This is a genomic window from Cupriavidus sp. L7L (genome assembly GCF_004353535.1).
Lineage (GTDB): Bacteria > Pseudomonadota > Gammaproteobacteria > Burkholderiales > Burkholderiaceae > Cupriavidus > Cupriavidus oxalaticus_A.
On the sequence record NZ_SMNY01000024.1, the window covers coordinates 281,877 to 393,438 of the forward strand.

A 111,562-nucleotide genomic window follows, 5' to 3' on the forward strand; every position below is an offset into this window, starting at 1 on the left:
CTGCGGCGATCCCTACCCCGCCGAGCGCTGCAAGCGCATCGAAACAGAAAAACTGTCGGCGGGGTGTACCGTAACCGAGACTTCGAAGGTCTCGCCGGCGGCGTCCAGGTAGCGCCGCACGATCTTCAACGCGGCCGCGCCAGGTTCCAGCCTGAGCGCTTCGGCGATGCGCCCCTCACCGAGCGCAAACGCGCGCACGTCCTGGCGGATCTCCGCGATCTGCCGGTCATAGCGCGACTCCATCAGCGTGCTGACCAGCATGTCCGGCGACGCGCGCACCAGTTCGCCAAGCTCGGCATAGGCAGGATCCACGTAGATGTCGGTCCATGCCATCGGCGTGCCGTCCTCGCCGCCCTCCATCCGCAGGCTGGAAATCCGCAGCCAGCGCGCACCCGGCTCGCAGCCGATCTCGGCCGCCACCTCGGCGGTCACCGCGACCTCATCCACCGACTGCACCACGCGCAGGTGCTCGGCGGCGAACTGCATCAGGTCGTCCACCGACGCCAGCGAGGGCCGGAACACCGGCCGCGGCCGCGCCGATTCCACGCGCGTGCCCACGTTCTTGCGCCGCGACACCAGCCCCAGCTGCTGCAGTTCCTGCAACACCGCGCGGATGGTGTAGCGGCTGGCCTGGTACTGCTCGCACAGCTCGAATTCGGTGGGCAGCAGCGATCCGACCGCGTAGCGGCCGGAGGTGATGCCCTCGATAAGTTGTTTGCTGATCTCTGCCGGATTGGTTTTGCTCATGACCGCCTGCCCGCGGCCTCGTAGGACACGGGTTTACCCTCCTTTTCTAAATATGTTCGAACATATTTAATGGTGGATATGTTCGAACATATTAACGAACTACCCTCTTTTCCTCAAGGTAGCCCCATGACCCTGTTCCTTGCCCCTACGGCCAGTACTGTCGTTGACTCGATCCTGTTCCGCGATGCCTTCGGCACCGCCGGGATGCGCCAGATTTTCTCCGATGTGGCCCTGATCCAGCGCTATATCGATGTCGAGGTCGCGCTGGCCAAGGCCGAGGCCAGGGTCGGCATCATCCCCGCGGAAGCGGCCGAGGTCATCGCCCGCGAGTCGCGCCTGGAGCGCATCGACTTCGACCACATGCGCGAGGAAACCGACATTGTCGGCTATCCCATCCTGCCCCTGGTACACCAGCTGGTGGCGATGTGCGGCGACGCCGGACGCTATGTGCACTGGGGCGCCACCACGCAGGACATCATGGACACCGCGGTCGCGCTGCAGGTGCGCGACGCGCTCGACAGCATCGACGCCGATATCCGCGCGCTGCGCGGCATCCTGGCCGACCTGGCGGTCAGGCACCGCGACACGCCGATGGCCGGCCGCACCCACCTGCAGCAGGCGCTGCCGGTGACCTTCGGCTACAAGGCGGCGATCTGGCTGGCCATGTTCGACCGCCACCAGCAGCGCCTGGCCGAACTGCGTCCGCGTGTGGCCGTGGTCGAGTTCGCGGGCGCGGCCGGCACGCTGGCATCGCTCGGCCGACAAGATGGCAACAAGGGCTTCGCAGTGCAGGAAGCGCTGGCGCAGGAGCTGGGCCTCGGCGTGCCGGCCACCACCTGGCACGTGGCACGCGACGGCTTTGCCGAAGCGGTCAACCTGCTCGCGCTCATCACCGGCTCGCTGGGCAAGATCGCGCTCGACATCATGATCATGGCGTCGACCGAATTCGCCGAGGTGTACGAGCCCTTCGTCAAGGGCCGCGGTGCCAGCAGCACCATGCCGCAGAAGCGCAACCCGATTTCCAGCGAGCTGATGCTGGCCGCATCCAAGGCGGTGCGCCAGCACGCCGGGCTGATGGTCGACGCGATGGTGCAGGACTTCGAGCGCGCCACCGGACCCTGGCATGCGGAATGGATTGCCATCCCCGAGAGCTTCATCCTGACCGCCGGCGCGCTGCACCAGGCGAAGTTCGCGCTGGGCGGCCTGGTCGTCGACGAAGCCCGCATGAAGCACAACCTGGGTATCACCAACGGCCTGATCGTGGCCGAGGCTGTGATGATGGGGATGGCCCCGCATATCGGCCGCCAGCAGGCCCACGACGTGGTCTACGACGCCTGCCGCACGGTCAACGAGCACGGCGGCACGCTGGCCGACGCGCTGGCCGCGCTGCCGGCCGTGACGAAGCACTTCGACCGCGCCGCCATCGACCGGATGACCGATCCGGCCAACTACCTCGGCCTCGCGCCGCAGATGGTCGACCGCGCCGTCGCGCTGTCCCGAAAGCAATCCGCGGCCTGAGGCAGCAGGCCGACCCGCATTACCAATCAATCCAAGGAGACAAAGCCATGAACCCCATCCGCAAAGTGGCCGCCTGCGCGGCACTGGCACTCGCCACGGCCGTGGCCGCAACCCCGGCACTGGCACAGGCCTGGCCCAGCAAGCCGATCACCTGGATCGTCCCGTTCGCGGCCGGCGGCCCCACCGATGCGCTGGCGCGCACCATTGCCGAGCGGGTCTCGCGCGAGGTCGGCCAGTCGATCATCATCGACAACTCGCCGGGCGCCGGCGGCACCGTCGGCACGGCCAAGGCGGCGCGCGCGCCGGCTGACGGCTACACCATGCTGGTCGGGCACATGGGCTACATGGGCGCCGCGCCGGCGTTGTACAAGAAACTGTCCTACGACCCGGTCAAGGACTTCGCGCCGGTGTTCCGCTTCCCGGATACGCCGATGGTGCTGATGGTGCGCAAGGACCATCCCGCGAAAAACGTGCGCGACCTGGTCGAGTTCGGCAAGAAGAACCCCGGCAAGCTCAACCTGAGCAATGCCGGCATGGGCTCCACCTCGCACCTGGTGGCGGCGCTGTTCGCGGCGTCGGCGGGCATGCAGGTATCGCTGGTGCCGTACAAGGGGGCCGGCCCGGCGCTGATCGACGTGATCGGCGGGCAGGTCGACGGCATGTTCGACCAGACCAATACGGCGCTGCCGCAGATCACCGAATCCAAGGTGCGGCCGCTGGCGGTCACCTCCGCGACCCGCGTGGCGCAGCTCAAGGACGTACCCACGCTGGCCGAATCGGGACTGGCCGGCTTCGAGGCCAGCACGTGGTACGGCATCTACGCGCCCAGGGGCACGCCGCAGGCCGTCATCGACAAGATGCAGCAGGCCTACCTGAAGGTCATGGCCGACAAGGCCTTCACCGGCAAGATGACCGCGCAGGCGATCCAGATGCTGCCGCCTGAGCAATACACCGCCGGCGCGCTCGGCAAGCACACCCAGGCCGAGATCACGCGCTGGAAGGCAGTGGCGGCCAGGGCCAATATCTCGCTGGACTGAGCGCTGGACTGAGCAACCATGACAGCATATCGCGTAGAACACGACGCCTTCGGTCCGCTCGACATCCCCGCCGACCGCTACTGGGGCGCCCAGACGCAGCGGGCGCTGGCGATCTTCGAGATCGGCGAAGAGCGTTTTCCCGATTGCCTGGTCCATGCCTTCGGCGTGCACAAGATGGCGGCGGCCAGGGCCAACCTGCGTTGCGGCGCGCTCGACGCCGCCATTGCCGAGGCGATCGTCGACGCCGCCGCCGAGCTGCGCTGTGGCCGCTTCGACAGCCATTTCCCGCTGACGATCTGGCAGACCGGATCGGGCACGCAGACCAACATGAATGCCAACGAGGTCATCGCCAACCGCGCCAACGAGCGGCTGGGCCAACCCCTGGGCACGCGCGCGCCGGTGCACCCGAACGACCACGTCAACGCGTCGCAGTCGTCCAACGACAGCTTTCCGACGGTCATGCACCTGAGCGCGGTGCTGGAACTGGAAGACCGGCTGCTACCTGCCCTGGTGATGCTGCGCGACACCCTGCGCGAGCGCGCCCTGGCCTTTGCCGATATGCTCAAGATTGCGCGCACGCACCTGATGGACGCCGTGCCCATGACCATGGGGCAGGCGTTCGACGGCTTTGCCGCGCAGGTAGACAACGCCATCGAACGCGTGCGCGGCGCCCTGCCGCGCCTGCTGGTGCTGCCGCAAGGCGGCACCGCGGCCGGCACCGGCCTGAACGCGCCGGCGGGTTTTGCCGAGGCCTTCTGCGAGGAAGCCAGTCAGCTCACCGGCCATTCCTTCCGCTCCAATCCCTGCAAGGTCGAGGGCATGGCCGCGCACGATGCGCTGGTCGAGCTGTCGGGCGTGCTCAACGTGATCGCCGTCTCCCTCACCAAGATCGCCAACGACCTGCGCTGGCTGGGCTCGGGCCCGCGCTGCGGGCTGGGCGAGCTGGTGCTGCCGGACGATGGCCTGACTTCGTCGATCATGCCCGGCAAGCGCAACCCGACCATCGCCGAGGTCGTGGCGCAGGCCGCCATGCAGGTGGCCGGCAACCACGTCACCGTGACCATGGCGGGCGCCTCCGGCAGCTTCGAACTGAACGTGGCCAAGCCGGTGCTGATCTACAACGTGCTGCAGTCGATCCGCGTGCTGGCCGATGGTGCGCGCGTATTCGCCCTGCGGCTGGTGCAGGGGCTGGCGGTCAACGCCGAACGGCTGGCGCGCAACCTCGACAACCCCCTGCTGGCGGTCACCGCGCTCAACCCGGTGCTGGGCTATGACCGCGCGGCGCAGATCACCAAAGTCGCGCTGGCACAAGGCGTCTCGCCGCGGGAAGCGGCGATTGCGCTGGGATTGCTGAGCGGCGAGGCATTCGACCGACTGGTGGATCCGGTGCGGTTGGCAAAGGGACACGCCACGGGGCAACAGTAAGCTGGCGACCGCGCAGCGCCGCGGTCAGACCACCGGCAGCTTCAGCACCTGCTCCGTCGTCAGCACATCGCCAAAGGTATCCTCGATGCTCGCCAGCGCCGCCTGGTGAAGGTCAGGATGCCGCACCACGCCGCCGGGCCGGTCCAGGTCGCGCGTCGCGCAGGCGTCTTCCGCCACGATCACGCCATAGCCCAGCGGCACCGCGTCGCGCGCGGCGCCAGCGACGCAGGCGTGCGTCATCAACCCGGTGATGACCAGCGTCCTGATGCCGGCGGCCTTGAGGCGCTGGTCCAGGTCGGTGGTCGGAAACACGCTGACCGAAGTCTTCTGCACCACCGTATGGTGGCCTGCGGGCTGCAGGTCCCGGTGGAACGCCGCGCTGGCGCCCTGCTCCGCAAAGACGGGGCTGCCCGCCGGCGCCAGGTGCTGGACGTGGAACACGGGAATGCCGGCGGCGTCCGCATGCGCCACCAGGCGCCGCGCGTTGCCGAGCGCGGCCGCGCCATCCGGGATCGGCAGCTTGCCGTCGAAGTATTCGTTCTGGAAATCGATCACCAGCAGCGCCGTGCTGGCGGCTGCGATCGCGGTGGGGGCGCTGGCACCGGCCAGGGTGCGGATCGTCGGGTGTGTCATCGTTGTCCTCGCTGTCTTCATCGTGATGGAAGGGAGCGCGCCTGCCTGGCGGGATTGCCGCCATGGCACATCGCTGCACGCAGTTTCCAACGACCGCCGCCGCCCCGAAAGCGTCCCGATGGACAACATCCGCTAGAATCGGGCCAACTTCAGACGCCCCCTGCCTGCGAGGAAGCGATGCACACCGTCGCCGTGATTGCCTTCGAAGGCATCAGCCCGTTTCACCTGTCCGTGCCCTGCATCGTGTTCGGCGACGATCTTGCCAATCTGGGCGTGCCGCGCTACCGACTGCTGATCTGCGGCGAGCAGACCGGCCTGATCCGGACCATGTCGGGCTTCCGCATCGAGGTCGAGCACGACCTCTGCGCGCTAGAACAGGCCGATACCGTCATCATGCCGGCCTGGCGCGACCCGGCGGAACGTCCGTCGCCGGCCCTGCTGGCGGCGCTGCAGGCCGCCAGCGCCCGCGGCGCGCGCATCGCCGGGCTGTGCCTGGGCACCTTCGTGGTCGCCGAGGCCGGCCTGCTCGACGGCCGGCCGGCGGCCACCCACTGGGTCTGGGCCGATGACTTCGCCGCGCGCTATCCCAGGGTCCGGCTCGACCGCCGTTCGCTCTATATCGACGATGGCAGCATCCTCACGTCGGCGGGCACCGCCGCCGCGCTGGACTGCTGCCTGCACCTGGTGCGCCGCGACCATGGCGCGGACGTCGCCAACCACGTGGCCCGCCGCATGGTGGTGGCGCCGCACCGGCATGGCGGGCAGGCGCAGTACATCGAGCAGCCGCTGCCGCAGACGGCCGGCGCCGACAAGCTGAGCACCACGCTCGATTGGGCCATCGAGCACCTGGAACAGCCGCTGACGCTTGACCTGCTGGCCGACAAGGCGGGCATGAGCCGGCGCAATTTCACGCGGCGCTTCAAGGCCAAGACCGGCACCACGGTGACGCAGTGGGTGCTGAACCACCGGCTCACCGCGGCGCAGCGGCTGCTGGAGACCACCAGCAAGAGCATCGACGTGATCGCCGGCCTGGTCGGGTTCGGCTCGGCGGTTTCGTTGCGCCAGCACTTTGCCCAGACCTTTGCCATTTCACCTTCCGCCTACCGCAAGCAGTTCGGCACCACAGCGCCGTCAGGCCGTGCCGCTGCATAACCCGTCATGACCCGCTTTCTCCGCTTCCGCTTGTTCCGCTCCCGCTTTGTGCGCTGCTGCATTGCCGCCATTGCCGTTGCGCTCGCCGGCACCGCCCATGCTGCGACCGATATCGACTGCGACCCGTCGGCCGCGCCCGCGGGCCACGCGCCCTCGCAGCGGCTGATCTGCGAGTCGGCGCTGTTTTCGATGGGCTATCAGCGCATTTATGCCGACCAGCAGCGGCAGCTGAAGGCCGGCACGATCACGGAGGCCGAGGTTGCCGCGTTCCGCAAGAAGCGTGACGGCTGCGAGACGGCGGCATGCCTCGACGCCGTGTTCCGCGAATGGCGGACGTTCGCGGCGCAAGCGGGCGGCAAGCGCTGAAGGCTGCCGCGTCCGGTCAGCCCGATGCCCGGCTGACGAGCATGCACGTTGCCGTCGCGGTGGCGACCGCCCGGCCGTCCTGCAGCAGCTCCGCCGCAACGTAACAGACGTTCTTGCCGCGGCGCTCCAGCCTGGCGCGCCCGAGCAATTCGCCTGCGCTGGCCGGCCGCAGGAAGGAGAGGTTGAGGTTCAGCGTTGCACAGAATTCCTCAGCGCCCAGCGTAGCCGTCACCAGCATGGCAGTCACGTCGTCGAGCATCGCTCCCAGCATGCCGCCCTGCACCTGGCCGGCCGGGTTCAGGAAAGCCGGCGTGGCCTGATAGGCGGATTCCAGCGTTCCCGCTTGCAGGTCGACCGCGCCGATATTTGCGCCAAGCAATGCGCAGATCGGCGGTGGCGGCACCTGCCCGCGCCGCATCCTGGCAAAGTAGTTGTCCGAGGCTTTTTCCAACGATGTCGACAACGATGTCATTCCCGATCCACTCTTCTCAGCAGCCGCGAAAGCGCGGCGCGCGCTTTTCCAGCCAGGCCTGCGCGCCTTCGCGCAGGTCTGCGGACGCATCGGCGCGCGCAATGTCGGCGGCAATCTCCGCCGGATCGAGCGTGCCGGCCGCGATCCGGTTCAGGTATCGCTTCATGCCAAGCAGGGCCAGCGGCGCCATGCCGGCCAGCTTTTCGCTCAACCCGGCGGCCTGCACCTGCAGCGCTTCCGCATCCGCCGCCACGCGGTCAAGGAAGCCGCATGCCAGCATCTGCGCCGCATCGAGCCTGTCGGCCGCCAGCAGCACGCGCTTGGCCGTGGCCAGGCCCAGCCGGGCCACGTAGCGCTCCAGCCCGCCGCGATAGAACAGCAGCCCCAGCCGCGCCGCCGGCACGAACATGTCGACGCCCTGCGCGCCCAGCCGGAAATCGCAGGCCAGCGCGAGGTCGGTAGCGCCCCCGTACAGGCCGCCCTGGATCACCGCGATGGTGACGGGCCGAGCCGCTTCGAGCGCGTTGGCGAGGGCTTCGAAGCGCTCGCCGGCGTTGCTGCCACCGACCTTTCCGATATGGAAGCCGCTGCAGAAATGCTTGCCCTGCGCCTCGATCCGCAGCACCAGCACTTCGTCGCGGGCATTGATGGCGGCGATGTGCTCGCGCATCAGGTCGAGGTCTTCCGGCTCGAGGCGGTTCGCGACCTCGGGCCGGCGCAGCGTGATGACCGCCACCGCACCGTCGATGGCAAGCGCCGGCGGCTGCCCCGGCGCGGTCGCGTTGGCCATACCGTCAGTGGAAGCCATAGATCTGCATGGTCGATTCGCCCGCGCGCACGCGGCCGAGGATGGCGGCTTCGGCAGCTTCGCGCTGCTGCGCGCGCGCCACCACGTCGGCCGCGCTCCGCCGCGGCACGACCACCACGCCATCCGCGTCGCCCACGATCAGGTCGCCGGCTTCCACGCGGGTTTCGCCGAACAGCACCGGCTCGTTGAGCCAGCCGATGGCGCCATAGTCCTTGCCGGTGCCGCGTATGCACAGCCCGCGCGCAAAGACGGGGAGGCCGATCTCGTCGAGCAGCACGCCGTCGCGCACGCAGCCGTCGATTACCAGTCCCGCCAGGCCCTTCACCTTGGCGGCAGTGGTCATGATCTCGCCCCAATAGCCGTGCTCGTAGGCGCCGCCGACATGGACCACCAGCACATCGCCGGGCCGGGCGGCTTCGATGGCGCGATGCAGCCACAGGTTGTCGCCACCGGGCGAATGCACGGTCAGCGCCGGGCCGCACAGGCGGAAGCGGGGCGCCACCGGCTTGATCACCGGCGGCAGCACGCCGATCTTGCCGCCTGCCTCGTGCAGCGTGGCGGTTGGCAGCGTCGCCGCGGCCACGACGACCTCCGCCGGCACGCGTTCGAAATCCGCACGCGTGGTGCTGGCTGCGTCATGTTCCTTCATGCTCATGCCCCTTTCGTCTGCAACTGGTGATAGCGGAACTGGCGGCGCGCCTCGTCCAGGCGCATGCCGCCGCGCACGGCTTCGCGGATCGCGTTCTCGGCATGCTCGACGGCCTCGGCCGTGTCCAGCACCGCCGCTTCATGCTCGCGCGGGATCACCACCACCCCATCGGCATCGCCGCGCACGATATCGCCGGGCTGCACGCGCGCATCACCGATATTGACGGGGATATTGGTGGCTTCCACCTGCACGCGGTCCTTGCCGGTGCGCATCCAGTGGTCCTTGCTGAAGACCGGGTAGCCGAGCTGGCGGCACAGCGCCACGTCGCGGCACACGCCGTCGATCACGGTGCCGGCGATGCCGCGGCGGTGCGCGATCTCGGTCAGGATGTCGCCCCACACGGTGGCGTTGTCGCGCCCGCCGTTGTCGAGTACCAGCACGCTGCCCGGCGGCACGTCGTCGATGTAGTCGCCCACCGTGCCCGGCGGGTTGGAAGCCGGGCCGTACAGCAGCGTCCACGCGCGCCCCGCCATGGCAAAGCTGTCGCCGCGCGGCTTGATGCGGTAGCACTGCCCGGCGATGCCGAGCTTGTCGAGCGCGTCGCTCAGGGTGGCGGTATCGAGCCGTGCCGCGCGGCCCACGTTGATGTCCGTTGATTCGCTCATGGTCGTCAGTCCTTCAGCATGTGTTCGTAGTTGCCGCCCATCACCTGCCCGATCGGCGTGCCGGCCAGGATGGCCTTCGACATGGCGGACTCCTTGAGGACGATGGCCTCGGCGGTGTCGAGCACGCGCTCGATATCGCCCGCCGCGATGAAGATCACCGCGCTGCGGTCGGCAAGCACGTAGTCGCCGCCGGCCACGGTCACGTCCGCGATCTCGACCGGCACGTTGGTGCCCTTCTCCACCACGCGGCCGCGTGCGGTGAAGGACGTCAGGCCCCGGCTGAACACCGGGAAATCAAAGGCGATGGCCTCGTCGATATCGCGCACGGGGCCATCGGCGACCACGCCGGCCACGCCGCGCACCTTGGCGCCCAGCGACAGCAGGCCGCCCCAGCTGCCGGCTTCGACGCCGCTGCGCTGCTCGACCACGATGATGTGGTCGGGGCCGGCCGCTTCGATGGCGGTGCAGCCCAGGTGCCGCACCGGCCCCGCCGGCGGCGCGCCGGTGCCGAGCTTGACGGTGATGGCGCGGCCGGCAATGCGGCCGGCGCCGCTGCGCTGCGGCAGGCCCGTGACCACGCCGGGCAGTTGCAGCTTGTCGAGCGCGTCCGAGACGGCGCAGCAATCGAGCCGGCGCAGGCGTTGTACGTAGGAATCAGGTTGCGTCATGGTGTTGTCTTGGCTTGTCTTGTGTGGCGGGATCCGGTCAGCCCAGCGTGCGCCAGGCGGCGAAGCACAGGCCGGTGCCGGTCAGCGCGGGGGTGCGGTAGCCCGGCACATAGCTGACCCATTCCAGGTCCAGCTCGCGCACCGCTTCCACGGCGATCAGCCAGTTGCGGATCTCTGAGCTGCCGGCCTGCAGCTGCTTCGGATCGAGCGAAGCCAGGAAGGCGGTGTCCTTGTTGCGGATGGCGGCGATGATGGCTTCGTCCAGCGTTTCGTCCACCACGAAGTGGCTCAGGCCGCCGGAGGCCAGCACGCCCACGCGCAGGTCTTCCGGGTAGCTGGCGATCAGCTCGCGCAGCGCGGTGCCGAGCTGGATGCAGCGCCGCGGCGTGGGCTGGTTGGGCGGATCGAAGGTGTTGACGATCACCGGCACGATCGGAACCACTGGCCGGTCAATGTCCTGCAGGTAGCGGCGGTGGATAAACGAGAAGGCATGGCCCTCGAACTGCCCGCGCTCCAGGCCGTCCATCGCGGTGATGTCGAAGTCGCGGTCGCACAGCGCGCGGATCAGCCAGCGCGCCAGCGGCGCATGCACGGGGTAGTCGCGGTCGGCGTCGGGCTCTTGCCGCGCCATGCGGGCCTTCTTGTACCAGCCGTCGTTCGCGCCCACGTCGCGCCTGGCGTTGCGGATGGTGTCGCCGTAGTAGATCGCGAAGGCCGGGTTGTTGGTGGTGCGGAACAACTCGGTCTGGTCGTCGCCGACCACCAGCAGCACGTCCAGCCGGGCGGCGTGGATACGCTCGCGCAGCTCGTCCATGGCGGCCTCGGCACGGTCATAGCGCTCGCCCATGCGATCGGGCGTAACCATGGACTCGGCCTCGGCCGGCGCCGCGGCAAGCAGCTTCTCGTAGGTGGTGGGCTCGCCCGCGCGGTCGAAGTAATACGGGTTCTTGGGATCGACCTGCGGGAAGCCGTATTGCCAGTCCTCGCGCTGGGCGGCCAGCATGATGCTGTGTGAAGAGCCGAATGCGGCAACGATTTTTGCCATGGAAATGTCCTTCGATCAGACGATGAATGCCGCGCGCAGTTCGGCGATGCGCGCCGCGCTGTAGCCAAGCTCCGCGAGAATGGTGTCGGTGTCGCCGCCCTGTTCGGGCGCCATGCGCGGCGGCGCTTCGCGCGGATAGCGCGACAGGCGCATGGGCTGGCCCACCAGCGAGACCTCGCCCAGTTCCGCATGCCGCATCGGCCATGCCATGCCCAGGTGGCGCACCTGCGCGTCGGCGAATACCTGGTCGATGCCGTGGATCGGCCCGCACGGCACGCCGGCCTTGAGCAGGCGCTCGGTCCATTCCGCGGTGGTGCGCCCGCGCAGCGCGGCGGCGACTGCCGCATTGACCTGGTCGCGGTTGCGCACGCGTTCCGGGTCCGAGCCCATGCCCGGCTCGTCGACGAGATGCGGCACGTCGAGTGCCTCGCACAGCCGCTTCCACATGGTCTGCCCGATCGCGGCGATATTGAGGTAGCCGTCCCGCGTGGCAAACACGCCGGTGGGCACGGTGAGCGGATGCTCGTTGCCGCTCTGCGCCGGCACCTTGCCGTCGATCAGCCATTGCGCGGCCTGAAAGTCCAGCATGGCGATCTGCGCTTCCAGCAGCGAGGTCTGCACCCACTGCCCCTGGCCCGACGCTTCGCGTTCGAGCAGCGCGGTCAGGATGCCCATGGCGCAGAAGTGGCCCGCGCACAGGTCGGCAATGGGAATGCCTACCCGCATCGGCCCTTCGCCCGGCTTGCCGGTCACGCTCATCAGGCCGCCCATGCCCTGCGCGATGGAGTCAAAGCCCGGCCAGCCCGCATAGGGGCCGTCCTGGCCAAAGCCGGAGATGCTGGCGTAGACCAGGCGCGGATTGATCTCGCGCAGCGCATCGGGCCCGATGCCAAGGCGATGCTTCACGTCCGGCCGGTAGTTCTCGATGAAGACATCGGCGCGCCGGACCAGGTCATGCAGGATCGCCACGCCCTGCGGCGACTTCATGTTGAGCGTCAGGCTTTCCTTGTTGCGGTGCAGGTTCTCGTAGTCGGCACGGTTGTGGTCGCGCCCGCCGATCATGTCGTCGCCGCCGGGTGCGCCGGGCGGGATCTCCAGCTTGATCACGCGCGCGCCCATGTCAGCGAACAGCCGCACCGCGGTGGGGCCGGCCCGCACGCGCGAGGCGTCGATCACGGTGAAGCGCGACAAGGGGCCGTGGCGCTTCGGTTCCGCCTGCCGGGGATTGGTTGCGTTGTCTTCCATCTTCAAGCTCTCCCAGGTCATGCGGGTGTGAACATTGGCACCGCGTGGCCGCCATCGCTCGCCCTGAACACCACCCGCACGCGCTGGCCGATGGCCAGCTCGCGCGGATCGCAGCCCACCAGGTTGCTCATCATGGTCACGCCCTCGTCGAGCCGGATGAAGGCCAGCGTGTAGGCCGCCTCGGCCCGCCCCATGGTGCTGTACGAATAGACCGTGCCGTGGCCGCTGGCCTCGCGCCATTCGGTGCGCAGGGACTGGCAGTGCGGACAGACGTCGCGCGGGTAGTGATGCGCCTCGCCGCAGTCCAGGCAGAACTTGACCAGCAGGCGGCCCTGGTCGGCGGCCTCCCAGAAAGGAAGGCTCTCTGGCAGCGTGCGCGGCGCGGGGATCCTGCGCGCGGCGGTGTTGGTAGTCGTGGTGCTCATGGTTTCAAACCCTTTCCAGGATGAGCGTGGCCGCGGTGTGGCGCGAGGCGAGCGCGCCGCCGATGCCGCTGGCCAGCGCCAGGTCGCAGTTCTTGACCTGCACGGCGGGATGCGCTTCGCCGCGCAGCTGGCGGACGGCCTCGATCACCTTGGTAACGCCGCCGCGATTGGCCGGGTGGTTGTTGCACAGCCCGCCGCCGTCGGTGTTGAAAGGCAGCCTGCCCACGCCGGAGATCAGGCCGCCGTCGGCGACGAATTTGCCACCCTCGCCCTTCTTGCAGAAGCCGAGGTCTTCCAGCTGCATCAGCACGGTGATGGTGAAGCTGTCGTAGAGCGATGCGTACTTGATGTCGGCCGGCGTCACCCCGGCTTCGGCGAATGCCGCGGGGCCGGACCACGCGGCCGCGGACCAGGTCAGGTCGATCTTGCCGCCCATGGCGTGCTTGGGTGCCTCGCCAGCGCCCTTCACCTTGACCAGCGGGCGCCTGAGCTGCCTGGCGATCTCGGGACGCGCCACGATCAGCGCGCCGCCGCCGTCGCTCATCACGCAGCAGTCGAGCCGGTGCAGCGGATCCGAGACCATGGGCGAATTCACCACGTCTTCCACCGTCACCACATTGCGCAGCATCGCGTGCGGGTTGTGCCGGGCATGGTGCGAGGCGGCAACCTTGATCCACGCCAGCTGCTCGCTGGTAGTGCCGAATTCGTGCATGTGGCGCCGGGCCACCAGGCCATACAGGTTCTGCGTGGCCGGCCCGAACGGCAGCTCGAAGGCCAGCTCCGGCGCGTCCGGGTCCGGCGCCTTGAGCGAGAGCGCCGCGCCCGCCGCGCGGGGGCGTCCGGCCAGCGTGATCAGCGCCACGTTGCAGCGCCCCGCGGCAATCGCCTCGGCGGCGTGGGCCACGTGAAGGATCGGCGCCGAGCCGCCGCATTCGGTGGAATCGACGTGGCGCGGGCGCAGGCCGAGGTATTCGACGATGGTGGTGGTGCCGAGCCCCGGCGCATCGCCGGCGCAGAAGTAGCCGTCGATATCGCTCGCCGAGAGGCCGGCATCGGCCAGCGCCCCAAGGGCGACGTCGGCGTGGAGGCGGGCAACGGAAAGATCGTCGGCCTTGCGGGTGGGGTGCTCGTAGGCCCCCACGATGTATGCGGATCCGTTCAGAGTCATAGCGGGATGGATGAAGGGGTCACTGTTCGGGCTTGAAGCCGCTGGCCTTGATGACGGGGCCCCAGTAGGCCAGCTCTTTGCGCTGCAGGCGGTCCAGGTCCGCGGCGTCGCGGTAGTCCGGCTGCAGCACCGCTTTTTCTTCCAGCATGCTGCGCACGTCGGGCATGGCCAGCACCTTGCCGAGCGCCGTCTGCATGCGTTCGAGTTCGGCCTTGGGCGTCTTCGCCGGCGCCCAGACGCCGGTCCAGGCCTCGCCGGCATCTACCTTGACGCCCTGCTCGGCCACCGTGGGCACGTCGGGCAGCAACGGCGAGCGCCTGGCGCCGAACACGCCGATGATGCGCACCTTGCCGCCGCGCGTGTGCGGCAGGATGTCGCCGGCGGTCATCACCGCGGCGGCCAGCTGGCCGCCGATCAGGTCTGTCGCCAGCGGCCCGTTGCCCTTGTACGGCACCACGTTCAGCGGCACGCCGGCTGCCTTGCCGAACTGCAGCCCGGTAAAGTGCGTCTGGCCGCCAAGGCCGGCGCTGCCGAACACGGTTTCCTTGGGATGCGCCTTGAGCCAGGCCACGTATTCCCTGACGTTGGTCACGCCGGTCTGGCTGCTCACCACCAGCGCCAGCGGGTAGGAAATCACCACGGCGACGGGGCTCAGGTCGGTCAGCAGGTCGTACTTGAGCGTTGCCGGCGGATAGAGCAGCGTCGGGAAGATCGCGGTGGCATTCGGCGCGACCATATAGGTCAGCCCATCGGGCGCGCTGTGCTTGAGCATGCCGGTGGCGATGCGGCCGCCCGCGCCGGGCTTGTTGTCGACGATCACCACCTGGCCGAGCACGCCTTGCAGCTTGTCTGCCAGCACGCGGGCGACGGTATCCGTGGAGCCGCCCGGCGGAAAGCCCACCAGCAGCCGGATCGGCGGCTTTTCCTGGGCGTGGGCCGCGAGGCAGAAGCCCAGCGCCAGCGCGCAGCACACCGTCCTGAGGGTCTTGAAAATGGCCATGCCTTGTCTCCTTTTATCTTTATGGATGCGCCGTCCGGGCGGCTACGCTTGTCCGCCGAAGCGGCGCAGGTGATGCGAGGCGTCGCCGAACAGCTGGTTGATCACCATCAGCCGCTTGGCGTAGTGCCCCACGCGGCATTCGTCGGTCATGCCCATGGCACCGTGCATCTGCATGGCCCACTGCCCGAGCTGGCGGCCGGCCTGGCCGGCCAGTACCTTGGCCGCGGACACCAGCCGGCGCCGTTGCGCCGGCTCGCCTTCCTGCACCGCCATGGCGGCCGCGCAGGCCATCGACTTGCCCTGCTCCAGCGCGATCAGCATGTCGGCGATGCGGTGCTGCAGCACCTGGAACTTGGCCAGCGTGGAGCCGAACTGCTTGCGGGTCTTGAGCTGCTCGGCAGTCAGCTCGATCAGCGCTTCCAGCGCGCCCACCGCCTCCGCGCACAGCATGGCGCTGGCGCGGTCGGTGGCGGCCTCGACCAGTGGCAGCGCTGCGCCGGCCTCTCCCACCAGGGCATCGGCCGCTACGCGCACGCCACGCAGCGTCAGGTGTGCGGCGCGGCGCCCGTCGAGCGTGCTGAATTCCCTGAGCGACAAGCCCGCCGCGCCCGCCTCGACGAGAAAGAGCGAAAGGCCGTCGGCATCGTCGACCTCGCCGGCGGTGCGCGCGACAACCAGAAACACGTCCGCGCTGCCGGCCTCCAGCACCAGGGTCTTGGTGCCGTCCAGCACCCAGCCAGCGCCATCGCGCCGCGCCAGCGTGGCGACGCGGGACAGGTCGTAGCGCGCATCGGCTTCACTGCATGCCAGCGCCATGCGCGCTTCGCCTCCGGCGAGGGCCGGCAGCCAGCGTTGGCGCTGGCCCTGGCTGCCCGCCTCGTCCAGCAGCTGGCCGGCCAGCACCACGCTGGAGAGCCAGCCCGCGCCACCCAGCGCGCGGCCGAGCTCCTGCGCCACCAGCATCATTTCCACGGGGCCCTGCGCACTGCCGCCGACATCGTCGGCCAGCGGCAGCCCGAGCAGGCCCAGATCGGCCATGCCGGCCCAGCGCGCGGCGGCCAGTTCCGCCGGCTCGGCCTCGCCGCGTTGGTGGGCGGGATACTCGCCGTCGCAGAATCGGCGCACCGCGTCGCGCAGCGCCAGGTGTTCGTCGCTAAGAGAAAAATCCATGGTCGGGTACGGTGTCAGGCCGAAAGGAAGGCCTTGCTGATCAGGTTGCGCTGCACTTCATTGACGCCGCCGTAGATCGACAGCTTGCGCGCATCGAGGTAGTTGGCCGCCAGCGCGGCGAGCTCCGGCGGGCTGGCTGCGTCCGCGCCATCACCGGCACCACCCAGCAGCGCGGCCTCGTCGAACGGCACCGCATGCGGGCCGGCGATTTCCACCAGCAGCTCATAGATGGCCTGGCGCAATTCGGTGCCGCGCACCTTCAGCATCGAGGCCTCGACGGCCGGCACGCGGCTTTGCTGGTTCGGGCTCAGCAGGCGCAGCGCGGTGAATTCCAGCGCCATCAGCTCGATCTCGAACTGCGCGAGCCGCGACTGCAGTACCGCGTCGTGCTCCAGTCCCTGCTGCACCGCCAGCGCACGTGCCCGCTCGAGCTGCTGCTTGCACGAGCCGATGCCGGCGATGCCGGTGCGCTCATGGCCCAGCAGGTACTTGCCGTAGGACCAGCCCTTGTGCAGCTCGCCGACCAGGTTCTCGACCGGCACGCGCACGTTGTCCAGGTAGCACTCGTTGAGGTCGGTGCCGCCTTCGAGCATGCGGATCGGGCGCACTTCCACGCCGGGCGACTTCATGTCGATCAGCAGGAAGGAGATGCCCTCCTGCGGCTTGGCGGCATCGGGATCGGTGCGGACCAGCGCGAACATCATCGAGCACCAGTGCGCGTAGGAGGTCCACACCTTGTGCCCGTTCACGACGAAATGCTTGCCGTCGGATTCCAGCACCGCCGTCGTGCGCACCGCTGCCAGGTCCGAACCAGCTCCCGGCTCTGAGAAACCCTGCGCCCACCAGGTATTGCTCTGCCGGATGTCCGGCAGGTATCTGGCCTTTTGCTCGGGCGTGCCGAAGGCAATCAGCACCGGGCCCAGCATCTGGATACCGCTGGCGATGATGCGCGGCGCGCCGCCGAGCATGGTCTCTTCGTCGAACAGGTAGCGCTGCACGTGGGTCCAGCCCGGGCCGCCGTGCTCGACCGGCCAGCCCGGCGTGAGCCAGCCGCGCGCTTCCAGGATGCGGAACCAGGTCACGTAGTCGGCGTGTTCGAGGCGCAGGCCGAGTTCGACCTTGCGCTTGATGGCGGCCGGCAGGTGCGCCTTCACGAAGGCGCGCACTTCCTGGCGAAAGGCTTCTTCTGCGGGGGAAAATGTCAGTCTCATCGTGCTTGCCTCATGCGTGCGGCTTCATGACCACCGCCTGCGGCTGCAGGACCACCAGCGCATCCAGCGCCAGCACGCGGTCCGGGTAGGCCACCAGCGGATTGATGTCGATCTCCGCAATCCCGGGATTGGCCCGCATCTGCTCGCCGATCAGCGCGACCACTTTGGCGATGGCCGCGGTGTCGACCGCAGCCGCGCCACGGATGCCGCGCAGCAGCGATGCCGCCTTCAGCCGGCCGAGTTCCTGCAGGATGTCGGCCTCGGCCAGGTCGGCCGGCAGTAGCCGCACGTCCTTCAGCGCCTCGATCCAGATGCCGCCCAGGCCCACCAGCACCACCGGCCCCCAGTCGGCATCGCGCCGCGCGCCAACCACCAGTTCGAGCCCGCGCGGGCCCATGGCCTCGACCAGCACGCCGTCCAGGCGCAGGCCGGGACGGCGCTTGCCGATGTTGTCGTGCAGCTGCTGCCAGCCGGCACGCAAGGCCGCCTCGCCCGCCAGCCCGACGATCACGCCGCCGACGTCGCTCTTGTGCGGCAGCTCGCTGGCCTGCGCCTTGATCACCACCGGATAGCCGATGCGCGCGGCCACTGCGACGGCCTCGTCCGCGGTGGCGGCGAGGCCACCCTGCGGCACCGGCAGCCCGGCGCCGGCGAGCCAGGCCTTGCCCTGGTACTCGGCAAACACACCCGAGGGTGGCACCGGGCCGGGCAGCGGCAGCGCCCGTGGCGCGCCCTGCGTGGCACGGTGCGCACGCTGCAGCGCCTCGCCGTAGGCGGCCACGCGCGCCAGCGCGCGCAGCGCGCGGTCCGGCGAACGGAAGAACGGCACGCCGCTGGCGCGGATCGCCTCCACGAAGAACGGTTCGATCGGTCCGCTGTCGCCGGTCACCACCAGCACCGCCGGCTTGTCCGCGCGGGCCAGCGCCGGCACGATGTGCTCGGCCTTGTCGCGCTGGGCCACCTCCGGGCCGGCCGGAATGCCCAGCACGATGCTGCCGATGTTGGGATCGGCCAGCATGGTCAGCAGGATGTCGCCGATCAGGCCGGGCTGGCGCACGCCGATGGTGGTGTAGTCCAGCGGATTCTCCGCGACGGCATAGCCGGGCAGCATTTCGGTAAGGCGCTGCGTGGTCGGCGCGGTCAGCGCCGGCAGCTCCAGGCCGAGTCCGTCGCAGAAGTCGAGCGCGATGTTCTTCATCGCACCCGATCCGGTCATAAAGGCCGGCCCGCCGCTGGGCGGAACCGGAAAACGCAGCAGGATCGCCGCTGTGTCGAACAGTTCGTCGAGCGCATCGACCAGCACCACCGCCTCGCGCGCCAGCAGCACCGACGCCGTGGCGTGGTCGCCGGCCAGCGCGCCGGTATGCGACTGCGCGGCCTCGCGCGCCCGCGCACTGCGGCCCGGCATCAGCATCACCACGGGCTTGCCGGCGGCGCGGGCTGTGCGCGCCAGCTGCAGGAACAGGCCCGGCCTGCGCACCTGCTCGGCGTAGACCGCGATGACGCGCGTCTGCGGATCGGCGATGTAATACGAGAGCACGTCCTCGATGCCGACCGACGCCTCGTTGCCCGTGGACACCGTGGCGGTCATCGGCAACCCGCGGCCGATGAAGGCATCGCGCAGGTTGGCCGCCATCGCGCCGCTCTGCGCCACCACGCCGATGCCGGGACGGCCGCCGCCGGGATATGGCTGCACCGGCTCGAAGGTCACCGGCACGCCGGCCTCGAAGTTGGTGAAGCCCATGCAGTTGGGGCCCAGCAGCAGGATGCCGGCCGCACGCGCGGCGGCAGCCAGCTCCTCCTGCTTCGCACGGCCTTCGTCGCCGGTCTCGGCATAGCCCGAGGCAAACAACACCGCCGCGCTGGCACGGCGCTCGGCCAGCGCCCGCACGGCATCCAGCACGCCGGCTTCGGGAATCGCCAGCACGGCCAGGTCGATGCCTTCCGGCAGTTCATCCACGCTCTTCACGCAGGCACGGCCGTTGATCTCGGTACTGCTGCGGCTGACCAGGTGGATGGCGCCGGCATAGCCGAAGCGCTCCAGGTTATCGAGCACGAAGCCGCCAAACGACCTCGGGTCCGCCGAGGCGCCGACGATGGCGATCGAACGCGGCTTCAGGATGCGATCCACCGGCACCAGTTCGGATGCAGGGGCGGGAGTGTGACTGTTCATGGAATTGCAGCTTCCAGTTGGATGGTGCGGCCCGGGCCATGCAGGCCCCACGCAGCCATGGTTGGTTCGTGACCGGGTTGGTTGAATTCATTCTGGCATACCAGAACACCAATTTCAACACACCACATAAATTTCTTGGCATTCACCGATCGGTGTTTTCCCTAGGCGGAGATTGCGCACCCAAGCGCGGCGCGGCGCTGAAGGCACTGCTTCCGGGCCGCTTCCGCAGCAACAGATTAGAAGGCGCTTTCCGCACCAGCAAAGGCTTTGCTGCGAATTCCGAGCCGGAGCAACAGCTTGCCGAGGCGGCGACGGCATGCATCGATGGGCCCGAAACCAGCACTTTGCCAGCGGCGTATCAGCCTCAACTTAACTGGATGCCTGAAATCTATGTTTGCATACCACAAATCATGTGTTGTATATTTTTTCGCATACAGAGCTGGCTTCGCCCCGACAGAAAGAAACGCCGATGACTCCGCACACTCCTCACTCGCACACGCCCGCCCCGACGGCAGGCACCGGCGCTGCTGACGCCCCGGCACGTGCCGGCCTGGCCAACGACATCCGGGCCACGCTCGAGGATGAGATCGAGAAGGGTGTGCTGCCGCCCGGCGCGCTGCTGGACGAGCGCGCGCTGGCAGACCGCTTCGGCGTGTCGCGCACGCCGGTGCGCGAGGCGCTGCAGCAGCTGGCCGCGCGCGAGCTGGTATGCATGTCGCCGCGCCAGGGCGCCACGGTGGCGCGCATGTCGATCGCCAGGGTGCGGGCGATGCTCGAGTACGTGGGAGAACTGGAGGCGCTGAGCGCCAGGCTGGCCGCGCGGCGCATCGACGAAACCGTGCAGGCGGCGCTGGACGAGGGTCTGCGCTGCTGCCAGGCGGCCGCCGACAGCGGCGACGCCGCCGGCTACGCGGCCGCCAACGTGGTGTTCCACGAGGCCATCTATGCCGGCAGCCGCAACGACTTCCTGGCCGACCACATCCGCCACGCGCGCCGGCGCCTGCAGCGCTACCGCACGCGCGACTTCATCAGCCCGGCGCAGATCGCCAGGTCGCTGCACGACCACCAGCAGATCGCCCGCGCCATCCAGGCCGGCGACGAAACCCAGGCCGGCAAGGCGATGCTGCTGCACGTGCCGGCCGGCACCACCGGCTTTTCCGAATTCCTGGCCACCGTGCCCCGCCATTTCTTCGACGGCGACCACGGCGCCGACATCTCCTGACAGAGGACTCCATGACCCGCCCGCCTCGCTCACTCGATGTTCCCGGCCTCGCGCACAAGGCTCCGATCCCGGTCGGCGCGCGCGTGGGCAACCTGATCTGCACGTCGGCGATCGCCGGCAAGGATGCGCGCACCGGCGAGCTGCCGCCAAACGCCGCCGCGCAGGCCGCGCTCGCCTTCCACAACCTGCAGGGCGTGCTCGATGCCGGCGGTGCCTCGCTCGCCGATGTGCTCAAGCTCACCGTGTACGTGAAGGACGACAGCGTGCGCGATGCCATCAACGGCGCATGGCTGCGCTGCTTCCCGGACCCGCGCGACCGCCCCGCGCGGCACATCGTCGTGCACGACCTCCAGCACGGCATGTTGCTGCAACTCGAATGCCTGGCCGTGGTGGCCAGCGATACCCAAGGCTGAAACCCATGATCATCGATTCCCACGCCCACATCGTCATGCCCCCCGAAAGCTTCCGCTACATGGCGGAACTGGTCGGCGGCCGCGCCAACCCCTCGACCACGCCGCGCATCCCCGATGAATCGGTGCGCAAGGTCGCCGAGGAGCTGGTGCGCAGCATGGACAACGTCGGCACCGACGTGCAGTTCATCTCGCCACGCCCCTACCTGCAGATGCATTCGGTCAAGCCCGGCCGCGTCACGGAACTGTGGTCGCGCCACTGCAACGACCTGATCGCGCGCTTCGTCGAGCTGTTCCCCGACCGCTTCCGCGGCGTGGCGGGCCTGCCCCAGTACATGGACGAATCGCCGGCGCTGCGCGCGGTGCCCGAGCTGGAACGCTGCGTCAAGGAACTGGGCTTTGTCGGCTGCCTGATCAATCCGGATCCCACCGAAGGCGAAGGCCCGACCCCGCCGGGGCTGGGCGACCCGTTCTGGCATCCGCTCTACGACGCCATGACGCGACTGGACGTGCCGGGCCTGATCCACTCCGCGGGCAGCTGCAGCGCGCGCGAGTCGTACACGCTGAAGTTCATCAACGAGGAAAGCATCGCCATCGTCTCGCTGCTGGGCGCCAAGGTGTTCGACAAGTACCCGGACCTGAAGATCGTGGTGGCACACGGCGGCGGCGCGATTCCCTACCAGATGGGCCGCTTCCGCGCGTGGAACGTGCGCAAGGGCGAAGCCACCAGCTTCGACGACCAGCTCAGGCACCTGTACTTCGACACCTGCAACTACTCGCGCGAGGCGATCGAGCTGCTGCTCAAGGTGGCCGGCACCGACAACGTGCTGTTCGGCACCGAGAAGCCCGGCACGGGCAGCGCGCGCGACCCGGTCTCGGGCCGCGACTTCGACGACATGAAGCCGGTGATCGAAAGCATCGACTGGCTGACCGAGGAACAGCGCCGCAATATCTTCGAGTGCAACTGCACCCGCCTCTACTCACGCGCCTTCCGCAAGGACGAGGAGTGCTGACATGGCAATGACCCGCGAAGACAACGACCTGCTCACCCGCGTCGAGGGCGGCGCGCCGATGGGCGAGATGATCCGCCAGCACTACTGGCTGCCGGCGGTGCCGTCGGCCAAGCTGGTGGCGGACGGCGCGCCGGTGCGCGTGCGCCTGCTCGGCAGCAACTATGCGGCCTTCCGCGCCACCGACGGCAGCGTGGGCGTGGTCGACGAATTGTGCCCGCACCGCAAGACCTCGTTGCTGATGGGCCGCAACGAAGACAACGGCCTGCGCTGCATCTTCCACGGCTGGAAGCTCAACACCCGCGGCGAGGTAGTGGAGGCGCCCAACCACACCGGCGAGCAGGCGCAGTTCTGCAAGCACGTGCGCGTCAACCGCTATGCGGTGGAGGAGCGCGGCGGCATCGTCTGGGTGTGGCTGGGCAAGGGCGAGCAAGCGCCGAAGTTCCCCGACCTGCCATTTACCACCCTGCCGGAAGACCAGCGCTCGGTCACCAGCCAGGAAGTGCCGACCAACTGGGTCCAAGGCGTGGAAGCCTCGATGGATTCTTCGCATGTCGGCGTGCTGCACGAGTCCACCACGCAGATCACCGCCGGCTCCGGCAACGAGCGCCTGCACATGACGCAGGCCCTGGCGCCGCGGCTGGAATTCGAGGACCGGCCCTACGGCTACCGTTATGCGGCCATCCGCCCCCTGGCCGACGACAAGGTCTATGCCCGCGTCAACAACTTCGTGATGCCGTGGTACGGGATCATCTGCGCCCCCGACGCGAAGGGTCCCGGCACGGTGTTCTTCTCGACGCCTGTCGACGACGTCACGCACCGCGCCTGGTTCGTCCACTTCAATCCGCACCGGCCGCTGGGCATGACGGTGATGTCGGCCACGCCGGACGTGTGGGACTTCCCGCCGCTGCCGCCGGGCGGCCCCGACAACAACTGGGGACAGAACCGCGACCTAATGCGGCGCGGCCACGCCACCGGCTTCCCGCAGCACCTGGGGACCGAAGACTTCGCCATGTTCCTGGGCCAGGGCCCGATCGCCGACCGCACCACCGAACAGTTGTGCTCGGCCGACGGCGCCGTGCTGCGCGTGCGCCAGGCGCTGCTGAAGTCCGTGCGCGAGTTCATGGCCGGCAAGACCCCCACGCTGGCGGACAGCCCCGAGCTCGACTACGCGCAAGCGGTATCGGTGGGCGGCGTGCTGCCCGCCGGCACGGACTGGCGCGTGCTGACCCAGGCGGGCTGAAGCGCGCCGGCACGGAAAACAAAGACAAAGAGAAACGGAGACAAGCATGACAAGCATGTGCCGACGCCGGCTGTTGCTGGCGGCCTGTGCCGCCATCGCCGCCCCAGCCGCCCCAGCCGCCCCAGCCGCCCCCGCGGCGGCGCATGCCGGCATGCAGGGCAAACCCGTGATCCGTATTCTGCTCGGGCTGCCGCCCGGCGGCGGCACCGACGCGATCGCCCGCTACTTCGCCGACCGGCTGCCCGCGCTACTGGACCAGCCCGTCATCATCGAAAGCCATGTCGGCGCGGGCGGCCGCATTGCGGCCGACATGCTGATGGCGGCCAAACCCGACGGCCTGACCTACATGATCGCCCCCAACGCGACGCCGACCTTCCAGACCCTGGTGTTCGGCAAGCAGCTCAAGTGGGACCTGTGGCGCGACTTCGCGCCGGTGGCCGGGCTGGTGTCATACCCGCTGGGCATGGCCGTGCGCCCGGATACCGGCAAGAACGCGCAGGAGTTCATCCGCTGGGCCAAAAGCCATCCAGCCGAGGCCTTCGGCACGCCCGGGCTGGGCGGGCAGAACCACTTCCTCGGCATGCAGTTCGCGCGGGCGGCCGGCATCACGCTGACCGCGGCGCCCTACAAGGGTACCCCGCCGATGATCACCGACCTGGTGGGCGGCCATGTGCCCGCGGCCGTCACGCTGCTGGACGACATGATGAAGTACCACCGCAGCGGCAAGGTCCGCGTGATCGGCATCTTCAGCCCGAAGCGATCGCCGCTGGCGCCCGAGATCCCGACCATGGCCGAGCAAGGCGTGAACATGCCGTTCGCCGAAGGCTGGACCGCGATGTGGGCGCCCGCCCGGACCCCGCCGGCCGAACTTGAGCGCATGCAGCAAGCCCTGCGCAAGATCCTGTCCGCACCCGGGACCGCGACGTTCCTGATGCAGCGCCTGTCGGTCGTGCCCGACTACCTCAACGCCGCGGACATGGCCCGCCGGCAGCGCGCCGAACTGGCGACGTGGGAACCCATCATCAGGTCGTCCGGCTTCCGCCCGGAATGACAGCGTTCCGACAGGAAGAACCGAAGGAAGCACCATGAGCAATTCCGAAACACTGCAGGTGAGGGTCAAGTCCATGGCCTGGGAGGCCGACGGCATCCTGAGCTACGAGCTGTGGCCCGAGCCGCCGCGCAAGGCGCTGCCGCCGTTCTCGGCCGGCTCCCATATCGACGTGCACCTGCCCAATGGCCTGATCCGCAACTACTCGCTGCTCAACGCGCCGCACGAGCGGCACCGCTACGTGATCGGCGTGAACAAGGACCCGAACAGCCGCGGCGGCTCGCGCTACCTGCACGAGGTGCTGCGCCCCGGCGATACGCTGGCGATCAGCGCCCCACGCAACAACTTCCCGCTCGAGGAGTCGGCCCCGCTGAGTGTGTTTATCGCGGGCGGCATCGGCATTACGCCGATCCTCGGCATGATCCGCCGCCTGCAGGCGCTCGGCCGGCACTGGCAGCTGCACTACGCAGCGCGCACGCGCCGCAATGCCGGCTTCCTCGACGCCGTGCAGGCGCTGCGCGATGACGCCAACGCCGAAGTGCAGCTGTGCTTCGACCGCGAGCCCGGCGGGCGCATGCTGGATATCGCCGGCATCGTCCGTGCGCTGCCGGCCAGCGCCCATGTCTATTGCTGCGGCCCGCTGCCGATGCTGGAAGCGTTCGAGCAGGCCACTACCGGCCTGCCGCCCGCGCAGGTCCACCGCGAGTACTTCGCGGCGCGCGAGAGCGCCGCCACCGAGGGCGGCTTCACCGTCGAGCTGGCCCGCAGCGGCCGCAGCGTCGAAGTGCAGGCGGGCCAGACCATCCTGGACTGCCTGCTCGGCCAGGGCATCGAGCCGCCGTATTCGTGCCAGGAGGGCATCTGCGGCACCTGCGAGGTGCGCGTGCTCGACGGCGTGCCGGACCATCGCGACCTGGTGCTCAGCGAGGCGGACAAGGCCGCGAACCAACGCATGATGATCTGCTGCTCCGGCGCCAGGAGCCGCAAGCTGGTGCTGGACCTGTGACCGCCCCCATCCACCGATCGAATGAACGAACGAGCGATATCCGCTCCTGCCAACTGGAACTCCCATTATGAGCACTGAACTGGTTACCTATGAACTCGACGGGCCGGTCGCACTGATCGGCCTCAACCGCCCCGACAAGCGCAACGCCATCAATGAAGACGTGGTGTGGGCGCTGCGCGATGCCGTGGTGCGCGCCGGCGAAGAAGCCAGCGTCGGCGTGCTGTTTGGCCATGGCAGCAACTTCTGCGCGGGCCTGGACCTGAAGGAAGCGCTGGCGCGCGCGGCCGGCGCCCTCGCCAACGCCCCGCGGCCACGCAAGCGCCAGCGGCATTCCTGGCACACCGTGTTTGACATCATCGCGCGCGGTCCCATTCCGTTCGTGGCCGCACTGCATGGCGCGGTGGTCGGCGGCGGGCTGGAGCTGGCCACCGCGGCGCACGTGCGCGTGGCGGATGAATCCGCCTTCTTCGGCCTGCCCGAAGGCCAGCGCGGCATCTTTGTCGGCGGCGGCGGAACGGTGCGCGTGCAGCGCGTGGTGGGCTACACCGTGATGGCCGACATGATGCTGACCGGCCGCCTGCTGTCGGCGGCCGAGGGCGAGCGCGAGCACATCGTGCGCTACGTTGTGCCGGCCGGGCAGGCGCTGGACAAGGCGCGCGAGCTGGCCGCCAGGATCGCCCGCAATACGCCCGACACCAACTGGCGCATCACCAATGTGCTGCCGCGCATCAACGACCTGTCGCATGACGACGGCCTGTTCATGGAGTACCTGAACTCGAACATGGAGCGTTCCCCCGAAACCGCCGAGCGGCTGCGCGAATTCGTCGAAGGGCGGGCCCAGCCGCTGGTCTCCCCGGCAGGCAAACAGGACTGAGGCCATGACAAACCCCACCCCTACCCTTGCCGGCAACGCCGTGAGCCGGCCGGAACGCGACGCCGCCGAGGCCCACATCCGCCAGGCGCAGGCGGAAGCCTCCAGGATTCCCGACATTGCGGCGGAACTGCCGCTGCGCCCGGTAGAACACGTGGCCGTGATCGGCGCCGGCACCATGGGCGGCGGCATCGCCATGGCGCTTGCCAATGCCGGCATTCCCGTGACGGTGATCGATGCCGAGCCTGCCGCGCTGGAGCGTGGCCTGCAGCGCGTGCGCGACAACTATGCGGGCAGCGTCGCGCGCGGCCGGCTGCAGCAGGCGCAGATGGACGAGCGGCTTGCGCGGATCCGCGGCTCGGTCGAGCTCGCCGACGTGGCACGAGCCGACCTGATCGTGGAAGCCGTGTTCGAAGACATGGCGCTCAAGCAGGACATCTTCCGCAAGCTCGATGCGCTGGCCAGGCCCGGTGCGATCCTGGCCACCAATACCTCGGGGCTGGATGTGGACGCCATCGCCGCGGTCACGCAGCGGCCGCAGGATGTGGTCGGCGCGCATTTCTTCAGCCCGGCCCATGTCATGCGTTTGCTTGAGGTCGTGCGCGCGCAGCAGACTGCGCCGGACGTGATCGCGACGCTGATGGAGCTGGGACGCCGCCTGGGCAAGGTCTCGGTGCTCGCCCGCGTCTATCCGGGCTTTATCGGCAACGCGCTGTTCCGCAACTACACGCGCGAGGCGCACTTCCTGCTGGAGGAAGGCGCGCTGCCGCATGAAGTCGACCAGGCGCTGACACGCTTCGGCTATGCGATGGGGATCTTCGCCGTGCATGACATGGCCGGCAACGACGTGGGCTACCAGACCCGCAAGGCGCAGCTGGCCACCCGCCCCACCGACCGGCGCTGGAACGACCTGATCCTGAAGCTGACCGAGATGGGACGCCTGGGCCAGAAGTCCGGTGCGGGCTGGTATCGCTACGAACAAGGCAGCCGCACGCCGCAACGCGACCCGGCGGTCGAGCAGTTTATCGTCGACGAATCCGCCAGGCTGGGCATCGCGCGCCAGCCGGTTGACGAGGAAGAGATCCTCAAGCGCTGCCTGTACGGCATGATCAATGAAGGCGCGAAACTGCTCGAACAGGGCGTTGCGCTGCGCGCGAGCGATATCGACATCGTGTACGTGACCGGCTACGGCTTCCCGGCGCACCGCGGCGGACCGATGTACCTGGCGGATCAGCTGGGACTGGCCAGCGTCTGCGCGGATATCGAGCGCTTCCACGCTCGCCATGGCTACTGGTGGACCCCGTCCCCGCTGCTGCAACGCCTGGCGCGCGAAGGCCGTCGCTTCGCTGACCTCGAGCCGGGCATCGTGACGGCCTGAGTTTTCTACCCCTCGTTACCCCGACACCGTCCGAAGGATTGGCAGCCCTGCCGGGGCTGCGCCTCGGGCGCGGGGTCATGCCGCCGGAAAACGCCGTTTTTCCAGCCATTTCGTTCACGCCACTCGTGCAATGGCATCCCGATGCAGCGGCGGGATAAGCCGCGCAATCCGTTCACCCTGGAGGAGAAAAGCAATGAGAAATCGCACCATCGGCATCGCGTGCGCCCTGGCCGGCCTGGCCGGCACGGCGCAAGCTTCGGTCACGCTGTACGGCGTGGTCGATGCCAACATCGAGTACAGCAACAACAACCTCGCGACGGGGCAGCCGGACGGCAAGTCGAAGGTGGCGCTCAGCTCAGGCGGCCTGTCGCCGAGCCGCTGGGGCCTGCGCGGGGTGGAAGACCTGGGCGGCGGCAAGCAGGCGATCTACGCGCTGGAAAGCGGCTTCAGCGTCGACACCGGCATTTCCACGCAGGGCGGCCGGCTGTTCGGGCGTCAGGCCTGGGTCGGACTCGCGGCCGGCGGGCACAAGCTGACCTTCGGCCGGCAATACTCGTCGCTGTTCCTGACCATGGCCAACTACTCGCCCACCGCGTATGCGACCCTGTACGAACCGGTGACCACCATCGCCGGCGCCGGGCTGCGCCAGGACAATATGGCGAAGTACCACGGCGACTTCGGCCCGCTGTCCACGGAACTGCACTGGAGTTTTGGCGAGCAGCCGGGCTCGATGACGGGATCCGCGGGCTACGGTGCCGGCGTGGACTACCGCATCGGATCGTTCGGCATTGCGGCGGCCTATGACAATGTGAACAGCGCGAAGGTGGCGGGCGACTACCAGCGGACGCAGAAGGCAGCACTGGGCCTGCGCTACCAGGTCACGCCGCAGTTGCTGGCCCAGGCCGCGTACCGCTACGGCAAGAACGATGTCGCGACGCCCGGCGCCATCGGGCGCGACGACCTCTGGTGGTTCGCCCTCAACTACCAGGCTACCCCCGCGCTGCAGCTGACCGGCGCGGTCTACTACGACAACCTCAGGTCGGTCTATGGCGCCGCGGGCGATCCGGCCAACCCGTGGCAGGTCACGATGATCGCCGACTACAGCTTGTCCAAGCGCACCGACGTCTACCTGAGCGCAGCCTTCACCAAGAACGCGGCGCTCAACTTCGAGAACTTCAACGGGGCCACGGCGGCCTACCGGATCGCGCCCAGCGAGGACAGCCAGTTCGGCGTCGCCGCCGGCATACGGCACCGCTTCTGAGCGGCGGCGAGGCGCGTCAGTCAGGCCGTGCTGACGCGGCCCGGCATGCGCCGGGCGCGCGGCCTGGCTTCGCCCTCGTCTTCCGTCGCGGCGCGCCGGCCTCGCTTGCCGGCGGTCGCGGGCGCCATGCCGGCGGCCGGTCCGCTGTCGGTTTCGAGGTAGCTCATCGGCAGCGTCGACAGGAACTCCGAGAACCCGGTGGTGCCGACCGGCGCATGTTCCAGCATGGCCGTATGCGCCGCGGCCTCGTCGCCGCTCAGGATGGCATCGGCCAGGCGCTGGTGGTCCGCGAGCGCACGCTGGCGCTGGCCCTGGGTCAGGAAGATCTTCGGCCGGTAGCGCTGCATCAGCCGGCGGATGCCCTGGATCTGCTCGACCAGGTATTCGTTGTGGCTGCCGGCGTAGACCAGGTCATGAAAGCCGGCATTGGCCTCGGCGAATTTCTTGCCGTCTTCCTGGGAGAACGCCTCGGCGCACTGCTGCATGCTGGCCTTGAGCTGGAGGCGTTGCTCGTCGTCCATGCGGCGCGCGGCGAGCTTGGCGGCAACCGCTTCCAGCTCGCCAAGCAGTTCCAGCGTTTCCCGCAACTGTGTGATCGACATGCGCGAGACAAAGACCCCTACGCGCGGGGCGATGCGCACGAGATTCTGCACGGCGAGTTGCTGCAGCGCCTCCCGCACCGGCGTGCGCGATACGCCGAAGCGCTCTGCCAGGCTGCGCTCGTCCAGCGGCGTACCGGGAGGCAACGCACCGCTTTCGATCTCGGCCTCGATGGCCGCCCGGATCTCGGCGGCCATGCTTTGCTTCTGCGGTTGGGTCATGGCGGGTCGTTGGTATTTGTGGCCCGGCAAAGGGCCAGGAAGTTGCGTTGAAGTATACCAAATGGACCCGCTGGCATTCCAGCCACAGCACGGCGCTTTGGGCCGTGATGGCTTCCCCTCACGCCAGTTTCGACACCGGTGCGCGCGGCGGCGCACTCAGAAGTTCGTCTCGATCGCCATCCTGGCGCCGTCCGGCACCTGGTTCGGAATCACCCGGTGGGCAAGGATCGCGTAGTCCCGGGCAGCCGCCACCGACGTCGGATTCACCAGCCGCTTCGGGCCGCCCAGCCAGGCGAAGTGATCCTTGCCGTCGTCGCTGCTGAACCAGGCAAAGTCGCCGATGCGGTCGAGGCCGCGCTTCACCATCTTCAGCAGCGCCAGGGCTTCCTCTGAAACGCCGAGGTGCCGTCCTGTGTCATGGATGACCGTGGCCAGGTTGCGGAGCTTGTCGGTCGAGGTGCCGTCGCCGTTTGCCGGGTCAGGTACCAGTTCGACGACCAGAATCCCTTTGTGCGCGGTGATGCGTGCTTGATGCATGGCTTCTCCCAACGGATGGATGTCCCCTGTCGGCCAGATGCAATCAACAAGCAAGTTTGCTGCCAGGCCGTGCGGGATGTGCAGCGTACCTGCCTCGCATGACATTTCTGGGTGTGCGGCGCGGGCATCGACGCCGGCGGCTAGCCAAGCCACTCGCGGACGCCGGTGTGGCGGAATGGGCGTAGTGTTGGTACCGGCCCTGCACTTCCCGGAGACCGTTGGGCCGCAGGCAACTTTGCCTGCGTTGGATTGCCGACGTCACCAGCCCAGGACAGGCACGGAACTGGTGCACGCGCTGTTCGGGGTGATGCCTTTCATCCGACCCGGTAGCGCCGGATCACCTCCGGATCGGGATCGATGCCCAGACCCGGCCCGTCTGGCACCCGAATCATCCCGTCCCGCGGCACCACCGCATCGCCGAGCACCCGGGCCTCCATGTCGAAGTAGCGCCATTCGATCATGGCACGCGCATCGCCCAGCGCCGCCGTGGCATGGATGCTGGCCAGCAGCCCGGGGCCGTCGTAGAAGGTGTGGACCATCACCTGCGTGTTGTGCGCCTCGGCCAGCGCGAACACCTTGCGCAGCGGGCTGATGCCGCCCATCTTGGCCGGGCTCGGCTGGATGACGTCGACCGCGCCGGCGCCGAGCATCTGGTGGAAGTCCATCAGCGTCGAGGCGTTCTCGCCCGCCGCCACGGCAATGCCGCATTGCCGGCGCAACGCGGCCAGGCCGGCGTAGTTCTCCGGTGGCCACAGCGGCTCCTCGAGCCAGCGCAGCGACAGCGGCGCCAGCGCGCGCGCCATGTCGATGGCCTCGGCCAGCGACCACGGACAGTTCACATCGAGCGTGATTTCGATATCGGGCCCGGCCGTCTCGCGCGCGGCCTGTACGACAGCGAGGTCGACCTCGTGCAGCTTGATGCTGCGGTAGCCGTCGGCGATCGCGCGCTGCGTGTTGGCCGCGATCGTCTCACGGTCGGCGTAGCGGATCAGGCTGGCATACGCCGGCAGTTGTTCCCGCCGCGTTCCGCCCAGCAGCCGGTACAGCGGCAGGCCGGCGGCCTTGCCGCAGATGTCCCACAGCGCGATATCTAGCGCCGACAGCCCGTACATCATGGCGCCGCTGCGCCCGAAGACGTGGAACCGGCGCTGCAGGTCCAGGCTTAGCGCCTCGGGCTGCGTGGCATCCATGCCGAGGCACGCGGGCGCCAGCAGTTCGTCGAGCGCCGCCTTGACCATCGGGATGCCGATAAAGCCGAAGGTTTCGCCCCAGCCCACGATACCGTCGTCCGTGGTCACCTTGACCAGCAGCGAATCGGCGGCCTGCAAACCCGCCCCGCCCCACACGCCGGCGGCGGAGACCCCGCCGACCGTGAATGGCACGCGCAGCACGATGGTGTCGATCGACGCAATCCGCATGGCTCGCTTCCCGTGGCCGCTGCAGCCCCCGAGGACCGGCTGCTGCTTGGCTGCGTTCACTATAGGCGAGCGCGTGTTCTCCAGCCGCGCCGGACTGGCTGGCTCAACCGCTCGCGCTCAGCCCTGGTCGCCGCCACCGACCGGCAAGACCGTACCGGTGATGTAGGACGCTTCGTCCGATGCCAGGAACAGGATCGCATGCACCTGTTCGTCGATCGTGCCATAGCGGTGCATCAGGCTGCTCTCGCGGGTCTGGTCGACGATGGCCTGGTACCAGCCCGCCTCCTGCTCGCTCTGCGCTTCGGTGTGGCGCGGAATCCTGCGCGGCGGCGCCTCGGTCCCGCCGGTGGCGATGGCGTTGACGCGGATGCCTTCGTGCGCGTGTTCGAAGGCCAGGCTGGCCGTCAGCGCATTGACGCCGCCCTTGGCCGCCGCATAAGGAACGCGGTGAATGCTGCGGGTGGCGATCGACGACACGTTGACGATCACGCCCTGCCGGCGCTCGACCATGCCCGGCAGCACCGCGCGGCAGCACCACAGCGTCGGAAACAGCGAGCGCCGGATCCCGGCTTCGACCTGGTCCTCTTCGTAGAACTGGTAGGGCTTGGCCCAGATCGTGGTGCTGGCTGCCTTCCACGACCGCGCACTGAAGCCAAGCCGGCTGCATGAGGTGCGCGAGCTGCAGATCGCGCTCGGGCTGGTGGCGATGGGCGAAGGCATCTCGGTGGTGCCCAGCAGCGTCTACGGGCTGAAGCGGGATGACGTGACCTACAAGGAACTGGATGATCCCAAGCTGGTGTCGCCCATCATCATGAGCACCCGGATGATGGACGAGTCGGCCGACCTGCACTCGCTGCGCGACATGATCTACCAGCTCTACGAGGAGGCATGGCCTACCTGCCCCCGCAGAAGGAATAAGGCGCCGTCGACAATCCATACTTTTGAGGTATCAAATCAGACGACAACGGTCTTGGACAGCTGAAAAATAGCCATCCATACTCCGATGCAACGTTCAACTGCATCAGGAAGGTATGAAAGTGGCGACACAATCCAGTTCCACGGCCATCGAGTCGATCGAGGCCATCCTGGTCGACCTGCCGACCATCCGCCCGCACCAGCTCGCCATGGCGACCATGCAGCGGCAGACCCTCGTGATCGTGCGCCTGCGCTGCGCCGACGGCGTGGAAGGCATCGGCGAGGCCACCACCATCGGCGGCCTGTCCTACGGCGATGAAAGCCCCGAGGGCATCAAGCTGACTATCGACACTTACCTGGCGCCGGCGTTGCTGGGGCAGGATGCCACCAACGTGCACGCCGCCATGGCGCGGCTGAACAAGGTGGCGCGCGGCAACCGCTTCGCCAAGTCGGCACTGGAGACCGCGCTGCTCGACGCGCAGGGCAAGCGCCTGGGCGTGCCGCTGGCGACGCTGCTGGGCGGCGCCGTGCGTGAAACGCTGCCGGTGCTGTGGACGCTGGCCAGCGGCGATACCGCGCGCGACATCGACGAGGCCGAGCGCCTGCTGGCCGAGCGCCGCCACGACACCTTCAAGCTCAAGATCGGCCGGCGCAGCGTGCGCGAGGACGTGGCCCATGTGTCGGCGATCAAGCGCGCGCTGGGCGACCGTGCCCGGGTCACCGTCGACGTCAACCAGGCCTGGAACGAAGCGGATGCCGCCACCGGCATCGCCATGCTGGAAGCCGCCGGCATCGACCTGATCGAGCAGCCCACGCCGCGCGAGCAGCGCGCCGCGCTGGCCCGGCTGGCGGCGCGCTTTATCGTGCCCATCATGGCCGACGAAGCCGTGTGCGGTCCCGAGGACGCGATGGAACTGGCCCGCCTCGGCGCCGCCGACGTGTTCGCGCTGAAGATCGCCAAGTCCGGCGGCATCTTCGGCATGCTGCGCACCGCCGCGGTCGGCGACGCGGCCGGCATCGCGCTGTATGGCGGCACCATGCTGGAAGGCAGCGTCGGCACCATCGCCGCGGCCCACGGCTTCGCCACGTTGCCGCAACTGGCGTGGGGCACGGAGCTGTTCGGCCCGCTGCTGCTGAAGGACGATATCGTGCTGGAGCGGCCGGTGTACCGCGACTTTGCGCTGCACCTGCCGCAAGGGCCCGGGCTGGGGATCGCGCTCGACGAAGACAAGCTGGCGCACTATCGTCGCGCCTGAAATCACCATCAGACTGGAACAAGGAGAACCCGATGCTGTATCTGGTACGAATGGACGTGAACCTGCCGCACGACATGCCCGCCGCGCAGGCCGACGAAATCAAGGCGCGCGAGAAGGCCTACGCGCAGGACCTGCAGCGCCAGGGCAAATGGCTGCACCTCTACCGCGTGGTCGGCGAGTATGCCAACTACAGCGTGTTCGACGTCGAGTCGAACGAGGCGCTGCACAACCTGCTGTCGGCCCTGCCGCTGTTCCCGTACATGAAGATCGCCGTCACGCCGCTGGCGCCGCATCCGTCTTCGATTCGCTGAGAGAGGCCGCCCTAATGAGCATTGCCACCCGTGACGGGCTGCGCCTGCACTACGAACTCCAGGGCCCGGCCGGCGCGCCGGCGCTGGTCATGTCCAACTCGCTCGGCACCAGCCTGTCGATGTGGGACCCGCAGATGCCGGCGCTGCTGGAGCGCTTACGCGTGCTGCGCTACGACACGCGCGGCCACGGCGCCTCTGCCGTGCCTGACGCGCCGTTCGGCATGGCCGAACTGGGCGCCGACGTGCTGGCCGTGATGGACCATGCCGGCGTCGAACGCGCGCATTTCTGCGGCCTGTCGATGGGCGGCATGACCGGCATCTGGCTGGCACGTCATCACCCCGGACGCTTCGGCCGCTTTGTGCTGGCCAACACCGCGGCGCTGATCGGCCCGGCTTCCGGCTGGAACACGCGCATCGAGCGCGTGCGGGCCGAAGGCATGGCGGCCATCGCCGAGGGCGTGCTGGCCCGCTGGTTCACTCCGGCGGCGCTCGCCGGCGATCCGGCGCGCATGGCACCGGTGCTGTCGATGCTCGCCTCGACCGATGCCGACGGCTATGTCGCCAATTGCGCCGCGGTGCGCGATGCCGACCTGCGCGGCCTGCTGCCCGGCATCGATGCGCGCGTGCTGGTGATCGCCGGCGTCCAGGATGCCGCCACCACGCCGGAACAGGGGCGCGAGCTGGCTGAAGGCATTGCCAACGCCGATTACCTCGCGCTCAATGCGGCGCATCTGTCGAACTGGGAATCGCCGGCGGAGTTTTCCGACGCGGTGATCAACTTCGTTTCAGAGGCCTGATACCGGCGCTGCTTGCGCGAGGCTGGTTCACACCACCATCTCGACCCCAGACGCTGGCCGGCGCTCGAGCAATGCCGCCAGCTTCCTCAGAGCCAGCGACAGCTGCGCGTGATTGTCGACGCCGCCCAGCGAGATGCGGATGGCATTGGGCGCATTGGGCCCGTCCCAGAACGCGTCGGAAGGCGTGACCCGCAGGTCTTCCGCCAGCGCGGCCCGGGTGAGCTGCTGCGCCGACCACTGCGCGGGAAGGCGGTGCCAGACGTGGATGGCACTGGGCGGCAGCTGGCCGATCCCGCTCAGCCATCGGCTTGCCAGCGCGCACCGCGCCAGCGCTTCGGTGCGGATGCCGTCGAGCAGCTGCATGGCCGAGCCGTCATGGATCCATTGCGTGGCCAGCGCCGCGGTCATCGGCGCGGCCATCAGCGCGAAGGCGCGCAGCGAAGCCAGCAGGTCGTCGCCACTCCTGCCCTCCGGCAACAGGACGTACGCGGTGCGCAGGCCCGGCGTGAGCGCCTTGGACAGCGTCGCGACGTAGCAGGTGCGCTCGGGCGCAAAGGTGGCGAGCGGCGGCGGTGCCGACGGCGTCAGCAGCCAGTACGGGTCGTCCTCCAGCAAGGCGATATCGCATCGGTGCGCGGCGCTGGCGATCTCTGCCCGGCGCGAGGCCGGCATGGTGTGCGTGGTCGGATTCTGCGCGGTCGGGTTGAGGTAGGCCAGCGTGGCGCCTGCGGCGCGGGCCGCGGCGAGCGCGTCGGGCAGCATCCCGTCCGCATCGCACGGTGCGACCACCACGCGCCGGCCCAGTTGCGCTGCCGCGGCGCGGATGCCCGGATAGGCCAGCGGCTCGGTCACGATTGCCTCGCCGGGCCGCGTGCGGCTCAGGATCACGGCGGCCAGCGCAGCCTGGGCACCGGGGCACACCACCAGCCGCGCCGTGTCGACCTGCCCGAAGATCGGCGCAAGCCAGAGCGCCCCGGCCGCCCGGTCCGAAGCACTGCCGCCGCCAAGCTGGTAGGTCATCAGCAGGTGCGGGTCGCTGCGCAGCAGGACCTGGTTCAGGCCGCGCCGCAACAGGTCCGGGAAATCCACGCCCGCCGGCGGCGGCGGCACGTTCATGCTCATGTCGACCACGCGCGCGAGTTCCGCACGCGGCGCGGCAATGAAGGTGCCGAGCGCGCCCCTCGCTTCGATCAGCTGTCTTCGCCGCGCCTCGTTATAGGCGCGCGTCACCGTCGTCAGGTCCACGCCGAGGGATTGCGCCAGGCTGCGCTGCGGCGGCACACGGTCGCCGGCCATGAGGCGGCCCTCGCCGATTGCCCGCTCGATGAAGTCGACGATCTGCAGGTACCGGGCCCCACCGGACGCAGTGATCCGCAGATCCCACTGGCCAGTGATCCGGGCAGCGCTTTCGCTATCTTGTATGGATTCTGTCCCCAAACTTTCCTCGATGTATGGGCCTTGTCTTCGACTAGCATGCCAGACATTGTCGAGGGAATCCATACAAGCCCGCAGCCGCGGGCTGACGCAGCACTTGAAACGGAGCGCGTGGCCGGATGCCTTCGGTAATCCGTAACCAAGGTGTCCGACATGCTCAAACCTACCGCCGGGCCGGCAAACAAAGATCGACAAGGCCCGTTGCCCCACCCTTCCCCCAGCCTCAGCCCATCGCCCGCCCTGCCGCCCCGCATCGGCGCGTTGCTGCTGGCCGCCGGGCTGAGCGCCCTGCTCAGCGGCTGCAACCTCGAACTGCTCAATCCCAAGGGCAGCATCGGCGCACAGGAAAAATCGCTGATCCTGATCGCGTTGTTCGTCATGCTGATGGTCGTCATCCCGGTGATCTTCCTGACGCTGTGGTTTGCCTGGCGCTACCGCGAGAGCAACACGCGCGCGACCTACGCGCCCAAGTGGTCGCACTCGACCAAAATCGAGATCGTGGTGTGGGGCATCCCGTGCGTGATCGTGGCCTGCCTGGCCGTGCTGATCTGGGATTCGACGCACAAGCTCGACCCCTATCGGCCGCTGGAGTCCGAGGTCAGGCCGCTGCAGGTCGACGTCATCGCGCTGAACTGGAAATGGCTGTTCATCTATCCCGAATACGGCGTCGCCTCGGTGAACCAGCTTGCCATCCCGGTCGGCACGCCGGTCAACTTCCGGCTGACCGCGGAATCGATGATGAATGCGTTCTTCATTCCGCAGCTTGGCAGCATGGTCTACACCATGGCCGGCATGCAGACCCGCCTGCACCTGATCGCGGACACACCGGGCGTCTATCTCGGCCAGTCCGCGGCGTACAGTGGCGCGGGCTTCTCGGACATGCATTTCAAGACCCTGGCGACCTCGCGCGAGGACTTCGACGCGTGGATCAGCAAGGCACGGGCCTCGGCCCGGACGCTTGACGCGAACACCTACAGCACACTGGAGCAGCCCAGCACCAGGGACCCCGTCGCGCTCTACGCATCGGTGACGCCGAAGCTGTTCGACCAGGTGGTTGACAAGTACATGCTGGCCAACGGCGCGATCTGCCGCGCGAACACCCCCGAATCACTGCAGGCCTTCCAACGCGTCCCGTCGGCGCTCCCCGGCCGCATGGAGCAATGACATGCTAGGAAAACTCAATCTCGAGGCCATCCCCTACCACGAGCCGATCATCATGGGGACGCTGGCCGTGGTGCTGGTGCTGGGCGCCGCGCTGCTCGGCGCGATCACCAGGTACGGCAAGTGGAAATACCTGTGGACCGATTGGATCTGCTCGGTCGACCACAAGAAGGTTGGCGTGATGTACATCATCCTGGCCCTTGTCATGCTGCTGCGCGGCTTCGCCGACGCGATCCTGATGCGCACGCAGCAGGCAGTCGCCTACGGCGATGCCGCCGGCTACCTGCCGCCGCACCACTACGACCAGATCTTTACCGCCCACGGCGTGATCATGATCTTCTACGTGGCCACGCCGCTGGTGGTGGGGCTGATGAACGTGATCGTGCCGCTGCAGATCGGCGCGCGCGACGTGGCCTTCCCGTTCGTCAACTCGCTGAGCTTCTGGCTGTCGGCCATGGGCGCAGTGCTGGTGATGCTGTCGATGTTCGTCGGCGACTTCGCCGCGACCGGCTGGGTGGCCTATCCGCCGTTGTCCGAGCTGGGCTACAGCCCGACCGTCGGCGTGGACTACTACATCTGGTCATTGCAGATATCCGGGCTCGGCACCACGCTGACCGGCATCAACTTCATCGTCACCATCCTGCGCATGCGCGCTCCGGGCCTGACCCTGATGAAGATGCCGGTGTTCACCTGGACCGCGCTGATCACCAACATCCTGATCGTCGCCATCTTTCCGGTGCTGACCGCCACGCTGGCCCTGCTCACCGCCGACCGCTACCTCGGCATGCACTTCTTCACCAACGAGCTGGGCGGCAACGCCATGATGTACGTGAACCTGATCTGGATCTGGGGGCACCCCGAGGTCTATGTGCTGATCCTGCCCGCGTTCGGCGCGTTCTCGGAAATCATCGCCACGTTCTCGCGCAAGCCCCTGTTCGGCTACAAGTCGATGGTCTATGCCACCTCGTCGATCGGCGTGCTGTCGTTCTTCGTCTGGCTGCACCACTTCTTCACCATGGGCTCGGGCGCCAACGTCAACGCCTTCTTCGGCATCATGACGTCGATCATCTCGATCCCCACCGGCGTGAAGCTGTTCAACTGGCTGTTCACCATGTACCGCGGCCGGATCCGCTTCCATACCTCGACCATGTGGACCATCGGCTTCATGGTGACGTTCGCGGTCGGCGGCATGACCGGCGTGCTGCTGGCGGTGCCGGGCGCCGACTTCGTGCTGCACAACAGCCTGTTCCTGGTGGCCCACTTCCATAACGTGATCATCGGCGGCGTGCTGTTCGGCTGCCTGGCGGCGATCAGCTTCTGGTTCCCGAAGGTGTTCGGCTTCAAGCTGAACGAGTTCTGGGGCAAGGTGTCGTTCTGGTGCTGGCTGACCGGCTTCTTCCTGGCCTTCATGCCGCTCTACGTGCTGGGCTTCAAGGGCATGACCCGCCGGATGAACCACTACGCCAACGTCGACTGGCATCCCTACCTGGTGGTGGCGATGATCGGCGCCTTCGTCATCGGCGCCGGCATCCTGGCCATGATCGTGCAACTGGCCGTCAGCATCCGCGACCGCAAGCAGAACCAGGACCTGACCGGCGACCCGTGGGACGGCCGCAGCCTGGAATGGTCGACCGCATCGCCGGCGCCGTTCTACAACTTCGCCCTGGTGCCGCACATCACCTCGCTGGAGCAGCACTGGGACGACAAGGAAGCCGGCCGCGCATGGCGCCAGCCGGCCCGCTACGAGGACATCCACATGCCACGCCCCACCGCGGCCGGCTTCCTCGTGTCAGTGTTCGGGCTGGTGTCCTGCTTCGCGCTGGTCTGGCACATGTGGCTGGTCGCCGTGGCCGGGCTGGTTGGCGCGATCGCGACCTTCGTGCGGCGCAGCTATGACCGCGATGTCGACTACTACGTCCCGGCCGCCGAAGTCGAGCGCATCGAGCGCGCCCGCTACGCCCAACTGCAGCAAGCTGCCTGAACCATGAACCCGACGCTATCCCCTACCCTGCACCATCCAGGCCCGCACGCCGCACATCCGGTGCCGCACGCCGCCGACCACGGCCATCACGATGCCGCCGCCCATACCACGCTGGGCTTCTGGCTCTACCTGATGAGCGACTGCCTGATCTTCGCGGTGCTGTTCGCAACCTTCGGCGTGCTGTCGGGCAACACGGCGGGCGGGCCGGGCGGGCAGCAACTGTTCGAGCTGCCGTTCGTGTTCACCGAGACCATGGTGCTGCTGCTCAGCAGCTACACCTTCGGCCTGGCCATGCTGCGGCAGGACGCGAATGCCGCGCCGCGCATGATCCGCTGGCTGGCGGCCACCTTCGTGCTGGGCGCCGTGTTCGTCGCCATGGAGGTCTACGAGTTCGCCCACCTGCTGCACCAGGGCGCCGGGCCCGGCGTAAGCGCCTACCTGTCGGCGTTTTTCACGCTGGTCGGCACCCACGGCCTGCACGTCACCGCGGGCCTGTGCTGGCTGGCGGTGATGATCCACCAGGTCCGGCGTTTCGGCCTCGATGACATCGTGCGCCGCCGGCTGGCGTGCCTGAGCCTGTTCTGGCACTTCCTGGACCTGGTCTGGATCTGCGTCTTTACCTTCGTCTACCTGCGGGAGTTCGCATGAAGCCGTCCCATCTTCACTCCGTCCATCCGGGTGAGCACCCCACCCACGGCAGCGTGCGCAGCTACACCATCGGCCTGCTGCTGTCGGTCGCGCTTACCGTGGCATCGTTTGCCTCGGTGATGACCGGCACGTTGCAAAGCCACGCCGCGATCGCGCTGGTTGTCGGCCTCTGCGTCGCGCAACTGCTGGTGCAGCTGGTGTACTTCCTGCACCTGGGCACCGGTCCCGGCCAGCGCGGCAATACCGCCATCTTCGCCTGTACCGGCTTCCTGATCGTCATCGTCGTCGCCGGCTCGCTGTGGGTGATGCACAACGCCGACCTCAACATGATGCCGACCGACATGTCCATCGAACGGGCACGGGCAAAAGACTAGCGCTACGCGCAAGGAGACCTTCATCATGTATGTCTATGACGAGATCGACCAGAGGCTGGTCGACGAGCGAGTCGTGCAGTTCACCGACCAGACCCGCCGCTTCCTGGACGGCGAGCTCGACGAGGAAGAGTTCCGCGTGCTGCGGCTGCAGAATGGCCTGTATATCCAGCGCCATGCCCCGATGCTGCGCGTGGCCATCCCCTACGGCATGCTGGCGTCAAGGCAGCTGCGCAAGCTTGCCGGGATCGCGCGCCGCTGGGACCGCGGCTACGGGCACTTCAGCACGCGGCAGAACCTGCAGTTCAACTGGCCGCGCCTGGAAGACGCGCCTGCCATCCTGGCGGAACTCGCCACGGTGCAGATGCATGCCATCCAGACCAGCGGCAACTGCATCCGCAACACCACCACCGACCACTTTGCCGGCATCGCGCCCGACGAGCTGGTGAACCCGCTGGTGTGGTGCGAGATCGTGCGGCAATGGTCGATGCTGCACCCCGAGTTCGCCTACCTGCCGCGCAAGTTCAAGATCGCGATCAGCGGCGCCACCACCGACCGGGCCGCGGTCGGCGTCCACGATATCGGGCTGCAGGCGGTCGAGGAAGACGGCCAGGTCGGATTTCGCGTGTGGGTCGGGGGCGGCATGGGGCGCACGCCCATGGTCGGCAAGCTGATCAACCCCTTTGTCGCCTGGCAGGACCTGCTGACCTACCTGCAGGCCACGCTGCGCGTCTACAACCTGCATGGCAGGCGCGACAACAAGTACAAGGCGCGCATCAAGATCCTGGTGAAGGATCTCACGCCGGAGGTATTCCGCGAACAGGTCGCGGAGCAGTGGCAGCGCATCCGGGGTGGCCCGGATACCGTCACCGAAGACTTCGTCGCGTCGGTGGCCGCGCGCTTCACGGTGCCGCCTTATGACCCCGCCGCGGCGCAGGATGCCGATGAAAGCGTCGATGAAAGCGCCGAACTCGCGCGGACCGACCGCGCATTCCGGCTCTGGCTGCGCAGCAACGTCCATCCGCACCGCGTACCGGGCTACGCCGCGGTGACCGCATCGCTCAAGGCAACCGGCCGCGCGCCCGGCGACATTACCGCCAACCAGATGGAGCTGATGGCCGACCTCGCCGAGCGCCACGGCTTTGGCGAGTTGCGGGTCTCGCACGAACAGAACCTGATCCTCGCCGACGTGCGGCGCAGCGGCCTGCCCGCGCTGTGGCGCGCGCTGGATGCGGCCGGCCTCGCCACGCCCAACGTCGGCAGGATCACGAATATCATCGCCTGCCCCGGCGGCGATTTCTGCTCGCTCGCCAACGCCGTGTCGATACCGCTGGCCCAGGCGATCCAGGAACGGTTCGAAGACCTCGACCACGTGCACGACATCGGCGAGCTCGACCTGAACATCTCGGGCTGCATCAACTCCTGCGGGCACCACCATGTCGGCCATATCGGCATCCTCGGTGTCGACAAGGCGGGTGAAGCCTGGTACCAGGTCACCATCGGCGGGCGGCAGAACGGCGCAGACAGCCAGGACAGCCACGGCGCCGGCGGCGGCGCGGCGATCGGCCGCATCATCGGCCCGTCGTTCGCGCAGGAGCAGGTGCCGGACGTGGTCGAGCGGCTGATCGGCACCTACCTCGCGCACCGCGACAGCGAAGCCGAGCGCTTCGTCGATGTGGTCGCGCGGATCGGCCTCGAGCCGTTCCAGGCGGCCGTGTACCCGGACGGCAGCAAGCGCGGCGCGGCGGTGCGTTAGCGACGCATGGATCCACGTTGAGGATGACCGATGTTTGCCCGATCTTTGCCGTGCACCTGCGCCAGCCCCGACGACCTGTGGTCTGCCATCGCCGGCCTCTCCGCCGAGCAGCTGCATACGATCATCGATACCGCCAGTGCATCGCCTGAACCGACGATGGACCTCAATGCCTTCAGGCGCCGCCTTCTTGGCATGTTCGGCAATGTCGCGGGCTTCGCACCGGCGCCGCCGCCGGAATCGGTTCTGCGCGAACTGTGGGAGAAATACCGGGCCTGAAAGAAGACCGCGCGCCACTCGGTGCCCGACCGCTTATCGCACACTGACTTCACGGAAGCGCCCTACCGCAGCCTCTTGGCACGTACCCGCTTCGACCGCTCCGGCATAATCACCCGGCGGAATCACCGCTGGAACCCGCCGCAAAGGCGGGAGGAAAATTTGCCAAAGCAGGAGACGTAGTTGAGCATTTCGAATCGCGCGGCGCGCAGCGCACGACTGGTGACGCTCGCCATCACGAGTGTCGTTTTCGGCCATGCAGCATTGGCGGCCGATGCCTGGCCGACCAGGCCGATCAAGGTCATCGTTCCCTATACCCCCGGCGGGTCCACCGACACGGTATCCCGGGTCGTGTTCGAAAAGGTCTCGCAAAGCCTCGGGCAGCCCATCATCATCGAGAACAAGCCGGGCGCGAACAGCACGCTTGGCGTTGGCGTGGCCGCGCGCTCGGCGGCGGACGGCTATACCTTTGTCTCGGTTCTCGCGGCCTACAGCGCCAACATGTCGCTGTATTCCAAGCTGAGCTACAAGCCTTCGGACCTCGTACCGGTGGCGGAGATGGCGGAGCTGCCGCTGTTCCTGTTCGCGAGCAAGAAGGTGCCCGCGAAGACCGTTGCCGAACTGGTCGACTATGGCAAGAAGCATCCCAACACGCTGACATTCGGCTCGAGCGGCGTGGGTAGCTCGGCGCACCTGACGGGCGAGCGGCTGGCGATGGAGTCCAAGGTCAAGATGACCCACGTGCCGTACAACGGCAGCGCACCGATCCTGCCTGCGCTCGTTTCCGGCGAGGTGTCGGTCGCATTCGATCCGCTGCTGGTGCCGATGCCGCACGTGAAGTCGGGCAAGATCAATGTGCTGGCCGTCGCCTCGGCCAAGCGCTGGCCGGGCGAGCCGAATATCCCGACCATGGAAGAGTCGGGCTTCCCGGGCTTCGTGATGAGTTCCTGGACCGGCCTGCTGGCGCCTGCCGGCACGCCCGCGCCTGTGGTTGACCGCATGGCAAAGGAAATCGCCGCGGCAACGCGCAGCCCCGAAGTGGCCAAGAGGCTGACCGACCTGGGCTTCGTGCCGGTAGGCGGTTCCTCCGAGGAATTCCGCAAGGTGATCGAGCGCGACATCGCTCGCTATGGCCAGATCGTCAAGGCGGGAAAGATTACCCTCGACTGAGGCCGGCGCTGCGGCCGCGACCGGCGGGCACGCCCCGCCGCCGCAGCCGCGCCTGAAACTGCAGGTACCGTTGAAAAAGCTTGCAGGGTTCGCCTGTAGCGGCTCGGTCACCCTCCAGCCGCAACCTGGTTCGACGTTGCCGCCAACACCGCACACCGCGCGCGGGCACGAAAAAAACGAGGGCCGGGCGGATGATTTCTGGTCAGGCGTGGATATTGCTGGCCTATATTTCATCCAGAGATTCTCCTGCTGGTCCGCTTCGTTGCAGCACGACGAATGTGCGTGGCGGCGGGGAATCCGTCTGCGCTGGAGAGTCAGATGAGCGTCGTGCCCGAGCCAAGGATTGCCGGCACCACTTCGGCCCGCAAGAAACGTCCGGGCGTCCCCACGCGCCACGTGTGGACCCGTTACTGGGCCATTGCCCGCCCCTACTGGTTTTCGCGTGAGCGATGGAAGGCGTCCGGCCTGCTGCTCCTGCTGATCCTGCTGCTGCTCGGCCAGACGCAGGCCGAAGTCTGGATCAACGAACAGACCGGCGAATTCACTTCGGCCCTGGCGGCGCAAGATGCCGACCGCTTCTGGGGCTCGATCCAGAAGTGCCTCTATATCCTGCTCGGCGCCGTTCCCATCTATTCCTCCTACTACTTCCTGCGCAACAAGCTGGGCCTGCTGTGGCGACGATGGCTCACCCGTCACTACCTCGACGGGTACTTCAGGGACCGGACCTATTACAAGCTCAACGCCAACGCGGCGATCGACAATCCGGACCAGCGCATCACCGAAGACATCAACACCTTTACCAAGCAATCGCTGTATTTCCTGTCGATCGGCATCGGCGCGCTGCTGCAGCTGATCGCCTTCAGCGCCGTGCTGTGGTCGATTTCCCAGATGCTGGTCTACTTCCTGGTGGTCTACGCCATCGCCGGGAGTTTCGTCTCGATGTACTTCTTCGGGCGCGTGCTGATCGGGTTGAATTTCTTCCAGCTCAAGCGCGAGGCGGATTTCCGCTTCAGCCTGATCCGTGTGCGCGAGAACGCCGAATCGATCGCCTTCTACCGCGGCGAGGCGCTGGAATCGTCGCATGTCAGCGGCCGCTTCGAGCAGGCCTTCCGCAACTTCGACAAGCTCATCAAGTGGCAGCTCAGCCTGAACACGTTCCAGTACGGCTACGGCTTCCTGACCATCCTGCTGCCCAGCGCCATCGTCGCCTCGCATGTGCTGTCCGGTGAAATGGAGGTCGGGCGCGCGATCCAGGCTGCGGGGGCGTTCGCCGCAGTGTTGAATGCGCTGACGGTAATTGTCGACAACTTCGAAGAGCTGGCCCGCTTTGTCGCCGGGCTGGACCGGCTGGATACCTTCGCCAGCACGCTGGCCGACACGCCGGCCAAACCGGACAAACTCGCCGAGCCGGCGCACAAGATCGAGTCCGTGCAGGACTCGCGCCTGTCGCTGCTGCATGTGACGCTGCACACGCCGAACCTGGAACGCACGCTGGTGCGCGACCTGACGGTGTCGGCCGATCCCGGCGAAGGGCTGCTGATCGTCGGCGCCAGCGGCGGCGGCAAGAGCTCGCTGATGCGCGCCATCGCCGGTTTGTGGACCAGCGGCACCGGCTGCATCATGCGCCCCAGGCCGCAGGACATGCTGTTCCTGCCACAGCACCCGTACATGGTGGTCGGCAGCCTGCGCGGCCAGCTGCTCTACCCCAACCACATCGGGCAGCACATCGCCGACGACGAGCTGATCCGGCTGCTCGAGCTGGTGAATCTTGGCGGCATTGTCGACCGCTTCGGCGGCCTCGATACCGAAGTGGACTGGGGCAAGGTGCTGTCGCTGGGCGAGCAGCAGCGGCTGACGATCGGGCGCGTGCTGCTGTCGCGGCCCCGCTATGTGATGCTTGACGAGGCCACCAGCGCGCTCGATATCGCCAACGAGGAAGGCATGTACCGGTTGCTGGCCGGCATGGACGCGACGCTGGTCAGCGTCAGCCACCGCCCCTCGCTGCTCAAGTACCACCACCAGGTGCTGGAACTCGATGGCGCCGGCGGCTGGAAAGTGAATCCAAGCCGGGGCTACCGCTTCTGATCCGCTGGCGGATTGCGCAAGCTCAGCGATAGACCAGCACGGGGATCCTGCAGTGGGTCAGCACCTTCTGCGTTTCGCTCCCGACCAGCAGCCCCTCCAGCCCGCGCCGTCCGTGCGACGCCATGAAGATCACGTCGCAGCCGTGCTTGGCGGCGGCATCGATGATGCCCTTGTACGGCACCGACGTGCTCATGTCGGTCTGGCAGGTCACGCCCGCCTCGGTGGCCGCCGCGACAACCTCGGCCAGCACCGCGCTGGCCCGCTCGGCCTCATGTTCCTCATACGCCTTTCGCCGCGGATGGCCGGCATCCCCCGAGGACAGGTAGGGATATTCCTCCATGCACGTATACGCCGTCAGCTTCGCGCCGCCCGCCTTGACGAAATTGATCGCGGCCGCCATGGCGACCTTGGAAAGCTCCGAGCCATCGGTGGCCAGCAAGATGTGCTTGAACACGATTCCCTCCATAGGCTGCTGATTCTTGATTGCCGCGGCATGGCGCCGCAACAAGTCCAGTATGGACAAGAAATCGCCTGGCGGCAGATCCCGGCGTTCAGCTCCGGCAGCGTTGACCGTCTCCGGGACCGGCCTGGCAGGCTCAATTCTCGATCTTGAAGCCGATGTCCTTGATAAATTGGCCCCAGCGCGCATGATCGGTCCGGATCTGCGCGGCAAATGCTTCCGGCGTGACCGCCTGCGCCGGCAGCACGCCAACGCCGGCCAGCCGCTTCTGGTACGCGGGATCGGCCAGCACCTTGCGCACGGCCTCCGAGACGGCATCGACCGTTGCCTTGGGCATGGCCTTGGGCCCGAACAGCGCAAAATATCCGCTAAGTTGCTCCATTTCCTGGAAACCGAGCTCACGGAAGGTTGGAGCGCCGGGCGCCATGTCCGACCGCTCCGGCATGGTGGTCGCCAGCACCTTGGTCTTGCCGGCCTGGTACAGCGGCACGCCGGTGGTCAGGCCGTCGATCATCAGCGGCACCACGCCGCCCACCAGGTCCTGCGTGGCGGGCGCCGAGCCCTTGTACAGCACCGGCTCCAGGTTGGTGCCTGCCAGCCGGTTGAACAGCAGCGGGCCAAAGTGCGACGACGTGCCCGGGCCGTAAGAGGCGGAATGGATCGGCTTGCCCTGGTTGGCCTTGGAATAGGCGATCAGTTCCTTCAGCGTGGAATACGGGGCGTCCTTGTTGGCGGCAAGCAGCACCGGGGCGCGGCCGAGTTCGGCCAGCGCAGTCAGGTCGGTCAGCGGGTCGTAGGGCACGCGGTTGATATGCGCGCCCGAGGTGGCGGACGATCCCAGCGTCACCAGCAGTGTCTGGCCGTCGTTCCTGGCGCGGATCACGTCCTGCGTGGCGGGAACGGTGGCGCCGCCCGGCTTGTTCTCCACCACCACCGACTGGCCCGTCACGCGGCCAAGATAGTCGGCAAACAGCCGCGCCACCACGTCCGTACCGCCGCCGGGCGGATACGCCACCACCAGCCGGATCGGCCGCGCGGGCCACTGCTGCGCCATGGCGTACGGCGCCACGCCGGCGGTTGCGGCAACGGCTGCGGCAACGGCGGCGGTGCCCAGGAACTGTCGACGGTCCATATCTGAAGTCTCCGCTTTGATGTTGTGGTCCGCGCTGGCGGCGGGTACTTCATATTAGAGAGTGTTGCCGCGCGGGACATGCGGGGTTTTCCAGCATGACGCGGATCCGGATTGCGCCCGGCGGCTGGGCTGTCCTTGCGACTTCTTGCTACGCTGCTATGTAAGCCGCCGTCCCTGCATGCATGCGCTGGTATGAACATTGCGCGCTAACCAGCTCGGCACGGCCAAAGGAGTGATCATGCAAGAGCTGGCCTTCCGCACCCTGCTGTACCGCTACTTTTTCTTCAACTGGCTGTTCCGCGACGCCAGCCAGGGAAGCCGGGCCGAACGGGCCCACGCCTGGCATTTCAACAAGGCGCGTGCGCACTGGCTGCCGACGTATATGCGGCGCTGGCTGTGGTGCGGGGTCTTCTTCTATGCCGCGGGCAGCGTAGTGGAAGGCGTGCTGTGCGCGCCCGTGCTGTCGGCGCTGTTTTACGTGCCGGGCGCGCTCAGCGTGCCGGTCAATGTGGTCATCATGGTGGTCTGGATCGGGCTGAAGAGGCTGCCCGGGCCGCTGTAAAACGAAGACAAAAAAACCGCAGCCATCAGGCTGCGGTTCCTGGTCATGCCGGAGCAGTGCGCCCCGCTCAGACTTCTTCGTACAGCGGCAGCGTCAGGAACTCGGCGAAATCCTCCGATGTCGACATCTGCTCGAAGATCTCGGCAGCGCGGTCATAGGTCTTGGTGTCGCCACCGACCAGTTCCTTCACCTTGGCCAGTTCTTCCGGGATCAGCTTGCGCACCAGCTCGGCCGTGACCTTGGTGCCGTCTTCCAGCTTGCCCTTCGGCGAGCGGATCCACTGCCACACCTGCGAGCGCGAGATCTCGGCGGTGGCGGCGTCTTCCATCAGGTTGTGGATCGGCACGCAGCCGTTGCCGGCCAGCCAGGCGCCCAGGTAGTGGATGCCGACGTTGATGTTCATGCGCAGGCCGTGCTCGGTGATCGGCGTTTCCGGCTTGAAGTCGAGCAGGTCGGCGCCCTTCACCTGCACGTCCGGACGCTGCTTCTCGAACTGGTTCGGCTTGTCGCCCAGCACTGCCACGAATTCCTTCATGGCCGGCTCGACCAGGCCCGGGTGTGCCACCCAGCCGCCGTCGTAGCCGTCGGTGGCATCGCGGCGCTTGTCGCTGATGATGCCTTCCATGGCGATGGCGTTCTTCTCCGGATCGTTCTTGATCGGGATCAGCGCGCTCATGCCGCCGATGGCGGGGGCGCCGCGCGAGTGGCAGGTCTTCAGCAGCAGCAGCGCGTAGGCACGCATGAACGGAGCGGTCATGGTGACCTTGGCGCGGTCGGCCAGGCAGAAGTCCTTGTCGTTCTTGAACTTCTTGATGCACGAGAAGATGTAGTCCCAGCGGCCGGCGTTCAGGCCGGCGCTGTGCTCGCGCAGCTCATACAGGATCTCTTCCATCTCGAACGCGGCGAGGATGGTCTCGATCAGCACGGTCGCCTTGATGGTGCCTTGCGGCAGGCCGATTTCGTTCTGCGCCATCACGAAGATGTCGTTCCACAGGCGCGCTTCCAGATGGCTTTCCATCTTCGGCAGGTAGAAGAACGGGCCGGCGCCGCGGGCAATCTGTTCCTTGGCGTTGTGGAACAGGAACAGCGCGAAGTCGAAGATGCCGCCCGAGACGCGCTTGCCGTCGATGGTGACGTGCTTTTCGTCCAGGTGCCAGCCGCGCGGACGCACCTGCAGCGTGGCGATCTTGTCGTTCAGCTTGTACTGCTTGCCCTTCGATTCCAGGGTCAGCGTGCGGCGCACGGCGGCCTTCAGGTTGACCTGGCCCTGCAGCTGGTTGTGCCAGTTGGGGGTGTTGGAATCCTCGAAGTCGGTCATGTAGCTGTCAGCGCCCGAGTTGAAGGCGTTGATCACCATCTTGGCTTCGACCGGGCCGGTGATTTCCACGCGGCGGCATTCCAGCGCCTTGGGCACCGGCGCAACCTTCCAGTCGCCTTCGCGGATGCTCTTGGTTTCCGGCAGGAAATCGGGGACTTCGCCGGCGTCCAGGCGCTTGGCGCGCTCCACGCGCGCGGCCAGCAGTTCCTGACGGCGCGGCTCGAAGGCGCGGTGCAGCTTGTCTACCAGGGCCAGGGCTTCCGGCGTGAGGATATCTTCGTAGGCCGGCAGGATTTCGCCGGTAATCTTCATGCCCGCGGGCAGCGTGATAGCCATCAGTGTTCTCCTGTTAAACGATAGCGATAGCTTTGGTTGTTGGGCGCCCTGCTATGCCGCCACGCCATGGGCGCGGACGAATTCGAGCAGGTCGTTCATGTCGTGCCCGGTGCCGGAGGGGGCTACGTCGAGCCGCTCTGCCGGGTGGCCGGCACGGTTGATCCAGAAGGTGGTGTAGCCAAACCAGGTGGCGCCGCAGGCGTCCCAGCCGTTGGACGAGACGAACAGCATCTCCTGCGCGTCCAGCCCGAAGGCCAGCGGCCCCAGTGCATAGGCGGCGGGCGCGGTCTTGTACTGGCGCACCGCATCGACCGACAGCACGTGGTCGAACAGGCCATGCATGCCGGCGCTCTTGACCGAGATGTCGAGCATCTCGGCATTGCCGTTGGACAGGATGCCCAGCGGCAGCCCCGCCTTGCGCAGCCGCTTGAGCGCGCCCAGGTTTTCCGGGAAGGCCGACAGGCAGGCGTATTCCTTGAGCAGCTGGGCTTCCGTCGCTTCATCCAGCGCCAGACCCAGGCGCTCGGCGGCATAGCGCAGCGCGTCCACGGTGATGGCCCAGAACGGCTTGTAGTGCGCGCCGTCGTGCCCGGCCATGGTGCGGATGCGGGTGTAGTCGATCTGGCGGTCGCGCCACAGCAGCGCCAGCGCCTCGCCGCGGCCCGGGAACAGCTGTTCCGCGCGCGCGGTGACGGAATACACGTCGAACAGCGTGCCGTAGGCATCGAAGACGACTGCGCGGATCTTGTTCATGTGGGCGCTGGCAACCTGACTCTGCAAAGTGTGTCGGTGCCGGACCACAACTGCGTGGCCCTGTACACCGATGAATGCATCGCATTGTAGGGAGACGCTGCACTGCGGCAAAGGTGCCCCGGGTCACTTGATCTTTTACTTTTCGGCCACTAATCTTGGCTGACTAAAACGATACTCCGCACTAAATCCTTGCGCATTGGCCGCCGGCAGCACCCTGCAACGCATTGGGCGTGACCGGGCCGGCACAAAGCGCGCGAGTGCGTATTACTCGGGCACTACTCGGCGAACATTTGTGGACCATTTCAAACAGCTGGAGACTTTTGTATCCGTCGCCTCGCGCGGCAGCCTGTCGGCGGCAGCAGCGGCGGAAGGCGTAGCGCCGGCCATCATCGGGCGCCGCATCGATGCGCTGGAAGAGCGGCTGGGCGTCAAGTTGCTGGTACGTACCACGCGCAAGATCAGCCTGACCTTCGAAGGCTCGGCCTTCCTGGAGGACTGCCAGCGCATCCTGAACGACCTGCACAACGCCGAGGCCAGCGTTTCGGCCGGCGGCGTCAAGGCCAGCGGCCACCTGCGCGTGACAGCGCCGGCCGGCTATGGCCGCAAGCACGTGGCGCCGCTGGTGCCGCTGTTCATTGAATCGCACCCTGACGTATCGATCACGCTGGACCTGTCCGACCGCGTGGTCGACCTGGTCAATGAAGGCTTCGACTGCGCGATCCGGCTGGGCGACCTGCCCGACTCCAGCCTCGTTTCAATCCGGCTGGCCGAGACCCGGCGCGTGGTGGTGGCCTCGCCCGACTACCTGGCCCGCGCCGGCCGGCCCGGCACGCCGGACGAACTGCAGCGGCACAACTGCCTGGCCTTCGGCGCCAGCGCCAACGTGCAGCGCGGCTGGGTCTTCACCGAAGACGGGCGCTCGGTGACAGTCAAGGTGGGCGGCACCATGGAATGCACCGACGGCGCGGTGCTGCACGAGTGGTGCCTGCAGGGCAACGGCCTGGCGTGGCGGTCGTGGTGGGAAGTCGGCAACGAGATCGCCAGCGGCCGGCTGGTCACGGTGCTGGACGAGTTCCAGGCGCCGCCGATCGGCATCCATGCGGTGTTCCCGCAGCGCAAGCACCTGCCGCTGCGGGTGCGGCTGTTTATCGATCACCTGAAGAACACCTACGGCAACCCGGCTTACTGGCGACGGGCGGAGCAGGCGGCATCCATGCCGGCGGCAGCGGCGCTGGCAGGCTGACCGGCAGCGCAAGGCTCAGGCTGAGGCGCTTTTGTTGCAATTGATTTTGCACAATGCCGTACTCGGCACCCTGACTACAATGGATTCAGACAGGCGCTTTCACTGCCCCGGCATCGCCCCCCGGCGCCGGGCGGCCGCCCTGCCCCCTTCCCTATCCCTAGTCAGAAAAGGAGCCCCGCATGTTCCAACACATCCTGCTACCCACCGACGGCTCGGAACTCTCCAAGAAAGCCATCAACGGCGGGCTGGAACTCGCCAAGGCCATCGGCGCGCGCGTCACGGCCTATGTCTGCCTGGAGGAGTATCCCTACACCCCGTTCAGCGAAATCGTGGTCGAGGCGCCGCAGGCCTTCAAGGACCGCATCGAGAACCAGGCCAAGCTCTACCTGAAGGAAGTCGAGAACCTGGCGAGCGCGGCCGGCGTCGTCTTCGACGCCGACATGTCGACTTTCGCGGTGCCCTACCTCGGCATCATTGACGCGGCCGAGCGCCATGGCTGCGACGTGATCTTCATGGCGTCGCATGGCCGGCGCGGGCTGTCCGGCCTGCTGCTCGGCAGCGAAACGCAGAAGGTGCTGACGCATACCGACATCCCGGTGATCGTGTATCGGTGACCCCCGGCCTGCTTCGGCAGAAGGCACAACGCCCGCACCGGGCTCCCCGGTGCGGGCGTTGTCATGGGTGCGGCCGGTAGCTTACGAAGCCTTGCGGATCCGCTCCTCCATATGCCTGGCGCGGTCATCCGAACCCGGGTGCGACGAGAACATGCTCGACTTGCCGCCATCGAGCCTGGCCAGCTTCTGGAACGCCGTCACCAGTCCGCGCGTGTTGGCCTTGTTTTTGGTCAGCAGGTCGAACGAGTAGTCATCCGCCGCGCTTTCCTGCGACTGCGAGAACTGCGCGTTGACCAGCTTCTCGCCCAGTTCGCCCAGTTGCGACGACGACAGCGCGGCCACCGCGCCGTTGCCGGCCGACGCGGCCGCGCCACGCGCGGCGGTTGCCGTGTAGGCGACCTGCATGGCCTTTTTGGTGTGGCCCAGCGCGACATGGCCCAGCTCGTGGCCCAGCACGCCCCGCACTTCATCGTCGGTCATCATGTCCATCAGGCCGCTGTAGACGCGCACGCAGCCGTTGGCCATGGCCCAGGCGTTGACGTCCTTGGTCATGTACACCTTGGCGTTGACGTTGGGCACGTTGCTGCCGTTCAGGCCGCTCATGATCTTGGCCAGGCGCTTGCCGTAGGTGGTATTGGCGCCGGCGATCCTGTTGGTCTTGTCCGATTCGGCGCAGGCCTGGTCGGACAGGCTCTTGACGTCCGCGTCGCTCAGCGTCGCGGCCTTGGCCAGCGAGGAGCCGGCGGACACCATGCCGTCGATGTTGGTGGGCATGCCGCCGGAACAGCCGGCCAGCAGTGCGGCCGCGACGGCGAAGGTAGCGAGAGAGAATGATGCTTTCATGATGTTGTTCTTGGTGGAGGCTCAGAATGTGCCGACAAAGGCCCGGGCACTTTATGGCATCCACTTGCTGACGGCATCACCCAAATGCAATAAATCGTCAGATATAACAATTTATTGCATTTGGCACTGATTGCCGCCCCGGCACTCCGCGGCGCATCGACCGACCTCGGATGGAATCTTCGCCAATGTCACCTAAGCTTGTGGGAGGGCGATCAGCGAGTGGAAATTCGCACCAAGTCGCAACGCGTACATTTTCGGTCGGGGGGCAGACGGAAGGTGTGATCATGCGACTTTCACTCATAGCCTGCGTCGGCATCCTGGCGCTTTCGGCATGTGCCTCGACCTCCGATGACAGAGGCTCTTTTACGGTGATGACGCCGGCCAGCTTCGATCGCACCTTCACCGCGGCAGCGGGGGCAATGCATGACCAGGGGCTGGCGATCAGTCTCGCGGATCCGGTCAGGGGCGTGGTGGTCGGCAGCCTGGAAAGCCGAACGGTGATGGCGGGTGTGGACCAGCTGCCAGACGGCCACGTGCGGGTGACATTCGACAGCATGGGCGAAAACGATCCAGCGCTGATGGCGCGCATTTCTAGCAGCTACGATCACCGCATGGGGCGTTAAAAAAAAGCGCGCCGTCCCTGAGAGAGAACGGCGCGTCGCCTAAAAAGGAGGACGTGATGATCGCACGCCCCCCCGATCCGCCGGACCCACTAGCCGGCGGAGTGACCAGGAGAGTCAGGCCACTTTCTTGTCTTCGAAGAACTGCTCGTCTTCGGTCGAACCCTTCAGCGCGGTAGTCGACGACTGGCCGCCTTCGATGGTCTGGGTCACGGCATCGAAGTAGCCGGTGCCGACTTCGCGCTGGTGCTTGACCGCGGTGAAGCCCTTCTCGGCCGCCTTGAACTCGGCTTCCTGCAGTTCCACGAATGCGCTCATCTGGTTGCGGGCGTAGCCGTAGGCCAGGTTGAACATCGAGTAGTTCAGCGAGTGGAAGCCGGCCAGCGTGATGAACTGGAACTTGTAGCCCATCGCACCCAGTTCCTTCTGGAACTTGGCGATGGTGGCGTCGTCCAGGTTCTTCTTCCAGTTGAACGACGGCGAGCAGTTGTACGCCAGCATCTTGCCCGGGAACCTGGCGTGCACGGCTTCGGCAAACTTCTTGGCGAACTCGAGGTCCGGCTTGCCGGTTTCGCACCACACCAGGTCGGCCACTTCAGCGTACGCCAGCGCGCGCGAGATCGACTGCTCCAGGCCGTTGCGGACGCGGTAGAAGCCTTCCACGGTGCGCTCGCCGGTGCAGAACGGCTTGTCGTTGTCGTCGACGTCGGAGGTCAGCAGGTCGGCGGCTTCTGCGTCGGTACGAGCGATCACCAGGGTCGGCACGCCCGAGACGTCGGCAGCCAGGCGCGCGGCGGTCAGCTTGGCGACGGCTTCGCGGGTCGGCACCAGCACCTTGCCACCCATGTGGCCGCACTTCTTGACCGAAGCCAGCTGGTCTTCGAAGTGAACGCCGGCGGCGCCCGCTTCGATCATGGCCTTCATCAGTTCGAACGCGTTAAGCACGCCGCCAAAGCCGGCTTCGGCGTCAGCCACGATCGGGGCGAAGAAGTCGGTGTCGCCCTTGCCTTCGCTCCACTGGATCTGGTCGGCGCGCTGGAAGGTGTTGTTGATGCGCTTGACCACCTGCGGCACCGAGTTGGCCGGGTACAGCGACTGGTCGGGGTACATTTCGCCGGCCAGGTTGGCGTCGCCGGCAACCTGCCAGCCCGACAGGTAGATGGCCTTCAGGCCGGCCTTCACTTGCTGCATGGCCTGGTTGCCGGTCAGCGCGCCCAGCGAGTTGACGAAAGGCTCGGTGTGCAGCAGGTTCCACAGCTTCTCGGAACCACGGCGGGCCAGGGTATGCTCGATCTGGACCGAACCACGCAGGCGCACAACGTCTTCAGCGGTGAAGTTGCGCTTGATACCTTTCCAGCGGGGATTGGTATCCCAGTCTTTTTGCAGTGCCTGGATCTGTTCTTGGCGGTTCATGGTCACTCTCCTGAAGATGCCTGGATGGCTGAGAATCTCTTGATCACCTGCCTTGGGGCGCCGCCTGTGGGGGCGTTTTTTGCGTCTCAGGTCATGTGTCTTATATAAGAGTGTAGGGAATGCTCCCGCGTTGCAACAACCCTGAACTGAAGTTGCCGCTTAGTTTTTTTCTTCAATAAATTCATATGCTTATGAAATTTATTTCACGATGCGGGACATAATCTTCCATCATGAGAAATGGAGTTGTGCTCCGCAAACCATGTATTTTTGCGGACCGCAACAGCTTTCCACATCGTGAAAAATCGCAGGAATGGCATGCATGCGCGTGATTGGTCGCAAGCGAGCCAAAAGGAAACGGCGCCACAAGGGCGCCGTTGACCGGATGACTTTGCCTGACCGCTTTCAGGGGCTGGCAGGATCGCGCGCGCGGCGGTAGGCCACCCAGTCGCCGCTGCCAATATGCGGCAACGCGGCCACGGCGGCTTCCGCCACCGGATACAGCAGGCAGGCAACGGGCTTGCCATCCTGCTGCACCGCGCATTCCTCGCGCACGAACAGCGTAGCCTGACCCGGGTACACCTCTTCGATCTCGTCCAGGACCGGCAGCAGTGCATCGGCAATGTCGTAGATATCCCCGACAACCGGCCCGGCCGCCGCATCCAGCACCAGCCCGGGATAGGTGCCGAAGTCATAGAGCCGGCCTGACACCGTCGCCGTGCCCAGCAGCGTGGGCGCGGCAATGCCGTGCCGCCGCGCGGCCGCATTCAGGTCGTTGACCTCGCCGGCGCGCAGCGTGCCGTAGACGAAGACGCGCGGCATGCTCAGCTCTCCAGCTTGTCGTCCGAGACCAGCACGCCGTCGGCGTCGACATAGATCCAGTTGCCCGGACGCACGACCGCGCCGGGCATCTGCACCGTGACTTCGCTTTCGCCGGCGTTGCGCTTCTGGCTCTTCTGCGGATGCGCCGCGAGCGCGCGGATGCCGATGTCGCACACATCCAGCTCGGCGCTGTCGCGCACGCAGCCATTGACGACGATGCCGGCCCAGCCATTCTTCTCGGCCAGCAGGCCGAGATTGCCGCCGACCAGCGCGCAGCGCAGCGAGCCGCCGCCGTCGACCACCAGGACCCGGCCCTGGCCGGGCGCTTCCAGCACGGTGCGCACGAGTGCATTGTCTTCGAACACCTTCAGCGTCGCGGCCGGGCCGGCAAAGGCACCCTGCTTGCCCCAGGCGCGGAACACCGGCGCCATCACGCGCAGGGTGCCGGCCGCGAGGCGGTCTTCATGGGCGTCACACAGGTCGGTGGTGACAGGCTTCATCAATGGTCTCCTGATGGATGGTAAGGATCCGCTGCGGCCGCGCCGGGTTCAGTGCTGCCCGCCGGCCAGCGCCTGCGCGCGGATCGCGCTGAGCGTGGTGCGCGGCGTGATCACGTCCGGATCGACGCGGATCTCGATCAGCGTCGACACCGGCGCGTCCAGCGCGGCGCGCAGCGCCGGGGCGAAGGCCTCGGTGGAGGTCACGGTCTCGCCGCGCGCACCATAGGCGCGCGCCAGCGCGGCAAAGTCCGGGTTGTGCAATTCGGTGCCCGATACATGGGTCGGGTATTCGCGTTCCTGGTGCATCCGGATGGTGCCGTACATGCCGTTATTGACGACGATAAACACCACCGGCGCCTGGTACTGCATGGCGGTAGCAAGTTCCTGGCCATTCATCAGGAAGCAGCCGTCGCCGGCCAGCGCCACTACGGTGCGCCGCGGGAAGGCAATCTTGGCGCCGACCGCAGCGGGCACGCCATAGCCCATCGCGCCGCTGGTCGGCGCCAGCTGGCCGCGGCCGCCGTTACGGAACGGGCGATAACGGAAGTAGCGGTGCAGCCAGCCAGCGTAGTTGCCGGCTCCGTTGGTGACCACCGCATCGTCCGGCAGCATCTGGTCGAGCGTGCGGATGACCTCGGCCATGTCGACGCCCTGCCCCGCATACGCAGGCGGCTGCAGGTAGCGCTCGTAATCGGCATGGGCCGCTTCGGTCCAGGGCTGCCAGCGCGGCGCCGCGGCGGGCTCCAGCGCGGCCAGGCGCGCGGCGATGGCCGGCATCGAGGCGTGGATCATCAGGTCGGCCTGGTAGACGCTGCCCAGTTCCTCGGCACCGGCGTGCACGTGCACCAGCGTTTGCGCGGGCCGCGGCGCGGCGATCAGCGCGTAGCCGCCGGTGGTCATCTCGCCCAGGCGCTGGCCGATGGCCAGCACCAGGTCCGATTGCCGGATGCGCTCGGCCAGCGCCGGGTTGATGCCGATGCCGACATCGCCGGCATAGTTGGGATGGCGGTTGTCGAACAGGTCCTGCCCGCGGAAGGCGCAGCCAACCGGCAGCGCGAAGCGTTCGGCGAAGGCCTGCAGGTCGGCGCAGGCCTGCGGCGTCCAGCCGCTGCCGCCGGCCAGCACAAAGGGCCGCTCGGCGGCTTCAAGCATTTGCTGGAGGCGCGCCATCCCGGGATCGCCCGGCCAGCTCAGCACGCGCTCGTAGCCGCGCAGCTGCGGCACCACGGCCGTCTGCGCCAGCATGTCCTCCGGCAGCGCCAGCACCACCGGGCCGGGCCGGCCCGAGGTGGCGGTCTGGTAGGCGCGCGCGATGTATTCGGGGATGCGCTCGACCCGGTCGATCTGCGCCACCCACTTGGCCATCTCGCCGTACATGCGGCGGTAGTCGATTTCCTGGAAGGCTTCGCGATCCATGAAATCGGTACCGACCTGTCCGATGAACAGGATCATCGGCGTCGAATCCTGGAACGCGGTATGCACGCCGATGCTGGCATTGGTGGCGCCAGGACCGCGCGTGCAGAAAGCCAGCCCGGGACGGCCAGTCAGCTTGCCGTAGGCCTCGGCCATGACCGCGGCGCCGCCTTCCTGCCGGCAGACGATAAAGCGCAGCTGGTCGCGGCGGCGATGGAAGCCGTCGAGCACCGCCAGGTAGCTTTCACCCGGCACGCCGAAGGCCAGCTCGGCGCCATGCGCCAGCAGCGCGTCGACCAGGATATGGCCGCCCAGCATCGGCACCTCGCCGGCTTCGTGCGAATGGGGAGTGTCAGGGTTCGAATGGCCCGGCGTGAAAGTCATGGAAACATCCTCGAGGCAGGCTGGAACAAGGCGAGACGCGCAGAGGGCAGGCAATGGCGGCCGGCGGCGCCGGCCCGGTTCAGGCTGCCGGCGCCGCGGCGCCGCGGCGCGAGCGGTTGCCGTTGCCCACCGTCACCGCGGTAAAGATCGAGATCAGCTGGAAGCCGCCGATCATGAAGAACACCCAGGCCGGCAGCCGCGCATCCATCAGCGCGCCAAAGAACAGCGGCCCGCAGGCCAGCCCGATGTCGAGGCCGGAATAGACCACGCCATAGACACGGCCGGTGGCGCCGGCGGGCGCGGCGGCACGCACCAGCAGGTCGCGCGACGGACCGGCGATGCCGGCGCCAAACCCGATCACCCCCATCAGCACCGGCACCAGCAGCGCGGGGAACAGGTTCAACCCGACCAGGATGGCGAACAGGCCGGAGACGGTAAAGCTGAGGGCGATGAGCCGGTCATGGTTGCTGGTGCGGCTGGCGGCAAAGCCGCCGACCACCATGCCGCCGGCGCTGCACAGCATGTAAATGGTGTATGAAGCCGTGGCCAGCGTGAACGGCATGCCGTACAGGTAGGTCAGCGCGGTCGGCGCAAAGCTCTGGATGCCCGCGGCGGAGAACGTGGTCAGCAGAAAGAACGCCCAGCACACCCATACCTGCGGCAGCCGCAGGAAGCCCAGCAGGCTGCCGCCGGCGGCCCTGGCGGCGGGACGGCCCACGGAGTCGCGCACCTCGCGCGGATCCAGCACATGGCGCAGCACCACCAGCACGGCCAGCACCGCGAAGGCCACGACCGAAGCCGCCGCCAGCGCCACGCGCCAGCTGGCCAGGTTGGCGATGGTGACCAGGAACAGCGGCGCCGCCGCCCAGCCCAGGTTGCCGGAAATGCCGTGGACCGAGAACGCATGGCCCAGCCGCGGCTGCGATACGTGCTTGTTCAGCAGCGTGAAATCAGCCGGGTGGAACACGCCGTTGCCCAGCCCCGCCACCGCCGCGCCGGCCAGCAGCGCGGCATAGCCGTTGCTGGCCGATAGCAGCAGCGCCGCACTGCCCAGGAAGGCCAGCCCGGCAAACAGCACCGGACGCGCGCCGAAGCGGTCCACCACGAAACCCGAGGCGGTCTGCACTACCGCCGACACGGCGAAGAACACCGTCATCAGCAGGCCGAGCTCCGCATAGCTCAGGCCGAACTCGGCCTTGATCCACGGGAACAGCGGCGCCAGCAGCAAATGATAGAAATGCGAGACCCCATGCGCCAGCCCGACCAGCCCGATCACCTGGGCGTCATGGCGAAGCGGATTGCGGGCGGGATCGATGGCGGCGGTGGACATGGCGCGGGCGGAAGGTGCGGTTGCGGGCTGCGGAGGAGATGCGGCGAGCCAGCAAAAAATGCGGGCCGAAGCCCGCATCATAGAGGAAAACCGCGCCACGCTGCAGCCGGGTGGCGGTACCGCCGCTTGCTGCGATCCTTACATCTGCTTGAACAGGTGCGCGTACTGGCGCGCCACCGGCAGCAGCTCGGGCCGGTCGCGCAGCCGCAGCGACAGCCGCCCCAGCGACTGGTTGACCGCGCTGGCCACGCAGTCGATGTTGACCACCGTGCCGCGGTGGACCTGCCAGAAACGCTCCGGATCCAGTTGCTGGGTCAGTTCGCGCAGGCTGGTGCGGATCAGCGCCTCGCCGGCGCTGGAGACCACGTTGACGTACTTGTCGGTTGCCTCCAGGTAGATCACCTCGTCGACCGGGATGATGCGGACCTCCTGACCGACCAGCGCCTTGATAAAGCGCAGGTACTGGCGCTGCGACGCGCCGCCGGGCGTGGCGCGCTCCAGGGATTCGAGCCGCGCCAGCAGTTGCCCCAGGCGGTCGGTGTCGAGCATGGCGGCGCCCTCATCCGTCTCCTCGTCTGCGTCGTCCTCCGTGTCCGACATCGCCTGCAGGCGTTCCTTGAGGCGGCACACGGTCGCCTCCAACCGCTCGCGCTGCACCGGCTTGAGCACATAGTCGACCGCGGCGCGCTCGAAGGCCTCCAGTGCAAACTGGTCATAGGCGGTGACAAAGACCACCAGCGGCGGGATATCAAACTCGATCAGCTCGCGCGCCACGTCCATGCCGCTCATGCCCGGCATGCGGATGTCCAGGAACACCACGCGCGGCTGGTGCTCGCGCGCGGCGGCCAGCGCGGCCATGCCGTCGTGCACGACCGAGACGATACGGGCCTCGGGCCACAGCGACTTCAGTTCGGATTCCAGCACGCGCGCGAGCAGCGCTTCGTCGTCGGCGATCAGAAGGGTCGGAGTCATGGGGGCGAGGTTGGGGGCAGTGAAAAAATCTGGGCGATGCTGGGGGCGCCGCCCTACGCAGCGCCCCTCGTTGTCTTCGCACCGGCGATCGCCAGCAGCGCGTTCAGGTCCGCTGGATCGCCGGCGACACCGCCATGCTCTCCGGCAGCGTGACCGTCTGCGTCAGGGTCGGCGCCTCGACCGGGCGCACCAGCGGCAGCGTCAGCCGCACCACCACGCCGCGCGGCGTGTTTTCTTCCATCTGCATGCTGGCGGCGGCCCCGAAGATCCGTGCCAGCCGCTCGCGCACATGGGTGATGCCCAGCCCCGAGCCCTTGCCCGAGGCCTGGCCGAAGCCCACGCCGGTATCGGCAATGATGACCTGCACCGCATCGTCGCCGGCGGCGCGCGCCGACAGGCGGATATGCCCGCCGATCATGCAAGGCTCGATACCGTGCGTCACCGCGTTTTCCACCAGCGGCTGGATCAGCATCGGCGGAATTTCGACCTTGGCCAGCTCGCGCGGCAGGTCGATGTCATACGACAGCCGCTGGCCGAAGCGCATGCCCTGGATATCCAGGTAGCTGCGCAGCAGCTCGAACTCCTGCCGCAGCGTGCATTGCTCGGCGCGGGTGTGGGCCAGCGACATGCGCAGGAATCCGATCAGGCGCTGCAGCAGCTGGCGCGCGGCGGGCGGGTCGGTGGCGATCAGGCCGTCGAGGTTGGCCAGCGAGTTGAACAGGAAGTGCGGCTCGATCTGCGCCTGCAGCGCCATCAGCTGCGCGCGCACCAGTTGCTTCTCGGCTTCCTCGCGCTGCAGCGCGTCGAGCGCGGCCTGGCGCTCCAGGTAGGCGAGCTTCTCGCGCGACCAGTAAAAATAGATCATCGACGCCGATGCCAGCATGCCCACCACCAGGCACATGCGCAGCATGTCGCCGGTTTCGGCCACCGACTTGGGCGGCAGGTCCAGCGCCACGCGCGTGGCCCAGCCGCCGATCACCACGCCGGTCGGCACCGCGGCGGCGGCCAGCAGCAGGAAAGGCCAGCGCCGCGGCCGGTCGTTCCACCAGATGCCGACGCGGGGGATATCGATCAGCAGCCAGATCGACAGGCCGATCAGCTGGCTGTAGACAAAGTTGTGCCAGAGCGTGCCGCCGGTCTGGAAGCCGTAGTTGAGGCTGACGGCGATGACCGTGTTCATGCACAGCACGAACAGCAGGTCGCGCCCGAGGATGGTAAGCCGCGACGGGGGCGCGGTGGCGACGGTGGAGATGCAGCGGTTCATGGCGGTATGTTAGCGTTGGCTGGTCTCGGCGCAATCCCCCGAGGTGACGCGCGTGCCACACTCACCGGTCAGCGCACGCCACCACTGCCCTGACAGCACATAGCGCGGGAAGGTGATCCATTGCTCGGCGAAGATGCGTCCGGCGATGTCCGCCGGTCCGGCAAACGGCTCCGGCGCGTTGGCCTCGAGCCGGTGCCCGCGCCCTTGCAGCGCCAGCGACATGCCCATGCACACCAGCCCCAGCGCCACCGCGGGCAGGCTCAGCAGCAGAATGCCATAGGCGCCCAGCACCGTGCCCGCCATGAACATCGGCACGGCCACGATATGCAGCAGCAGGTTGCGGGGATGCTGGTGGTTGCGGCCATAGCCGCGCCACTGCCAGCGCAGCAGCGGTTCTTCGCGCATGATCGTCTCTCTCCCTTGCCCTGTTTCCTGCCCACCTTCCTTGCCCGGCGAGGGGCGGAGGGGCAGCCGCGCGCAATATCTGTTGCACTGCGGGAAAGCGCCGCGCAAGTTCAATCCGGGATGCGGAAGGCAATGCGTGGCACGTGCAGGGACTTTACCCTTCACCCGGCCGCGAAGAAAGCCTGTTGCGACGAACGGTGGAAACGGGGCGCGAACGGCACTGTGCGCGGGTGGACGGCGCGCGCGGAAGGCGGCAAGGTGATGCCGGCGCCATACGGCGCAGGCCCAGGCCAGGCGCCAGGCCCGGCACCATGCCGAAAGGGGCGGCGCTCAGGCCGCCAGCGCCTGCCGCTCCTGCTCCGACAGCGCGCTGCTGACGGTGTCGCGCGACAGGTGCGGCGCGAACATATTGATGAAGGCGTGCGCATAGCCGCGCAGGTAGGAACCACGGCGCACGGCCACGCTGGTGGTGTTGGGCGCGAACAGGTGGTCGGCCTTGATGCGCACCAGGCCAGAATCCTTGCGCTCGTCGTACGCCATCGACGCGATGATGCCCACGCCCAGCTCCAGCTCGGCATAGGTCTTGATCACGTCGGCGTCGAGCGCGGTCAGCACGATCTCCGGCTGCAGCCCGGCTTCGGCGAAGGCGCTGTCGATCTTGCGGCGGCCGGTAAAGCCGGCGTCGTAAGTGATGAGCTGGAAACCGGCCACGTCCTCGAGCGTCGGCTCGGGCAGGCGCGTCAGGGGATGGTCGGGCGAAACCACCAGCACGTGCTGCCAGCTGTAAGCCTCGAACGAGGTCAGCCCAGCTTCGGTCGCCAGCGCTTCGGTGGCGATGCCGATATCGGCCTGCCCCGTCAGCAGCAGCTCAACGATATGCGTGGGCGACGCTTCCTGCAGCGCGAGGGTCACGTGCGGATACTCGCGGCGGAACGCCTGCACCACGCGCGGCAGCGCGTAGCGCGCCTGCGTGTGGGTGGTGGCCACGGTCAGGCGCCCGGTATGGCGGCCGGCGAACTCGTCGCCGGCCTGGCGCAGGTTCTCGGCCTCAAGCAGCAGGCGCTCGACGATGCGCACGATCTCGCGGCCTGGCTCGGTCAGCCCGGTCAGGCGCTTGCCGTAGCGCTCGAAGATCTCCACGCCCAGCTCTTCTTCCAGTTCGCGGATCTGGCGCGACACGCCGGGCTGCGAGGTGTAGAGCGCGTTGGCGACCTCGGTCAGGTTGAACTGGCGGCGCACCGCCTCGCGGATCGATCGGAGTTGCTGGAAGTTCATCGTGCGGCCTCTTGTTTTTTGATCGGGGCAGTGCCATTGGCCTGCGTAAAGACGCGCAGCTGGCGCGGCCGCACGGCGAGCAGCTCGCCCTCGCGGAAGCCCGCGTGGCGGAAGCGCTCGAGCGGCAGCGCCACCTCGATCACGTCCTGGTTGTCTTCACGCTCGAGTTCGAGCTGGGCCACCGGGCCGAGCGTCAGCGCGCGGCGCAGCGTCACGGCAATGCCGTCGGCGCCGGGCGAATAGCGCTCCAGGTCCAGGTCGTGCGGACGCACATACGCCACCGCATCACCTGCGGTCTCGTGCCCGCTGCCGACCACCGGCAGCACCGCTTCGCCGGTATGCAGCAGGCCGCCGCTCTCGCCCACTTCCAGCCGGCCGTGGAACAGGTTCACATTGCCGAGGAAGCCGAACACGAACGGCGTGGCCGGATGGTTGTAGACCGCCTCGGGCGAGCCATACTGCTCGACGTGGCCGCGGTTCATCAGCACCACCTGGTCGGCCACTTCGAGCGCTTCTTCCTGGTCGTGCGTGACGAACACGCTGGTCACATGCAGTTCATCGTGCAGGCGGCGCAGCCAGCGGCGCAGCTCCTTGCGCACCTTGGCGTCGAGCGCACCGAACGGTTCGTCGAGCAGCAGCACGCGCGGCTCCACCGCCAGCGCGCGCGCCAGCGCGATGCGCTGGCGCTGGCCACCCGACAGCTGCGACGGGTAGCGGTCGGCCAGCCAGTCCAGCTGCACCAGGTCGAGCAGCGAATGCACCTTCTCGCGGATCTGCGCTTCGCTCGGGCGCTCGGCGCGCGGCTTCACGCGCAGGCCGAAGGCCACGTTCTCGAACACGCTCATGTGCTTGAACAGCGCGTAGTGCTGGAATACGAAGCCCACCTGGCGCTGGCGCACATGCTGGTCCGAGGCGTCCCGCCCGGACAGCACGATCTTGCCCGCGTCGGCGCGCTCCAGGCCGGCGATGATGCGCAGCAGCGTGGTCTTGCCGCAACCAGACGGCCCCAGCAGCGCGGTCAGCTCGCCTTCGTCGAAATCGAGCGAGACATTGTCCAGCGCGACGAAATCGCCAAAGCGCTTCTCTACGTTCTTGACCTGGATGCTCATGATGCCGTTCCTTACACGGATGCCTGCAGGGGGGTTCCTGCTGTACCAGCTGTACCAATCGGCCGCTCGATCACGGCCTCTTCCGTCTCTTTGCGCGCGCGCCATTCCACCAGCGTCTTGATGCCGAGGGTGACCAGCGCCAGCAGCGTCAGCAGCGAGGCCACCGCGAAGGCCGCCGCGAAGTTGTATTCGTTGTAGAGGATCTCTACGTGCAGGGGCATGGTGTTGGTCAGCCCGCGGATATGGCCCGACACCACCGATACCGCGCCGAACTCGCCCATCGCGCGCGCATTGCAAAGGATCACGCCGTACAGCAGGCCCCAGCGGATATTGGGCAGCGTGATATGGCGGAAGGTCTGCCAGCCCGAGGCGCCCAGCACGATCGCGGCCTCTTCCTCTTCGCTGCCCTGCGCCTGCATCAGCGGGATCAGTTCGCGCGCCACGAAGGGGAACGTCACGAAGATCGTCGCCAGCACGATGCCGGGCACCGCGAACATGATCTTGATGTCGTGCGCTTCCAGCCACGGGCCGAACCAGCCCTGCGCGCCGAACAGCAGCACGTAGACCAGCCCGGAGATCACCGGCGACACCGAGAACGGCAGGTCGATCAGCGTGATCAGCAGGTTCTTGCCGCGGAACTCGAACTTGGCGATGGCCCATGCCGCCGCCACGCCGAACACCACGTTCAGCGGCACCGCGATCGCCGCCACCGTCAGCGTGAGCTGGATCGCGGCCACGGCATCGGGTTCGACCAGCGCTTCAAGGTAGGTCTGCACGCCCTTGCGCAGCGCTTCGTAGAACACCGAAGCCAGCGGCACGAACAGGAACAGCGTGAGGAACAGCACCGCCACCGTGATCAGCGTGTAGCGCACCCATGGCGCCTCGCCGGTGGCATCGAATGCGTGGTGGGCCTTGGCCTGGCGCTGCGCGCCCAGGCGTCCCGAAACTGCGCCCGCCATGTCAGAACTCCTTGCCCGTCGCGGGCGCTTCCGGTGCCAGCGCAGCGCGCGCACCCGACTGGTGGCGGCGCGTCCAGGCCTGCAGCAGGTTGATCAACAGCAGCAGTCCGAACGAGATCACCAGCATCACCACGGCCACCGCGGTGGCGCCGGCGTAGTCGTATTGCTCCAGCTTGGAATAGATCATCAGCGGCGCGATCTCGGACACCATCGGCATGTTGCCGGAGATAAAAACCACCGAGCCGTACTCGCCGGTGGCGCGCGCGAAGGACAGCGCGAACCCGGTCAGCAGCGCCGGCAGGATCGCCGGCAGGATCACGCGCCGGAAGGTCTGCAGCCGGTTGGCTCCCAGGCTGGCGGCGGCCTCTTCCAGTTCCTGCTCCACGTCTTCCAGCACCGGCTGCACCGTGCGCACCACGAACGGCAGGCCGATAAACGTCAGCGCCACCACCACGCCCAGCGGCGTGAACGCGACCTTGATGCCGAGCGGCTCCAGGTAGCGGCCGATCCAGCCGTTGCCGGCAAACAGCGCGGTCAGCGCGATGCCGGCCACCGCGGTCGGCAGCGCAAACGGCAGGTCGACCAGCGCATCGATCAGGCGCTTGCCGAAAAAGCGGTAGCGCACCAGCACCCAGGCGACAATCAGCCCGAACACCGTATTGACAATGGCCGCCACCAGCGATGCGCCGAAGCTCAGTTGCAGCGATGCCACCACGCGCGGCGCCGTGATCGACGCCCAGAACGCGTCCCACGTCATCGTGAACGTCTTCAGGAACGTGGCCGACAACGGAATCAGGACGATCAGCGTCAGGTAAAACAGCGTGAAGCCCAGCGACAGGCCAAAGCCGGGAAGCACCGTGAAGCGCTGCTTGGCGGGGCGGCGGGGCGCACGCGACGCCGGCGCATCGGGGGCGCCCGGCGTGGGGGCATCCGCCAGGGATAGGGATGGTGGCATGTCGGTCTCGTCTGTGGTGGCCGGCTTGTGGCGCCGGTTCTTTATGACCCCGGCGCATATTGCGCCGGCTTACGAGACAGATTCTGCAGATCCGCTCTTATAAACAGAACGAATCTTTCTGAATTTTCTTAGACGGTTTAGATATATGGAGCGCCCGGCGCCACTTCCACGCCGGCTTCCCATGGCGCAGGCGTCACTTCAATGGCTCCGGCATCACATGCGTCAGCGATACGTTGCACCAGCGTACCCAGCAACGCCAGGCCCTCGTCCCAGTCGCCCAGGCCGGAATCGGAATTGATATGCCCCAGGTTGCCGGCATCGACCAGTTCGCTGCCCCACAGCGTGCCCCAGCTGAAGGCGGTGCGCTGCGGCATCCAGGGATCGTTGCGGCTGGCGACCATGATGGTGGGGAACGGCAGGCGGTAGGTCGGCAGCAGGCTGGCGACGCCGAACTTGTCGGGATCGGCCGGCGCCACCAGCAGCGCGCCGGCGATACCGGCCGGGTCCAGCGACGCCTGCCGCAGGGCCGCCAGGCAGCCAAAGCTGTGCGCCACCAGCAGCGCCCCGCGCGAGGCCACGCGCTGCGCCCGCATCACGCCTTCCGAGACGCGCTCGGCCCACAGCGGCAGGCTCGGGCGCGACCAGTCATGCTGCTCGACGCGCTGCCAGTCCGGGAAGCGCTGCTCCCAGCGGCTTTGCCAGTGCCCCGGGCCGCTGCCATGCAGGCCCGGCACGGTCAGCACCTGCAGGTGCCGCGGGATTTCCAGGCGCGTACCGTGCGCCGCCGATGATGGCCCTGCCGATGGCCCGATCGCTTGCGTCATACCGGCTCCTTGCTAAGTTGGTGTGCCGCTGCCGATGCCGCTCCTGCGCCCTGCGCCCGCAGTCCGGCCGTGCTGACCAGCGCGCCGGCGAAAGCGCCCTGCCCCAGGTCGATGCCGGCGGCCTGCAGCCGCTCCACGCTTTCGGCGTCCTGCAGCCGCCGCCCGATCAGCGTGACGCCGGCATTGGCGGCGCTGGCGCGCAGCCCCGACAGCTGGCGGTCGGTCCAGGTGCGGCGCATATCAAGCTTGAGCCAGTCCGGCAACGCATGCGCCATCAGCGCGCCCGCCTCGGCCGGGTCCGACGCCTGCAGGCTGACCGCGAAGCCGTTGCGGCGGTAATTGCCGACCACGTGCAGCAGCAGCGGCAGGTCGTCGTTGGCGCTGGCCGGCACCTGGATCACGAAGCGCTCCAGCGGCAACCCCAGCGACTGCAACGCGCGCCGGAACGCGGCGCCATGGTCGTCGGCAACTGCCGCGAGCAGCCGGTTGTGCACGTTCAGCACCAGCTTGTGCGCGCCGTCGGCGGCAAAGTAGTTGATCGCGTGCAGCAGCCGCGACAGGCGGTCCAGCGACACCAGCGTGGTGTCGTCGGCAGCCATTGCGAACAACTTCCACGCGGCCAGGCCCACGCCATCGTCGGCGTAGGTATGGATCGAGCCTTCGTGCGCGACCACCTCGCGGTCGGCCAGGGTCACCAGCGGCTCGAAGGCGCTGGTCAGCGAGCAATTGAAGAACTGTCCCTGCACCTGCCCGCGCGCGTCGCGCCACAGTTGCCGGTCGGCCAGCGGCTGGCGCGGCAGCGATTCCAGATAGCGTTGCAGCGGATTGGCTGCGCTGGCGGGTTCATGCACGCCTGGCATGGCGATTTCCTTCGGTTGACCGGACCGCGTCGGGTCCCATGGTCGGGTTGTTGATGGCAACGGCGTGCTGCCGCAGCGCACGCCCTGCCTGCTCATGATAGGAGTTCAGCGGGCGGCAGCGAATGAAGATTCCGAGCTGTCGATGTGCGCACCGATGTCGATGCGCTGCGCACGGCGCTTCGTGCCCGCATCGAGGGGCGAAGAGGCCGCTGGCGCTTGCCGCATCACCCGCTGCAGCACCGCGGCTTCCAGTTGCGCGAAGCCGGCGGCGCTGCGCTCGCGCGGCCGCGCCAGCGCCACGCGCTCGTCCATCGCGATGTGGCCATCCTCGATCAGCACGATGCGGTCGGCCAGCGCCACGGCCTCGGAGACGTCATGCGTCACCAGCAGCGCCGTGAAGCCAAGCCGCCGCCACAGGCTTTCGATCAATCCCTGCATTTCGATGCGCGTCAGCGCATCCAGCGCGCCCAGCGGCTCATCGAGCAGCAGCAACTGCGGGTGATGCACCAGCGCGCGCGCCAGTGCCACGCGCTGCCGTTGCCCGCCGGACAGCCGTGCAGGCCACGCCTGCGCGCGCTCGGCCAGGCCCACCTGCGCCAGCACCTCGGCCGCCTCGCCGCGCCGCGCGCGCGGCAGGCCCAGCGCCACGTTGTCCAGCACGCGCTTCCACGGCAGCAGGCGCGCATCCTGGAACATCACGCGCACGTCGGCGCCGCGCTTGCGGCTGCCCTTGCCCTGCTCCTGCGTGTCACCGTCGATGGCGATGCTGCCGCCATCGGCGCCTTCCAGCCCCGCCACCAGCCGCAGCAGCGTGCTCTTGCCGCAGCCGCTGCGCCCGACGATGGCGACGAACTCGCCCGGCGCCACGTCGAGCGCCACATCGTGCAGCACCTCGCGGTCGTCATAGCGCTTGACCACCTGGCGCAAGCGCAGCGCGACGCCACCATGGCGGCGGCGCGGCGCCGCTGCCTCGTGCCTGACCTCCTCGCGGCGCGCGAGGCCCGCTTCAAGTTCGGCCAGCGCGGCCTGTTCCACCGGATACATCTGCATGTCGATCTCCTTGCCGAACGTGCGGCGTTGCGTGGTTCAGGCGGCTGCGTAACCCGGGTGCCAGCGCAGCCAGTAGCGCTCCAGCCCGCGCGACAGCAGGTCGGCCAGCTTGCCCAGCAGCGCGTAGAGCAGGATGCCCACCAGCACCACGTCGGTCTGCAGGAACTCGCGCGCGTTCATGGTCATGTAGCCGATGCCGGACTGCGCGGAGATGGTTTCCGCGACGATCAGGATCACCCACATCAGCCCGAGCGAAAAACGCACGCCCACCAGGATCCCGGGCAACGCGCCTGGGAGGATCACTTCACGGTACAGCTGCCAGCCCGACAGCCCGTAGCTGCGCGCCATCTCCACCAGGCCGGTGTCGACCGAGCGGATGCCGTGGTAGGTGTTCAGATACACCGGGAAGAACACGCCCAGCGACACCAGGAACAGCTTGGCGGATTCGTCGATGCCGAACCACAGGATCACCAGCGGGATCAGCGCCAGCGGCGGGATGTTGCGCACCATCTGCAGCGTGCTGTCGAGCAGCGTGGCCGCGCTGCGGAACGTGCCCGTCAGCAGACCGAGCAGCAGGCCAAGCCCGCCGCCGATGGCAAACCCGGCCAGCGCGCGCCAGGTGCTGACACCTACGTGTTTCCACAACTCGCCCGAACGGGCCAGGTCCCAGGCAGCGTGCAGCACGGCCAGCGGGGCCGGCAGCACGCGGTTCGACAGCCAGCCGTTCTGCGAGGCCGCCTGCCACACCACGATCAGCAGCATCGGCACGATCCACGGTGCCACGGCGCGCGCCAGCGCGGCGGGATGCCGGCGCGGCGGCGGAAGATGCGGAGCGCTCATGCCGCCCTCCTTCAGCTCTGCGCGGCGCGCGGCACGATGCCGGTCGCCATGACTTCGCCGAACGGGCCCGACAGCACCTTGCCTGGCAACTTCTCGCGCACCGAACGCGGCAGCAGCGGGAACACGAGTTCGGCAAAGCGGTAGGCCTCTTCCAGGTGCGGGTAGCCGGACAGCACGAAAGTGTCGATGCCCAGCTCCGCGTACTCGCGCATGCGCTCGGCGACGGCGTGCGGATCCCCCACCAGCGCGGTGCCGGCGCCGCCGCGCACCAGGCCGACGCCGGCCCACAGGTTGGGGCTGATTTCCAGCGCCTCGCGCGTGCGGCGCGCACCTCCCGCATGCAGCGCGGCCATGCGGCGCTGCCCTTCCGAATCCATCCTGGCGAACACCGCCTGCGCGCGCGCCACGGTCTCGTCGTCGAGGCGGCTGATCAGGTCATCGGCGGCGGCCCACGCGGCGGCATCGGTCTCGCGCACGATCACGTGCAGGCGGATGCCGAACCTGACGGTGCGTCCATGCTTCGCCGCATGCCGGCGCACGTCTTCCAGCTTCTGCGCCACGTCGGCCGGCGGTTCGCCCCAGGTCAGGTAGGTATCGACCTGCTCGCCCGCCAGCGCATGCGCCGGCGCCGACGAGCCGCCAAAGTACACCGGCGGATGCGGCCGCTGCAGCGGCGGATAGAGGACGCGCGCGCCCTTCACGCTCAGGTGCTTGCCCTGGTAGTCGACCTGGCCACTGTCATGGCTGGCCGTCAGTACGTCGCGCCAGATCCGCAGGAATTCGGCCGAGGCCTCGTAGCGCTCGCTGTGGTCGAGGAACAGGCCATCGCCTTCCAGCTCGGCGGTATCACCGCCGGTGACGAGGTTGATCAGCAGCCGGCCGTTGGAAAGCCGGTCGAACGTCGCTGCCATGCGCGCGGCAAGCGTCGGCGCCATCAGGCCCGGCCGCACCGCGACCAGGAATTTCAGGCGCTGCGTCACGGCCGACAGCGCCGATGCTGCCACCCACGGGTCTTCGCAGGAACGCCCGGTGGGAATCAGCACCCCTTCGTAGCCGAGCGTATCGGCGGCCACGGCGACCTGCTTCATGTAGTCGAAGCTGACTTCGCGCGCGCCTTCGGAGGTGCCGAGGTAGCGGCTGTCGCCGTGGGTGGGGATAAACCAGAATACGTGCATGTCGTGTTCCTTGTTGTTATGCGATGCCGTCGCGATGCATCAGCGCTGTGCTTGCTGTTGCGGCCTCTGTTGCGCCTCCTCCCAGCGCGCGTCGGCCACCTTGACCGGCTTGGGAATCAGCCTGAGCGCGTGAAACGCATCGGCGATGCGCTGCTGCTCGGCCAGCACGTCGGCGCTGACCGGGCGCGCGCCGTAAGAGAAGCGCGACACCGCCAGTTCCAGCACGTCGGCAGGCAGGCCGACTTCGCCGGTCAGCACGGCGGTCGCGTCCTTCGGGTTCTTTTCGGCCCAGGTGCCCAGCGTGGCGAGTTCATCGAGGATCAGGCGCACGATTTCGGGCTTGGCCTGTGCGTAGGGACGCGACGCCAGGTAGAACTGGTGGTTGCTGACCACGTTCTTGCCGTCGGCGCCACGGCCATCGGCCAGTACGCGCGCGCCGAGCTGCTTTTCGGCGGCGGCGAGGAACGGGTCCCAGATCACCCAGGCATCGACCGAGCCGCGCTCGAAGGCAGCGCGCGCATCGGCGGGCGGCAGGTAGACCGGCTGGATATCGCTGTACTGCAGGCCAGCCTTTTCCAGCTGGCGCACCAGCAGGTAATGCACGTTCGAGCCCTTGTTGAAGACCACACGCTTGCCGCGCAAATCGGCCACCGAGCGCAGCGTCGACGACTTCGGCACGACGATGGCCTCGGCGGTCGGCGCCGGCGGCTCGTTGCCGACATAGACCAGCTGCGCGCCGGCGGCCTGCGCGAAGATCGGCGGGGCTTCGCCCACGGTGCCGAAGTCGACCGCGCCGACATTGAGGCCTTCCAGCAGTTGCGGGCCGGCCGGGAATTCGGTCCATTTGACGGTGATGCCTTGCGGCGCCAGCCGCTTTTCCAGCGTGCCGCGCGCCTTCAGCAGCGTCAGCGTGCCGTACTTCTGGTAGCCGATGCGCAGCACCTTGGCATCGATCTTCGACTGCGCTTCGGCGCGGCCGGGCAGCAGCCCGTAGGCCAGGCCGGTGGCGGCGACCAGCGCGGCAATGAACAGGCGGCGGCGCAGCGAGCCGGCCGGCTTGATGGTGGTGGTCATGCGATTTCTCCGTGGCCGGCCAGGGCGCCGGCGAATGTTCTGAAGTCGGACTGCGTGCAAACGCGGGCAGCATCCCGCCCTGCCCGCCCGGGTTGCCGGTGGCATGGCTGGCGGCGTTGCTGCCGCGGCGCCGGACTGGCCGGCGCCAATGCATCAGGAATTCAGATCAGGCGGTACATCGCTCCGCCACCACGGCGGCAGCGGCGGCGCGCTGCACGAAGGCGCCGGGCACAACGTCGAGCGCGTCGAGCGGGACCTCGATGCGGGCGTGCGCCAGTGCGTCGCGCACGCGCAGCAGGCCTTCGTCGAGGCGGGCGGACAGCGCGGCGTCGAAGCGCGCCTGGCGCACGCCGCCGCCATCGGAGGAGGCGGAGGAGGCGGAGGTGTCGATCTGCTGGTCCACGGCAAAGATGCCGGGCAGGATCTGGCGCGAGCCCAGCGCGGACAGCACCGGGCGCAGCGCGTAGTCGATCGCCAGCGCATGGGCGAGGCTGCCGCCGGTGGCGATCGGCAGCACGATCTTGTCGCGCAGGCCGGTTTGCGGCAGCAGGTCCAGGAAGGCCTTGAGCAGGCCGCTGTAGGCGGCCTTGTAGACCGGCGTGGCCAGCGCCACCACCTGGGCCTCGGCCACCGCGCGGGTGGCGGCGGCAATGGCGTCGTCGTCCACGCGCGCCGCCAGCAGCGGGCCCGCCGGCAGGTCGCGCAGGTCCAGGTGGCGGGTGCGTTCGCCGGCAGCTTCCAGCGCGGTGCGCAGGTGCGCCAGCACAAGGCCGGAGCGGGACTGGACTGACGGGCTGCCGGAGAGCGTCAGGATGGACATCGGGGCTTCCTTCTTCTGGTGGGCCGGCTCGGTGCCGGGCCGCCCCACGCGGCCCCGGCCCGCCAGCCTCATGGATTATTTCTTGCCGGGTTGATAAACCTGGTCGAACGAGCCGCCGTCGGCGAAGTGGGTCTTCTGGGCCTTCTGCCAGCCGCCGAACACCTCATCGATGGTGAACAGCTTGACCTTGGGGAAGTTGGCCGCGTACTTGGCCGCCACCTTCTGCGAGATCGGGCGGTAGTAGTTCTTCGCGGCGATCTCCTGGCCTTCGTCGGTGTACAGGAACTGCAGGTAGGCCTCGGCGGCCTTGCGCGTGCCCTTCTTGTCGACCACCTTGTCGACCACGGCCACCGGCGGCTCGGCCAGGATCGAGATCGACGGCGCGACGATCTCGAACTTGTCCGGACCCAGCTCCTTGATGGCCAGGATGGCTTCGTTCTCCCAGGCCAGCAGCACGTCGCCCAGGCCGCGCTCGACGAAGGTGGTGGTGGCGCCGCGCGCGCCAGAGTCCAGCACCGGCACATGCTTGAGCAGTTCGCCGACGAACTCGCGCGCCTTGGTCTCATTGCCGCCAGGCTGGCGCAGCGCATAGCCCCACGCGGCCAGGTAGTTCCAGCGTGCGCCGCCCGAGGTCTTCGGGTTCGGCGTGATCACCTGCACGCCGGGCTTGACCAGGTCGCCCCAGTCCTTGATGCCCTTCGGGTTGCCCTTGCGCACCAGGAACACAATGGTCGAGGTGTACGGCGCGGCGTTGTGCGGCAGGCGCTTTTGCCAGTCCGGCTTGATCAGTCCCTTCTCGGCGATGGCGTCGACGTCGTAGCCCAGCGCCAGCGTCACCACGTCAGCATCCAGCCCGTCGATCACCGAACGGGCCTGCTTGCCGGATCCGCCATGCGACTGGCGCACGGTCACGGCATCGCCGCCCTGGGCCTTCCAGGCCTTGGCGAAGGCCGCGTTGACGTCGACATACAGTTCGCGGGTCGGGTCGTAGGAAACATTGAGCAGGTTGGTCGCCGAAGCGGTCTGCGCCGCGCCCAGGGCGCCCAGGACTGCCAGGCCGATGGCCAGTTTGCGGATCATTCGTGTTGCTCCCGTCTGTCGTGAATGGGCGCCAGGCGCCTCTGGTTGCTGTGCCCGCCGCCGGGGGCGGGCTTGTGTCAGGAGCAAGACTACCGACGGGGCTATCTGAACGGAACGAATGGTTTCGCCGATCCTTTACTGTTTTTTGCATAAGATCGGACGGAAATATCGGCATGCCGTCATATGGGGACGACGGGACGCGAGGTGCGCGTGAGGTGGCGTGAGGTGGCGCGAGGTTGCGCAATCGGCACACCCAAAAGAAAACGCCCGCACCGGCAAACCGGTGCGGGCGAAGTTTCCATTCCGGAAACGGGTAGACAAGTCATGAAGAGCGCCCCCGCATCTCCATGACAAGTAAATGGTATCGGCTCGCCGCGGAGTCCGATTTGATCGCGGTCAAGTCCGGGACAACCCGCAGAAATTCGCCATGCAGGCTTCAGCCGCCGTGGCGCGCCAGCAGGTCCGCCATTTCGTCGGCGTGCTCCTCTTCCACCGCCAGGATCTCTTCCATCATGCGGCGCGACGTCGGGTCACGCTCGCCCAGGAACGTGATGATCTCGCGATAGCTGTCGATGGCGATGCGCTCGGCCACCAAATCTTCCTTGATCATCTCGGTCAGGCTGTTGCCCGGGACATACTCGGCGTGCGAGCGGCTGGTCAGGCCGTCCGGCGCGAAGTCGGGCTCGCCGCCCAGCTGGACGATGCGCTCGGCGATCTGGTCGGCATGGCCCTGCTCTTCATTCGAGTGGGCCAGGAATTCTTCGGCGACGCTCTTCGAGTTCGGGCCCTGGGCCATGAAATAGTGGCGGCGATAGCGCAGCACGCAGACGATCTCTGTCGCCAGCGCGTCGTTGAGCAGCTTCAGCACGGCCTCGCGGTCGGCGGTGTAACCGGAGGTCACCGCACCCTCTTCGATATGCTGGCGGGCCCGCGCGCGCAGGGTCTTGACGTCGGTGAGGAAAGGCTTGTCGGTCATGGATTGGCTCCTGTGGGGACAGGCTGCGTGGAGGCGCAGCGCTTTGCAAGGAAACTCAACCCTTTTGCAACGCGAAAAGCATGCCACTTGGAGAATCGCATGCAGCACGGCAACTGACGGAGCGAAGCGCGGGATCGCCGTGAAAAAATTGCACGGCGCGGCACTCCCTTACATGGCAGGGCGCGGCCATGCAAAAAGGCCCTTGCGGGAATCCGCAAGGGCCTGCCTGTGACACCGAAGAGTCTCGAAACCGGGCTTACTGCACGGCCTGCCCGAAGGTGAACTCGCCATCCACATAGTCCACCGGCACCACATCCTTTGCCGCGAACTTGCCTTCCAGGATGGCGCGCGCCACGGGGTTCTCGATCTGCTGCTGGATCGCCCGCTTGAGCGGACGCGCCCCGAACACCGGGTCGTAGCCCGCGCTGGCGATCTTCTCCAGCGCATAGTCGCTGACCTCCAGCGTCATGTCCATGCGTGCCAGGCGGGCCTGCAGGCGTTGCAGCTGGATGCGCGCGATCGACTCGATATTCTTCTGGTCGAGCGCGTGGAACACCACCACTTCATCGATCCGGTTCAGGAACTCCGGCCGGAAATGCGTGCGCACTTCCTGCCAGACCGCGCCCTTGATCGCTTCCTGCGGCTCGCCGGCCATCGACTGGATCATCTGCGAACCCAGGTTGGACGTCATCACGATCACCGTGTTCTTGAAGTCCACCGTGCGGCCCTGGCCATCGGTCAGGCGGCCGTCGTCCAGCACCTGCAGCAGCACGTTGAAGACGTCGGGGTGGGCCTTCTCCACTTCATCGAGCAGCACCACGCTGTACGGCTTGCGGCGCACGGCCTCGGTCAGGTAGCCACCTTCCTCGTAGCCCACGTATCCCGGCGGCGCGCCGATCAGGCGGCTGACGCTGTGCTTCTCCATGAATTCGCTCATGTCGATGCGGATCAGATGCTCTTCCGAATCGAACATGAACTCGGCCAGCGCCTTGCACAGCTCGGTCTTGCCGACACCGGTCGGTCCCAGGAACAGGAACGAGCCATAGGGCTTGTTCTCGTCCGCCAGCCCTGCGCGCGAACGGCGGATGGCATCGGACACCAGCCGCACGGCCTCGTCCTGGCCGACCACGCGGTTGTGCAGGCGGTCCTCCATCTTCAGCAGCTTCTCGCGCTCGCCCTGCATCATCTTCGATACCGGGATGCCGGTCGCGCGGCTCACCACTTCGGCGATTTCCTCGGCGCCCACCTGCGTGCGCAGCAGCTTGTTGGGCTGCTTCTGCTCGCTGGCTTCGGCATCGGTGGCAGCCTTGAGCTTGCCTTCCAGTCCCGGCAGCTTGCCGTACTGCAGCTCGGCCACCTTGTCGAGCTTGCCTTCGCGCTGCAGCTTCGCGATCTCGAGCTTGACCTTCTCGATCTCTTCCTTCAGCGCGGCCGTGCCCTGCGCGGCACCCTTCTCGGCCTTCCAGATCTCGTCGAGGTCCGCGTACTCCTTCTCCAGGCGCGCGATCTCCTGCTCGATCAGGTCCAGGCGCTTGAGCGAAGCCTCGTCGGTCTCTTTCTTGACCGCTTCGCGCTCGATCTTGAGCTGGATGGTGCGGCGCTCGAGCTTGTCCATCGCCTCCGGCTTGGAGTCGATTTCCATCTTGATACGCGCGGCGGCCTCGTCGATCAGGTCGATGGCCTTGTCGGGCAGGAAGCGGTCGGTGATATAGCGATGCGACAGCTCCGCCGCGGCGACGATGGCCGGATCGGTGATCTCGACGCCGTGGTGCAGCTCATACTTCTCCTGCAGGCCGCGCAGGATGGCGATGGTCGCTTCCACGGTCGGCTCGTCGACCAGCACTTTCTGGAAGCGGCGCTCCAGCGCGGCATCCTTCTCGATGTACTTGCGGTATTCGTCAAGCGTGGTCGCGCCGATGCAGTGCAGCTCGCCGCGCGCCAGCGCGGGCTTGAGCATGTTGCCCGCGTCGATCGCGCCCTCGGCCTTGCCCGCGCCCACCATGGTATGGATCTCGTCGATGAAGACGATGGTCTGGCCCTCGTCCTTGGCGACGTCGTTCAGCACGGCCTTCAGGCGTTCCTCGAACTCGCCGCGGTACTTGGCGCCGGCCAGCAGCCCGGCCATGTCGAGCACCAGCACGCGCTTGTTCTTCAGGCTCTCGGGCACTTCGCCGTTGACGATGCGCTGCGCCAGCCCTTCGACGATCGCGGTCTTGCCCACGCCCGGCTCGCCGATCAGCACCGGGTTGTTCTTGGTGCGGCGCTGCAGGATCTGGATCGCGCGGCGGATCTCGTCGTCGCGGCCGATCACGGGGTCGAGCTTGCCGATGCGGGCACGTTCGGTCAGGTCGATGGTGTACTTCTTCAGCGCCTCGCGCTGGCCCTCGGCCTCTGCGCTGTTGACCGATTCGCCGCCGCGCACGGCCTGGATGGCCGATTCGAGCGACTTGCGGTTCAGGCCGTTCTCGCGCGCAATGCGCCCGGCGTCACCCTTGTCGTCGGACACGGCCAGCAGGAACAGCTCGCTGGCGATGAACTGGTCGCCGCGCTTGAGCGCTTCTTTCTCGGTGGCATTGAGCAGGTTGACCAGGTCGCGGCCGATCTGGACCTCGTTGGTGCCCTGCACTTGCGGCAGGCGCTTGATGGCGGCGTCCAGCGCCGTCTGCAGGCCCTGCACGTTGACGCCGGCGCGTGCGAGCAGTGCGCGGGCGGCGCCGTCGTCCTGCGACAGCAGCGCGCGCAGCACGTGCTGCGGGTCGATGTATTGGTTGTCGTTGGCCAGGGCCAGGCTTTGCGCTTCAGCGAGCGCTTCCTGGAACCGGGTGGTCAGCTTGTCTAGACGCATAGGATTCCCTCTCTCGGATAGGTCGTGTCCTGATGCGGGGGGCGCTGGCCCCGGCTTCACCGCCGGGGTGCCTGGATGCCCTGCCGGACACTGGATATCCGAAAGATAAGGCTTTGTCGCGACATTTCAAGGACCCGCGGAGATAAGGCTTTGAGTGCAGCAAACGGTACGTGAAGCCGCCACAAACAGGCTATGCCGCCCGGCTCTCGCTGCCCTTGTCCGCCAGGTTGCGCACCAGCACCAGCGATTCGCCCTGCACGACCACCCGGCCATCCGCGCCGGTGACGACGCTCGCCAGGTTGACCAGGTCCTTGCCGGCGCGCAGCCGGACGATGCGCACCTGCGCGGTCAGCGGCTCGTCCAGCCGCGCTGCCGAGGCCAGCCGCAGCGATTGCTTCATCCACCCGGTGCCGCGCCCCGGCAGCCGTGTGCCGAGCAGGTCGGAAAACATGCCGGCCAGCAGCGGCAGCGGCACCACCGCCTCGCCGAAGCCGCGCGCGCGGGCGAAGGCGGCGTCAGCATGGTACGGATTGGCATCGCCGGTCAGGGCAACGTACTCGGCGATATCGGCCGCGGTGAAGGCGCGCGTGGCGCTGGCCGACTGCCCGGGACGCAGGCCGTACAGCGCGGGATCGCCCGCGGCCTCCGGCTGCGCGCCTGGCCATGCCGGCAGCCGGCCCGGTGCAGCCTCCGCCAGCCACGACGATTCACCGGCGGCCGCGACGCGCGGCGCCGCGCCGGGGATGCCCGCGCTGACCGTGGTGCCAAAACCCGCCGGCCCCGCCTGCGGCTGCGGCACCAGCGCAAACGCCACCGCATCGCCGGCGAAGGCCGGCGTCGGGAACATCAGCGTCTGCGCCACCGGCAGCGCAGGTGCGGCCAGCTTCCGCCACGTATGCGCGCACAGCAGCGAAAACAGGAACATGCCGTGCGCCACCGTGGCACCGAAGTGCGTGCCGCGGGCAAAGGCCGGATCGCAGTGGATCGGGTTGTCGTCGCGCGACAGCGCGGCGAAGCGGTCGAAATCGCGTTGCGTCAGCACGCGCGGCATGGCGTCGGTCATCAGTTGGGCACCTCCACGGTCAAGGCGTTGACGGTGATCGCGTTGCCGGGTGCGGGCGTGGCGGCGATCGGCGGGACATTGGACGGCAGCAGCGTCGGCGCCGGCGTGTTGACAGTGCCGCCGCGCGGCGTGGTGCGCACCACCTGCGACGGCGGCAGCGGCTTGCCGGTCGTCAGGTTGTCGTAGACGGCGTCGAGCGCGCGGTTCAGGTACACATGGAGCGGCACGTAGCGGTTGCTGAAGCCCGCCACCAGCCCGATGAAGGCATCGAAATGCTGGGCATTCTCCACCTCGATGTACGACAGCTTGCTGGCCAGCCCCTCTCTCTGCCGGTTCAGTCCCAGGTACGGGCGCGAGGTATGGTTCACCGGCAGCAGGCCGTCGCTGCGGCCGTGCACGATCACCGCCGGCTTGCCGCGCAGGTTGCCGTTGCGCAGCGTCAGCGCCTGGCTAGCCTGCAAGGCGCGCGCCGCGGCGTCGGTCCCGGCCAGCAGCTTGCGCAGGCAATCGGCGCCATCGTAGTTGAGATCGGTGCGGCCGTTCGATGCCGACACGGAGAACAGGTTCAGGTACGGGCCGTGCGTCGGGTCGAGGTCGTTGATCAGCTGCACCGAGGGCGGCTGGGGCGGGATGCCATTGCCGGTGGCGAACATCGACGCCAGCGCTGCCGGGGCGATCGCCGCCGGCTTCAGGTCGGTCAGCGTATTGGCGAAGCTGTAGCCGCACAGCTTGTCGGTCACGCTGGCCTGCGCGTAGGCGTTGGCGTAGGTCACGGTGATCGCGGCAGCGGTGTCGAAGGCGGCCAGCGACGGGTGCAGGTCATCGGATTCGGACTCCCAGCCCGCTTCATGCAGCGCCTGCAGCGCACTGGCGCTTTGCTCGCTGGTATTGGTGCCGGTGACCAGTCCCTTTTCCGCCAGCGTGGTGCAGCGCGCCGCGAAGAACGGCGCCATGGTCGGGTTGTCGTAGAACGGTGACTGCGTCAGCGCAGTGGTGCGCGCGGCGCAGTGCTGCAGCAGGTTGGCCGTGCTGGTGTAGTCATACAGCGTGCGGCCCGAAGACGGCACCTGCACGCCGCCGCGCCGCACCACCACGCCTGTATCCGGTGGCATGTTGAGGTTGGGCTCGCCCACGGCCACGCCATCGATCAGGCCATCGGTGTCCTGCTCGGCAGCGGCCACCGCGGCGCCGCCACCGTTCGACACGCTCGACGCGATCACCAGGATCTTGCCCTTGTCCATGCTGCGCTGGCGCGTGCCGTTGGCGGACACCGCGCCGAAGCGGTCATTGATCGCCCAGATCGCGAACTCCACCGCCTGCAATGTGAACTTGCCCCAGTCCTTCTCCGGATTGCGCTGCGAATGCGCGTGCTTGAACGCGAGCCGGTGCGGGCTGGTGCCGGTGAAATCCGCCAGCGACGTGGCGCCTGCGGGCGCGGCGAACTGCGCATTCTTGCCGGCGGCCGCGCGCGTGGCGCGGGTGCCGTCGATCAGCGGCACGGTATCGGTATCCAGGTCGTGCGGCGCGGCGCCGGTGCCCTTGTCGGTGTAGGCGACCGCGCAGCCGCGCTTCAGCCCCCATTCGCCGGTCGCGATGGCGCCGTACACGCCGCGCGAGCCCGACGACGTGGCGGTGATCACGCACGGCCTGGCCGTATCGAAGCCGGCCGGGATCTGCACCAGCATGGTCACGTTCTGCTGGCCCGTGCCGTCGTCCGAATACGCCAGGTATTCCACGCCGGCGATCTTGCCCTCCGAGCCGGTGACATTGCCCTGCGCGTCCACGTTGGGGCCGTACAGCGAGCCATAGCCGCCAGCCGCGGTGGTGTCGACGATGGCTCGGTAGTTGGAGTAGATCGCGTAGCGCCGCAGTTCCGCCGCGGTCGGGGCGGTGGCATTGGCCGGCAGCGGCGCGGTGGCACTGGCAAGTCCGTCCTTGCCCAGCCCCGCGGTCAGCAGGTCGTCGCTGCTGCCGTTGTAGCTGTTGATGTTGACCGCGCCGATATATGCGGGCTTGGTGTTGGGGTTGTTGCCGTTGCCATTGTTGTCATCGCCCGAGCCACAGGCAGCGGCCAGCATCGCTGCCGCGACGGCGAACACCGTACCGCGCAAGCTGCCTTGCTGCGGCGGCGGAAACTGCTTGGAATGCATGTCACCCTCCTTCTGTCGCCCGCGTCGGGGCGGTAGAGACGTACGTCAATGAGGAACAGCGGAGACTGCGGACAGCGGGACTGCGGGGACTGCAGGAAATGCTGGAAATTCGTATGGCGGGACGCGGCGCGTCAGCCGGCAAACCTGGCGCGCAGCTTGTGCTTCTCCACCTTGCCCGACGGCGTGCGCGGCAACGCGTCGACAAAGCGCACATGGCGCGGCACCTTGTAGCCGGCAAGCTGCGCCTTGCAATGGGCGATGACCTGCTCCGCATCGAGCGAGGCGCCAGCGCGCAGCACCACCAGCGCCATGCCCGTCTCGCCCCAGCGTGCGTCCGGCGCGCCGATCACGGCGGCCTCGGCCACGCCCGGCAGCTGGAACAGTACATTTTCGACTTCGGCGGGATAGACGTTCTCGCCGCCGGAGATGTACATGTCCTTGGCGCGATCGACGATGTAGTAGTCGCCGTCCTCGTCGCGCCAGGCGATGTCGCCGGAATGCAGCCAGCCGTCGCGGATCGCATTGGCAGTCGCTTCCGGCAGGTTCCAGTAGCCGGGCGTGACCCCCGGCCCCTTGATCAGCAGCTCGCCCCGCTCGCCGGGCGGGACATCATTGCCCACGGGGTCGATGATGCGCGTCAGCATCGATCCCACCGGCTTGCCGATGGTGCCGATCTTGCGGCGCGCGGTGTCTTCGTCGCAGACAAAGACCGTGGGCCCGGTTTCGGTCATGCCGAAGCCGAAGCAGATGGTCACGCCCTTGGCCAGGTAGGCTTCCAGCAGCGGCCGCGGCACCGGCGAGCCGCCCGCCGACATGTTGCGCACGCCGGAGAAGTCCGCTTGCGCAAAGCCGGCATGCTGGCTCAGGAACAGGTACACCGCCGGCACCGCGAAGAACATGGTGATGCCCTCGCCCGATTTGCGGTCGAGCCGGTCCAGCACGACCTGCGGCTCGAACTGCCGCATGATGTGCACCGTGCCGCCGGCATGCAGCACCGGGTTGGCATACAGGTTCAGGCCGCCGGTATGAAAGAACGGCAGCACGTTCAGGAACACGTCGTCGCGCGTGATCTTGTTGGCCAGCATGGCGTTGACGGCGTTGAAGAACACCATGCCATAGGTCTGGATCACGCCCTTGGGCTTGCCGGTGGTGCCGGAGGTGTACAGCAGGTGCCATACCTCGGACTCGTCGCGGCACGGCATCTCGATGATGCGCCCCGAGGCCGCGTCGAGCACGGCTTCGTACTCGGTCCAGCCACCGGGTACATCGGCCGCCTCGTCGTCGGCAAGATGCAGCACCGCGCGCAGCGGCAAGGTGCGCGCCAGTTCGGCGGCCACGGCCAGGAAGCCATCGCCGGCGACCAACACCTCGGGCGTGCAGTCCTGCAGGATCGGCAGCAATTCCGCCGCGGGCAGGCGCCAGTTCAGGCACACCATCACCATGCCGGCCTTGGCGCAGCCGTACAGCATCTCGAAATAGTCGGAGCTGTTGTGCGCCAGCACGGCGACGCGCGTGCCTGGCGCCAGCTGCAGGCCTTCGGCCAGGTATTCGGCGAAGCGGCTGGCGCGCTCGTCGAACTGGCGATAGGTCACCCGGCGGCCGCTTTCCACGTCCACCAGCGCGATCTTGTCGGGGGTGTGCTGCGCGTTCTTGTGCAGCCAGTCGATTACGTACATTGCGCGGGCCTCCGCTCAGGTTGCCACGTCCTGCACGGCCCGATTGCCGCGCAGCCGCCCCACCACGCCCTGCGGGAAGTAGTAGACGCTCAGGATAAACAGCAGGCCGAGCCACAGCAGCCAGCGGTCCGGATGCAGCAGCGACGACAGCAGCGGCAGCGCCGTGGTGGCGTCGCTCGCCAGCTTCATCACGTCCTGCAGGTAGGTCTGCGCCACCAGGAACAGCACCGTGCCGATCACCGCGCCATAGATCGTGCCCATGCCGCCGATCACCACGATCAGCAGGATGTCGACCATGATCTCGAATGACAGCGAGGTGTCAGGACCGTTATAGCGCAGCCAAACCGCCATCAGCACCCCGGCCAGCGTGGCGAACATCGCAGACAAGACCGTCGACACCGTGCGGTAGACCACAGTGCGGTAGCCGATGGCCTCGGCACGGAAGTCATTCTCGCGGATCGCCTGCAGCACGCGGCCGAACGGCGAATTGACGACGCGCAGCAGCGCCAGGAACAGCACCAGCGCGCCGGCAAACACCAGGTAGTAGCTCAGCAGCTTGCCGGTCAGCGGCACGCCCAGCAGCTCGGCGTCGCCGAGCGAGAAGCCCGGGCGCAGCACCTCGGGCACCTTGAAGGTCAGCCCGTCCTCGCCGCCGGTCCATTCCGACAACTGCGACACCAGCGTGGCGAAGGCGGTCGCCACCGCCAGCGTGATCATCGCGAAGAAGATCGCACGCACGCGCAGCGAGAACAGGCCGATCAGGAAAGCCAGCAGCGCCGAGACCGCCAGCGCGCCCGCGGCGCCCACGGCGAGTGCGCCCCAGCCCGGCTCCATGCGCGACATCGCGATGGCCACGCCATAGCCGCCGATGCCGAAGAACATGGTGTGCGCAAACGAGACGATGCCGGTGTAGCCCAGCAGCAGGTCATAGCTGGCCACCAGCACCACGAAGATGCAGATCTTGGCCGCCATGTTCAGTGCGCGCGCGCCGGGAAAGGCGAACGGCGCGCAGGCCAGCGCCAGCAGGATCAGCAGCAGGATCACGGTGAGCACGCGGCTGCGCGGCAGGTCGCCGGAGAGAAGTCGGATCATGGTCGTGTCGCTCCGTTCAGCGCCGTGCCACCGGGCACAGTCCTTGCGGGCGCCACAGCAGGATCAGCATCATCAGCAGGATGTTGGAGAACAGCGCAACCTTCGGGTACAGGAAACCGGTGTAGTTGGCCATCAGGCCGACCAGCAGCGCGCCGACAAAGCAGCCCGTGGTCGAACCCAGCCCGCCGATGATGATGACGATGAAGATCAGCACGTTCACCTGCGCGCCGATCGCCGCGGTGATGTTCTGCTGGTACAGCCCCCACAGCACGCCGCCCAGCCCGGCGAGCCCAGCGCCGACCACGAACACGCCGATAAACAGCCGGCGGATGCGATAGCCGAGCGCCTCGACCATCTCGCGGTTCTCCACGCCCGCGCGGATCAGCAGGCCGATGCGGGTGCGGTTGAGCAGCAGCACCATCGCGATAAAGATCACCAGCCCGAGGGCCATCGCGATCAGCCGGTATTTCTCGATCGCGGCATCGCCCAGCAGCACCGCGCCGCGGAAGGTGGTGGGCACCTGCAGCGCAATGGTTTCCGGGCCCCAGATCGCCTTGATCAGCTGCTCGGCGACAATCATGCCGCCCATGGTGATCAGGATCTGCTTCAGGTGCTGGCCATAGACGGGGCGCACCACCACGCGCTCGAAGAACAGCCCGACCGCGCCGGCGGCGACCATGGCCGCGGCAATCGCCAGCGCGAAGACCGCCAGGTTCTGCACGAGGCTGTCCGCCTCCACCCAGCCTGCCATCGGCAGCAGCACCGATGCCGCCACGTAGGCGCCCAGCGCGATGAAGGCGCCGTGGCCGAAATTGAGCACGTCCATCAGGCCGAAGACCAGCGTGAGGCCGGAGGACACCACGAAGATGATCATCCCCATCGCCAGGCCGGCGATGGTCAGCGTGAGCCAGGTCGAAGGGCTGCCGACCAGCGGGAAGGCTAGCAGCATCAGCAGCGGCGCCAGGGCCAGCGGGGTCCAGTCGAGCCGGACCTTGGGCAGGGCTGCCGGCGGTGCGGTAGGTAAGGTCGTTGAAGTTGTCATGGGTCTCCATCCTGCGGCGGGCGTATCGGCCGCACGTTGTTTTCTCCCCTCTCCCGCACGCGGGGAGCAAACCATCAGTCCTGCACGGCGCTACTGGTGTGCCGCCAGCGACAGCCCCAGCAATTGCTGCTGCAGCCCGTCATCCCCCGCCAGCGCCGCCATCGTTCCCGCATGCACGGTGCGTCCGTCATCCATCACTGCCACCGTATCCCCCACCGACTTTGCCATGTTGAAGTTCTGCTCCACCAGCAGGATCGACACTTCGGTCTGCTTGAGCTCGCGGAAGACATGGATCATGTTCTGGATGATCGCGGGTGCCAGCCCCTTGGTGGGCTCGTCGACGATCAGCAGCTTGCGCGGCTCGATGATCGCGCGCGCCACCGACAGCATCTGTTTCTGCCCGCCCGACAGCACGCCGGCACGCTGGTGCCAGAAGGTCTTCAGTGCCGGGAACATGCGAAAGACCCAGTCCAGCCGCCGCTCGTCGATGGCCCCGCTGCGCGCGGCAAGGCGCATGTTCTCGGCCACGGTGAGGTCGGAAAACACGCTCATGTTCTCCGGCACGTAGGCAATGCCTGCCTGCGCGATCGACGGCGTGCTGTGGCGCGTGATGTCCGTGCCGTCGAAGCTCACCGTGCCGGCGCTTGCCTGCCACAAACCCATGATGGTGCGCAGCGTGGTGGTCTTGCCGGCGCCGTTGCGCCCCAGCAGCATGGTCACGCCGCCGCGCGGCACGTCGAAGCTGACGCCGTGCAGGATGTGGTACGGGCCGATATGGGTCTGCACCCCCTGCAGCCGCAGGATCGGCGTGGCGTGTTGCGCGTCAGCCATGGTTGCCGCCCTCCTTCTCTTCCTCCGCCATGCCCAGGTAAGCCTGCTGCACTACCGGCGATGCGATCACCTCGGCGGGGTCGCCGTCGGCCACCAGCGTGCCGTTGTGCAGCACGATGATGCGATCCGCCAGCGAGCGCACCACATCCATCTTGTGCTCGACCAGCAGCACCGTCTTGCTGCGGTCCTGGCGGATCTCGCGGATCAGGTCCAGGATCACCGGCACTTCGTCCACGCTCATCCCCGCGGTGGGTTCGTCGAACATGAACACGCGCGGCTGCAGCGCCAGCAGGATGCCGACTTCCAGCTTGCGCTGGTCGCCATGCGGCAGCGACGCCACCGCCAGGTGCTGCTTGCCCGCCAGCGCGACCCGCTCCAGGATCGCCAGCGCCTGCGCGCGTATGTCGCGGTGACTGGTCCACATCGAGATCAGGTCGATGCCGCGCTGCTGCCGCGCCTGCACCGCCAGCCGCACGTTCTCCAGCACGGACAGCTGCGGGAACAGGCTGGTCAGCTGGAAGGCCCGGCCGATGCCGCGCCGGGTCTTCTGCGACACCGGCAGGCGCGTCACGTCCTCGCCGTCGAGCAGGATCTGCCCGGCGGAGGGCGGCAACTGCCCCGAGACCAGGTTGAAGTACGTGGTCTTGCCGGCGCCGTTCGGGCCGACGATGCAGGTCAGCTCGCCCGGCCGGAATGCGCACGACACCGCATTGACCGCGACATGGCCGCCGAAGCGGATGGTCAGGTCGCGCGTCTCGAGCAACGGCCGGGCGCCGGCCGCCGCGGCCGTGCCGCGCTGCGCAGCGGGCGACTGCGACGCCGGCAGGCCGGCAGAGCGGGCGGAGGAGGCCGAGGGGGCGGAGGGGGCTGGCGCGTTCATCAGCGTTGGTTGCGCACGGGCACGTTCATCTCTTCGGGCTTGATCTCGCGCACGAGCTCGGGCACGCCCCAGGCAAAGGCCGGGTCCACCTTGATCTTGAAGTGGTACATCGACTGCATCGCCTGGTGGTCTTCCTTGCGGAAGGTCATCTTGCCCTTGGGGGTCTCGAAAGACATGCCTTCCATCGCCATGATCAGCTTGTCGGTGCCGGTGTCTCCGTTGGTCTTCTTCAGCGCCTCGACCAGCGCGATGCCAGCGGTCATGCCGCCGGCGGTGAAGAAATCGGGCGGTGCCTTGAACTTGCTGTAGTGGTTCGACACCAGCCACTCGTTGGCCTTGTTCTTCGGGATGCCGAAGTAGTAGTACGTGGCCCCTTCCATGCCGGGGAAGTTCTTGTAGCTGGTCATCGCCGGGAGGATATTGCCGCCGGTGGCGATCTCGATGCCGTAGCGCTTGGGATCGAGGTCCGCGATCTTGAACGGATTGCCGGCGCCGGCCCAGATGATGAAGATCACCTTGCGGCCAGGCTTGTCCTTGAGCGAATCGAACAAGCGCTGCGCACCGGCAGTGAAGTCCGTGGTGTTGGTGGGCAGGTATTCCTCATGGACGATCTTCGCGTTCTTGAGCGCGCCCTTGAACGCTTTCACGCCGTCGCGGCCGAAGGCATAGTCCTGCGCCAGCGTGGCGATGGTCACGCCCGGCTTGTCCAGCGCCACGGCATTGGAGATCGCGTCCTGCGACGAATTGCGGCCGGTGCGGAAGATATAGCGGTTCCATTTGTCGCCGGTGATCGAATCGGCGACGGCGGGCTCGACCAGCAGCACCTTCTTGTATTCCTCCGCCACCGACAGCATCGCCAGCGCGGTGCCGGACGACGTCGGGCCGACGGCGATATCGGCGCGGTCGTCGCTGTAGGCGGCGGCAAGCTGCGCCTTGGCCACGTCAGGCTTGCCCTGCGTATCCTTTTCGATCACCACCAGCTTGTTGCCGTTGACGGTCATGGTGCCGTTGGTGGCGTATTCCAGGCCCATCAGCAGGCCGGTCTGGGTCTGCTTGGCATACGCTTCCAGCGCGCCGGTCTTGTCGTAGACGTGGGCGATGCGGATATCCTTGGCCAGCGCGGCGCCGGTGGCAAGAAGGCCGGCGGCCATGACCAGGGCGCGTACGGCGAGGGGGTTGCTTTGCATGGCTGTCTCCTGTGTTCGGGTTCTTTTGCGTTAGAAGGGCTGGAACCTGCTGCAACTGCGGGAATTTCTACTGCCCGGCTACTCTCGCGTGCGCCCGGCAAGGAAGCGGCGCATGCCGTCCGCGGTCTCCGCGCTGGAGATCTGCGCGACGAAGGCGGCGCGCTCGCGTTCCAGGCCCGCTGCCAGCGCGTCGGCGTCCCAGCGCAGCAGCGCGCGGGTATGCGCCACGCTGCCGGGCAACTTGTCCGCCACGCCGCGCGCCAGCGCGATTGCATCGGCCTCTGCCGCACCGGGTGCGGACAGCGCAGAGGCCAGGCCATGCATGACGGCATCCGGCGCCGCCACGACCGTGTTGTTCAGTTGCCAGGCGCGCGCCCGTGCCGGACCGGCCAGCTGCGGCAGCATCGCCGTCCAGCCGCCGTCCGGGCTGAAGCCCACCACCGTGTAGAACGGCGCGATGCGCGCATCCTGCGCCAGTACGGCCATGTCGCAGGCCAGCGCCAGCCCGAGCGAGCCGCCGGTCAGCCAGCCTTCGACGGCCGCCACCACCGGGCAACGCAGTGCCGTGAGGCGCAGGATCGAACGGTTCAGCAGCGCGAGCAACTCGCTGGCGTAGGCGGCAATGCCATCGCCTTGCGCCGCAAAGGCCGCCACGTCGCCGCCAGTCGAGAAATTGCGCCCTGCATGCGTCAGCACCACGGCACGGACCGACGTGTCGGCTTCGACCTCGTCCAGTGCGGCCAGCAAGGCTTCCAGCAACGCCGGCACGAGGCTGTTGTGCCGCTGCGGCCGGTTGAGGCGCAGCAGGGCCACGCCGTCCCGGCGTTCGAGCAAGACCAGCGGATCTGCGGCCGTGGTCATCGCGGCTGCAGGCCGTGGGCGATCAGGCCGAAGGCGGTATCGACCACCTTCTCCATGGAGGCCGGACGCTTCCAGCGCGCATAGCGCATGCCGAGGAAGTTGCTGATGCCGATCAGGCACCACGCGCGCACCTCGGCATCGCCGGGGACGATTTCGCCCTGCTCTTCGGCGCGCTCCAGCCGCCGGCTGTAGAGCTCGGCAAAGACCTGGAAATAGCTGCTGTAGATGGTTTCGTCCACCGAGTACGAGTCCAGCACAATGCGGTACAGGTTCTTGTGGCGCGAAACGAAGGAGAGAAAGGCCTTCAGGCCCAGCCGCTCGGCTTCCATCTGGCTGGCGGCGTTGGCCACGTGCTTGCGCAGGTGGGTGCGCACCAGCTCCAGCATGTGGCCGACCAGCGCTCGGAAAATATCTTCCTTGTCCTTGAAGTACAGGTAGAAGGTGCCCATGGCGACCTTGGCTTCCTGCGTGATCTCGGAGATCGACGCGGCGTAGTAGCCCTTCTCGCCGAACACTTTTTCGGCGGCGCGCAGCAACGCTGCACGGGTCTTCTGCCCGCGCGCGGTCTTGGGCGGGCACATGCCGCCGGCGTGGGCCATGTCGGTGGCTTCGCCGACTTCGCCAGTCTCGGTCTGGGACATCTTGTCTCCGGTGGCGCTGCGCGCCTTGTCATGGGAATGCCAGCCGCTTCGGGTCATGCCGCAGGCACCTCCTCCTACTCCTCCTCGCCCCTGCCGCCACCCCGGAAACCGATATGCAGGCAAAACCTGATATCTGATTCATGTTTCATCGTATAAATTGACCGGCGTGGATGTCAATAGAGGCGCACCCTGCCCTCGCTTGCATCGCCCCCCACCTACCGCCTGGAGAGACACGTCGTTGGACGCTCCCGATTCGGCTTGTGACAGCGCCGCCGCCCCGCCCTTTTCCACACATCCGGCGCATGGCGCCTTGCCGGGCTGGCGCGAAGCCGGCGCCGGCCGGCCGCTGCTGCTGCTGCACGGCTGGTCCGTCACCGGCGAAGCCTTCGACGGCCAGCGCGCGCTGGCGCGGGCGGGATTCAGGGTGATTGCGCCCGACCATGCCGGCCACGGGCTGTCGCGGCACGGCACCGGCACCACCATCGCGGCGCTGGCGCGCGATGCCGCGGCGCTGGTCGGCCATCTCGGGCTGGACGATGTGGTCGTGGCGGGCTGGTCGATGGGCGCGATGGTGGCATGGACGCTGCTGCGTGACCATCCGGGTTGTCCACTGGCGGCAGTTGGCAGCATCGACATGACGCCCCGGCTGGTCACCGACCCGCAATGGCCGCACGGACTCCACGGCCATTACGACATGACCCAGGCCAGGCAGATGGCGGCGCGCATCCGCGCCGACTGGCCGCGGCTGGCGCCTTCGGTGGCATTGGGACTGTGGGCGGCAGGACGGCGCCCCGACGGCGCGGCGATGCAGCGCATTGCGCGGATGGCGCAGAGCTGCGAGGCCGCCACGCTGGCCGCGCTATGGGAAGACATGGCAAGGCAGGACTTCCGCGACACGCTGCGCACGGCGCGCCTGCCGCTGTTCCACCTGTATGGCGAGGCCAGCCGGCTGTATGCCCCGGCAGTAGGCATCGCCACCCACGGCTTGCGGCCCGACGCGGGCCTCACCGTGATCGCCGGCGCCGGCCACAGTCCGCACATGGAGCAGCCGCAGGTATTCAATGCCGCGCTGCGCGCGCTGGTGGCTCAGGCCAGCACGCGGTAAGTCCAGAGTCCCAGCGCGGTCAGCAACAGCGAGCCGCCCAGGTGCAGCAGCAGGTGCATCGCTGCCCAGCCGTAGTCGCCGGCGAGCAGGTTGGCAAGCACCTCGCTGGAAAAGGTCGAGAACGTGGTCAGGCCGCCAAGGAAACCGGTGATGGCCAGCAGGCGCCATTCCGGCGGCAGGCCGGCATGGGTATCGAAAAAACCGACGGCAAGCCCGATCAGGTAGCCGCCCAGCAGGTTGGCGGCCAGCGTGCCGTACGGCAGCGCGGGGTTGAGCGCATTCCACAGCACCGAGAAACCCCAGCGCAGCCATGCCCCCGCCGCGGCGCCGACGCCGACGGCGACAAACCCCAACGGGCCCATCAGGGCTTGCCCTCGCTGCCCTCTCCACCCTCTCCGCTGGCGTTGAGCGACTGGATACCCCAGCGCTTCAGCGCGTCCTCATCGGTCACGCGTGCATCGACCCAGCGCGCGCCTTCCGGCGTTTCTTCCTTCTTCCAGAACGGCGCTTCGGACTTGAGGTAGTCCATGATGAATTCGCAAGCCGCGAACGCATTGCCGCGATGCTTCGATGCGACCGCGACCAGCACAATCTGGTCCAGCGGCAGCAGCGGGCCGACGCGATGGATGACGGTGACGCCCAGCAGTTCCCAGCGCGCGCACGCCGCCGCCTCGATCTGCGCCAGCGCCTTCTCGGTCATGCCCGGGTAGTGCTCCAGCTCCATCGCGCTGATGGCGCTGCCCTCGCTGACATCGCGCACGGTGCCGATAAAGCTGGCCACGGCGCCGACCTGCGGGTTGCCGGCGCGCAGTGCCGCCACCTCGGCGCCCAGGTCGAAATCCTCGCGCTGAACCCTGACGCTCATCTCAGCCTCCGGTAACGGGCGGGAAGAAGGCAACCTCGCAGCCATCGGTGATCGCCGTGTCGGGGCGCGCCACCGCGTGGTCGACGGCCATGCGCAGCGCGCGGCCTTCGGCCAGGGTCTCGGCCCAGGCGCCGCCGCGCTGGCGCAGCCACTGGCGCAGCTCGCCCACGGTGCGGACCTCGGCCGGCACCTCGGCGCGCTCCTCGGCCACGCCGAGTTGTTCGCGCACGCTGGCGAAGAATCGTAGTTCGATGGTCATGACTGCCTCTGTGTACATGCTGGTAATGCGGGCCGGCTATGCGAGCAGGCCGTCAAACGGAATGAATTGCACGGTATCGCCGCGCGCGATGGCCTGGTTGGGAGGGTTGTCGATCAGCCCGTCGCCCCATACCGTGGACGTGAGCACGCCGGAACTCTGGTTGGGAAACAGGTCCAGCCCGCCTTCGGTATTGATGCGCGCGCGCAGGAACTCGTTGCGGCGGTCGCCCTTGTTCAGTTCGAAATCGGCGCGCAGCGGCAGGCGGCGCGGCGCCACGTCGGCAACGCCCTGCAGGCGCAGGATGAACGGCCGCACGAACAGCAGGAAGGTAACGAAGCTCGACACCGGGTTGCCCGGCAGGCCCAGGAAAAACGCCCGGTCGGGCCCTGCGCTGTTGACCTGGCCGAACGCCAGCGGCTTGCCCGGCTTGATTGCGATCTGCCACATGTCGAGGCGACCTTCCGCCTCGACCGCGGGCTTGATATGGTCTTCCTCGCCGACCGACACGCCACCCGACGTGATGATCAGGTCGTGCCCCTGCGCCGCGCGGCGCAGCGTCTCGCGCGTGGCCGCCAGCGTATCGGGCACGATGCCGAAGTCGCTGACCTCGCAGCCCAGGTTTTCCAGCAGGCCGCGCAGCGTGAAGCGATTCGAGTTGTAGATCGCGCCCGGCTTGAGCGGCTCGCCCGGCATCGCCAGTTCGTCGCCGGTGAAAAACACCGCGACGCGCACGCGGCGCACCACGTCCAGCTTCGCCTGCCCGACCGACGCGGCCAGGCCCAGCGCCTGCGGCGTCAGCCGCGTGCCCGCGGGCAGGATCACGCTGCCGGCCTCGATGTCCTCGCCTGCGCGCCGGATCCATTCACCGGATTGCGGCACGTGGTTGACGATCACGTCCTCGCCCTCCGCCGTGCATTGCTCCTGCATCACGACGGCGTCGGCGCCTGGCGGAATCAGGCCGCCGGTAAAGATGCGCGCGGCGGTGCCCGGCTGCAGTTCGGTGCCGACATGCCCCGCCGGAATCCGCTGCGACACGCGCAGCCGCGTGCCCGCTGCCGGGACATCGGCGGCGCGCATGGCGTAGCCATCCATCGAGGTGTTGTCCGCCGGCGGCACGCGCAGCGTGCTGGTCACGGGCGCGGCCAGCACGCGGCCATTGGCGTCAAGCGTGTCGACCTGCTCTACCTGCGCCAGCGGGCGCGCGGCGGACAGCAGCGCATCGAGCGCCTGGGCCATGGTCAGCATCGGGGGACGGGAAGGTGCTGCGGCTTGGGTCATGGTGCGATGTGCAGGAAGGGTTGGCCCATGCGGGTTGGCCAAAAAGAAACGGCCCGCGCATCGCCTCCGCCATGACAGCAGGAAGCAATCCGGGGGCCGGGGATCGGGCCCGCAGCCTGATTGTAGCGAGTTGGCGCGGACACGGCACGCCGCGGTGCCGCAGCGTGCCCTTGGCGCCAGCGTGCTTACAGGCCGGTGTGGCCGGCGATATAGGCCTTGACCCTGGCGGCGTCGGCCGGCATCACTTCAAAGCGCTGCGGCAGGCTCTCGATGCCCTCGAACCTGGCCGGACGCTCCGGCTCGTGGCCGAGCGCCTCGCGGATGGTGTCGGCGAACTTGGCCGGCAGCGCCGTCTCCAGCACCACCATCGGCACGCCGGCGCTGAGATGCTCGCGCGCCACCTTGACGCCATCGGCGGTGTGGGTATCGATGGTGATGCCATAGCGCGACGACAGGTCGCGGATGGTCGCCAGCCGGTCCTCATGCGTGCTGCGGCCCGAGACAAAGCCGAATGCGCGGATGCGGTCGAATTCCGGCGTGCCCGCCAGGTCGAAGCCGCCCTTCTCATCCACGTCGCGGAACAGCGCAGCCAGCTTGCCGGCGTCCTGGCCCAGCAGGTCGAACACGAAGCGCTCGAAGTTCGAGGCCTTGGAGATATCCATGCTAGGGCTGGAGGTGTGATACGTCTCGGCCGACTTGCGCACGCGGTAGGCGCCGGTGCGGAAGAACTCGTCGAGCACGTCGTTCTCGTTGGTGGCGACCACCAGCCTGTCGATCGGCAGCCCCATCATGCGCGCGATATGGCCGGCGCAGACATTGCCGAAGTTGCCCGACGGCACGCAGAACGAGACCTTCTGGCCCGGGCCGTCGGTCGCCAGCAGCCAGCCCTTGAAGTAGTAAACCACCTGGGCCACCACGCGCGCCCAGTTGATCGAATTGACCGTGCCGATCTTCTGGCGGGCCTTGAATTCGTGGTCGTTGGAGACGGCCTTGACGATGTCCTGCGCGTCGTCGAACACGCCTTCAATGGCGATGTTGAAGATATTCGGGTCCTGCAGGCTGAACATCTGCGCGGTCTGGAACGCGCTCATCTTGCGGTGCGGGCTCAGCATGAACACACGGATGCCGCGCTTGCCGCGCATCGCGTATTCGGCGGCGCTGCCGGTGTCGCCGGAGGTCGCGCCCAGGATGTTCAGCTCCTGGCCGGCACGGGCGAGCGCGTACTCGAACAGGTTGCCGAGCAACTGCATCGCCATGTCCTTGAAGGCCAGCGTCGGGCCGTTGGACAGGCCCAGCAGTTGCAGCTTCGTACCGCCTTCTTCGCCCAGCGTGCGCAGCGGCGTGATGTCGGCGGTGTTATCGCCCTCGCGCGCGTTGCAGTACACCTCGGCGGTATAGGTCTTGCGCGTCAGCGCGCGCAGGTCCTCGGCAGGAATGTCGTCGCAGAACTTGCGCAGGACCTCGTAGGCCAGGTCGGCATACGGCAGCTTGCGCCAGGCCTCCAGCTCGTCGGCCGTGACTTGCGGATACTGCTTGGGCAGGTACAGGCCGCCATCGGGGGCCAGGCCGCCGAGCAGGATCTCGGAGAACGATTGCGGCATGTCATGGCCGCGGGTCGACTGGTATTTCATGTGGCTCTGCTGTGGCTATGCGGTGGCTGCGCTTAGTTCAGTTCTTCCATGCGCAGGCGCGTCACGTCGGACAGCACGGTCGACAGCGCCTCGATCTTGGCGATGGCGGCGTTGACGTGCTTCTCGCGCGTGATGTGCGTGAGGATGATGATGTCGGTCTGCGGCTCGCCTTCGCGCGATTCCTTCTGCAGCATGGCGTCGATCGAGATGCCGCCCTCGGCCAGGATGCGGGTGATCTCGGCCAGCACGCCGGTCTCGTCGGCCACGCGCATGCGCAGGTAGTACGAGCTGTTGATCTCTTCGATCGGCAGCACCGGCACGCTCGACAGCTCGTCCGGCTGGAACGCCAGGTGCGGCACGCGGTGGTTCGGGTCGGCGGTGTGCAGGCGGGTCACGTCGACCAGGTCGGCGATCACGGCCGAGGCGGTCGGCTCGGCGCCGGCACCCTTGCCGTAGTACAGCGTGGCGCCCACGGCGTCGCCCTGCACCAGCACGGCGTTCATCGCGCCTTCGACGTTGGCGATCAGGCGCGCGGCCGGCACCAGCGTCGGATGCACGCGCAGCTCCACGCCGTCTTCGCGGCGGCGCGTGATGCCCAGCAGCTTGATACGGTAGCCCAGTTCCTCGGCGTACTTGATGTCGGTGGCGGACAGCTTGGTGATGCCCTCCACGTGCGCCTTGTCGAATTGCACCGGCATGCCGAAGGCGATCGCGCTCATCAGCGTGACCTTGTGCGCGGCATCGACGCCCTCGATATCGAAGGTCGGGTCGGCCTCGGCATAGCCCAGCTGTTGCGCTTCCTTCAGGACCACGTCGAAATCCAGGCCCTTGTCGCGCATCTCGGACAGGATGAAGTTGGTGGTGCCGTTGATGATGCCGGCGATCCACTGGATGCGGTTGGCGGTCAGGCCTTCGCGCAGCGCCTTGATGATGGGGATGCCACCGGCGACCGCGGCTTCGAAGGCCACGATCACGCCCTTCTTGCGCGCGGCTTCGAAGATCTCGTTGCCATGCACGGCCAGCAGCGCCTTGTTGGCGGTGACCACGTGCTTGCCGTTCTCGATGGCCTTGAGCACCAGTTCGCGCGCAATGCCGTAGCCGCCGATCAGCTCGATGACGATGTCGATGTCGGGGCGCGTCACCACCTGGTGCGCGTCGCTGACGATCTCCACTTCCCCGTTGGTCAGTTCGCGCGCGCGTTCGGTGTTGAGATCGGCCACCACGGCAATCTCGATGCCGCGGCCGGCGCGGCGACGAATTTCTTCCTGGTTGCGCTTGAGCACGTTGAACGTGCCGCTACCGACGGTACCGATGCCGAGCAGGCCAACTTTGATGGGGTTCATGGACAATCTTCTGAGTTGCTAAGGATGGGTTGCGGCGCAGCCCGCGAAATCAGGCCGCTGCCTTGCCGTGGCGTTTCCGGTACGCCTCGAGGAAGCGCGCGATACGGCCGATGGCCTCGCGCAGGTCTTCCTCATGCGGCAGGAACACGATGCGGAAATGGTCGGGCTTGGCCCAGTTGAAGCCGGAGCCCTGCACCAGCAGCACCTTGGACTCCTGCAGCAGTTCGTAGATGAACTCCTGGTCGTCCTGCACCGGGTACATCGACAGGTCCAGCTTCGGGAACAGGTACAGCGCCGCCTTGGGCTTGACGCAGGTCACGCCCGGGATCGCGGTGATCAGTTCATAGGCCAGGTCGCGCTGGCGGCGCAGGCGCCCGCCTTCCGCGACCAGGTCGTTGATGCTCTGGTAGCCGCCCAGCGCGGTCTGGATCGCCCACTGGCCCGGCACGTTGGCGCACAGGCGCATCGACGACAGCATGTTCAGGCCTTCGATGTAGTCGATGGCCGGGCGCTTGTCGCCCGACACCACCATCCAGCCCGCGCGGTAGCCGCACGAGCGGTAGTTCTTGGACAGGCCGTTGAAGGTCACCGTCAGCACGTCGGTCGACAGCGAGGCAATCGAGGTGTGGGTGACGCCGTCGTACAGGACCTTGTCGTAGATCTCGTCGGCGAAGATGATCAGGCCATGCTCGCGCGCGATGGCGACGATCTCGAGCAGCAGCTCATCCGAATACAGCGCCCCGGTGGGGTTGTTCGGGTTGATGATGACGATGGCCTTGGTATGCGGCGTGATGCGGGCGCGGATATCGGCCGGATCGGGCATCCACTCGTTGGCCTCGTCGCAGATATAGTGCACCGGCGTGCCGCCGGACAGGCTGACCGCGGCGGTCCACAGCGGGTAGTCCGGCGCCGGCACCAGCACTTCGTCGCCGGTGTTGAGCAGCGCGTTGACCGCCATCACGATCAGCTCGGAGGCGCCGTTGCCGACATAAATATCGTCCAGGCCAACGCCTTCGATATTTTTTTGCTGGGTATAGTGCATGATCGCCTTGCGTGCAGCGAAAATGCCCTTGGAATCAGAATAACCTGCCGAATTCGGCAGATTTCGCATCATGTCCTGCTGAATCTCTTCCGGCGCGTCAAAACCGAATACGGCGAGGTTGCCAATATTCAGCTTGATGATCTTGTGCCCTTCTTCCTCCATCTGCTTGGCCTTTTCCAGCACCGGACCGCGGATGTCGTAGCAAACGTTATTGAGTTTGTTGGATTTCTGGATGGGTTTCACGGCGATGTCGGGCAAGCTGTCGGGCAGGCATAGTGTGCCGCGTCGGCGGCACCGGGCAGAAAACCTGGCTAAATCTGGAAGAACGCGGAGGCGCCGTCCGCTGCCATGCAACGCGCGCGTGGCACAGGCGTGGCAAACAGGGAGGCAAAAGCTATAATTTATCGGATTATGACAGACTTCGGCAGGGATTCTTGCATTGCAGCGTACGCCACCGGCGCGTACGGCAAGCGAACGCGGGCCATGGCCCGGCCCTGCGCCTGTCCTGCCCGTCACACCACGACCGCCCGCGCTGCCGGCCTTCCGCCCCACGGGCCGGCCATGCAATCCGCGGCGGCCGCCGCAGAGGCCTCCAAGTGAAACTCCACGCCGACCAGCCCCAGTCGCTGAATACCGTCACGGCCTATGGGCCGGACTATATCGAGATCAACCTCGTCCGCCACACCACCTCGATCCTGGTCATGCCCGAGGGCGAAATCCGGCCCTGGCCGGTGAACCGCTTCGAAGAACTCGAGCCGGCTCATTTCGAACAGCTGGCCGAACTCAATCCCGAAGTGGTGCTGCTTGGCACCGGCTCGCGCCTGCGCTTCCCGCACCCGCGCCTGACCGCATCGCTCTCGCGCCGCCATGTGGGCGTCGACGCGATGGACATGCAGGCCGCCTGCCGCACCTACAACATCCTGATGGCCGAGGGCCGCAAGGTGGCTGCGGTGCTGCTGATCGAGCCGGCCGCCGGCGCTGCCTGAGGTCGAAGCGGGATCGCGTGGTGCGCCCACGCCAAAGTTGAGCCCACGCCACGCTTGAAGTCCGGGTGCGCGCCCCAATCTGCTCCCGCTAAGGTGGCAGCCCCCCCTTCCCGAATCTCCCTGCCCCTTGCCCAGGAGCCACAAGAATGACGATCAGTCTCAACAAGGCCGTACCCGACTTCAGCGCGCCGATGACCGGCGACGCCACCTTCCGCCTTGCCGACTTCCGCGGCAAGACGGTGGTGCTGTACTTCTACCCGAAGGACAACACGCCGGGTTGCACCACGGAGGCCATGAACTTCCGCGACCAGTACGAGGATTTCACCAAGGCCGGCGTGCAGGTGTTCGGCATCTCGCGCGACAGCATCCGTTCGCACGAGAACTTCAAGGCCAAGCTCGAGCTGCCGTTCGAACTGATCTCCGATGCCGACGAAGCGGTGTGCGCACTGTTCGATGTCATCAAGATGAAAAAGCTTTATGGCAAGGAGTATCGCGGCATCGAGCGCAGCACCTTTGTCATCGACGGCAAGGGCATCCTGCGGCACGAGCTGCGCGGCATCAAGGTGCCGAACCATGTCGACGAAATTTTGGAACTGGTGCGCGCCATCTGAGGTCCTGCGTGTTTTGCGTGGCTGCGACACCGCGTACAGCCGGCGCCGCAAAGGGTTGCCAAACCCAATTGCCAAACCCGGGACCTTCGGATACATTGGCCCGTAATGAGTTCAGATTCCGGATGCCACGCTGATTCGACTTCCCGGCCCAGGCGGTTCGCGCCACAGGCCGGTCGCGGACCTGCCGTGTCGCCGGTCCGCAAAGAAGCCGCCAACCCTGTTATGCAGGCATGGCGGCTTTTTTGTTTGCGCTCACGCCTGTCCGCGCCGGGTGCCTCGCGCATGCATGCCCCGGCCCATGACCACGACGCAGTCGCGCGTCGCGGCACGGACGCCTTAGCCCCTCTCTCGTCCCCCTGAAAGGAAAGCCAAGCATGCCGCTGCCTACCATGCCCGCCAAGCCTGCCCAATTGCTGGACCCGAGCGAATTCGCTCCGGTCTCCGCGGTGCCCAAGGCCAAGTCCGCCACACAGTTGAAGAAACCTGTGCCGGCACTCGAGCGCGTGGCATTGCTGGAAACCGGCGAGGCCAGGGCGCCTGCCGTGAAGGCGCGCGCCGCCGGTGGTACCCGCGCCCGCAGCACCGAGACCCCGGCCGGGCCCGCGCCCACGGCCAGCGCGCCGCCGGTCAGCCTGGTCAAGCCCGTGGCCGGCACCTCGCGCCGCGCGCGCAAGGCCGAAGGCCCGAGCAAGCTGTTCGTGCTCGACACCAACGTGCTGATGCACGACCCGAGCTCGCTCTTCCGCTTCGAGGAACACGACATCTATCTGCCGATGATGACGCTCGAAGAACTGGACAACCACAAGAAGGGCATGAGCGAAGTCGCGCGCAACGCGCGCATGGTCAGCCGCACGCTCGATTCGCTGGTGGGCGGCACCGACGGCGTACTCGACGAGGGCCTGCCGCTGGAGAAGCTCGGCAACCGCGACGCGCAGGGCAAGCTGTTCTTCCAGACGCGGCTGAACGACATCAAGCTGCCCGAGGGCCTGCCGCAGGGCAAGGCCGACAACCAGATCCTGGGCGTGGTCAGCGCGCTGCAGCAGCAATACCCCGAGCGCCAGGTCGTGCTGGTGTCCAAAGACATCAACATGCGCATCAAGGCGCGCGCACTGGGGCTGCCGGCGGAGGACTACTACAACGACCAGGTCCTGGAAGACAAGGACCTGCTCTACGCCGGCGTCATGCAGTTGCCCGGCGACTTCTGGGCCAAGCACGGCAAGGGCGTGGAAAGCTGGCAGGATCCCAAGTCCGGCGCGATGTTCTATCGCCTGACCGGACCGCTGGTGCCTTCCTTCCTGGTCAACCAGTTCGTCTACCTGGAACCGGTCGACGGCAGCCTGCCGCTGTACGCGCAGGTCAAGGAAATCAACGGCAAGACCGCACTGCTGCAGACGCTCAAGGATTACACGCACCACAAGAACAATGTGTGGAGCGTGACCGCGCGCAATCGCGAGCAGAACTTCGCGCTCAACCTGCTGATGAATCCCGACATCGACTTCGTCACGCTGCTGGGCCAGGCCGGTACCGGCAAGACGCTGCTGGCGCTGGCGGCAGGCCTGGAGCAGGTGCTCGACCAGAAGCTCTACAACGAGATCATCGTCACCCGCGCCACCGTGCCGGTCGGCGAGGACATCGGCTTCCTGCCCGGCACCGAGGAAGAGAAGATGCAGCCGTGGATGGGCGCGTTCGACGACAACCTTGAAGTGCTGCAGAAGAGCGACGACAGCGCCGGCGACTGGGGCCGCGCCGCCACGCAGGAGCTGATCCGCTCGCGCATCAAGGTCAAGAGCATGAACTTCATGCGCGGCCGCACCTTCGTCAACAAGTTCGTCATCATCGACGAGGCACAGAACCTGACGCCCAAGCAGATGAAGACGCTGGTGACGCGCGCGGGCCCCGGCACCAAGATCATCTGCCTGGGCAATATCGCGCAGATCGACACGCCATACCTGACCGAAGGTTCGTCCGGCCTGACCTACGTGGTGGACCGCTTCAAGGGCTGGAGCCACAGCGGGCATATCACGCTGGCGCGCGGCGAGCGCTCGCGACTGGCCGACCACGCCGGCGACGTGCTCTGACGCGGGCGGCAGCCGGGGCGCCTGCCTTGCGGGCGGGCGCCCCGGCCCGCTGTCGTGAACGGCAAGCACAATGCGGCTATGATGTCCGCACATCCGCTTGTTGTCCCGCACCCCCAACCGGAGGCGTCGATGAACCAACAGCATCTCCGCCTGGCCGCGCTGATTGGCGCTGCCATGGTCCTGGCCGGCCCGCTTCAGGCGCGCGCAGCGGCTGACGACCTGGTGATCCGCACCATGGGTCCGGTCAGCTATGTCTGCGGCGGTGTCGCCGAAGACGAGCGCGATGCGCTGGCCGCGCGCGAGAAGGATTTCAATATCGGCATCCTGTTCACGCAAGGCGCCGCGGGCGAGTTCCTGTCCGACGTCGCGGTCAAGCTGGTACGCGACGAACAGGAGGTCGCAACCTTCCGCGCCGCCGGCCCCCGCTGCCTGATACGTGCGCCGGAAGGCAGCTACAATATCGAAGCCAGTTACAAGGGCCAGGCCAAGTCGATCAAGGTCAGCACCGGTACGCGCAACGCCCAGCTACGCTGGTAGCGTCAAGGCTTCCGGTGCGCCGGCAGGCTGGCGACCGGAATCCAGCGATGCCATTGCCCCGTACCCCTAGCTCTTCCAGTCCTCCCGCACTGCCAGGCCCGCTTGCCCGGGCCGGCATGCCGCTGCTCTGCGCCGCCGCACTGCTGCTGGCAGCGTGCGCCAGCTCCCCACCCTCTCGCCATGGCAGCTTGCCGCGTACGCCCGGCAAGCCCATGATCGATCCCAGCGCCGGGCTCGAGGAGATCTCGATCCAGGCGATGTCGCTGGTCGGCACGCCCTACCGCTACGGCGGCAACACGCCGGATGCCGGCTTTGACTGCAGCGGCTTGGTACGCTATGTGGTATCCCGTGCCGCCAGCGTGGACCTGCCGCGCACCACCGAAGCCATGGGCACCCGCGGTACCACGCTCGACCGCAGCGAAGTCGCCTCCGGCGACCTGGTGTTCTTCAACACCACCGGACGCGCCAACTCGCATGTCGGCATCTACGTCGGCCAGAACCGCTTTGTCCATGCGCCATCGTCCGGCGGCACCGTGCGGCTGGAAGACATGGGCAAGCCATACTGGGCCTCGCGCTACAACGGCGCGCGGCGCGTGGTTTCCGGCGCGATCAACCTGCCGCCGCCTGCTATACCGGCCCCTGCACCAGCGCCGCCGGTACCGGAACCGGCCCCGCTGCCCGACGACGACGATCCCATCGCCGCCTTCGCCAACCGCTGAGCGCCTGGCACGCGGGCAAACAAAAAGCCAGGCAGCTGCCTGGCTTTTTGCATGACCGTCCAACCCTGCGTTACAGGATATGGCGCCCGATCCACCATGCGATCGCCGCCATGAAGGCCGATGCCGGGATCGTCAGCACCCAGGCCCACACGATATTGCCGGCCACACCCCAGCGCACCGCGGACATCTTCTGCGCCGAACCGACGCCGACGATGGCCCCTGTGATCGTATGCGTGGTCGATACCGGCACGCCCAGCGCCGAGGCAAAGAACAGCGTCAGCGCTCCCCCGGTCTCGGCACAGAAGCCGCCCACCGGCTTGAGCTTGGTGATCTTCTGCCCCATGGTTCGCACGATGCGCCAGCCGCCGAACAGCGTGCCCATGCCGATGGCCACATAGCAGCTCACGATCACCCATGTCGGGGGTTGGCCGCCAGCCATCACGTGGCCACTGGCGATCAGCAGCATCCAGATGATGCCGATGGTCTTCTGCGCATCATTGCCGCCATGGCCCAGGCTGTACAGCGAGGCCGACACCAGCTGCAGCCGGCGGAACCAGCGGTCTACACGCGACGGCGGGGTGCGGAAGAAGGTCCAGCCCACCATCACCATCATGATCGAGCCAAGCACGAAACCCAGGAACGGCGAGATCAGGATAAAGGCCACCGTCTTCAGCAGACCGCTGCCAACCAGCGCACCGGTGCCGGCCTTGGCCACCGCCGCGCCGACCAGCCCGCCGATCAGTGCGTGCGACGACGACGACGGGATGCCGTAGTACCAGGTAATGACGTTCCAGGCGATCGCCCCGACCAGGGCGCCGAAGATGACGTAGTGGTCGACGATCCCGACATCGATGGTGCCGGTGCCGACGGTGGCCGCCACCTTCAGGTGAAAGACGAAGATGGCGACGACGTTGCACATCGCCGCCATAGCGACCGCATGGTGCGGCTTGAGCACGCCGGTGGACACCACCGTGGCGATCGAGTTGGCCGCGTCATGGAAGCCGTTCATGAAGTCGAACAGCAGCGCGAGCGCCACCAGCAGGGCAATCACCCACAGGCTCATTTGAATGGTCTGCATGCCGATTGCCGCCTCAGGCGTTTTCCAGGACGATGCCTTCGATGATGTTGGCGACGTCCTCGCACTTGTCGGTGATCGTCTCGAGCTGTTCGTAGATGGCCTTCAGCTTGATCAGGCGCTTCACGTCGGTCTCGTCGCGGAACAGCTTCGACATCGCCGAGCGCATCACGCGGTCGGCCTCGGACTCGAGCTGGTCGATCTGCTGGGCGGTCTTCAGGATGGTGCTGGCATTCCCCATGTCCTCGAGCAGGCCCACCGCGATCTTGACCTGGTCGCAGCACTGCACGCAGATTGCGGCCAGGCGCAGCGCCTCTTCGGTCAGGTTGGTCACGTCGTACAGCGAGATGGTCTCGGCCACGTCTTCCATCAGGTCCAGGATATCGTCCATGGTCGTGATGAGCTTGTGGATCTCGTCGCGGTCCAGCGGCGTGATGAAGGTCTTGTGCAGCAGGTCGATGGTGTCGTGCGTGATCCGGTCGGCCTTCTTCTCGGTGGCCTGGACGCGGCGGGCATGGGCCTCGGCGTTGGGCAGGTCGTTGACCAGGGCCTGGAGCTCGTGGGCGGCGGTCACCGCGCAGTCGGCGTGCTGGTTGAAATATTCGAAGAACTTGCCCTCGGTGGGCATGAATCGGCCGAACATGGAATGTTCCTTAAGGCGGCGCGTGTAGCGCTGCTGATGTGTTGCAGATGGATTGAACGCGAAGCACGACAGCCGCCGGGTCGGCGGCTGTCATCAAAGCGCAATATTTTACAGGGTTACGCGGACATTGCCCGCCGATTTGGCACAAACGAGACGGCCAGCGGCGCGATCTCTGCAGGCGGCTTGACTTCGTCAGGTGTCGTTGTCGAAGAACGCCGGGCCGCCAGTGAAGTTATCGAACTTGGTGAACTGGCCCAGGAAGGTCAGCCGCACCGTGCCGATCGGGCCGTTACGCTGCTTGCCGATAATGATTTCGGCGGTGCCCTTGTCCTGCGAATCGGGGTTGTAGACCTCGTCGCGGTAGATGAACAGGATCACGTCGGCATCCTGTTCGATAGCGCCGGATTCACGCAGGTCGGACATCACCGGACGCTTGTTGGGACGCTGTTCCAGGCTTCGGTTCAGCTGCGACAGCGCGATCACCGGGCAGTTGAGTTCCTTGGCCAAGCCCTTCAGAGAACGGGAAATCTCTGAAATTTCCGTCGCGCGGTTCTCACCGCCGCCGGAGCCCGACATCAGCTGCAGGTAGTCGATGATGATCAGGCCGAGCTGCCCGCACTGGCGCGCCAGCCGGCGCGAGCGCGCGCGCAGTTCCATCGGGTTCAGCGCGGGAGTTTCGTCGATGAACAGCTGCGCATCGTTCATGCGCTGGATGGCATGCGTCAGGCGTGGCCAGTCTTCATCCAGCAGGCGGCCGGTACGCAGCCGGTGCTGGTCCAGCCGCCCGACCGAGCCGAGCATACGCATGGCCAGCTGCGTGCCGGCCATTTCCATCGAGAACACTGCCACCGGCAGGCCCTGCTCCACCGCCACATGCTCGCCGATGTTCAGCGAGAACGCGGTCTTACCCATCGACGGGCGGCCGGCGACGATGATCAGGTCGCCGCCCTGCATGCCGCTGGTCATCCGGTCCAGGTCCACGAAGCCCGTGGGCACGCCGGTCACGTCGCTGGTGCTGTCGCGATGGTAAAGCTCGTCGATGCGCTCCACCACCTGCGTCAGCAGCGGCTGGATTTCCTGGAAGCCGGCCTGGCCGCGCGCGCCTTCCTCGGCGATCGCAAAGACCTTGGATTCAGCTTCGTCCAGCAGCTCGCGGACTTCCCGCCCCTTGGGCGCGAAGGCGGCCGAGGCGATATCGTCGGCCACCGTAACCAGCTTGCGCAGCACCGCACGCTCGCGCACGATTTCCGCATAGCGGCGGATATTGGCCGCGCTGGGCGTGTTCTGTGCCAGCGAATTCAGGTACGCCAGCCCGCCAACTTCCTCGGCCTTGCCCGCAACCTGCAGCATTTCATAGACCGTGATCACGTCGGCCGGCTTGGTGGCCGAGATCAACCGGGCGATGCTCTGGAAGATCATCCGGTGGTCGAAGCGGTAGAAATCCGCCTCCGAAAGGAAGTCCGCAATGCGGTCCCAGGCGGCATTGTCCAGCAGCAGGCCACCGAGCACCGACTGCTCGGCTTCGATGGAATGCGGCGGGACCTTGAGGTTGTCGAGTTGGGGGTCGGCGACGGGCGCGTTCATGGGGAGGGATTATAACGGCGGGACGCTGGCAGGAGGACGCACTACACCGGACATTTGCCGGACGTGCGTCCAACATCTGCCGGCCAGCGCCAGCGGGCAACAAAAAAGGCAGGAGCCAGGGCTCCTGCCTTTTCTGCTTGCAGTGCTTCGGGCGGCGCCGCGCAGCGGCACCGCTGCAGCGGGTCTTAGACCTGCTCGCCCAGCACCGACACGGTCACGTCGACCACGACGTCGGTGTGCAGCACGACGCTGATCGGGTGGTCGCCCACCATCTTCAGCGGGCCGTTCGGCAGGCGAACCTGAGCCTTCTCGACCTTGAAGCCTTGGCCTTCCAGGGCCACGGCGATGTCGGCGTTGGTGACCGAGCCGAACAGACGGCCGTCCACACCCGACTTCTGGCTGATCTGGACGGTCAGGCCGTTCAGCTTCTCGCCTTCGGCTTGCGCCGCGACCAGCTTCTCGGCGGCGGCCTTTTCCAGCTCGGCGCGCTTGACTTCGAATTCGGCGATCGCGGTTTGCGTGGCGCGGCGCGCCTTCTTCGACGGGATCAGGAAGTTACGAGCGTAACCGTCCTTCACCTTGACGATGTCACCCAGGTTGCCCAGGTTGATGACTTTTTCCAGCAGAATGACTTGCATCGTGTTTTCTCCGTTACGGACCTAGGGCCTATCAGTTCTTGTGCAGGTCGGTGTACGGCAGCAGCGCGAGGAAACGCGCACGCTTGATCGCCGTATCCAGCTGACGCTGATAGTGGGCCTTGGTACCGGTCAGGCGGGCCGGCGTGATCTTGCCGTTGTCGCCGATGAAGTCCTTCAGGGTGTCCAGATCCTTGTAGTCGATCTGTTCCACGCCAGCCACGGTGAAGCGGCAGAAGCGCTTGCGCTTGAACAGCGGGTTCTGTTGCTGGAAGCGCTTCTTGTTCTTGTTGTCACGTTTGACGAATGCCATGATTCAATCCTTTACGAATGCTTTACATCCGGTGATGTGAAAGACGAGAGCCTTGCTGTTGCGGTGCTTGCGGGCGAGGAATCCTTCGCAGTCGAGCAGCGTGCCGAGCGGTAACCGCTCAAGCCGCTGACCCACCGGCCCGATCCCCATTGCCGCGATGGCAAACTCAACCTGCCGAGGCGTTTCCGCCTCGACCGTCTCGCCGCTGTACTGCAGGATGCAGTTCACGACGGGCACTCCGGCCGGGGTATAGCGCAGGGCATCGCGTTCCGCCAAAGTGGCGGCAAGCCGAAGCTGGTTCAACGCGGGGCCTCTTGCCGTTTGCCATCCGTGCCGCCAGGGCCGACATGGTCAGCCTGGGCGCGCACCGCAGTCCGCACTCAGGCGGCCTGGCCTTCGGTGGTCGTTTGCGCGGCCTTGCGGGCTTCTTCGCGCTGCACTTCCTTCATCATCGGCGAAGGAGCGGTTTCAGCCTTCTTGGTCTGCACGATCAGGTGGCGCAGCACGGCGTCGTTGAACTTGAAGGCGTGTTCCAGTTCAGCCAGCGTGTCCTTGCCGCATTCGATGTTCAGGCAAACGTAGTGAGCCTTGGCCAGCTTCTGGATCATGTAGGCCATCTGGCGACGGCCCCAGTCTTCCACGCGGTGAACGTTGCCGTTCTGCGAGGTCACGAGCTGCTTGTAGCGCTCGATCATGGCCGGCACTTGCTCGCTCTGGTCCGGGTGGACGATGAAGACGATTTCGTAATGACGCATTGACGCTCCTTTTGGGATTAGCCACCCGGGCGTCACGAGTCCGGTGTGGCAAGGTTGAATAGCCTTAAATTATAGCCCGGCGCCAGCGGGGCGCGCAAGCGGCAAGGCTGGCTCAGGCTTTGGCAAAGGCGGCCTGCAGGCGCACGGGATCCCGTGCCAGCGCAGGATCCGCCGCAAGCGCCAATGCCAGCAGTACCCTCGCCTTATACGGATTCAGGTCCGCGGCGGAGACAAAAACGCCATCGGACGGGCTGGGATGCGCCGGAATCGCCACATGACCTGCCCCGGTGCGCGAACTGCGCACCACCGCCACTCCGGCGGCGGCGGCATCCACCAGGGCCTCCGCCAGCACTTCGTGTATCGAGCCATTGCCGGCGGCGGCCACCACCAGGCCCGCCACGCCAGCCTGCACCAGCGCATCGACGGCGATCCGGCCCGGCTGCGCGTAGCTCGCCACGATCTCGACCACCGGCCATGCGCCCGGCATCGGACCGATCGCCCATGCCTGCCGGGGCGTGCGGGCAAAGCCCACGTAGTCGTCCTGCACCAGCCCGAGCGGCCCGCACTGGGACACGAAGGCATCCACCGCCGAGGTATGCGCCTTGGCAACATCGCGCGCCGCATGGATCTGCTGGTTCAGCACCACCAGCACACCCTTCCCGCGCGCATCCGGATACGCCGCCACCCGTACCGCGTCGAGCAGGTTGAGCGGCCCGTCGGCCGACAGCGAGGTGGACGGCCGCATCGCCGCCGTCATCACCACCGGGACCGGGCACGCCTGGGTCAGGTGCAGCGCCATCGCCGTTTCTTCCAGCGTATCGGTGCCGTGCGTGATCACGATGCCCGCCACATCCGCCTGCGTTGACCAGTGCTCGACGCGAGCGGCCAGCGCGGCCCACAGCGCAAAGGTCATGTCCTTGCTGTCGACCTGCGCCACCTGCTCGGCTTCGATCCGTGCCACCGACTGCAGCGCCGGCACCGCCGCAAGCAACGACGACACGGGCACGGTGGCCGCCTGGTAGTGCGCGCTGCTGGCGGGGTTGCCGGAAGCGCCGGCAATGGTGCCGCCGGTAGCCAATACAACGATGCGAGGCAATTGGGTCATGGGTGCTGGGGCTCAGGAAACAGAAGGGAATACATGCGCCGGGCGATGGAATCGCGATTGTAACGGCGGACTTCCACCGGCATGGCCCGCGCCGAGGCCGATCGGTTCACGCGCGCCAGCAAAAATTCTGCTTGCGCTGACGCCGATACTGTATAAAATCACAGCATACTGTTTAAACATACAGTGCCCGGCCCGCCGGATGCAGGATTTCGGGGACCGCCCAGTCCGTTGGGCAGCCCATCCAGCCCTGCCCCAGCGCGCCCGCACGGAACGGCGATCCCATGGCGACCCTGACACCCCGGCAGCAGCAGATTTTCGATCTGATCCGCAATACGATCCGCCGTACCGGCTTCCCGCCGACGCGTGCCGAGATTGCTGCCGAATTTGGCTTTTCCTCGCCAAATGCCGCGGAAGAGCACCTGCGCGCGTTGGCCCGCAAAGGCGTGATCGAGCTGACGCCTGGCGCCTCGCGCGGCATCCGCCTGAAGGTTTCGCGCAGCGACTCGGAAATGCCGGACCAGTTCTCGCTACCCATCCCCGGCGTTTTGCAGCTGACGCTGCCGTTGGTTGGCCGCGTCGCAGCCGGCAGTCCCATCCTTGCCGCCGAACATATCGACCGCCAATACCAGGTGGACGCCTCGGTCTTCGATGAACGCCCGGACTACCTGCTGCGCGTGCGCGGCCTGAGCATGCGCGACGCCGGCATTCTCGACGGCGACCTGCTCGCCGTGCGCCGGGCCAGCGAAGCGCCCAACGGCAAGATCGTGGTGGCGCGACTCGGCGACGATGTCACGGTCAAGCGCCTGCAACGGCGCGGCGGCCATATCGAGCTGATCGCGGAAAACCCGGACTTCGCCAACATCATCGTTGAACCGGGGCGCGAAGAGTTTTCGCTGGAAGGCATCGCGGTCGGCCTGATCCGATCCTCCGGCTTCTAGCCGGTCACGGCAGGCGCTTCGCCTGCGCGGACCCACCCGCTTCCATTGCTTTGCAGACGCCGCCCGGCTTGCCGGGTGTTGACCCCGCTTTTGCCTGAAAAAGAGGTGCAACCATGCCGCAAACCCACCACGTCGCCGCCCGCCGCCCGGTCAAGCCGGTGCCCTTCCGCCAGTGCAAGGGCGTGCGCGTCTATCAGGGCGCGCAGCGCCGGACCATGGTAGGCAGCATGGCTGCGATCTGCAGGATGCTTGAACTGGAAACCACTAGCAAGCTGGCCTGATCAGCTACGCGCGCACGCCTTGGTTTCCGTCTCCAGTTCTTCCGGAGTCATCTGCGGGAACCATGTATTGGTCTTGCGCAACTCGACCGCCGTGCCATCCGGCCTGGCGGTCAGCGAGATCAGGTAGGCATACGCAAATTCGCCACTGATCTTCGGCTGTCCGATCCGGATTTCCATCTGGTTCTGTGCCGGCAGGTTGACCATCGTGGCTTCGTCGCCGAGATTGTTGCGCAGGCATTTGGCAACGTCAGCCATTTTTGCCGGCGTGAACAAGCGCATCGGCGGACGCGCACGAATATCTTTTTCCGATGTGCCGGTGGCGCATCCGGCCATCATCGCGGCCACTGCCACGCCAGCCCCTATTACCGCTGCTCGAAAGAACATACGACCCCTTTGGAATGCAAGGCGCGTATGGTACAGGAGCCACATCGATTGTGGGCGTCGCTGGCACTGAAAGGAGCGTCCAAGACGATGACGCAGGGACCTCCATCCCCTCCGCGCAAGCGCGTTTAGCCAGGCCACGCCAGGAAGAGTAGGCCCAGCCCGAGCACCACCGCCGCGAGGATCAAATAGTGGCGCCAGCCGTGCCTCGGATCACCGGTACGGTATGCATGATGGGAATGAGGGATGTGAGGTCTCATGGAGCGAATTGCCGAAAGCTCTTATCCCATCGTAGCCCTTTAAGACCAAGTCGTCCCGCTCGCGCAGCGTCCGCAGCATGCCGCAGCGCCGCCGTCTATTCCGATTCTCCAAGTGCAGTTCGCCTGCATAGGAAGCTGGCCGAAACGCCGCGCGTGTAAGGCGGCAGCACTGGTAAGCGCCAACGCGCCTGAGATGGCGAGTTGGTCGGCGAAGGAATCAAAATGCTTCGGAGTGGCCGCATGAGGCTACAGCCCGGTCTTAGTGTTCTCGACGCAAGCCTTTGCGTAAGCAATTGCTTCAGCCATCGCCTCTTCCTCGCTATTGAACGTGGCTTTGATCTTGTGTCGCAAGCCTGGGACAAACTCGTTTGCGTGATCGATTCTGCGCTCGAACAATACCGATGCCTCCCAGGATCCAGATTTCGACTTCCAGACCGTGCAGTGGCAGAAATACTCCCCTTCTTCGACCAAGGCATGGCTCGACATGGCGCGCTCCCATCGTTTCAGAGGAATCCTAGCATGATGAAAGAACGCCCCATCCGCTTCAACGGCAAGCCTCATCGCCCTCGTCCATCTGCTCGGTCACCGCACTCGGTCGCATACCCGCCAGCGCAAAACGCACGAACGGAATTTCCTCCCTTCTCGGCCGTCTCTTCGCAGTAGTCCAGCGGAGAATGGCTTTTTATGGCACGGCCGATATTCCCACTTCTACTGGTCGGCTTACCGCGCCGAGCAAGCGATCGACGAGCACCATAAAGTGACTCGCGACAATATTGTGCGCTGCATCACAATTCATAACGAAGCTCTTGTGCGATGCGGCATATGATGTGACGGGGGACCTGTAGTAAGAGCCTTGGGCCCATGCAGCCAAGGCCTCATATCTGTTTTGACGGGGGAATTTCGGTAGCCCAAACGGGCCTTGGCCTATGCAGCCAAGGCCCACTCCATTCTGTGCAAGCGGCGAGGTCAGCGAATACACCCGACGGCAGAAGGAGGGATCCGACAATGGGTAGCAGCGCCGCTGTTCTCGCCCTGCAGGACATCGACGCGTGTCGGCCCGAGGTGAGCAAGAAATGTTTGCGAGGCAACGGAGCCCCATGCTCGCCTACCCACAGAGAACGCGCAAATCGGCACGCGCCTTCAGAGCGATCGGCGCCCACTGCTTGCCTGCCAGTAGCTTCGCTACATACGTTGGCTCATAGCACCGCAATTCATGCGCCGAAGTTCAGGATGCCTGGCGGCCGACCGCGATCAAGCGGGGCCTACCTTCAACATCTTCGATGCGCGGCAGGGCGCCCGAAGCAATGTTCTGCCGAACCGCAGCCTTCAATTCAGGAACATCCCAACGCCCCTGCTCGATAGCACCCAGAGCGTCGCCAGTAACTGCGAATCTCCCGCCACAGGCAGCGCAGCGATATATTTGACTACCGCGCAGGCGATCTTGTCGGTCAAGCCAGCGTCGCGCGAGTGCAGCGCATAGTAAGCAAGGCACGGTTTTGGTTGAACTCACAGTGTGTCCCCGGCGATTGTCA

Annotated in this window: 111 protein-coding genes and 2 pseudogenes; 39 read left to right on the plus strand and 74 right to left on the minus strand. The window is 67.2% G+C overall.

The window, feature by feature from the left end:
- Positions 1–12: 12 nt before the first annotated feature.
- Positions 13–747, minus strand: a complete 735-nt coding sequence (locus E1J61_RS23430; RefSeq protein ID WP_133096375.1) for a GntR family transcriptional regulator — start codon at positions 745–747, stop codon at positions 13–15.
- Between the two features lie 126 nt (positions 748–873).
- Here E1J61_RS23430 and E1J61_RS23435 point away from each other — a divergent pair, with 126 nt between their 5' ends.
- From E1J61_RS23435 to E1J61_RS23445, 3 genes are read left to right on the plus strand one after another with little or no spacing between them, the layout of a single operon-like run.
- A complete protein-coding gene (locus E1J61_RS23435; RefSeq protein ID WP_133096376.1) occupies positions 874–2,265 on the plus strand; it encodes an adenylosuccinate lyase family protein in 1,392 nt (463 codons plus the stop codon).
- 47 nt (positions 2,266–2,312) lie between these two features.
- Positions 2,313–3,302, plus strand: a complete 990-nt coding sequence (locus E1J61_RS23440; protein WP_133096377.1) for a tripartite tricarboxylate transporter substrate binding protein BugD — start codon at positions 2,313–2,315, stop codon at positions 3,300–3,302.
- An 18-nt stretch (positions 3,303–3,320) separates the two neighbouring features.
- Positions 3,321–4,727, plus strand: a complete 1,407-nt coding sequence (locus E1J61_RS23445; protein WP_133096378.1) for a lyase family protein — start codon at positions 3,321–3,323, stop codon at positions 4,725–4,727.
- Positions 4,728–4,751: 24 nt separating this feature from the next.
- Here E1J61_RS23445 and E1J61_RS23450 read toward each other — a convergent pair whose 3' ends face one another.
- Positions 4,752–5,360, minus strand: a complete 609-nt coding sequence (locus E1J61_RS23450; protein WP_133096379.1) for a cysteine hydrolase family protein — start codon at positions 5,358–5,360, stop codon at positions 4,752–4,754.
- Between the two features lie 177 nt (positions 5,361–5,537).
- On the opposite strand from E1J61_RS23450, the gene E1J61_RS23455 reads away from it, so the two are divergent.
- Both E1J61_RS23455 and E1J61_RS23460 read left to right on the plus strand, forming a co-directional pair.
- Positions 5,538–6,512, plus strand: coding sequence for a GlxA family transcriptional regulator (locus E1J61_RS23455; protein ID WP_133096380.1), 975 nt, complete (start codon positions 5,538–5,540; stop codon positions 6,510–6,512).
- A 6-nt stretch (positions 6,513–6,518) separates the two neighbouring features.
- Positions 6,519–6,878: a hypothetical protein gene (locus tag E1J61_RS23460; protein WP_243736953.1), complete on the plus strand. Its 360-nt coding sequence runs from the start codon at positions 6,519–6,521 to the stop codon at positions 6,876–6,878.
- Positions 6,879–6,894: 16 nt separating this feature from the next.
- Here the strand turns inward: E1J61_RS23460 and E1J61_RS23465 are convergent, their stop codons facing one another.
- Genes E1J61_RS23465 through E1J61_RS23525 form a run of 13 tightly spaced genes read right to left on the minus strand, consistent with a single transcriptional unit; the run spans position 6,895 to position 19,577 of the window.
- Positions 6,895–7,350: a PaaI family thioesterase gene (locus E1J61_RS23465; protein WP_133096557.1), complete on the minus strand. Its 456-nt coding sequence runs from the start codon at positions 7,348–7,350 to the stop codon at positions 6,895–6,897.
- Positions 7,351–7,366: 16 nt separating this feature from the next.
- The gene (locus E1J61_RS23470) at positions 7,367–8,158 is read right to left on the minus strand and encodes an enoyl-CoA hydratase/isomerase family protein (RefSeq protein ID WP_243736954.1); all 792 of its coding nucleotides are present in this window, start codon (positions 8,156–8,158) and stop codon (positions 7,367–7,369) included.
- Entirely contained in the window at positions 8,145–8,807 is a 663-nt protein-coding gene (locus tag E1J61_RS23475) for a 4-carboxy-4-hydroxy-2-oxoadipate aldolase/oxaloacetate decarboxylase (RefSeq protein WP_133096559.1), read from the minus strand. Before E1J61_RS23475 ends, E1J61_RS23470 begins: the two co-directional genes overlap by 14 nt.
- A gap of 2 nt (positions 8,808–8,809) precedes the next feature.
- Entirely contained in the window at positions 8,810–9,472 is a 663-nt protein-coding gene (locus E1J61_RS23480; protein WP_133096381.1) for an RraA family protein, read from the minus strand.
- A 5-nt stretch (positions 9,473–9,477) separates the two neighbouring features.
- Complete coding sequence (locus E1J61_RS23485) at positions 9,478–10,140, minus strand: RraA family protein (RefSeq protein WP_133096382.1); 663 nt, start codon at positions 10,138–10,140, stop codon at positions 9,478–9,480.
- Positions 10,141–10,177: 37 nt separating this feature from the next.
- Positions 10,178–11,185 carry a protocatechuate 3,4-dioxygenase gene (locus E1J61_RS23490; protein ID WP_133096383.1) on the minus strand — a complete coding sequence of 336 codons (1,008 nt, stop codon included), beginning with the start codon at positions 11,183–11,185 and terminating at the stop codon, positions 10,178–10,180.
- Between the two features lie 15 nt (positions 11,186–11,200).
- Positions 11,201–12,430: a CaiB/BaiF CoA-transferase family protein gene (locus tag E1J61_RS23495; protein WP_133096384.1), complete on the minus strand. Its 1,230-nt coding sequence runs from the start codon at positions 12,428–12,430 to the stop codon at positions 11,201–11,203.
- A gap of 17 nt (positions 12,431–12,447) precedes the next feature.
- Positions 12,448–12,855 (minus strand): Zn-ribbon domain-containing OB-fold protein, encoded by a 408-nt coding sequence (locus tag E1J61_RS23500; protein WP_133096385.1) that lies wholly within the window; start codon positions 12,853–12,855, stop codon positions 12,448–12,450.
- A 4-nt stretch (positions 12,856–12,859) separates the two neighbouring features.
- Positions 12,860–14,023 (minus strand): thiolase domain-containing protein, encoded by a 1,164-nt coding sequence (locus E1J61_RS23505; RefSeq protein WP_133096386.1) that lies wholly within the window; start codon positions 14,021–14,023, stop codon positions 12,860–12,862.
- A gap of 19 nt (positions 14,024–14,042) precedes the next feature.
- A complete protein-coding gene (locus E1J61_RS23510) occupies positions 14,043–15,023 on the minus strand; it encodes a Bug family tripartite tricarboxylate transporter substrate binding protein (RefSeq protein ID WP_133096387.1) in 981 nt (326 codons plus the stop codon).
- A 42-nt stretch (positions 15,024–15,065) separates the two neighbouring features.
- Positions 15,066–16,193, minus strand: coding sequence for an acyl-CoA dehydrogenase family protein (locus E1J61_RS23515; protein WP_133096388.1), 1,128 nt, complete (start codon positions 16,191–16,193; stop codon positions 15,066–15,068).
- A 14-nt stretch (positions 16,194–16,207) separates the two neighbouring features.
- Complete coding sequence (locus E1J61_RS23520) at positions 16,208–17,404, minus strand: acyl-CoA dehydrogenase family protein (protein ID WP_133096389.1); 1,197 nt, start codon at positions 17,402–17,404, stop codon at positions 16,208–16,210.
- Between the two features lie 10 nt (positions 17,405–17,414).
- On the minus strand, positions 17,415–19,577 hold the full coding sequence (locus E1J61_RS23525; protein WP_133096390.1) for an acetate--CoA ligase family protein: 2,163 nt from the start codon (positions 19,575–19,577) through the stop codon (positions 17,415–17,417).
- Positions 19,578–19,615: 38 nt separating this feature from the next.
- On the opposite strand from E1J61_RS23525, the gene E1J61_RS23530 reads away from it, so the two are divergent.
- From E1J61_RS23530 to E1J61_RS23575, 10 genes are all read left to right on the plus strand, one after another.
- Positions 19,616–20,050, plus strand: a complete 435-nt coding sequence (locus tag E1J61_RS23530; protein WP_133096391.1) for a hypothetical protein — start codon at positions 19,616–19,618, stop codon at positions 20,048–20,050.
- Complete coding sequence (locus E1J61_RS23535; protein ID WP_133096392.1) at positions 20,047–20,799, plus strand: GntR family transcriptional regulator; 753 nt, start codon at positions 20,047–20,049, stop codon at positions 20,797–20,799. The genes E1J61_RS23530 and E1J61_RS23535 overlap by 4 nt, the downstream gene beginning before the upstream one ends.
- Before the next feature lie 11 nt (positions 20,800–20,810).
- Positions 20,811–21,212, plus strand: coding sequence for a RidA family protein (locus tag E1J61_RS23540; RefSeq protein ID WP_133096393.1), 402 nt, complete (start codon positions 20,811–20,813; stop codon positions 21,210–21,212).
- A 5-nt stretch (positions 21,213–21,217) separates the two neighbouring features.
- A complete protein-coding gene (locus E1J61_RS23545) occupies positions 21,218–22,222 on the plus strand; it encodes an amidohydrolase family protein (protein WP_133096394.1) in 1,005 nt (334 codons plus the stop codon).
- A 1-nt stretch (position 22,223) separates the two neighbouring features.
- The gene (locus tag E1J61_RS23550) at positions 22,224–23,462 is read left to right on the plus strand and encodes a Rieske 2Fe-2S domain-containing protein (RefSeq protein ID WP_133096395.1); all 1,239 of its coding nucleotides are present in this window, start codon (positions 22,224–22,226) and stop codon (positions 23,460–23,462) included.
- 46 nt (positions 23,463–23,508) lie between these two features.
- Positions 23,509–24,513, plus strand: a complete 1,005-nt coding sequence (locus tag E1J61_RS23555) for a tripartite tricarboxylate transporter substrate-binding protein (protein ID WP_133096396.1) — start codon at positions 23,509–23,511, stop codon at positions 24,511–24,513.
- Between the two features lie 34 nt (positions 24,514–24,547).
- Positions 24,548–25,516: a PDR/VanB family oxidoreductase gene (locus E1J61_RS23560; RefSeq protein WP_133096397.1), complete on the plus strand. Its 969-nt coding sequence runs from the start codon at positions 24,548–24,550 to the stop codon at positions 25,514–25,516.
- 67 nt (positions 25,517–25,583) lie between these two features.
- On the plus strand, positions 25,584–26,390 hold the full coding sequence (locus tag E1J61_RS23565) for a crotonase/enoyl-CoA hydratase family protein (RefSeq protein ID WP_133096398.1): 807 nt from the start codon (positions 25,584–25,586) through the stop codon (positions 26,388–26,390).
- Positions 26,391–26,394: 4 nt separating this feature from the next.
- Positions 26,395–27,765 carry a 3-hydroxyacyl-CoA dehydrogenase gene (locus tag E1J61_RS23570; protein ID WP_133096399.1) on the plus strand — a complete coding sequence of 457 codons (1,371 nt, stop codon included), beginning with the start codon at positions 26,395–26,397 and terminating at the stop codon, positions 27,763–27,765.
- A gap of 193 nt (positions 27,766–27,958) precedes the next feature.
- The gene (locus tag E1J61_RS23575) at positions 27,959–29,026 is read left to right on the plus strand and encodes a porin (protein WP_133096400.1); all 1,068 of its coding nucleotides are present in this window, start codon (positions 27,959–27,961) and stop codon (positions 29,024–29,026) included.
- A gap of 20 nt (positions 29,027–29,046) precedes the next feature.
- Here the strand turns inward: E1J61_RS23575 and E1J61_RS23580 are convergent, their stop codons facing one another.
- From E1J61_RS23580 to E1J61_RS23595, 4 genes and pseudogenes are all read right to left on the minus strand, one after another.
- Complete coding sequence (locus tag E1J61_RS23580) at positions 29,047–29,847, minus strand: GntR family transcriptional regulator (protein WP_133096401.1); 801 nt, start codon at positions 29,845–29,847, stop codon at positions 29,047–29,049.
- A 156-nt stretch (positions 29,848–30,003) separates the two neighbouring features.
- A complete protein-coding gene (locus E1J61_RS23585; RefSeq protein WP_133096402.1) occupies positions 30,004–30,384 on the minus strand; it encodes a hypothetical protein in 381 nt (126 codons plus the stop codon).
- Positions 30,385–30,698: 314 nt separating this feature from the next.
- Positions 30,699–31,802: a mandelate racemase/muconate lactonizing enzyme family protein gene (locus tag E1J61_RS23590; RefSeq protein ID WP_133096403.1), complete on the minus strand. Its 1,104-nt coding sequence runs from the start codon at positions 31,800–31,802 to the stop codon at positions 30,699–30,701.
- Positions 31,803–31,919: 117 nt separating this feature from the next.
- Positions 31,920–32,420 (minus strand): annotated as a pseudogene (locus E1J61_RS23595) (SDR family oxidoreductase); the annotation flags it as partial.
- Between the two features lies 1 nt (position 32,421).
- Here E1J61_RS23595 and E1J61_RS23600 point away from each other — a divergent pair.
- The 4 genes and pseudogenes from E1J61_RS23600 to pcaD all read left to right on the plus strand — a co-directional run.
- Positions 32,422–32,720: pseudogene (locus E1J61_RS23600) on the plus strand (LysR substrate-binding domain-containing protein); the annotation flags it as partial.
- 113 nt (positions 32,721–32,833) lie between these two features.
- On the plus strand, positions 32,834–33,973 hold the full coding sequence (locus E1J61_RS23605; protein WP_133096404.1) for a muconate/chloromuconate family cycloisomerase: 1,140 nt from the start codon (positions 32,834–32,836) through the stop codon (positions 33,971–33,973).
- Positions 33,974–34,005: 32 nt separating this feature from the next.
- On the plus strand, positions 34,006–34,284 hold the full coding sequence (catC, locus tag E1J61_RS23610) for a muconolactone Delta-isomerase (RefSeq protein WP_029048466.1): 279 nt from the start codon (positions 34,006–34,008) through the stop codon (positions 34,282–34,284).
- Between the two features lie 14 nt (positions 34,285–34,298).
- Positions 34,299–35,081 (plus strand): 3-oxoadipate enol-lactonase, encoded by a 783-nt coding sequence (pcaD, locus tag E1J61_RS23615; RefSeq protein ID WP_133096405.1) that lies wholly within the window; start codon positions 34,299–34,301, stop codon positions 35,079–35,081.
- A gap of 27 nt (positions 35,082–35,108) precedes the next feature.
- On the opposite strand, the gene E1J61_RS23620 is transcribed toward pcaD, so the two are convergent.
- A complete protein-coding gene (locus E1J61_RS23620; RefSeq protein WP_133096406.1) occupies positions 35,109–36,581 on the minus strand; it encodes a PLP-dependent aminotransferase family protein in 1,473 nt (490 codons plus the stop codon).
- 87 nt (positions 36,582–36,668) lie between these two features.
- Here E1J61_RS23620 and cyoA point away from each other — a divergent pair, with 87 nt between their 5' ends.
- From cyoA to E1J61_RS23660, 8 genes are all read left to right on the plus strand, one after another.
- Positions 36,669–37,679, plus strand: a complete 1,011-nt coding sequence (gene cyoA / locus E1J61_RS23625) for a ubiquinol oxidase subunit II (RefSeq protein WP_133096407.1) — start codon at positions 36,669–36,671, stop codon at positions 37,677–37,679.
- A gap of 1 nt (position 37,680) precedes the next feature.
- Positions 37,681–39,657 carry a cytochrome o ubiquinol oxidase subunit I gene (cyoB, locus tag E1J61_RS23630; protein WP_133096408.1) on the plus strand — a complete coding sequence of 659 codons (1,977 nt, stop codon included), beginning with the start codon at positions 37,681–37,683 and terminating at the stop codon, positions 39,655–39,657.
- Between the two features lie 3 nt (positions 39,658–39,660).
- Positions 39,661–40,305 carry a cytochrome o ubiquinol oxidase subunit III gene (gene cyoC / locus E1J61_RS23635; RefSeq protein ID WP_133096409.1) on the plus strand — a complete coding sequence of 215 codons (645 nt, stop codon included), beginning with the start codon at positions 39,661–39,663 and terminating at the stop codon, positions 40,303–40,305.
- Positions 40,302–40,679, plus strand: coding sequence for a cytochrome o ubiquinol oxidase subunit IV (gene cyoD, locus E1J61_RS23640; protein ID WP_133096410.1), 378 nt, complete (start codon positions 40,302–40,304; stop codon positions 40,677–40,679). Before cyoC ends, cyoD begins: the two co-directional genes overlap by 4 nt.
- 25 nt (positions 40,680–40,704) lie before the next feature.
- Positions 40,705–42,432, plus strand: a complete 1,728-nt coding sequence (locus E1J61_RS23645) for a nitrite/sulfite reductase (protein ID WP_133096411.1) — start codon at positions 40,705–40,707, stop codon at positions 42,430–42,432.
- 30 nt (positions 42,433–42,462) lie between these two features.
- The gene (locus E1J61_RS23650) at positions 42,463–42,708 is read left to right on the plus strand and encodes a hypothetical protein (protein WP_133096412.1); all 246 of its coding nucleotides are present in this window, start codon (positions 42,463–42,465) and stop codon (positions 42,706–42,708) included.
- 180 nt (positions 42,709–42,888) lie between these two features.
- A complete protein-coding gene (locus E1J61_RS23655) occupies positions 42,889–43,875 on the plus strand; it encodes a tripartite tricarboxylate transporter substrate binding protein (RefSeq protein ID WP_133096413.1) in 987 nt (328 codons plus the stop codon).
- Positions 43,876–44,193: 318 nt separating this feature from the next.
- Positions 44,194–45,960: an ABC transporter ATP-binding protein/permease gene (locus tag E1J61_RS23660; RefSeq protein ID WP_133096414.1), complete on the plus strand. Its 1,767-nt coding sequence runs from the start codon at positions 44,194–44,196 to the stop codon at positions 45,958–45,960.
- A gap of 22 nt (positions 45,961–45,982) precedes the next feature.
- On the opposite strand, the gene E1J61_RS23665 is transcribed toward E1J61_RS23660, so the two are convergent.
- Together E1J61_RS23665 and E1J61_RS23670 are read right to left on the minus strand one after the other, a co-directional pair.
- Entirely contained in the window at positions 45,983–46,414 is a 432-nt protein-coding gene (locus E1J61_RS23665; RefSeq protein ID WP_133096415.1) for a universal stress protein, read from the minus strand.
- Between the two features lie 142 nt (positions 46,415–46,556).
- The gene (locus E1J61_RS23670; protein WP_133096416.1) at positions 46,557–47,552 is read right to left on the minus strand and encodes a tripartite tricarboxylate transporter substrate binding protein; all 996 of its coding nucleotides are present in this window, start codon (positions 47,550–47,552) and stop codon (positions 46,557–46,559) included.
- Positions 47,553–47,790: 238 nt separating this feature from the next.
- Here E1J61_RS23670 and E1J61_RS23675 point away from each other — a divergent pair, with 238 nt between their 5' ends.
- On the plus strand, positions 47,791–48,114 hold the full coding sequence (locus tag E1J61_RS23675) for a hypothetical protein (RefSeq protein WP_133096417.1): 324 nt from the start codon (positions 47,791–47,793) through the stop codon (positions 48,112–48,114).
- A gap of 67 nt (positions 48,115–48,181) precedes the next feature.
- On the opposite strand, the gene aceB is transcribed toward E1J61_RS23675, so the two are convergent.
- A complete protein-coding gene (aceB, locus tag E1J61_RS23680; protein WP_029048444.1) occupies positions 48,182–49,768 on the minus strand; it encodes a malate synthase A in 1,587 nt (528 codons plus the stop codon).
- Between the two features lie 51 nt (positions 49,769–49,819).
- Complete coding sequence (locus E1J61_RS23685) at positions 49,820–50,521, minus strand: haloacid dehalogenase type II (protein WP_133096418.1); 702 nt, start codon at positions 50,519–50,521, stop codon at positions 49,820–49,822.
- 292 nt (positions 50,522–50,813) lie between these two features.
- Here E1J61_RS23685 and E1J61_RS23690 point away from each other — a divergent pair, with 292 nt between their 5' ends.
- Both E1J61_RS23690 and E1J61_RS23695 read left to right on the plus strand, forming a co-directional pair.
- Positions 50,814–51,764, plus strand: a complete 951-nt coding sequence (locus E1J61_RS23690) for a LysR family transcriptional regulator (RefSeq protein ID WP_133096419.1) — start codon at positions 50,814–50,816, stop codon at positions 51,762–51,764.
- Positions 51,765–51,943: 179 nt separating this feature from the next.
- The gene (locus tag E1J61_RS23695; protein WP_133096420.1) at positions 51,944–52,378 is read left to right on the plus strand and encodes a universal stress protein; all 435 of its coding nucleotides are present in this window, start codon (positions 51,944–51,946) and stop codon (positions 52,376–52,378) included.
- An 81-nt stretch (positions 52,379–52,459) separates the two neighbouring features.
- Here E1J61_RS23695 and E1J61_RS23700 read toward each other — a convergent pair whose 3' ends face one another.
- On the minus strand, positions 52,460–53,221 hold the full coding sequence (locus E1J61_RS23700; protein ID WP_133096421.1) for a M48 family metalloprotease: 762 nt from the start codon (positions 53,219–53,221) through the stop codon (positions 52,460–52,462).
- Between the two features lie 284 nt (positions 53,222–53,505).
- On the opposite strand from E1J61_RS23700, the gene E1J61_RS23705 reads away from it, so the two are divergent.
- Entirely contained in the window at positions 53,506–53,844 is a 339-nt protein-coding gene (locus tag E1J61_RS23705; protein WP_133096422.1) for a penicillin-binding protein, read from the plus strand.
- A gap of 114 nt (positions 53,845–53,958) precedes the next feature.
- Here E1J61_RS23705 and aceA read toward each other — a convergent pair whose 3' ends face one another.
- The 32 genes from aceA to E1J61_RS23865 all read right to left on the minus strand — a co-directional run bounded on the left by aceA (position 53,959) and on the right by E1J61_RS23865 (position 89,606).
- A complete protein-coding gene (aceA, locus tag E1J61_RS23710) occupies positions 53,959–55,254 on the minus strand; it encodes an isocitrate lyase (protein ID WP_133096423.1) in 1,296 nt (431 codons plus the stop codon).
- Positions 55,255–55,656: 402 nt separating this feature from the next.
- Positions 55,657–56,073: a gamma-glutamylcyclotransferase gene (locus E1J61_RS23715; protein ID WP_133096424.1), complete on the minus strand. Its 417-nt coding sequence runs from the start codon at positions 56,071–56,073 to the stop codon at positions 55,657–55,659.
- A 2-nt stretch (positions 56,074–56,075) separates the two neighbouring features.
- Positions 56,076–56,573: a ribonuclease E activity regulator RraA gene (gene rraA, locus E1J61_RS23720; protein WP_133096425.1), complete on the minus strand. Its 498-nt coding sequence runs from the start codon at positions 56,571–56,573 to the stop codon at positions 56,076–56,078.
- A gap of 48 nt (positions 56,574–56,621) precedes the next feature.
- On the minus strand, positions 56,622–58,370 hold the full coding sequence (locus E1J61_RS23725) for a thiamine pyrophosphate-binding protein (RefSeq protein ID WP_371704741.1): 1,749 nt from the start codon (positions 58,368–58,370) through the stop codon (positions 56,622–56,624).
- Positions 58,371–58,449: 79 nt separating this feature from the next.
- On the minus strand, positions 58,450–59,700 hold the full coding sequence (locus E1J61_RS23730; RefSeq protein WP_133096426.1) for an MFS transporter: 1,251 nt from the start codon (positions 59,698–59,700) through the stop codon (positions 58,450–58,452).
- Positions 59,701–59,838: 138 nt separating this feature from the next.
- On the minus strand, positions 59,839–60,672 hold the full coding sequence (locus tag E1J61_RS23735) for a LytTR family DNA-binding domain-containing protein (RefSeq protein ID WP_133096427.1): 834 nt from the start codon (positions 60,670–60,672) through the stop codon (positions 59,839–59,841).
- A gap of 103 nt (positions 60,673–60,775) precedes the next feature.
- On the minus strand, positions 60,776–61,936 hold the full coding sequence (locus E1J61_RS23740) for a sensor histidine kinase (RefSeq protein WP_133096428.1): 1,161 nt from the start codon (positions 61,934–61,936) through the stop codon (positions 60,776–60,778).
- Between the two features lie 9 nt (positions 61,937–61,945).
- Positions 61,946–62,341 (minus strand): Mpo1-like protein, encoded by a 396-nt coding sequence (locus E1J61_RS23745; RefSeq protein ID WP_133096429.1) that lies wholly within the window; start codon positions 62,339–62,341, stop codon positions 61,946–61,948.
- A gap of 330 nt (positions 62,342–62,671) precedes the next feature.
- Positions 62,672–63,616, minus strand: coding sequence for a CysB family HTH-type transcriptional regulator (locus tag E1J61_RS23750; RefSeq protein ID WP_133096430.1), 945 nt, complete (start codon positions 63,614–63,616; stop codon positions 62,672–62,674).
- On the minus strand, positions 63,613–64,725 hold the full coding sequence (locus E1J61_RS23755) for a sulfate/molybdate ABC transporter ATP-binding protein (RefSeq protein WP_133096431.1): 1,113 nt from the start codon (positions 64,723–64,725) through the stop codon (positions 63,613–63,615). The genes E1J61_RS23750 and E1J61_RS23755 overlap by 4 nt, the downstream gene beginning before the upstream one ends.
- 11 nt (positions 64,726–64,736) lie before the next feature.
- Positions 64,737–65,684, minus strand: coding sequence for a sulfate ABC transporter permease subunit CysW (gene cysW / locus E1J61_RS23760; RefSeq protein ID WP_133096432.1), 948 nt, complete (start codon positions 65,682–65,684; stop codon positions 64,737–64,739).
- Position 65,685: 1 nt separating this feature from the next.
- Positions 65,686–66,639 carry a sulfate ABC transporter permease subunit CysT gene (cysT, locus tag E1J61_RS23765; protein WP_133096433.1) on the minus strand — a complete coding sequence of 318 codons (954 nt, stop codon included), beginning with the start codon at positions 66,637–66,639 and terminating at the stop codon, positions 65,686–65,688.
- 137 nt (positions 66,640–66,776) lie between these two features.
- Complete coding sequence (locus E1J61_RS23770) at positions 66,777–67,463, minus strand: alpha/beta hydrolase (RefSeq protein WP_133096434.1); 687 nt, start codon at positions 67,461–67,463, stop codon at positions 66,777–66,779.
- The gene (locus E1J61_RS23775; protein ID WP_133096435.1) at positions 67,460–68,323 is read right to left on the minus strand and encodes an EAL domain-containing protein; all 864 of its coding nucleotides are present in this window, start codon (positions 68,321–68,323) and stop codon (positions 67,460–67,462) included. Before E1J61_RS23775 ends, E1J61_RS23770 begins: the two co-directional genes overlap by 4 nt.
- A 105-nt stretch (positions 68,324–68,428) precedes the next feature.
- Positions 68,429–69,373 (minus strand): ATP-binding cassette domain-containing protein, encoded by a 945-nt coding sequence (locus tag E1J61_RS23780; RefSeq protein WP_133096436.1) that lies wholly within the window; start codon positions 69,371–69,373, stop codon positions 68,429–68,431.
- A 36-nt stretch (positions 69,374–69,409) separates the two neighbouring features.
- A complete protein-coding gene (gene ssuC, locus E1J61_RS23785) occupies positions 69,410–70,213 on the minus strand; it encodes an aliphatic sulfonate ABC transporter permease SsuC (RefSeq protein ID WP_133096437.1) in 804 nt (267 codons plus the stop codon).
- Positions 70,214–70,224: 11 nt separating this feature from the next.
- Positions 70,225–71,388, minus strand: a complete 1,164-nt coding sequence (gene ssuD, locus E1J61_RS23790) for an FMNH2-dependent alkanesulfonate monooxygenase (RefSeq protein ID WP_133096438.1) — start codon at positions 71,386–71,388, stop codon at positions 70,225–70,227.
- 39 nt (positions 71,389–71,427) lie between these two features.
- Complete coding sequence (locus E1J61_RS23795) at positions 71,428–72,462, minus strand: sulfonate ABC transporter substrate-binding protein (RefSeq protein WP_133096439.1); 1,035 nt, start codon at positions 72,460–72,462, stop codon at positions 71,428–71,430.
- Between the two features lie 166 nt (positions 72,463–72,628).
- Positions 72,629–73,282 carry an NADPH-dependent FMN reductase gene (gene ssuE / locus E1J61_RS23800; RefSeq protein WP_133096561.1) on the minus strand — a complete coding sequence of 218 codons (654 nt, stop codon included), beginning with the start codon at positions 73,280–73,282 and terminating at the stop codon, positions 72,629–72,631.
- Between the two features lie 75 nt (positions 73,283–73,357).
- Complete coding sequence (locus E1J61_RS23805; protein ID WP_133096440.1) at positions 73,358–74,362, minus strand: sulfate ABC transporter substrate-binding protein; 1,005 nt, start codon at positions 74,360–74,362, stop codon at positions 73,358–73,360.
- Between the two features lie 436 nt (positions 74,363–74,798).
- Complete coding sequence (locus E1J61_RS23810) at positions 74,799–75,338, minus strand: bacterioferritin (protein WP_133096441.1); 540 nt, start codon at positions 75,336–75,338, stop codon at positions 74,799–74,801.
- A gap of 256 nt (positions 75,339–75,594) precedes the next feature.
- Positions 75,595–78,183, minus strand: coding sequence for an ATP-dependent chaperone ClpB (clpB, locus tag E1J61_RS23815; protein WP_133096442.1), 2,589 nt, complete (start codon positions 78,181–78,183; stop codon positions 75,595–75,597).
- 190 nt (positions 78,184–78,373) lie between these two features.
- Positions 78,374–79,246 (minus strand): MaoC/PaaZ C-terminal domain-containing protein, encoded by an 873-nt coding sequence (locus E1J61_RS23820; RefSeq protein WP_133096443.1) that lies wholly within the window; start codon positions 79,244–79,246, stop codon positions 78,374–78,376.
- Positions 79,246–81,396, minus strand: a complete 2,151-nt coding sequence (locus tag E1J61_RS23825; protein WP_133096444.1) for a D-(-)-3-hydroxybutyrate oligomer hydrolase — start codon at positions 81,394–81,396, stop codon at positions 79,246–79,248. Before E1J61_RS23825 ends, E1J61_RS23820 begins: the two co-directional genes overlap by 1 nt.
- Before the next feature lie 131 nt (positions 81,397–81,527).
- Complete coding sequence (locus tag E1J61_RS23830) at positions 81,528–83,072, minus strand: long-chain fatty acid--CoA ligase (RefSeq protein ID WP_133096445.1); 1,545 nt, start codon at positions 83,070–83,072, stop codon at positions 81,528–81,530.
- A gap of 15 nt (positions 83,073–83,087) precedes the next feature.
- Positions 83,088–84,164 (minus strand): branched-chain amino acid ABC transporter permease, encoded by a 1,077-nt coding sequence (locus tag E1J61_RS23835; RefSeq protein WP_133096446.1) that lies wholly within the window; start codon positions 84,162–84,164, stop codon positions 83,088–83,090.
- Positions 84,165–84,180: 16 nt separating this feature from the next.
- On the minus strand, positions 84,181–85,206 hold the full coding sequence (locus E1J61_RS23840) for a branched-chain amino acid ABC transporter permease (protein WP_133096447.1): 1,026 nt from the start codon (positions 85,204–85,206) through the stop codon (positions 84,181–84,183).
- Positions 85,207–85,296: 90 nt separating this feature from the next.
- Entirely contained in the window at positions 85,297–86,037 is a 741-nt protein-coding gene (locus tag E1J61_RS23845) for an ABC transporter ATP-binding protein (RefSeq protein WP_133096448.1), read from the minus strand.
- Positions 86,030–86,800 (minus strand): ABC transporter ATP-binding protein, encoded by a 771-nt coding sequence (locus E1J61_RS23850; RefSeq protein WP_133096562.1) that lies wholly within the window; start codon positions 86,798–86,800, stop codon positions 86,030–86,032. The genes E1J61_RS23845 and E1J61_RS23850 overlap by 8 nt, the downstream gene beginning before the upstream one ends.
- A 116-nt stretch (positions 86,801–86,916) precedes the next feature.
- Entirely contained in the window at positions 86,917–88,104 is a 1,188-nt protein-coding gene (locus tag E1J61_RS23855; RefSeq protein WP_133096449.1) for a substrate-binding domain-containing protein, read from the minus strand.
- Positions 88,105–88,182: 78 nt separating this feature from the next.
- On the minus strand, positions 88,183–88,965 hold the full coding sequence (locus tag E1J61_RS23860; RefSeq protein WP_133096450.1) for an enoyl-CoA hydratase/isomerase family protein: 783 nt from the start codon (positions 88,963–88,965) through the stop codon (positions 88,183–88,185).
- Complete coding sequence (locus tag E1J61_RS23865) at positions 88,962–89,606, minus strand: TetR/AcrR family transcriptional regulator (RefSeq protein ID WP_133096451.1); 645 nt, start codon at positions 89,604–89,606, stop codon at positions 88,962–88,964. Before E1J61_RS23865 ends, E1J61_RS23860 begins: the two co-directional genes overlap by 4 nt.
- Positions 89,607–89,844: 238 nt before the next feature.
- Between E1J61_RS23865 and E1J61_RS23870 the strand changes: the two genes are divergently transcribed.
- Positions 89,845–90,711, plus strand: coding sequence for an alpha/beta fold hydrolase (locus tag E1J61_RS23870; protein WP_133096452.1), 867 nt, complete (start codon positions 89,845–89,847; stop codon positions 90,709–90,711).
- Here E1J61_RS23870 and crcB read toward each other — a convergent pair.
- The 7 genes from crcB to E1J61_RS23905 form a co-directional block, all read right to left on the minus strand.
- Positions 90,693–91,073: a fluoride efflux transporter CrcB gene (crcB, locus tag E1J61_RS23875; RefSeq protein WP_133096453.1), complete on the minus strand. Its 381-nt coding sequence runs from the start codon at positions 91,071–91,073 to the stop codon at positions 90,693–90,695. The two genes, E1J61_RS23870 and crcB, sit on opposite strands and share 19 nt — an antisense overlap.
- Complete coding sequence (gene moaE / locus E1J61_RS23880) at positions 91,073–91,576, minus strand: molybdopterin synthase catalytic subunit MoaE (RefSeq protein WP_133096454.1); 504 nt, start codon at positions 91,574–91,576, stop codon at positions 91,073–91,075. The genes crcB and moaE overlap by 1 nt, the downstream gene beginning before the upstream one ends.
- Before the next feature lies 1 nt (position 91,577).
- Positions 91,578–91,835, minus strand: coding sequence for a molybdopterin converting factor subunit 1 (gene moaD, locus E1J61_RS23885; RefSeq protein ID WP_029048714.1), 258 nt, complete (start codon positions 91,833–91,835; stop codon positions 91,578–91,580).
- Positions 91,836–91,871: 36 nt separating this feature from the next.
- The gene (gene glp / locus E1J61_RS23890) at positions 91,872–93,113 is read right to left on the minus strand and encodes a gephyrin-like molybdotransferase Glp (RefSeq protein ID WP_133096455.1); all 1,242 of its coding nucleotides are present in this window, start codon (positions 93,111–93,113) and stop codon (positions 91,872–91,874) included.
- 185 nt (positions 93,114–93,298) lie between these two features.
- Positions 93,299–94,744, minus strand: coding sequence for a threonine synthase (thrC, locus tag E1J61_RS23895; protein WP_133096456.1), 1,446 nt, complete (start codon positions 94,742–94,744; stop codon positions 93,299–93,301).
- A 32-nt stretch (positions 94,745–94,776) separates the two neighbouring features.
- Complete coding sequence (locus E1J61_RS23900) at positions 94,777–96,087, minus strand: homoserine dehydrogenase (protein ID WP_133096457.1); 1,311 nt, start codon at positions 96,085–96,087, stop codon at positions 94,777–94,779.
- A gap of 49 nt (positions 96,088–96,136) precedes the next feature.
- Positions 96,137–97,372, minus strand: a complete 1,236-nt coding sequence (locus tag E1J61_RS23905; protein WP_133096458.1) for a pyridoxal phosphate-dependent aminotransferase — start codon at positions 97,370–97,372, stop codon at positions 96,137–96,139.
- Between the two features lie 353 nt (positions 97,373–97,725).
- On the opposite strand from E1J61_RS23905, the gene E1J61_RS23910 reads away from it, so the two are divergent.
- The 5 genes from E1J61_RS23910 (at position 97,726) to E1J61_RS23930 (ending at position 102,060) form a co-directional block, all read left to right on the plus strand.
- Positions 97,726–98,115, plus strand: a complete 390-nt coding sequence (locus E1J61_RS23910) for an Mth938-like domain-containing protein (protein ID WP_133096459.1) — start codon at positions 97,726–97,728, stop codon at positions 98,113–98,115.
- A gap of 146 nt (positions 98,116–98,261) precedes the next feature.
- Positions 98,262–98,726: a peroxiredoxin gene (locus E1J61_RS23915; RefSeq protein WP_133096460.1), complete on the plus strand. Its 465-nt coding sequence runs from the start codon at positions 98,262–98,264 to the stop codon at positions 98,724–98,726.
- Positions 98,727–99,100: 374 nt separating this feature from the next.
- Positions 99,101–100,804, plus strand: a complete 1,704-nt coding sequence (locus E1J61_RS23920) for a PhoH family protein (protein WP_133096461.1) — start codon at positions 99,101–99,103, stop codon at positions 100,802–100,804.
- Positions 100,805–100,933: 129 nt separating this feature from the next.
- Positions 100,934–101,341, plus strand: a complete 408-nt coding sequence (locus E1J61_RS23925) for a hypothetical protein (RefSeq protein WP_133096462.1) — start codon at positions 100,934–100,936, stop codon at positions 101,339–101,341.
- Positions 101,342–101,388: 47 nt separating this feature from the next.
- Positions 101,389–102,060 (plus strand): C40 family peptidase, encoded by a 672-nt coding sequence (locus tag E1J61_RS23930; RefSeq protein WP_133096463.1) that lies wholly within the window; start codon positions 101,389–101,391, stop codon positions 102,058–102,060.
- Positions 102,061–102,130: 70 nt separating this feature from the next.
- On the opposite strand, the gene E1J61_RS23935 is transcribed toward E1J61_RS23930, so the two are convergent.
- The 8 genes from E1J61_RS23935 to E1J61_RS23970 all read right to left on the minus strand — a co-directional run bounded on the left by E1J61_RS23935 (position 102,131) and on the right by E1J61_RS23970 (position 108,170).
- On the minus strand, positions 102,131–103,138 hold the full coding sequence (locus E1J61_RS23935; RefSeq protein ID WP_133096464.1) for an inorganic phosphate transporter: 1,008 nt from the start codon (positions 103,136–103,138) through the stop codon (positions 102,131–102,133).
- A 13-nt stretch (positions 103,139–103,151) separates the two neighbouring features.
- Positions 103,152–103,778 (minus strand): DUF47 domain-containing protein, encoded by a 627-nt coding sequence (locus E1J61_RS23940; RefSeq protein ID WP_029048703.1) that lies wholly within the window; start codon positions 103,776–103,778, stop codon positions 103,152–103,154.
- Between the two features lie 192 nt (positions 103,779–103,970).
- On the minus strand, positions 103,971–105,362 hold the full coding sequence (locus E1J61_RS23945) for a replicative DNA helicase (protein WP_063238032.1): 1,392 nt from the start codon (positions 105,360–105,362) through the stop codon (positions 103,971–103,973).
- Between the two features lie 185 nt (positions 105,363–105,547).
- On the minus strand, positions 105,548–106,000 hold the full coding sequence (gene rplI, locus E1J61_RS23950) for a 50S ribosomal protein L9 (protein WP_133096465.1): 453 nt from the start codon (positions 105,998–106,000) through the stop codon (positions 105,548–105,550).
- Between the two features lie 31 nt (positions 106,001–106,031).
- Positions 106,032–106,310 carry a 30S ribosomal protein S18 gene (gene rpsR, locus E1J61_RS23955; RefSeq protein ID WP_006575387.1) on the minus strand — a complete coding sequence of 93 codons (279 nt, stop codon included), beginning with the start codon at positions 106,308–106,310 and terminating at the stop codon, positions 106,032–106,034.
- Between the two features lie 3 nt (positions 106,311–106,313).
- Complete coding sequence (gene priB, locus E1J61_RS23960; protein ID WP_133096466.1) at positions 106,314–106,613, minus strand: primosomal replication protein N; 300 nt, start codon at positions 106,611–106,613, stop codon at positions 106,314–106,316.
- Between the two features lie 77 nt (positions 106,614–106,690).
- Complete coding sequence (rpsF, locus tag E1J61_RS23965; protein WP_029048699.1) at positions 106,691–107,065, minus strand: 30S ribosomal protein S6; 375 nt, start codon at positions 107,063–107,065, stop codon at positions 106,691–106,693.
- A gap of 112 nt (positions 107,066–107,177) precedes the next feature.
- A complete protein-coding gene (locus E1J61_RS23970) occupies positions 107,178–108,170 on the minus strand; it encodes an asparaginase (protein ID WP_133096467.1) in 993 nt (330 codons plus the stop codon).
- A 281-nt stretch (positions 108,171–108,451) separates the two neighbouring features.
- On the opposite strand from E1J61_RS23970, the gene lexA reads away from it, so the two are divergent.
- Both lexA and E1J61_RS37475 read left to right on the plus strand, forming a co-directional pair.
- The gene (gene lexA / locus E1J61_RS23975) at positions 108,452–109,108 is read left to right on the plus strand and encodes a transcriptional repressor LexA (protein WP_029048697.1); all 657 of its coding nucleotides are present in this window, start codon (positions 108,452–108,454) and stop codon (positions 109,106–109,108) included.
- Between the two features lie 113 nt (positions 109,109–109,221).
- Positions 109,222–109,389: a hypothetical protein gene (locus E1J61_RS37475; RefSeq protein ID WP_165971523.1), complete on the plus strand. Its 168-nt coding sequence runs from the start codon at positions 109,222–109,224 to the stop codon at positions 109,387–109,389.
- Here E1J61_RS37475 and E1J61_RS23980 read toward each other — a convergent pair whose 3' ends face one another.
- Both E1J61_RS23980 and E1J61_RS23985 read right to left on the minus strand, forming a co-directional pair.
- Positions 109,390–109,740 (minus strand): hypothetical protein, encoded by a 351-nt coding sequence (locus E1J61_RS23980; RefSeq protein ID WP_240745881.1) that lies wholly within the window; start codon positions 109,738–109,740, stop codon positions 109,390–109,392.
- Between the two features lie 536 nt (positions 109,741–110,276).
- Positions 110,277–110,516, minus strand: coding sequence for a hypothetical protein (locus E1J61_RS23985; protein ID WP_133096468.1), 240 nt, complete (start codon positions 110,514–110,516; stop codon positions 110,277–110,279).
- Positions 110,517–111,562: the final 1,046 nt, after the last annotated feature.

Bases quoted from the DNA above. Each gene is read 5' to 3' on its own strand.
- E1J61_RS23555 (WP_133096396.1), top strand. From the start codon at position 23,509: ATGACAAGCATGTGCCGACGCCGGCTGTTGCTGGCGGCCTGTGCCGCC.
- E1J61_RS23900 (WP_133096457.1), bottom strand. From the start codon at position 96,087: ATGAACCCCATCAAAGTTGGCCTGCTCGGCATCGGTACCGTCGGTAGC.
- E1J61_RS23920 (WP_133096461.1), top strand. From the start codon at position 99,101: ATGCCGCTGCCTACCATGCCCGCCAAGCCTGCCCAATTGCTGGACCCG.
- E1J61_RS23580 (WP_133096401.1), bottom strand. From the start codon at position 29,847: ATGACCCAACCGCAGAAGCAAAGCATGGCCGCCGAGATCCGGGCGGCC.
- E1J61_RS23780 (WP_133096436.1), bottom strand. From the start codon at position 69,373: ATGCAGATGTATCCGGTGGAACAGGCCGCGCTGGCCGAACTTGAAGCG.
- E1J61_RS23770 (WP_133096434.1), bottom strand. From the start codon at position 67,463: ATGACGCAAGCGATCGGGCCATCGGCAGGGCCATCATCGGCGGCGCAC.
- E1J61_RS23485 (WP_133096382.1), bottom strand. From the start codon at position 10,140: ATGACGCAACCTGATTCCTACGTACAACGCCTGCGCCGGCTCGATTGC.
- cyoB (WP_133096408.1), top strand. From the start codon at position 37,681: ATGCTAGGAAAACTCAATCTCGAGGCCATCCCCTACCACGAGCCGATC.
- E1J61_RS23460 (WP_243736953.1), top strand. From the start codon at position 6,519: ATGACCCGCTTTCTCCGCTTCCGCTTGTTCCGCTCCCGCTTTGTGCGC.
- clpB (WP_133096442.1), bottom strand. From the start codon at position 78,183: ATGCGTCTAGACAAGCTGACCACCCGGTTCCAGGAAGCGCTCGCTGAA.
- glp (WP_133096455.1), bottom strand. From the start codon at position 93,113: ATGACCCAAGCCGCAGCACCTTCCCGTCCCCCGATGCTGACCATGGCC.
- E1J61_RS23825 (WP_133096444.1), bottom strand. From the start codon at position 81,396: ATGCATTCCAAGCAGTTTCCGCCGCCGCAGCAAGGCAGCTTGCGCGGT.
- E1J61_RS23435 (WP_133096376.1), top strand. From the start codon at position 874: ATGACCCTGTTCCTTGCCCCTACGGCCAGTACTGTCGTTGACTCGATC.
- E1J61_RS23660 (WP_133096414.1), top strand. From the start codon at position 44,194: ATGAGCGTCGTGCCCGAGCCAAGGATTGCCGGCACCACTTCGGCCCGC.
- E1J61_RS23865 (WP_133096451.1), bottom strand. From the start codon at position 89,606: ATGTCCCAGACCGAGACTGGCGAAGTCGGCGAAGCCACCGACATGGCC.
- cysW (WP_133096432.1), bottom strand. From the start codon at position 65,684: ATGGCGGGCGCAGTTTCGGGACGCCTGGGCGCGCAGCGCCAGGCCAAG.
- E1J61_RS23745 (WP_133096429.1), bottom strand. From the start codon at position 62,341: ATGCGCGAAGAACCGCTGCTGCGCTGGCAGTGGCGCGGCTATGGCCGC.
- E1J61_RS23465 (WP_133096557.1), bottom strand. From the start codon at position 7,350: ATGACATCGTTGTCGACATCGTTGGAAAAAGCCTCGGACAACTACTTT.
- cyoA (WP_133096407.1), top strand. From the start codon at position 36,669: ATGCTCAAACCTACCGCCGGGCCGGCAAACAAAGATCGACAAGGCCCG.
- cyoD (WP_133096410.1), top strand. From the start codon at position 40,302: ATGAAGCCGTCCCATCTTCACTCCGTCCATCCGGGTGAGCACCCCACC.
- E1J61_RS23650 (WP_133096412.1), top strand. From the start codon at position 42,463: ATGTTTGCCCGATCTTTGCCGTGCACCTGCGCCAGCCCCGACGACCTG.
- E1J61_RS23970 (WP_133096467.1), bottom strand. From the start codon at position 108,170: ATGACCCAATTGCCTCGCATCGTTGTATTGGCTACCGGCGGCACCATT.
- thrC (WP_133096456.1), bottom strand. From the start codon at position 94,744: ATGAAATACCAGTCGACCCGCGGCCATGACATGCCGCAATCGTTCTCC.
- E1J61_RS23930 (WP_133096463.1), top strand. From the start codon at position 101,389: ATGCCATTGCCCCGTACCCCTAGCTCTTCCAGTCCTCCCGCACTGCCA.
- E1J61_RS23475 (WP_133096559.1), bottom strand. From the start codon at position 8,807: ATGAAGGAACATGACGCAGCCAGCACCACGCGTGCGGATTTCGAACGC.
- E1J61_RS23985 (WP_133096468.1), bottom strand. From the start codon at position 110,516: ATGTCGAGCCATGCCTTGGTCGAAGAAGGGGAGTATTTCTGCCACTGC.
- E1J61_RS23685 (WP_133096418.1), bottom strand. From the start codon at position 50,521: ATGAACAAGATCCGCGCAGTCGTCTTCGATGCCTACGGCACGCTGTTC.
- ssuD (WP_133096438.1), bottom strand. From the start codon at position 71,388: ATGCACGTATTCTGGTTTATCCCCACCCACGGCGACAGCCGCTACCTC.
- E1J61_RS23840 (WP_133096447.1), bottom strand. From the start codon at position 85,206: ATGACAACTTCAACGACCTTACCTACCGCACCGCCGGCAGCCCTGCCC.
- E1J61_RS23470 (WP_243736954.1), bottom strand. From the start codon at position 8,158: ATGGCTTCCACTGACGGTATGGCCAACGCGACCGCGCCGGGGCAGCCG.
- E1J61_RS23500 (WP_133096385.1), bottom strand. From the start codon at position 12,855: ATGAGCACCACGACTACCAACACCGCCGCGCGCAGGATCCCCGCGCCG.
- E1J61_RS23700 (WP_133096421.1), bottom strand. From the start codon at position 53,221: ATGAAAGCATCATTCTCTCTCGCTACCTTCGCCGTCGCGGCCGCACTG.
- E1J61_RS23730 (WP_133096426.1), bottom strand. From the start codon at position 59,700: ATGTCCACCGCCGCCATCGATCCCGCCCGCAATCCGCTTCGCCATGAC.
- aceB (WP_029048444.1), bottom strand. From the start codon at position 49,768: ATGGCTATCACGCTGCCCGCGGGCATGAAGATTACCGGCGAAATCCTG.
- E1J61_RS23575 (WP_133096400.1), top strand. From the start codon at position 27,959: ATGAGAAATCGCACCATCGGCATCGCGTGCGCCCTGGCCGGCCTGGCC.
- E1J61_RS23525 (WP_133096390.1), bottom strand. From the start codon at position 19,577: ATGAACAGTCACACTCCCGCCCCTGCATCCGAACTGGTGCCGGTGGAT.
- E1J61_RS23795 (WP_133096439.1), bottom strand. From the start codon at position 72,462: ATGACCACCACCATCAAGCCGGCCGGCTCGCTGCGCCGCCGCCTGTTC.
- E1J61_RS23620 (WP_133096406.1), bottom strand. From the start codon at position 36,581: ATGGATTCCCTCGACAATGTCTGGCATGCTAGTCGAAGACAAGGCCCA.
- E1J61_RS23810 (WP_133096441.1), bottom strand. From the start codon at position 75,338: ATGACCGACAAGCCTTTCCTCACCGACGTCAAGACCCTGCGCGCGCGG.
- E1J61_RS23740 (WP_133096428.1), bottom strand. From the start codon at position 61,936: ATGAACCGCTGCATCTCCACCGTCGCCACCGCGCCCCCGTCGCGGCTT.
- E1J61_RS23670 (WP_133096416.1), bottom strand. From the start codon at position 47,552: ATGGACCGTCGACAGTTCCTGGGCACCGCCGCCGTTGCCGCAGCCGTT.
- moaE (WP_133096454.1), bottom strand. From the start codon at position 91,576: ATGAGCGTCAGGGTTCAGCGCGAGGATTTCGACCTGGGCGCCGAGGTG.
- ssuE (WP_133096561.1), bottom strand. From the start codon at position 73,282: ATGTCCATCCTGACGCTCTCCGGCAGCCCGTCAGTCCAGTCCCGCTCC.
- E1J61_RS23570 (WP_133096399.1), top strand. From the start codon at position 26,395: ATGACAAACCCCACCCCTACCCTTGCCGGCAACGCCGTGAGCCGGCCG.
- E1J61_RS23945 (WP_063238032.1), bottom strand. From the start codon at position 105,362: ATGAACGCGCCCGTCGCCGACCCCCAACTCGACAACCTCAAGGTCCCG.
- rplI (WP_133096465.1), bottom strand. From the start codon at position 106,000: ATGCAAGTCATTCTGCTGGAAAAAGTCATCAACCTGGGCAACCTGGGT.
- E1J61_RS23560 (WP_133096397.1), top strand. From the start codon at position 24,548: ATGAGCAATTCCGAAACACTGCAGGTGAGGGTCAAGTCCATGGCCTGG.
- E1J61_RS23845 (WP_133096448.1), bottom strand. From the start codon at position 86,037: ATGGCTGACGCGCAACACGCCACGCCGATCCTGCGGCTGCAGGGGGTG.
- pcaD (WP_133096405.1), top strand. From the start codon at position 34,299: ATGAGCATTGCCACCCGTGACGGGCTGCGCCTGCACTACGAACTCCAG.
- lexA (WP_029048697.1), top strand. From the start codon at position 108,452: ATGGCGACCCTGACACCCCGGCAGCAGCAGATTTTCGATCTGATCCGC.
- E1J61_RS23860 (WP_133096450.1), bottom strand. From the start codon at position 88,965: ATGACCACGGCCGCAGATCCGCTGGTCTTGCTCGAACGCCGGGACGGC.
- E1J61_RS23725 (WP_371704741.1), bottom strand. From the start codon at position 58,370: ATGACTTTCACGCCGGGCCATTCGAACCCTGACACTCCCCATTCGCAC.
- catC (WP_029048466.1), top strand. From the start codon at position 34,006: ATGCTGTATCTGGTACGAATGGACGTGAACCTGCCGCACGACATGCCC.
- E1J61_RS23855 (WP_133096449.1), bottom strand. From the start codon at position 88,104: ATGCAAAGCAACCCCCTCGCCGTACGCGCCCTGGTCATGGCCGCCGGC.
- E1J61_RS23675 (WP_133096417.1), top strand. From the start codon at position 47,791: ATGCAAGAGCTGGCCTTCCGCACCCTGCTGTACCGCTACTTTTTCTTC.
- E1J61_RS23830 (WP_133096445.1), bottom strand. From the start codon at position 83,072: ATGTACGTAATCGACTGGCTGCACAAGAACGCGCAGCACACCCCCGAC.
- cyoC (WP_133096409.1), top strand. From the start codon at position 39,661: ATGAACCCGACGCTATCCCCTACCCTGCACCATCCAGGCCCGCACGCC.
- E1J61_RS23755 (WP_133096431.1), bottom strand. From the start codon at position 64,725: ATGAGCATCCAGGTCAAGAACGTAGAGAAGCGCTTTGGCGATTTCGTC.
- E1J61_RS23590 (WP_133096403.1), bottom strand. From the start codon at position 31,802: ATGCGGATTGCGTCGATCGACACCATCGTGCTGCGCGTGCCATTCACG.
- E1J61_RS23565 (WP_133096398.1), top strand. From the start codon at position 25,584: ATGAGCACTGAACTGGTTACCTATGAACTCGACGGGCCGGTCGCACTG.
- E1J61_RS23430 (WP_133096375.1), bottom strand. From the start codon at position 747: ATGAGCAAAACCAATCCGGCAGAGATCAGCAAACAACTTATCGAGGGC.
- E1J61_RS23520 (WP_133096389.1), bottom strand. From the start codon at position 17,404: ATGAGACTGACATTTTCCCCCGCAGAAGAAGCCTTTCGCCAGGAAGTG.
- E1J61_RS23455 (WP_133096380.1), top strand. From the start codon at position 5,538: ATGCACACCGTCGCCGTGATTGCCTTCGAAGGCATCAGCCCGTTTCAC.
- E1J61_RS23935 (WP_133096464.1), bottom strand. From the start codon at position 103,138: ATGCAGACCATTCAAATGAGCCTGTGGGTGATTGCCCTGCTGGTGGCG.
- E1J61_RS23705 (WP_133096422.1), top strand. From the start codon at position 53,506: ATGCGACTTTCACTCATAGCCTGCGTCGGCATCCTGGCGCTTTCGGCA.
- E1J61_RS23495 (WP_133096384.1), bottom strand. From the start codon at position 12,430: ATGGAAGACAACGCAACCAATCCCCGGCAGGCGGAACCGAAGCGCCAC.
- E1J61_RS23535 (WP_133096392.1), top strand. From the start codon at position 20,047: ATGACTCCGCACACTCCTCACTCGCACACGCCCGCCCCGACGGCAGGC.
- E1J61_RS23820 (WP_133096443.1), bottom strand. From the start codon at position 79,246: ATGACCGACGCCATGCCGCGCGTGCTGACGCAACGCGATTTCGACCGC.
- E1J61_RS23645 (WP_133096411.1), top strand. From the start codon at position 40,705: ATGTATGTCTATGACGAGATCGACCAGAGGCTGGTCGACGAGCGAGTC.
- E1J61_RS23510 (WP_133096387.1), bottom strand. From the start codon at position 15,023: ATGGCCATTTTCAAGACCCTCAGGACGGTGTGCTGCGCGCTGGCGCTG.
- E1J61_RS23530 (WP_133096391.1), top strand. From the start codon at position 19,616: ATGCAGGCCCCACGCAGCCATGGTTGGTTCGTGACCGGGTTGGTTGAA.
- E1J61_RS23585 (WP_133096402.1), bottom strand. From the start codon at position 30,384: ATGCATCAAGCACGCATCACCGCGCACAAAGGGATTCTGGTCGTCGAA.
- E1J61_RS23490 (WP_133096383.1), bottom strand. From the start codon at position 11,185: ATGGCAAAAATCGTTGCCGCATTCGGCTCTTCACACAGCATCATGCTG.
- E1J61_RS23545 (WP_133096394.1), top strand. From the start codon at position 21,218: ATGATCATCGATTCCCACGCCCACATCGTCATGCCCCCCGAAAGCTTC.
- E1J61_RS23550 (WP_133096395.1), top strand. From the start codon at position 22,224: ATGGCAATGACCCGCGAAGACAACGACCTGCTCACCCGCGTCGAGGGC.
- E1J61_RS23695 (WP_133096420.1), top strand. From the start codon at position 51,944: ATGTTCCAACACATCCTGCTACCCACCGACGGCTCGGAACTCTCCAAG.
- E1J61_RS23915 (WP_133096460.1), top strand. From the start codon at position 98,262: ATGACGATCAGTCTCAACAAGGCCGTACCCGACTTCAGCGCGCCGATG.
- E1J61_RS23750 (WP_133096430.1), bottom strand. From the start codon at position 63,616: ATGAACTTCCAGCAACTCCGATCGATCCGCGAGGCGGTGCGCCGCCAG.
- ssuC (WP_133096437.1), bottom strand. From the start codon at position 70,213: ATGAGCGCTCCGCATCTTCCGCCGCCGCGCCGGCATCCCGCCGCGCTG.
- moaD (WP_029048714.1), bottom strand. From the start codon at position 91,835: ATGACCATCGAACTACGATTCTTCGCCAGCGTGCGCGAACAACTCGGC.
- E1J61_RS23480 (WP_133096381.1), bottom strand. From the start codon at position 9,472: ATGAGCGAATCAACGGACATCAACGTGGGCCGCGCGGCACGGCTCGAT.
- cysT (WP_133096433.1), bottom strand. From the start codon at position 66,639: ATGCCACCATCCCTATCCCTGGCGGATGCCCCCACGCCGGGCGCCCCC.
- E1J61_RS23450 (WP_133096379.1), bottom strand. From the start codon at position 5,360: ATGACACACCCGACGATCCGCACCCTGGCCGGTGCCAGCGCCCCCACC.
- E1J61_RS23925 (WP_133096462.1), top strand. From the start codon at position 100,934: ATGAACCAACAGCATCTCCGCCTGGCCGCGCTGATTGGCGCTGCCATG.
- E1J61_RS37475 (WP_165971523.1), top strand. From the start codon at position 109,222: ATGCCGCAAACCCACCACGTCGCCGCCCGCCGCCCGGTCAAGCCGGTG.
- E1J61_RS23445 (WP_133096378.1), top strand. From the start codon at position 3,321: ATGACAGCATATCGCGTAGAACACGACGCCTTCGGTCCGCTCGACATC.
- E1J61_RS23505 (WP_133096386.1), bottom strand. From the start codon at position 14,023: ATGACTCTGAACGGATCCGCATACATCGTGGGGGCCTACGAGCACCCC.
- aceA (WP_133096423.1), bottom strand. From the start codon at position 55,254: ATGAACCGCCAAGAACAGATCCAGGCACTGCAAAAAGACTGGGATACC.
- rpsR (WP_006575387.1), bottom strand. From the start codon at position 106,310: ATGGCATTCGTCAAACGTGACAACAAGAACAAGAAGCGCTTCCAGCAA.
- rraA (WP_133096425.1), bottom strand. From the start codon at position 56,573: ATGAAGCCTGTCACCACCGACCTGTGTGACGCCCATGAAGACCGCCTC.
- E1J61_RS23440 (WP_133096377.1), top strand. From the start codon at position 2,313: ATGAACCCCATCCGCAAAGTGGCCGCCTGCGCGGCACTGGCACTCGCC.
- E1J61_RS23775 (WP_133096435.1), bottom strand. From the start codon at position 68,323: ATGCCAGGCGTGCATGAACCCGCCAGCGCAGCCAATCCGCTGCAACGC.
- E1J61_RS23940 (WP_029048703.1), bottom strand. From the start codon at position 103,778: ATGTTCGGCCGATTCATGCCCACCGAGGGCAAGTTCTTCGAATATTTC.
- E1J61_RS23715 (WP_133096424.1), bottom strand. From the start codon at position 56,073: ATGCCGCGCGTCTTCGTCTACGGCACGCTGCGCGCCGGCGAGGTCAAC.
- E1J61_RS23735 (WP_133096427.1), bottom strand. From the start codon at position 60,672: ATGACTCCGACCCTTCTGATCGCCGACGACGAAGCGCTGCTCGCGCGC.
- E1J61_RS23835 (WP_133096446.1), bottom strand. From the start codon at position 84,164: ATGATCCGACTTCTCTCCGGCGACCTGCCGCGCAGCCGCGTGCTCACC.
- E1J61_RS23515 (WP_133096388.1), bottom strand. From the start codon at position 16,193: ATGGATTTTTCTCTTAGCGACGAACACCTGGCGCTGCGCGACGCGGTG.
- E1J61_RS23605 (WP_133096404.1), top strand. From the start codon at position 32,834: ATGAAAGTGGCGACACAATCCAGTTCCACGGCCATCGAGTCGATCGAG.
- crcB (WP_133096453.1), bottom strand. From the start codon at position 91,073: ATGGGCCCGTTGGGGTTTGTCGCCGTCGGCGTCGGCGCCGCGGCGGGG.
- rpsF (WP_029048699.1), bottom strand. From the start codon at position 107,065: ATGCGTCATTACGAAATCGTCTTCATCGTCCACCCGGACCAGAGCGAG.
- E1J61_RS23805 (WP_133096440.1), bottom strand. From the start codon at position 74,362: ATGATCCGCAAACTGGCCATCGGCCTGGCAGTCCTGGGCGCCCTGGGC.
- E1J61_RS23540 (WP_133096393.1), top strand. From the start codon at position 20,811: ATGACCCGCCCGCCTCGCTCACTCGATGTTCCCGGCCTCGCGCACAAG.